Below are 115,343 nucleotides of genomic sequence, written 5' to 3' on the forward strand. Positions count from 1 at the left end.
GCGGCGGTGGCGGGGCCGGCGATGGCGCCGCCGGTGAAGGCGAGGCCGGCAGCGGTCAGGGCGGCCTTACGGATCAGATCGGTACGCATGATGAAAGCACCTTTCGATCGGGGGTACGCGGCGCGCACGGGGGAACGGCGTGCCGCGAGAGGGGGATGTCAGAACGGATCGCTCCGGCGGCGGGGCCTGCTCGGGCGTCCGGGGTGTCTCAACGACCCGGGCCGGCGGTGCATTCCGCCGGTCGTTCGGGCCGCCGCGGCGCGGGGGAGTGCCGCGGGTATGCCATGTTCAACGACCCCGGCCGGCCGACGATTCCGCCGCCGGGGTGGTGCCGGCCACCGGACGGGCCGCACGCGATGGCGACATCGGGAGCATATCGGGCGGCGCGAACCGGGCATACGGCACACGCGGGCGCAGGTCGTCGGCGTCGCCGAACCGTCGTCGACAGCCGCCTGGCCGGACGTCGGGCGCACTTGGGGCCGCCGCGCCCGGCGGGTCCGCCACCATGCGGTTGGCGGGCCCGCCGGGGCGTGCGACGTCAGGCGGACGGGACGGGCGCCCCTTCGGGGCCGGGCTGGGTGGGGATCGCGGCCGGAGCCGGCTGCTCCGCCGGCCAGGGCACCTCCGGGTCGGGGTGGAAGGCGATGCCGGCGGTGGACCAGCGCGGGCCGTGCCCGGCCAGCCGGTCGCGGAACCCGGCCCAGTCGTGCGCCGTCCGCGGGGACCAGCCCAGCTCGGCGATCGCGGGCAGCCGGGGGAAGAACATGAACTCGACCTCGGCCCGCGAGGTGACCGACTCGGTCCACAGCGGCGCCTCCACCCCGAGCACCGCGTCGGCGGGGACGCCGGCCACGTGGGCGGCGGGATCCCAGTCGTACGCCCGGCGGACGTCGATCAGGCCCGCCCAGTCGTGCCCGATGGGGGTGTCGGGGGCGTACTTCATGTCGAGGTAGGCGTGGTTGCCGGGGGAGAGGATCAGCCGGGCGCCCCGGCGGACGGCGTCCGCGGTGACCGGGTCCTCGCCTGTCGTCCCCCACCACTGGAGCACCCGCCCGTCGGCGTGCCCGGCGGGCGCGATCTGGTGCCAGCCGACCACCGTCTTTCCGGTGTCGGCGACGATCCGCTGGACGCGCTCGACGAAGGCGGCGTACGCGTCGGGGAGCACCTTGAACGCCTCGTCACCGCCGATGTGCAGCCATGGCCCGGGGGTGAGCGCGGCGATCTCGCCGAGCACGTCGGCGACGAACTCGTACGTCCGCTCGCTGGCCGGGTCGACGTAGCTGAAGCCGACCTCGGTGCCGGTGTACGGCGGCGGCGCGACCCGGTCCGGCGCCAGCTCCCCGTACGCGGTCAGTGCCGCGTGGGTGTGCCCCGGCAGGTCGATCTCCGGCACCACGGTGATGTGCCGCTGCGCCGCGTAGGCCACGATCCGGCGGTAGTCGTCGCGCGTGTAGTGCCCGCCGGGGCCGTCGCCCACCTCGAACGCCCCGCCGACCGTGGCCAGCCGGGGCCACGAGTCGACCGCGATCCGCCAGCCCTGGTCGTCGGTGAGGTGCAGGTGCAGGTGGTTGAGCTTGTAGCGGGCCAGGTGGTCGATCACCCGGAGCACGTCCGGCACGCCGAAGAAGTGCCGGGCCACGTCGAGCATCGCCCCCCGGTAGGCGAACCGGGGGCGGTCGGTGATCGAGCCGCCCGGCAGCGCCCAGCGCTCGGCGACCGGCGTGGGGCTCTCGATCGCCGCCGGCAGGAGCTGCCGCAGCGTCTGCGCGCCGAAGAAGAGCCCGGCCGGGGTGACGGCCTCGATGCGTACCCCGTCGGGTGTCACGTCGAGCCGGTAGCCCTCCGCGCCGAGGTCGTCGGCGTCGACCAGCGTCAGCGCGATGCCGCCGGCCGGAACCGGCCGGGCGGCGTCGGCGACCGGCAGCGGGTAGCCGGTGGCCGGCCGGAGCAGGGCGGCGAGCTGCTCGCCGACGGCCCGGACGGCGTCGTCGGCGCTCACCCGGACGGCCGATTCGGCGGTGAGGACGAAGTCGGCGGCCGGGTCGGGCGCGACCAGCTCGGGGGCGGGCACCACGTCGCCCAGCCGGACCGGGGCGGGCGGGGCGAGCAGGTCGCCGGCGGTCCGGGCCGCCGCCCGGGCCAGCTCGGCGGCGGCGGGCGCGTGGGTCGGCAGGTCGAGGTGCCCGGGCGCCCGGTCGTCCGGCCCGGTGGCGGACGGGTCGAGCGGCTCCGAGGTGGTGGGAACGGATGGCACGGCGATGGCTCCCGGGGGTGTATTCGCGGCTGTTGTGGCAATGGTGAGGTTCACCGAAACGCGTGCCGTCAAGAGTACGAGCGAGAGGCCGGAGTTGCGTGATCGTGCGCGTGGAAGCGTTCCCGAAAGCCGGTACGAACGCGGATAGTCGTGATGGCTGTGCCTATTGTCACCGAACGGCCCCGGGTCACCCGATGTTCGCTTAGCCTTCGCCCACCAGCCGGCATGGCATCGGGATTACCGGTGGTCCGCCCCGGGGTATGGAGCAACTGAACCTTCGTTAAGTGTCGGACCGGCGCGCGTGGGAGGCTCTGGTGGCAGCGCAAGAGACGGTGGAACACAAGTACGTCTACGACTTCGCCGAGGGCAACAAGGACCTGAAGGACCTGCTCGGCGGCAAGGGGGCCAACCTGGCCGAGATGACCAACCTCGGCCTGCCAGTCCCGCCGGGCTTCACCATCACCACCGAGGCCTGCAAGGCGTACCTCGCCACCGGTGAGGAGCCCGACGGGCTGGCCGACCAGATCGCCGCGCACCTGGCGTCGCTGGAGCAGGCGATGGGCAAGCGCCTCGGCGACCCGCAGGACCCGCTGCTCGTCTCCGTCCGCTCCGGGGCCAAGTTCTCCATGCCGGGCATGATGGAGACCGTCCTCAACGTCGGCCTCAACGACCGCAGCGTGGTCGGGCTGAGCGCCCAGGCGGACGGGAACGACCGGTTCGCCTGGGACTCGTACCGCCGACTGATCCAGATGTTCGGCAAGACCGTCTGCGAGGTGCCGGGCGAGGAGTTCGAGCACGCGCTGGACGACGCCAAGCGTGCCAAGGGCACCCGGAACGACCTCGACCTCGACGCGGACGACCTGCGCGGGCTGGTCGACGCGTACAAGAGGATCTTCCTCAAGCACACCGGCCGGGAGTTCCCGCAGGAGCCTCGCGAGCAGCTCGACCTGGCCATCCGCGCGGTCTTCGAGTCGTGGAACGCCGAGCGCGCGGTGGTCTACCGGCGGCAGGAGCGGATCCCGGCCGACCTCGGCACCGCGGTCAACGTGGTGGCGATGGTCTTCGGCAACCTCGGCGCCGACTCCGGCACCGGCGTCGCGTTCACCCGCGACCCGGCCAGCGGCGCGCAGGGCATCTACGGCGACTACCTGGCCAACGCCCAGGGCGAGGACGTGGTCGCCGGCATCCGCAACACCGTGCCGTTGCAGGAGCTGGAGAAGCTCGACAAGAAGTCCTACGACGAGCTGCTCAGTTACATGGCCCGGCTGGAGGGCCACTACAAGGACCTCTGCGACATCGAGTTCACCATCGAGCGCGGCAAGCTCTGGATGCTCCAGACCCGGGTCGGCAAGCGCACCGCCGCGGCTGCCTTCGTCATCGCCGGGCAACTGGTCGACGAGGGCCTGATCGACCTCGACGAGGCGCTGCACCGGGTCAACGGCGCGCAGCTCGCCCAGCTGATGTTCCCGCGCTTCCAGCTCGACCACGAGTTCCAGCCGGTCGCCAAGGGCATCGGCGCCTCCCCGGGCGCGGCGGTGGGCAAGGTCGTCTTCACCTCCGCCCGCGCGGTCGAGCTGGCCGCCGAGGGAGAGGACGTGATCCTGGTCCGCCGGGAGACCAACCCCGACGACCTGAACGGCATGATCGCCGCCAAGGGCATCCTCACCTCGCGGGGCGGCAAGACCAGCCACGCCGCCGTGGTGGCCCGGGGCATGGGCAAGACCTGCGTCTCCGGCGCGGACGAGCTGGACATCAACATCCCGCAGCGGAAGTTCACGGTCGCCGGGCAGACCGTCACCGAGGGCGACGTCGTCAGCATCGACGGCACCACCGGCAAGGTCTACCTCGGCGAGGTGCCGGTCATGCCCTCCGAGGTGGTGCAGTACTTCGAGGGTGAACTCGACCCGGAACAGGCCGACGACGCGCTGGTCAAGGCCGTACACCGGATCATGTCGCACGCCGACGCCGCGCGCCGGCTGGCCGTCCGGACGAACGCCGACACCGCCGCGGACGCCGCCCGGGCCCGGCGCTTCGGTGCGCAGGGCATCGGGCTCTGCCGCACGGAGCACATGTTCCTCGGCGACCGGCGCGAGCTGGTCGAGCGACTGATCCTGGCCCGCGACGAGAAGGAGCGGGAGGCCGCGCTGGGCGCGCTGCTGCCGTTGCAGCGGGCCGACTTCGTGGAGATCTTCCGGGAGATGGACGGGCTGCCGGTCACCGTCCGGCTGATCGACCCGCCGTTGCACGAGTTCCTGCCTCCGCTGGAGCAGCTCGCGGTCAACGTGGCAGTCGCCCAGGAGCGCGGCGAGGACGTGGCCCAGGAGGAGGCGCTGCTCGCCGCCGTCCGCCGCATGCACGAGCAGAACCCGATGCTGGGCCTGCGCGGCGTACGCCTCGGCCTGGTCATCCCCGGCCTGTTCGCGATGCAGGTCCGGGCGATCGTGGAGGCCGCGGTCGAGTGCGCGAAGAGCGGCGTGACGCCGCGCCCGGAGATCATGGTGCCGCTGGTCGGGGCGGTGCAGGAGCTGGAGACGGTCCGCGCCGAGGCCGAGCGGATCATCGCCGAGGTGACCCGGGAGCAGCCGGTCGAGGTGCTGATCGGCACGATGATCGAGGTGCCCCGGGCGGCGCTGACCGCCGGCCAGATCGCCGAGGCGGCGCAGTTCTTCTCCTTCGGCACCAACGACCTGACCCAGATGGGCTGGGGCTTCTCCCGGGACGACGTGGAGGGCGCGTTCTTCTGGCGCTACCTGGAGTTGGGCATCTTCGGCATCTCGCCGTTCGAGTCGATCGACCGGGACGGCGTGGGCCGGCTGGTCCGGATCGCTGCGGAGGAGGGCCGGGCGGCCCGGCCGGAGCTGAAGCTCGGCGTCTGCGGCGAGCACGGCGGCGACCCGGACTCGGTGCACTTCTTCCACGAGGTGGGCCTGGACTACGTGTCCTGCTCGCCCTTCCGGGTGCCCGTCGCCCGGCTGGAGGCCGGCCGCGCCGCGGTGGAGACGGACGGCTCCGACAGCCGCTGACGCGGGGACGTTCGGCAGACCGGCGGCGGACCCGGGGGAGCGGATCCGCCGCCGCTGCCGTGCGGGCGCGACCGCATCGTCGGTCGACTCCCGCGTGGCTCAGATCGGCGGGCGGCGCCAGGTGTGGGGGGTGACGCGCCGGGGCAGGGTGCCCCTGGAGGTGCGGGCCGTGAGCGGGGAGTGCGCCTCCGGCATCGGCGTCACCCCGACCGGCCGGCGGGTGTCCAGCACCGAGCCGGTGCGCCGGGCCACCGCCCGGGCGTCGGCGTGCAACGCCTCCAGGTCGGCGGCGCCGTCGGCGACCAGCGTCAGCAGGGCGTTGCGCCCGGCCGGGTAGGTGACCACCGCGCCGGCCGCGGTGTGGAGCACCGATTCCCGGAACTCCCCGTGCCGCAGGGTGTCGGCCACCCGGTGGCCGAGGCCGAAACTCGCCGCCGCGAGCGCCGCCAGGTGCGTGGCGTCCGTCGCCGGCAGGTCGCTGGAGATCAGCAGGCCGTCGGTGCCGGCCAGCACCGTGCCCGCCACCTCGGGGCGGCGTAGGCGTAGCCCCTGCAACTCCGTTCCCATCATCGTGTCCGCGTTCACGGGTGTCACTCCCACCGTCGGGCCCTCAGTCTGGTCACGTTCCGCTCCGGGAACGCTACCGCCGGCCATGCCGGACCGAGGTCCCGTAACGGTCGGCGATCGGCCGACAACTCTCGTCTGAACGGAGGTTGCGGGCCCGTCCGGCACGCGCCAGCGGCGAGCCGTTCGGGCCGTCCGGGCGTAACCTGATCGGCATGAGCAGCGCCTGGGAGAGCCTGACCGTCGACGCCCGGGACCCGGCCCGGCTCGCCCGCTGGTGGGCCGAGGCACTGGGCTACCAGGTGGTGGCCGAGCAGCCGGACGGGGTGGAGATCCGCCGGTCCGCCGACCGGCTGCCGGGCATCACCTTCGTGCCCGTCGCCGACGACAAGGAGACCAAGAACCGGCTGCACATCGACCTGCGCCCCGACGACCAGGAGGCCGAGGTCGAGCGGTTGGTCGACATGGGGGCCCGGCACGTCGACATCGGCCAGGGCGACGTCGAGTGGACCGTGCTCGCCGACCCGGAGGGCAACGAGTTCTGCGTGCTGCGGCAGCGTGGGGACTGAGCGTCCGGGGCCGGACGACCCGGACACCGCCCGCCGGGTCGGCGAGCCGCCGAAGGACACCGGGTACGGGCGGTCGGCGTACGAGCGGGACCGGGCCCGGGTGCTGCACTCGGCGGCGTTCCGGCGGCTCGCCGCGAAGACCCAGGTGCACACGGCCGGCACCGACGACTTCCTGCGGACCCGGCTGACCCACTCGCTGGAGGTCGCGCAGATCGCCCGGGAGATGGGCGCCCGGCTGGGCTGCGACCCGGACGTGGTGGACACCGCCGGGCTCGCCCACGACCTCGGTCACCCGCCGTTCGGGCACAACGGCGAGGACGCGCTGGACGAGTTGGCCGCCGGCTGCGGCGGCTTCGAGGGCAACGCGCAGACGCTGCGGGTGCTGACCCGGCTGGAGGCCAAGGTGGTCGCCCCGGACGGCACGTCCGCCGGCCTCAACCTCACCCGCGCCTCGCTCGACGCGGTCAGCAAGTACCCGTGGCCCCGCCGCCCGGGCACCCGGAAGTTCGGGGCGTACGCCGACGACCTGCCCGTCTTCGCCTGGCTGCGGGCCGGCGCCCCGGCCGGCCCGCCCGCGTCCGGCGGCGGCGCTCGACCGGTCGGGGGCGACGCGACCGGCGCGCGGCGCTGCCTGGAGGCGCAGGTGATGGACTGGGCCGACGACGTGGCGTACTCGGTGCACGACGTCGAGGACGGCATCCACGGCGGGTACGTCGCGCTGGGCCCCCTGCTGGACGACCCCGACGAGCGGGCCGCGCTCTGCGCCGACGTCGCGGCCACCTACTCCGGCGAGTCCCCGGCCGACCTCGACGAGGTGCTGCGGGAACTGCTCGACGACCCCGTGCTCGCCCCGCTGGCCGGCTACGACGGCAGCCACCGCGCGCTGGCCGCGCTCAAGGCGACCACCAGCGTGCTGACCGGCCGGTTCGTCTCGACCGTCGTGGCGGCCACCGAGGAGCGGTACGGCCCCGGCCCGCACCGCCGGTACGCCGCCGACCTGGTGGTGCCCCGGCGGATCCGGGCGCGGTGCGCCCTGCTCAAGGGCATCGCACTGCGGTACGTGATGCGCCGCCCCGGCGCCGAGGGCCGCTACCAGCGGCAGCGGGAGGTGCTGGCCGACCTGGTGCACGTCCTGGCCGGCCGGGCGCCGGACGCGCTGGACCCGGTCTTCGCCCCGCTCTGGCGGGCCGCGCCGGACGACGCCGCCCGGCTCCGGGTGGTGATCGACCAGGTCGCCTCGCTGACCGATCCGGCGGCCGTGGCCTGGCACGCGCGGCTGGCGCCCGGCTCCGGGCGCGCTCGGGGTGCGGCCGGCGGAGGGGCGGGAATGGGCGACCCGACGTACTTAGGTTAGCCTAACCAGCATGACGGAGCGCCCGAAGAAGGTCACGTCCGCCCGGGTACTGCGCACCGAGCGGCCCACCCCCCACCTGATCCGGCTCGTGCTCGGCGGGGAGGAGTTGACCGGCCTGCCGGTGGGCGAGTTCACCGACCACTACATCAAGATCGTGTTCCCGGTGCCGGGGGTCGACCACCCGAGCCCGATGAACCTCGCCGCGATCCGCCGTGACCTGCCCAGGGAGCAGTGGCCCCGGCTGCGGGCGTACACGGTGCGGGCCTGGGACGCGCTGGCCGGGGAGCTGACCGTCGACATCGTGCACCACGGCGACGAGGGGCTCGCCGGGCCGTGGGCGGCCGCGCTGCGCCCCGGCGACCCGGTGCACTTCGTCGGCCCCGGCGGCGCGTACGCCCCGAGCCCGGACGCCGACTGGCACCTGCTGGTCGGCGACGAGAGCGCGCTGCCCGCGATCGCCGCCGCCCTGGAGCGGCTGCCGGCCGACGCCCCGGCCGTCGTGTTCGTCGAGGTCGCCGACCCGGCCGAGGAGCAGCGGCTGGCCAGCCCGGGCGCGGTGCGCCTGACCTGGCTGCACCGGGGCGGGCGCCCGGTCGGGGAAGCTCTGGTCGCGGCGGTCCGCGACCTGGAGTTCCCGCCCGGCGAGGTGCACGCCTTCGTCCACGGCGAGGCGACCTGCGTGAAGGAGCTGCGCCGTCTGCTCCGCGTCGAGCGTGGCGTCCCCCGCGACCGGCTCTCCATCTCCGGCTACTGGCGCCGTGGCATGGACGACGAGGGCTGGCGCGCCAGCAAGCCCGACTGGAACCGCCAGGTCGAGGCCGAGGAGTCCGCCGCCGTCCCCGCCTGAGTGGCCCTCCCGGGCACCCCGGGAGCGGGCGTTCGCCCGATATCGCCGTGTGTCGCCCCCGTGCCCAGCAGGATGGGCGGGGGGTGACCATGGGCGAGCAGGTGCGGGACCGGCCGCAGGCCGTGGGCCGGGTCGACCCGGTGGTGCTGGCGCTCAGCGTCGGCGGCGTGCTGGCAGTGGTGGCCTGGGGCGTGCTGGGCCGAAGGTCCCTGGCCGGCTTCGGCGAGTCCGGCCTGGGCTGGGTGATCAGCACCTTCGGCTGGTTCTTCGTGGTGGCCGCCGACGCCTTCCTGGTGCTCTCGGTGGTCATCGCCGCGACGAAGTTCGGCCGGATCCGGCTCGGCGCCGACGAGGACGAACCGGAGTTCAGCACCCTCGCCTGGGTCTCGATGATGTTCAGCACCGGCATGGGGATCGGCCTGGTCTTCTACGCCGTCGCCGAGCCGATCGAGCACTACGCCGCGCCGCCCCCGGCCAGCGGCGTCGCGCCGAACACCGGGGCGGCCGGGTCGGTGGCGATGCAGTACACGCTCTTCCACTGGACGCTGCACCCGTGGGCGATCTACGCGGTGGTGGCGCTCGCGCTGGCGTACTCGACGTTCCGCAAGGGGCGGGAGAACCGCATCTCGGCGGCCTTCCAGCCGCTGCTCGGCGCGCGGGTGGACGGCCCGGTGGGCCGGGCGATCGACCTGCTGGCCGTCTTCGCCACCGTCTTCGGCTCGGCCACCAGCCTCGGCCTCGGCGCCCTCCAGGTCGCCGCCGGGCTGGACCTGGTCACCCCCGTGCCGGACAGCACGGCCGTCGAGTTGGTGGTGATCGCCGCCCTCACCCTGGCCTTCGTCGTCTCCGCCTTCTCCGGCCTGCACAAGGGCATCAAGTGGCTGTCCACCACCAACGTGGTGCTCGCCGTCGCGCTGATGGTCTTCGTGTTCGTGGCCGGCCCGACCATCTACGCGCTGGAGGTGCTGCCCGCGTCGGTCGGCGACTACCTCAGCCACCTGATCACCATGTCCACCCGTACCGGCGCGTTCTCCGACCCGGCCTGGCTGGGCACCTGGACGATCTTCTACTGGGCGTGGTGGATCTCCTGGGCCCCGTTCGTCGGCATCTTCATCGCCCGGATATCCCGGGGCCGCACCGTCCGGCAGTTCGTCGTCGGCGTGCTGCTGGTGCCCAGCGGGGCCAGCGTGGTCTGGTTCGCGGTGATGGGCGGCAGCGCCCTGCGGGTGCAGGCCACCGGCACCCGGGACCTGGTCGCCGACGTCGGCGCGGGCACCGAGCGGGCGCTCTTCGGCCTGCTCGAGGCCCTGCCCCTGGCGGGCCTGACCACCCTGCTGGCGATGGTGCTGGTCGCGCTCTTCTTCGTCACCGGCGCCGACTCCGCCGCGCTGGTGCTCGGCTCGCTGACCTCCCGGGGCGCGTTGCGCCCGCACCGCGCGCTGGTCGTGGTCTGGGGCGTGCTGATCGGCGCGGTGGCCGCGGTGCTGCTGCTGGTCGGCGGGCTGGACGCGCTGCAACAGGCGACCATCCTGGTCGCGCTGCCGTTCGTGGTGGTCATGCTCGGCCTGGCCGTCGCGCTGGTCCGGGACATGGCCCTGGACCCGGCGGTCAACCCGCCGCCCCGGGCCCGCCGCTACGGCCTGGCCGCGGCGATCCGCGCCGCCCGGTCGTACGAGGAGGAGAACCCGCCGCCGGTGCAGCGCTACCTGCGGCGCCGGCCGCGGTGACCGGCGCGGCCCGCCCCGGGGTGACCGGTCGCGCCGGCGGAACCGCCGAGGTGGCGGCGGTGGTCGCCACGCCCGGTGTCCCCCGGCGGCGCGCCGCCGGTCGGGCAGGGCAGGATGTACGGCGAGGGGGTGGCGGACATGGCTGGGCGGATCCGGGACGAGGACATCGCGCTGGTCCGGGAGCGCAGCTCGATCGCCGACGTCATCTCGGAGACGGTGACCCTGAAGTCGGCCGGCGGCGGCAACCTCAAGGGGCTGTGCCCGTTCCACGACGAGAAGAGCCCCTCGTTCAACGTCTCGCCCGCCCGCAACGTCTGGTACTGCTTCGGCTGCGGCGCCGGCGGCGACGCGATCAAGTTCCTGATGGACGCGGAGCACCTCAGCTTCGTCGAGTCGGTGGAGCGGCTCGCCGCCCGGGCCGGGATCCAGCTGCGCTACGTCGAGGGCGACTCCGCCGCGCCGCGGCCGCGCCCGCAGCAGGGGCAGCGGCAGCGCCTCGTCGCCGCGCACGCCGCCGCCGTGGAGTTCTACCGCGCCCAGCTCACCACGGCCGGTGCGCGCCCGGCCCGGGAGTTCCTGGCCCGGCGCGGCTTCGACCGGGCCGCCGCCGAGCGCTACGGCTGCGGGTTCGCCCCGGACGCGTGGGACCTGCTCACCAAGCACCTGCGCCAGCAGGGCTTCACCCACGACGAGCTGGTCACCGGCGGGCTGTCCCGGCCGTCGCGCTCCGGCACGCTGATCGACCGGTTCCGGCGGCGGCTGATGTGGCCGATCCGCGACATCACCGGCGACGTCATCGGCTTCGGCGCCCGCAAGCTCTTCGAGGACGACGACGGCCCGAAGTACCTCAACACCCCCGAGACGCCGATCTACAAGAAGTCGCACGTTCTCTACGGCATCGACCAGGCCAAGCGGGAGATCGCCAAGCAGGGCAAGGTGGTCGTGGTCGAGGGCTACACCGACGTGATGGCCTGTCACCTGGCGGACGTCCCGACGGCGGTGGCGACCTGCGGCACGGCGTTCGGCGCGGACCACATCGGCGTGCTGCGCCGGGTGCTCTTCGACAGCGACGAACGAGCCGGCGAGGTCATCTTCACCTTCGACGGGGACGCCGCCGGCCAGAAGGCCGCGCTGCGGGCCTTCGAGGACGACCAGCGTTTCGTCGGGCGCACCTTCATCGCGGTCAGCCCCGACAACATGGACCCGTGCGACCTGCGCCTGGCCAAGGGCGACATGGCGGTCCGCGACCTGGTCGCCCGCCGCGAGCCGCTGGTCGACTTCGCGCTGCGGCACGTCATCAGCCGGTACGACCTCGACACCGTCGACGGTCGGGTGGAGGCGATGCGCCGGGCCGCGCCGCTGGTGGCCAAGATCAAGGACCGGGAGAAGCGCCCGGAGTACGTCCGCAAGCTCGCCGGCGACCTCGGCATGGAGATCGAGCCGGTGCAGCGGGCCGTGCTGGCCGCCGCGTCCGCCCCGCCCGGTCGGGACACCCCGCCGCCGGCCCGCCCCGCCCCGGCCGAGCCGGTCGTCGACAACCCGCAGTCGATGGTCGAGCGGGAGGCGCTGAAGCTCGCGCTCCAGGAGCCGGTGCTGGCCGGGCCGATGTTCGACGCGGTCGAGGCGTCGGAGTACCGCCACCCCGTGCACGTGGCGGTGCGGGCGGCCGTCGCGGCCGTCGGCGGGGCCGCCACGGCGACCGGCGGCGCGGTCTGGATCGAGTCCGTCCGCGACGCCTGCGAGGACCTCGCGGCCCGGGCGCTCGTCGGCGAGCTGGCCGTGGAGCCGCTGCGCATCGACGGCGAACCCGACCCGCGCTACGTCTCGGTCACGATCGCCCGGTTGCAGTGGGGCTCGGTGACCAGCCGGATCAGGGACCTGAAGTCCCGGATCCAGCGGATCAACCCGGTCAACAACAAGGACGAGTACTTCGCCGCCTTCGGCGAGCTGCTCTCGCTGGAGCAGCACGCCCGGGCATTGCGCGAGCAGGCCGCGGGAGGACTGTAGATGGGACTGTTCCGCCGCAGGCCGAAGCTGCCACCGGCCGCCCGGCCGCCGCTGGCCCCCGACGAGCGGGTGCTCGCCTGGGCCGCGGCCGGCAACGGCGAGGGCGACGGCGTGGTGGTAGCCAGCAACCTCGGGCTCTGGCTGCCCGGCCGGGCGCACCGGCTGGGCTGGCACGACATCCTCAAGGCGGTCTGGTCCGGCCGGGAACTCACCGTCACGCCGGCCGAGCGGATCGCCGAGCGCGACGGCTACCTGGTGGTGGCCGACTGCCCGGCCGAGACCTACCTGCTGCTCGACCCGGGCGAGCTGCCGCACCAGGTGCGGGAACGGGTCACCCGCTCGGTGGCGTACACCCGGCACCACCCGGTGCCCGGCGGTGCCGGCCGGGTCGCCGCGCGCCGGGCGCCGGGCGTGGACGGCCTCACCTGGACGGTCCGCCTCGACCCCGGCACCCCGGCGGACGACCCCGACGTGCTCGCCGAGACCGACCGCCTCGTCGCCGCCGCCCGCGCCGCCACCACCCCGGCGGACGCCTGACCGGCGCCGGTCACCCGCCCCGGTAGAAGCGGGCCGCCCCGGGGTGCAGCGGGATCGGGTCGGTGCCGGCGGCGCTCCGCCGGGTGAAGTTGCCGCCCTCCGGGTGCACGTCGACCAGGTCGGCCTGGTAGGTGAAGAGCAGCCGGGTCAGGTCGTACGCCAACTGGTCGGGCATGTCGGCGCCGACCAGGATCACGTTCGCCACCGTGACGGTCGGCGTGGCGCTCGTGGTGCCGTAGACCTCCTTCGGCAGCTCGGCGGTGGTGTAGACCGAGCCGTGCCGGGCGCCGAGCGGCTCGATGAGGTCGGCGATCGGCAGCAGCGCGAACGTCCCCGGGGCGCTGGAGAGCAGGTCGGCGATGCCCGGCGTGGGCAGGCCCCCGGAGAAGAACATCGCGTCGAGCGTGCCGGCCCGCATCCGCTTGACCGTCTCCGGCAGGGACAGCGTGGCCCGGCGGACGTCCCGGTCCGGGTCGAGGCCGGCCGCCGCCAGCAGGCGCCCGGCGATGATGTCGGTGCCGGACTTCGGTGAGCCGGTGGACACCCGCTTGCCGCGCAGCCCCGACAGGGCGGTGATCTTCGCGTCGGCCCGGACGATCACGTGGGTGTAGTTGCTGTAGACCCGGGCCAGCGCCCGGACGGGCTGGGGCTGGCCCTCGAAGGCCCCGCGCCCCTGCACCGCGTCCGCGGCCGTGTCGGCGAGGCTGAACGCGATCTCCATGTCGCCGCTGGCCAGCCGGTTGATGTTCTCCACCGACGCCCCGGTCGGCTCGGCCCGGGCCTCGTAGCCGGGCAGGTGGCGGCTGATCACGTCCGCGTAGCCGCCGCCGAGCTGATAGTAGACGCCGGTGGTGTTACCGGTGGCGAGGAAGATGCGACCGCCGTGCCAGGGCTCCGGCCCGGCCTCGGACGTGCCGCAGCCGGCGGCGAGCAGGGCCGCCAGCAGGGCCGCCAACAGCCGTCGGGGCCGTCCGGTCACGCCCGGACCGCCGGCTCCAGCGCCTCCGCCACCCGCTGGACCAGCATGGCGGTCTCGTAGCCGATCTGGCCCAGGTCGCAGCCGGGCGCGGCCAGCACCCCGACGAGCGCGCGCTCGCCCACCGCCATCACCAGCATCACCCCGCCGTCCATGTCGACGATCTGCTGGCGTACCCGGCCGGCGGACATCAGCCGCGCGGCGCCGACCGTCAGGCTGGCCAGGCCGCTGATCACGGCGGCGAGCTGGTCCACCTGGTCCGGCGCGAGATCGGGGGAGGCCGCCAGCCGCAGCCCGTCGCCGGAGACGGCGAGGGCGTGCGACACGTCCGGCACCTGCTCGGCGAAGTTGGCCAGCAGCCAGTCGAGGCCGGCGCTCGCGGATGGGGTCATGGGGTTCTCCTGGGGGGTGTCGTCTGCTGGGTACGTCGCGTCGCGGCGGCGACGCCCTCGGCGAGCGCGGACAGCCGGGAGCGCACCAGCTCGGGGTCGAGCAGGTCGTCCTTCGGCGGCGGCGCGGGGGCGTCGTGCAGTGCGGCCGGGAGTTGGCCGCCCCGGGTGCGGCGGGGCAGCCCGACCCCGGTGGTGGAGGCCGGCGCCGGGCCCGGCGGGGGCGGCGCGGGGACGGAGAGCGGCGGGGGCGGCGCGGCGGCGGGGCCGGCCGGCCGCGCCTTGAGCACCGGGAGCGCGACCGTCGGCGCGCGGTGGATGCCGGCCATGTCGGGCAGGGCGGCCGGGTCACCCGACTCGCCCGGCCGGGCGCCGGTCGACACGGGCGGGACGGCCCGGGTGGACGGTGGCCGGAACCAGGGGGCCGCGGCGGCGGGCTCCGGCGTCCGCCGTTGCGGGGCGGGCCGCGGGGCGACCGACTCGACCCGGGTCAGCGCCGACTCCGGGATGTCCACCTGCGCGACAGTGCCCGCGCCGGTGGCGTACAGGTGCACCCGCACGCCGTGCCGGGCCGCCAGGTGGGACACCACGTGCAGGCCCATGCTGCCGGCGGCGGCGCTGGAGAGCATCGCGGGGACGCGCAGCCGCTCGTTGATCGCGGCGAGCCGGCCGTCGCTGATCCCGATGCCCCGGTCGTGCACGCGCAGCGTGAGCCCGTCGACGGTGCGCCGGCCGTCGACGTGCACCGGCGCGTCCGGCGGCGAGTAGACGGTGGCGTTCTCCAGCAGCTCGGCGAGGAGGTGGACCAGGTTGCCGACGGCGTCGCCGTGCACCGCGGCGGTGGGCACGTCGACCTCCACCCGGGGATACTCCTCGATCTCCGAGGCGGCCGCCCGGATAACGTCGGCCAGCAGGTGGGCGCCCTCGTGCGCTCTGCCGGGCTCGCCGCCGGCGAGGACCAGCAGGTTCTCCCCGTTGCGCCGCATCCGGGCGGCGAGGTGGTCCAGCGCGAAGAGCCGGGCCAGGGCGTCGGGGTCGGTCTCCTCGCGTTCGAACTCGTCGAGCAGGCGCAGCTGCCGGGTGATCAGGGTGCGGATCCGCCGGGCCAGCGCCTCGACCATCCGGGTCACGTCCATCCGCAGCTCGGCCTGCTCGCCGGCCAGCCGCAGCGCGGCCCGGTTCACCGTGTCGAACGCCTGGGCGACCTGGGCGACCTCGTCCCGGCCCTGCCGGATGCCGGCCGTGAGCCGGGTGGCCGCGCCCTCGGTCTGCGTACCGTCGCCGGCCGCGATCGCGGTGATCCGCTCCGGCAGCTCGCGGTGGGCCATGGTGAGCGCCGCGACCCGCAGCCGGCGCAGCCGGCGGCTGGTGCGCACGGCGAGCAGCGCGGCGGCGGTCAGCGACGCCAGCGCGACGGCGGTGGTCGCGCCGCCGGTGACCAGGGCCCGCCGCCGCGCGTCCCGGGCCAGGCCGGCGGCCTGGCGGTCGAGTTCCTCGGACAGCTCCCGGCCGAGCAGGTTGTACCGGCGGATGGCGCCGCTCTGGGCCACGTACCAGGCGTCGCCGTCGGTCCGCAGCCCGCCCGGTTCGGTCTCCGCGTTGAGCGCGCTGTCCCGCATCCGCCGCGCCGTGGAGACGTCGGTGCCGGTCACCAGCCGGGCGTACGCGTCCGCCGACCGCCCGCCGGCGATCCGGGAGAACTCGGCCTGGCGCTGCTCCTGCGCGCCGCGCAACTGGCCGAGGCGGACCAGTTCCCCGTCCGCCAGCGCGCCCCGCACGAAGACGGTGCGGAGCAGGTCGCGTTCCAGGGCGGCGAGGTGTTCCTGGGCGGCCACCGCCGCCACCTCCCGGGCCCCGTTGGCCAGGTCCCGGTCGCGGACCTGTGCCGGCAGCGCGTCGGCGACGGCGAGCAGCGACTCGACCAGCGCCAGGTAGGTCGGGTCGGCGGTGGTGGCGTTGAGTGCGGCCTGGCGGGCCGGGGCGAGCTGGCCGAGCTGCGCGTCGGCGCCGTCGAGCACCTGGCCGAGGTCCGGGGCGGCCCGGCGGGCGTCCCGGCTGGCGCCGCGGTAACGCTCCACGGAGGTGTCGACCCGCCGCCGCTGCGCCTCGACGAGGGGACGGCCGGTCGAGCCGCCCCGCTGGCGCAGGGCCGCCGTCTCGCCGAGTTCCCGCTCCAGCTCGTGCACCAGGCGCACGGTGGCCGTCGCGGTGCCGGCGAGCACCCGGGCGCGGTCCGCGTCGGCGGAGGCGTCCAGCGCGGTGGCGGTCTGGGCGGTCCCCAGCACCACAAGACCGACCGTGGCCACCAGGATCGGCGCGAGCAGCTGGGTGCGTACCGACCACAGCCGGTCGGTGTGGTCGGTGGGCCGGTGCCGGCGCACGCGGGCGGGGTCGGGAAGCGACACTCGGGCCTTCCGGGGTGGGTCGGGAGGGTGCCGGGCCCGGGCGGGACGCCCCGGACCCGGCACCGACGGGTCAGCTCGCGCCGAGGTCCTGCAACGCCTTGGCCGCGCCGCGGTGCAGCGGCACGGGGTCGGTCTTGCGGGCGGTGTCGAGGCTGATGCCCTTGGCCGCCGGGTTGGCCTGGGCCAGCGCGTCCTTCCTGTCGAACACCGTCCGGGTGATCGCGCAGGCCACGTTCGCGTTGAGGTCCTTGCGGACCAGCAGCACGTTCGGCACCACGATGGTCGGGGTGTCCGCCGACGTCTTGTAGACGTCCGCCTTGATGGTCCCCGCCTGGTACGCCGGGTTGAGCTCGGCCATCTTGGGCAGCAGCGGGCTGATGTCGAGGAACTTCACCTTGTCGCCGGCCGTGGTGAACAGGTCGGTCACGCCGCCCGTGGGCACCCCGCCCGACCAGAAGAAGCCGTCGATGCTGCCGTCCTTGACGCCCTCGACGGTCTTGGTCAGGTCGAGCCGCTGCGCCTGGATGTCCTTGGCCGGGTCGAGGCCGGCGGCCCCCAGCAGACGGTTGGCGATGACCTCGGTGCCGGACTTGGGGGAGCCCGTCGAGATCTTCTTGCCCTTCATGTCGGCGACCGAGTTGATCCCCGCGTCGGCCCGGACGACGACCTGCGTGTAGTTGTCGTAGATCCGGGCGAGCGCCTCGACCGGCTGCGGGGCGGTGAAGCTGCCCTTGCCCTGCACCGCGTTGACCGCCGTGTCGAACAGCGAGAAGGCCACGTCGTACTGGCCGCCGACGAGCTGCTCGACGTTCTGCACCGACGCGCCGGTCTCGGCGGCGGTGCCGCTCAGCTTGCCGTCGGTCGCCCCGGAGAGCTGGCCGGCGAGGGCGTTGCCGACCACGTAGTAGACGCCGGTGGCGTTGCCGGTGGCGATGCCGACGCGGGTGCTCTCGGTGACCTTGCAGGTGATCTCGCTGGCGGCGTCGTCCTTGGTGGCGCCGTCCTGACGCCCCCCGCAACCGGCGGCGCCCGCCGCGACGAGCGCCAGCGTGCCCACCCCCGCGGCGATCCGCACGTTGATCCGTCTCACTGTTTCTCCTCCCCATGGGTGACCGTTGCACCTGCTGACGGCACGCCGGTCGGGCCGGCGGTGCCGCGTCTGACGAGCACACCCGCCACCATGACGGCAGCCAGGGCGGCGCCGACGGCGACGGGTACGGGTTCGAGCCAGAGCAGCGTCAGCCCGGCGAGCGCGCCGAGGATCCGCTCCGGCGTGCCGGCCGGGCCGACGCCGGGCAGCCAGCCGCCCGCCGCCACCGCCAGCACGGCGACGCTGAGGGCGGCCACCGCCCCCGCCACGGCGATCCGCTGCGCGCCCCCGATGCCGAGCAGCCCGAGGCCCGTCGGCGTGACCACGAAGGCGAGCGGGATGAGGTAGGCCGGCAGGGCGTACCGCAGGGTCTGCCACATGGTCGGCACCAGCCGGCCGCCGGTCACGGCGGCGGCGGCCACGGCGGCGAGCGCGGTCGGCGGGGAGGCCTCGGACAGGACCGCGAAGTAGAAGACGAACATCGCCGCGGCCGGCGCGGTGACGCCCAGGTCCAGCAGGGCCGGACCGATGATCACCCAGCCGATCACGAAGGACGCGGTGACCGGCACGGCCAGCCCGAGCAGGGTGAGGGCGACGGCGGCGAGCAGCGCGGTGAGCGCCAGCACCACGGCCGGATCCGAGCTGACGGCCTTGGCCCCGCTGACCAGCAGCGCCGCGGCCTGCGGACCGAGGCCGGTCTTGGTGGTGGTGGCGGTGATGATGCCCGCCGCGGCGCAGACCGCGCTGACCGCGAGCACCCCGCGCACGCCGGCGCTCAGCGCGGCCAGCAGCCGGGCCGGGGTGAGTCGGTGCCGCCGGTCCAGGAAGGACAGCACCGCGGCCAGGACGGTGGCCACCACGACGGCCCGGGTCGCGGAGAAGCCGACGGCCAGCAGCACGACGATCGCGAGCAGCGACAGGAAGTGGTAGCCGAACCGGCCCAGCAGCCGCCACGGGGAGGCGGTGTCGAGCACCACCGGGCGCACCCCCGAGCGCCGGGCGTCGATCTCGACCGCGAGCAGGATGCCGAGGTAGTACAGCACCGTCGGGACGGCGGCCCAGCCGAGCACCTGGAGGTACGACACGCCCAGGTACTCGGCGATGATGAAGGCCGCCGCGCCGAGGGTGGGCGGGGACAGGATGGCCCCGACGCCGGCCGCGGCGAGCATGCCGCCCGCGCGCTCCGGCGGGTAGCCGGCCCGGCGCAGGACGGGCCAGGTGACCGCGCCGATGCTGACCGTCGTCGCCGCGCCCGAGCCGGAGACGGTGCCGAGCAGGAAGCCCGAGGCGACGGCCGTGCGGCCGGCCGCCGTCCGGGAGCGCCGGAAGGCGGCGGCGGACAGCTCCACGAAGAACCGCCCGGCTCCGGAGAGGTCCAGCACCGCGCCGTAGATGGTGAACAGCACGATGTACGTCGCCGCGACGTCGAGCGGGGTGCCGTAGAAGCCGCTGTCGGAGTTGTAGAAGGCGTCGACGAGCTGCCCGAAGTCGAGGCCGGCGTGGGCCACCGGCCAGGACTGGGGCAGCAGCCCGCCGTAGTAGCCGTAGCCGAGGAAGACCAGGCAGACGGCCGGCAGGATCCACCCGGTGGTGCGCCGGCACGCCTCCAGCAGCAGGAGCAGCAACACGGTGCCCATGGCCACGTCGACCCCGACCAGCAGGCCCTGCCGGTCGAGGAAGGCGTCGTACCCGCCGCCGCCGTCGCCGAGGGGGACCGGCAGCACCGGGTAGAGGCAGCTCACCAGCGCCGCGGCGGCCAGCACCCAGTCGACCACGGTCGGGCCCCCGCCCTCGTCGCGGTCGCCGGTGTCGGGCCGGCTGTCCCCGTCCGCTCGTCGGGCCCCGCGCCGCAGCCGCTCGGGCAGCCGCAGGTCCGCCGGGTACGCCAGGAAGACGACCGGCAGGACGCCGGCCAGGAAGATGACGAGGTAGAACTTGCTGCCCTGCGAAAGCGGGCTGAACACCTGCCAGAGAGCGAGCAGCGCGATCGCGAGCGTGGTGCCGGTGATCAGGACGGCGACCGGCCCGGAGAGGACCCGTACCGGCTTCTCGTCCTCGAACTGGGCGGCGAGGTCGCGCGGATCGGCGCCGGCGGGATCCGTCTTGTCGGGCGGTTCCGGCGGCAGCGGCATCGGGGCCTCGTCCACGGTGGATCCCGGGCCCACGGAAGGTGGCTGTGGGGCGGGATCGCCGGAAGAACGTACTGGTGACACGAGGGGGCACGATACGCGAATTGCATACCTTAGGGAATATTGCCGACCATGATTGCAGTCGGTAATGGTGGCGAGTGGACAATTACGCAGAGACACTGCGGTTGTGGTCGCCTTTTGATCGGAATGTGAACCGAAACTGGCGACAATGCGGAATGTCCGGCGGCGATTGAATCCATCTTGTCCACTATGGTCCCGACAACGCCCTCCAGTTCCTCCGCCCCGTCCACCGGCCGACGCGGGCACGCCCGCCCCGGCGGCACCGCTGCGGAGAGTAGTGTCGTCGCTCTCCGTGCGCCCGGTCGGCCGATCCGGCCGCCGAGGGGTCCCCTACCTGGCCACCGCCCCTGTCGGGGCCGCCGCCCCCTGTCGGGCCGAGCGGCGGCGGGGACGCGCCCCCGTCGGCCCGCGGCGCGTCCCGGTGGCGGGGTCGCGCGTCCCGCCCCGACAAACCGGTGGGACGTGTCGGACCGGGCGGTTAGGGTCGGGCGGTGACCACGCCTCAGCCACTCATCCGGGCGCGGGGGCTGGTGAAGCGGTTCGGCGACTTCACCGCCGTCGACGGCATCGACGTCGAGGTGCGCGCCGGTGAGGCCTTCGGCTTCCTGGGGCCCAACGGCGCCGGCAAGTCCTCCACCATGCGGATGGTCGGGTGCATCTCCCCGCCCAGCGGCGGCGAGCTGCGCATCCTCGACATGGATCCCGTCCGCGACGGGCCGGCCATCCGGGCCCGGCTCGGCGTCTGCCCCCAGCTCGACAACCTCGACCCGGAGCTGACGGTCCGGGAAAACCTCACGACCTACGCGCGCTACTTCGGCATCCCCCGCCGGGTGGCCCGGGCGCGCTCCGCCGAGCTGCTCGACTTCGTCCAGCTCACCGAGCGGGCCGACAGCAAGGTCGAGCCGCTCTCCGGGGGCATGAAGCGGCGGTTGACCATCGCCCGCGCGCTGGTCAACGAGCCCGAGATCGTGCTGCTGGACGAGCCGACGACCGGCCTCGACCCGCAGGCCCGGCACCTGGTGTGGGAGCGGCTGTTCCGGCTCAAGCAGCAGGGCGTCACGCTGGTGCTCACCACGCACTACATGGACGAGGCGGAGCAGCTCTGCGACCGCCTGGTCGTGATGGACGGCGGCCGGATCGTCGCCGAGGGCTCGCCCCGCGCGCTGATCGAGCGGCACTCCACCCGGGAGGTGGTGGAGCTGCGATTCGCCGCCGAGTCGCAGGAGGCGTTCGCCGGCAAGCTCGACGGCCTGGGGGAGCGGGTCGAGGTGCTGCCCGACCGGATCCTGCTCTACGTCCCCGACGGCGACGCGGCCGTGGCCGAGGTCAGCGCGCTGGGCCTGCACCCCGCCAACGTGCTGGTCCGGCGCAGCAGTCTGGAAGACGTCTTCCTCCACCTCACCGGCCGCACCCTGGTCGACTGAGTCGCGCACGTCCACCGGCTGCGCGGGGGCGTCAGCGTCCTGCGACTCGTTCCGTAGCATCGGCGGGCCGGCGGCGCGCTGCCCGCCGGGAGACGAGCACGGGGGTCACATGTCGAGGTTGGAGTTCCAGTCCCGCCACCAGGCCGGGCTGGGCGCGCTCTACCTGGGGGTCTTCGCCACCATCTGGTTCAGCGTGCCGGCCACCGACCAACCGCTGCGGACCCTGCTCGTCGTCGCCAGCGGCGCGGCGCTGCTCACCGCGGTGGCCGGAGCGGTCGTGGTGGCCCGGAGCCGGAGGGCGGTCGTCGCCGCCCGGGACCGCGCCGCCGACCGCCGTTACCTGCTGATCGTCGTCGCCGAGTTCGCCGCCGCCGGGCTGGGTGCTGCCGTGCTCGGTCTCGCCGGCTGGTCGGAGTTCATCCCGGTGCTGGTCTGCGCCGTGGTGGGGCTGCACTTCTTCCCCCTCGTGCCGGTGCTGCGCGACCCGCTGCTGCGGCCCCTCGGCGTCGCCATGTGCGCCGTCGCGCTGGCCGGGCTGGTCACCGCGCTCACCTCGGGGGTGGCGGCGGGCCTGGTCGTCGGCACCGGCGCCGGGCTGCTGCTGCTCGGCTCCGCGGTGCTGTCGCTGCTGCGGGCGGTCCGCGGCTGAGCGGCCCGCGCCCGGCCCTGCGGTGCCACCCGAGCTGAGCCGATCGGCCGTGCTGGTCATCGCGCCCTCGCCCAGCTCAGGAAGCGGTCGGCCAGCCCCGTCCGGCACGACCTGCCCGTTCAGGTCGGCCAGGTCGCCCGTGGCCTCGTACATCAGGGTGCCGAGGTAGATCAGCAGGCCCGTCCGGTTCTCGCGGTACTCGCCGAGCAGCGCCAGCCGGGCCGGGGAGCAGGGCCACGCGGCGCCGCACACCCGGCAGCGCCAGGACGGGCGCGCCGCGACGTGCGGGCGGTAGCGCGGCATCAGCGCGGGCCCTCCCCGGCCCGGCGCGGCGACGGTAGCCAGTGGCCGCCGTTCGCCCGCCACTCCTGCGCCCGGGTCAGCTGCCCCGGGCGTCCCGGGCCATCGGTCGGGAAGACCTCCGTCGGCGCGGTCGCCCACGCCGGTCGCGTGTTGGGCGTACGCCGGGGGAGCATGGCGGGTGGCGTCGAGCGCCGGCAGCGCCAGAACCTGAGTCGCATGCGGTGAGCCTCCGTCGAAGGTGGGAAGGGGGCGCCCCGGACCTCGTTGTCTCCGGGCGCCCCCGGCCTGGTTCCGCCCGCCGTCCGATCCCGTGAGCGGTTCCGCTGCGTGACAGTCTGGTGATGACCCGACTACGGTGGGAGATCCCGCGCGCCGACGACCAGGGCGTACGGCGGCCGTTCCCTGGCGGTACGAGGATGTACGGAGGCTGTCCGTGGAACGCTCGTCCATGCTGGACCACTTCGCGGAGGAGTTGCGGCTCGCCCGCGCCACCGGTGGCATGTCCCAGACCGCGCTGGCCGAGGCGCTGAGCTATTCGGGCGCCCTGGTCGCCAAGGTGGAGACGTGCGAGCGCCGGCCGAGCCTCGACTTCGCCCGCCGCTGCGACACCGCGTTCGGGGCGGACGGGCGCTTCGAGCGCATCCAGCGACGGATCAGCCGGGAGACCGTGGTGCCCTGGTTCCGCGACTGGCCCGGCATCGAGGACGAGGCGACAGCGCTGCGTTCGTTCGAGCCGCTCTATGTGCCCGGCCTGTTGCAGACCGAGGCATACGCCCGCGCCATCCACGCCGGCGGCGGGCTGTTCGCTCCAGACGAGATCGAGCAGCAGGTGGCGACCCGGTTGGACCGCCAGGCGCTGCTGACCCGCGACCGCCCCCCGCTGCTCAGCGTGGTCATCGACGAGTACGTGCTGCGCCGCCGCATCGGCGGGCCGGAGGTGATGCGCGAGCAGTTGCTTCATCTGGTGAAGCTGGGCTCTACGCTGCCTCGGGTCCGAATCCAGGTCGTGCCGCTCTCCGCCGGAGCTTACGCTGGGCTCGGCGGCCCCTTCGTGATCGCCACCTTGCCGGGTGGGGAGAACGTCGTCTACGTGGAGGGGCAACTCCACGGGCAGGTGATTGACCGTCCCGAGTACGTGCGGCAGGTGGTCGAGGTCTGGGAGTCGATCCGTGGTGAGGCACTATCTCAGCAGCAGTCCCTCGATCTGATAGCGGAAGTGGCGGAGACATGGACCTGATCGGCGCCCGGTGGCGCAAGAGCATCCGCAGCAACGGCCAGGGCGGCAACTGCGTGGAGGTGGCCGACAACCTGCCCGGCGTGGTGGCCGTACGCGATTCCAAGGACCCGAGCGGTCCGGTGTTGGCCTTCGACCCCGCCGCCTGGCGGACGTTCGTCTCAGGCGTCGCCCGGCGGTAGCTCGCCCACCACGGCCACCTGCCGGGTCCCCGCGCGGCCAGCCTGGACGGCGTGTTCCCGCACGCCGCCGCTCTTACCCCGCACTACGGGCGCCGGTTCGGGCGGCCGGCGGCGGAGCGATCGCCGGTCAGCCGGCGATGAGCAGCCCGACGCCGGCCAGCAGGGTCGCGGTGAGCACGGCGGCGAGAGTGGCGGCGCGACGGCGGGCGTGCGTGCCGCCGATCAGCTTCAGGGCGAGGGCGAGCGGGCCGATGGGCTGCATGGCGCGAGGTCCTTTCGGGCTGGTGGCGGCGATCCGGACGGCAGCGCCGAGGGTGCCCGCAGCGAGCCGGAGGGGGGACATGCCGAGTTCGGCGGCGCCGTGCACGTCGGCCTGCCACTGTTCGAGATGACGGGCGCGGGAAGGGCCGGGGAGCAGCGCCGCGGCGCAGCGCACGAGGACGAGCGCGGCCCGGACGGGCGTCATCGTGCCTCCCGTAGTCGGGCCGGGCGGTGGTGCGCCGCCCGGGTGTCGGCCCGGGCGCAGACCCGCCGGGCGGCCACCGCTCCGTCGGCGGTGAGCTGGTACATCCGCCGTCGTGGGCCGCGGCGGTCGGTCTCGTCCTCCCAGTGCGAGGTCACCCAGCCGTTGCGCTCCAACCGTTCCAACAGCGGGTAGACGCTGCCGGACGGGCGCCCGGTGACCTTGATGATCTCCAGCCCCCAGCGTGGCCGGTCGCTGTCGACCAGCACCCGCAGGACGTCGACCGTCGCCGCACCGATGCGTCCGAGTGGCTCCACGAGGTTAGGCTACCTATGTAGATTAAGCCTGTCCAGGGAACGGAGGGACCCCGCTCGGAGCGGAAACTGCCACGACAGGTGCGTACGCCGGTCGTAGGGTGGCTGCGGCCTGTCGTACCCCCGGGGTAGGAAGGCCGTGGTGAACGGGGGTGGTCGCGTGAGCGTGGCGCAACAGGCGCGGGAGCGGGCGCGGCCGTCGCTGCCACGCGTGCCGGCGCTGGCGGTGCTGGCGCACTACCTGGTCGGCTACCGGCGCACCTGGCGGGCCGGCGTCTTCTCGTCGTTCCTGCTGCCGGTGCTGACCGTGCTGGGGTTCGGGGTCGGCGTCGGGGCCTACATCGACCAGGGCGTCGGCGGGGTGCGTTACCTCGAGTGGATCGTGCCCGGCCTGATCGCGTCGACCGCCCTCCAGACGGCGATCGGCGAGTCGACCTGGCCGGTGTTCAGCAACTTCCAGTGGATCAAGACCTACTTCGCGCAGAGCGCCGCGCCGCTGCGGGTGGGCGACATCCTCAGCGGGCACCTGGCGTTCGTGCTGTTCCGGGTGCTCACCACCAGCGCGGCGTTCCTGCTGGTGATGACGCTGTTCGGGGCGCTGCGCTCGCCGTGGGCGGTGGCCACGCTGCCGGTGGTGGCGCTGCTCGGCCTCGCCGTCGCCGCCCCGACCTTCGCGTACGCGTCGGTGGTGTCCACCGACAGTTGGCTGGCGATGCTGCTCCGCTTCGCGGTGATCCCGATGACGCTGTTCGCCGGCGTGTTCTTCCCCGTCGAGTCGCTGCCCACGGCGCTGCGCTGGCTGGCGTACGCGACTCCGCTGTGGCACGGCGTCGACCTGTGCCGGGCGGCGACGCTCGGCGTCGCTCCGCAGTGGTCGGTCGCCGGCCACCTGCTCTACCTCGCGGCCTGGGCGGTCGCCGGCTGGATGCTGGCCCGCCGCGCGTTCCGCCGCCGGCTCGTCGTCTAGGAGGGGTGCTGTGGTCAGTCTCGTCCTGCCCCGGCTGGTCGACGTCGCCGCGGCGACCCGCCGGTCGACGTCGGTGGCCGAGCGCAACGTCGCGGCCCTGAAGTCCGTCTACTGGCTGCTGCTCGTCTCCGGCTTCGTGGAGCCGCTGCTCTACCTGCTCTCCATCGGCGTCGGGGTGGGCGCGCTGGTCGGCGACCTCACGCTGCCCGGCGGCCAGGTCGTCACGTACGCGGCGTTCGTCGCGCCGGCCATGCTCGCCTCGTCGGCGATGACCGGAGCGCTGTCGGAGACGACGTTCAACTTCTTCGGCAAGATGAAGTACATGAAGCTGTACGACGGGGTGATCGCCACCCCGGTGCAGCCGTTCGAGATCGCCCTCGGGGAGTTGGGCTGGGCGATGCTGCGGGGCGGGTCCTACTCGGCCGCGTTCCTCGTGGTGATGGTGGGGATGGACCTGACCACCGTGGCCCGGGCCCTGGTCGCCTTCCCGGCGGCGGTGCTGGTCGGCTTCGCCTTCGGCGCGCTCGGCATGACGATCTCCACCTTCATGCGCAGTTGGCAGGACTTCGACCTGATGGGCTCGGCCCAGTTCACCCTCTTCCTCTTCTCCGGCACGTTCGTCCCCGCCGAGGCGTACCCGTCCCTGCTGCGCTGGGTGGTCGAGGTGACCCCGCTCTACCGCGCGGTGCACCTGATCCGTGGCGTCTCCGTGGGCACGGCCGGCTGGGCGTGGGTGCTCGACGTGCTCTACCTGCTCGCGGTGCTGGTTGTCGGCCTGCTGGTCGCTTCGCGCCGGATGGGCAGGTTGCTCTACCGCTAGGTGGTTAGTCGTCGCCGCTGCCGGGGCATGCCGGGGGGACATGAGCCGACCAGAGGGAGGGGCGATGGCCTCCGACGAGTCTTCCGCCCGCGGCGGGCGCGACCGCGACGATTCCGGCGCCGTGGCCGCCAGCAGGGCGGGCGGTGACCGACGGACGGGCCGCGCCGACCACAGCCCGGATCCGGCGCGGCGGCACCGCCCCGGGCGCGGCCCGGTCGGGCCCGACGAGGGCCCCGAGAGCCCGACGGCGCTGCCGGGCACCGGGTGGAAGGCGACTCTGCGGCGCACGCTCCGGGAGTTCCAGGACGACAGCCTCACCGACTGGGCGGCGGCCCTGACCTACTACGGGGTGCTCTCGATCTTCCCCGGCCTGCTGGTGCTGGTCTCGATCCTGGGCCTGCTCGGTCCGCGCGCGACGCAGGGCGTCAAGGACACCGTCAACCAGGCCGTTCCGCAGGAGAACATCCGGCAGATCGTCGAGGGAGCGATCAACCAGGCGCAGCAGAGCGGGGGCTTCGCCGGGCTCGCCGCGATCCTCGGTCTGCTGGCCGCCTTCTGGTCGGCCTCCGGCTACATCGCCGCCTTCATGCGCGCCTCCAACACGATCTACGACGTGCCGGAGGGGCGGCCGATCTGGAAGACGCTGCCGATCCGCGTCGGGGTGACCGCGGTGATCGGCGTGATGCTGCTGGCCAGCGCGGTGATCGTGGTCTTCACGGGCGGCCTCGCCGCGCAGGTCGGCGAGGCGATCGGGCTGGGCTCCACCGCGGTGACCGTGTGGAACATCGTGAAGTGGCCCGTGCTGCTGCTCCTGGTGAGCCTGATGTTCGCGATCCTCTACTGGGCCTCCCCGAACGCGAGGCACGGCGGGTTCCGCTGGGTGAGCCCGGGCGGCGTGCTGGCTGTGGTGATCTGGCTGGTGGTCTCCGGGCTGTTCGCCCTCTACGTCAGCAACTTCGGCTCGTACAACAAGACGTACGGGGCGCTCGCGGGTGTGATCATCTTCCTGATCTGGCTGTGGCTGAGCAACATCGCGATCCTCCTCGGCGCGGAGTTCGACGCCGAGCTGGAGCGCAGCCGCGCCATCGAGGCCGGCCACTCGCCCGACGAGGAGCCCTACGTCGAGCTGCGCGACGACCGCAAACTCAGGAAGAAGCGCAACCCCGCCAACCCCCACTGACCCCGACCCCCGGCACCGCCGCGCTCCGTCGCCCACCCGGGCGGCGGGGCGCCTCGCTGCGCCCGCGCACCGATACTTTTGCTCGATCTGACAAAAGTTGGGGTCGGATCTGCTGAAGGTATGGACAGCTGGCGCAGAAGACTCCTACTGTGTCGGACACAACACATCGGTGGTACGTCGATGTGAACGAGGCGCGGGAAGAGGTGAGTCCGGTGCGGACGGTCGACCCCCTGCACGTCCGGCTGCTGCGGTTGCTCCGCGACGAGGGGGCGGTGTCCCGGGCCGAGCTGGGCGACCGGTTGCAGATGCCCCGCCCCCGGCTGCTGGCCGAGCTGGAACGGCTCGTCGGGCTCGGCTACGTCGCCGAGGCGGGGCTCGCCGCCTCCCGGGGCGGCCGGCGCTCCACCCTCGTCGAGCTGAGCCCCCACCTGCGGTTCGCCGCTGTGGACCTCGGCGCCAGCTCCATCGACGTCGAGGTGGTCAACGGCCGCCTGGAGCCGGTCGCCGCGTACGCCGAGCCGGCCGACATCCGCACCGGACCGAAGGTGACCCTCCAGCGGGTCAACGAGCTGCTGCACAAGGCCAAGGTCGACGGCGCCTACGAGCGGCTCGACGCCGTCGGCATCGGCGTGCCCGGCCCGGTCAGCTTCCGCGACGGCGTGCCGGTCTCCCCGCCGATCATGCCGGGGTGGGACCGGTTCCCGGTGCGCGAGCTGCTCACCCGCGAGCACGGCTGCCCGGCGGTGGTCGACAACGACGTCAACATCATGGCGATCGGGGAGCGGCACGGCGGGGTCGCCCACTCCGTGGACGACTTCCTCTTCGTGAAGATCGGCACCGGCATAGGGTGCGGGATCTACCTCAGCGGCGAGGTCTACCGGGGCACCGACGGCTGCGCCGGCGACATCGGCCACATCCAGGTCGACGCGCACGGCCCGATGTGCTCCTGCGGCAACCTCGGCTGCCTGGAGGCCCTGTTCAGCGGCGCCGCGCTGGCCAAGGACGCGACCGCTGCGGCGCGCGCCGGCGCCTCGCCCGCGTTGGCCGAGCGGCTCGCCGCGCGGGGCGCGGTGACGGCCCGGGACGTCGCGGAGGGCGCCGGCGAGGGCGACGTTACCTGCATCCAGCTCATCCGCGACGGGGGTCGGCGGGTCGGTGGGGTCCTGGCCGGGCTGGTCAGCTTCACCAACCCGTCGATGATCGTGATCGGCGGCGGGCTCGCCCAGCTCGGGCACATCCTGCTGGCCGAGATCCGCAGCGTGGTCTACCGCCGGTCGCTGCCACTGGCCACCGGCAATCTCCCGGTCGTCCTGTCCGAGCTGGGGCCCCGCGCCGGCGTGGCCGGCGCCGCCGTCCTGGCCAGCGACGTGGCCTTCGCGGAGGCGTCATGAACGAGCGCGAGGAGGAGAACGTGCCCGAGAAGACAGCCGCCGCCACGCCGGCCGATGTCGTCCCCGCCGACGCTCCGCTGGTCGAGGCGCCCGCCGACGCCGTCGCGGGCGAGGTGGTCCTGCGCCTCACCGACGTGGTCAAGACCTTCCCGGGCGTACGCGCGCTGGACGGGGTGCAGCTGGAGGTGCGCGCCGGCGAGGTGCACTGCCTGCTCGGGCAGAACGGCGCCGGCAAGTCCACCCTGATCAAGGTGCTGGCCGGGGTGCACCGCCCCGACTCGGGGCAGGTCGAGTGGCGCGGCCAGCCGGTCGGCTTCGCCAACCCGCAGGCCGCCATGCGCGCCGGCATCGCCACGATCTACCAGGAACTCGACCTGGTCGAGGACCTCTCGGTCGCGGAGAACGCGTTCCTCGGCCACGAGCCGCGCCGGTTCGGTTTCGTCCAGCGCGGCCACATGGCCCGCCGGACGCGGCAGATCCTCGGTCGGCTGGGTCACGCCGAGATCCCGCCGAACCGGATGGTCCGCTCGCTGCCGGCGGCCGCCAAGCAGGTGGTCAGCATGGCCCGGGCGCTGTCGCACGAGGCCCGGCTGATCGTCATGGACGAGCCGAGCGCGGTGCTGGCGCACGACGAGGTCGGCAACCTGTTCCGAATCATCCGGGAGCTGACCGCCCAGGGCATCGCGGTCATCTACATCTCCCACCGGCTCGAGGAGATCCGCGAGATCGGCGACCGGGTCACCGTCCTCAAGGACGGGCGGACCACGGCGGCGAACCTGTCGGCCCGCGAGACCCCGACCCGCGACCTGGTCTCCCGGATGACCGGCCGCACCATCGAGTACGTCTTCCCGGACCGCCCGGCGGACCCGGCCGGCGGGGCGGACCTGCTCACGGTCGAGGGACTGACCCGGGCCGGCGAGTTCGCCGACGTCTCGCTCGGCGTCCGGGCCGGCGAGATCGTCGGCATCGCCGGGCTGGTCGGCTCCGGCCGGTCGGAACTGCTGGAGACGATCTACGGCGCGCGCCGTCCCGACGCGGGCACGGTGCGGATGGCCGGCCGGCCGCTGCGCCCGGGCAGCGTCGGCGCGGCGGTGCGGGCCGGCATGGGGATGGCTCCCGAGGAGCGCAAGAGCCAGGCGCTGCTGCTGGGCGAGCCCGTCTACCGCAACGTCACCCTGGCCACCTTCGCCCGCTACGCCCGCGCCGGCTTCACCGACGCCGGGCGGGAGCGGGCCGAGGCGAACCGGATCGCCGAGAGCCTGGAGTTGCGCCCCCGCGACGTACGCCGGCCGGTGCGCACCCTCTCCGGCGGCAACCAGCAGAAGGTGGTGGTCGGGCGCTGGCTGCTCGGCGACACCCGGCTGCTGCTGCTCGACGAGCCCACCCGGGGCGTCGACGTCGGCGCCCGGGCCGAGCTCTACCAGGTCGTCCGGGGGCTGGCCGCCCGCGGCGTCGGGGTGCTGCTGGTCTCCAGCGAGGTCCCCGAGGTGCTCGGCCTGGCCGACCGGGTGCTGGTGATGCGGGAGGGGCGGGTCGTCCGCGAGGCCCCGGCCGGCGAACTCGACGAGAACACCGTGCTCGACCTCGTCATGGCGGGGTCCCTGATGGAAGGCGCTCCGGCTTGACATCCTCCGCCGCCCTGATGAGCGGGGATTCCCTGGGTCACCCGAGGGGGCTCCTGCTTCGTTGGGCTGTGCCGTTCCCGCTCACGCGGGTCAGGTCTTACCAGCCCTCCACAGGCGTTTTACCTCTCCGCCAGCCCGGCGGCGAGAATGGTCCTGGCGGCGTTGGCGTCCCGGTCATGCGTCGCATCGCAGCCGGGGCACGTCCAGACGCGGACGCCGAGGGCGAGCGTGGTGTTGACGCGCCCACACGCCGAGCATGTCTTGCTCGACGGCAACCAACGGTCCACGGCGATGACCGTCCGCCCGTACCACGCGGCCTTGTACTCCAGCATGTTCCGCAGGTCCGACCAGGCCGCGTCGGAGATGGCGCGGGCCAGCCGGTGGTTGCGCAGCATGTTACGTACGCTGAGATCCTCAATCACGACCGTTTGGTTCTCGCGGACGAGCCGAGTGCTCAACTTGTGCAGTTGGTCGCGTCGCCGGTCAGCGATGCGGGCATGAATGCGGGCAACCTTCACCCGGGCTTTGGCCCGATTGTTGGAGCCCCTCTCCTTGCGGGACAGCTCCCGCTGCGCCTTGGCCAGCTTCCGCCGATCGGCGCGTTCGTGGCGCGGGTTGGTGACCTTCTCCCCCGTGGAGAGGGTGACCAGGCTGGTGATGCCGGCGTCCACGCCGACCACGCCGTGCGTGGGCGGCAGCGGCGCGACGGTCGGGTCTTCCACCAGCAGGGACACGAACCAGCGGCCGGCCGCGTCTCGGGACACGGTCACCGTGGACGGCTGCGCGCCTTCGGGCAGAGGCCGGGACCACACGATAGCCAGCGGCGCGTCCATCTTCGCCAGGGTGAGCTGTCCGTCCCGCCAGCGAAAGGCCGAGCGGGTGTATTCCGCCGAGGCGCGCGATTTGCGCTTGGACTTGAATCGGGGATAGCGGGTGCGCTTGTCCCAGAAAGCCGCGAACGCGCCTTGCAGATGCCGCAGCGTCTGCTGCAACGGCACCGACGACACCTCGTTGAGAAAGGCCAGGTCGTCCGTGCGTTTCCACTCGGTCAACCACGCCGAGGACTGCACGTAGCTGGTGCGCCGCCCGTCGACGGCCCACGCCCGGGTGCGCGCTTCCAGCGCACGGTTGTAGACCAGACGCACGCATCCGAACGTCCGGTTCAACTGTTCGGCCTGCTCAAAGGAGGGATGGAAACGGTACTTGTACGCCCGCTTCACCACCTCACCCACGCCTCACAACATACCGGCCTGACATGTAAGACACACGCCGAAGGGAGGGAGCGGCGCGTTCTACCCGGGCTGAACCCCGTGGTGTCCACGCCGCTACAACGATGACCGAGGGTCCTACCTCCACCGACGCGCCGGAGCGGGCGGCGCAGTTGCCGGCGCAGTCCCCGCCGGTGGACCCGGCGGTGGCCGCGGCCGCCGTCGACAAGGTCTCCACCGCCGGGCGCCTCTCCTGGTGGCGGGGCGACGGCGGCGAGGGCGCCCGGCGCAACCTCGCCCTGCTCGGCGTGCTGGCGGTGCTCGTCGTCATCGGCGCCCTCACCCGATCCGACCTGTACTCGAATCCGGACTGGGTGTGGGACAACATCCTCAGCATCCTCAAGCTCGCCGCCGTGGTCGGCGTGGTCACCGTCGGGATGACCTTCGTGATCATCGGCGGCGGCATCGACCTCTCCGTCGGCGCGATCGTCGCCCTGGCCGGGGTCTGGTGCACGACGGTGGCGACCCAGAGCTACGGCGCCGGCGGCATGATCTTCAGCGCGCTCACCGTCGGGCTCGCGGTCGGCCTGATCAACGGCCTGCTGATCTCGTACGGCCGGCTGGTGCCGTTCATCGCGACCCTGGCGATGCTGGTGGCGGCCCGGGGGCTGGCCGCCGAGATCTCCGACAAGCAGACGCAGGTCTCGGACAACGGCTTCATCAACGGCCTCGCCAGCAACGACCTGCTCGGCATCCCGCTGCTGGTCTACATCCTCGCCGCCGTGGTGGCCGCCGGCTGGGTGCTGCTCAACCGCACCACCTTCGGCCGGCGTACGGTCGCCGTCGGCGGCAACCCGGAGGCGGCCCGGCTCGCCGGCATCAACGTCAAGCGGCACACCCTGCTGCTCTACGCGCTCTCCGGCCTCTGCTGCGGCATCGCCGCCATCATGCTCACCGCCCAGGCCAACTCGGCCCAGGCGGCGATGGCGAACCTCTACGAGCTGGACGCGATCGCCGCCGCGATCATCGGCGGCACGCTGCTCAGCGGCGGGCGGGGCACCATCATCGGCTCCCTGCTCGGGGTGGTCATCTTCGCCACCATCACCAACCTCTTCGCCATCAACGGTCTCTCCACCGAGGCCCAGAACATGGTCAAGGGCGGCATCATCGTCGCCGCCGTCCTGGTCCAGCAGGTCCAGTTCCGCAGCCTCACCCAGTTCCTCGGCCGCAACCGGCTCACCACCACCTGACCCGTACCCGCACCACCGGCAACCGCACCCGATCCGCGCAGCGTCCGGGCCACCCGAGCGACGGTGGCCGGACCCCGCACACCCTCGTCCCGTCCAGATCCGCGAGTTTCCTCCACCACCGCGAACCCAGGAGGTCGTCATGACCCAGCACAGTCGCGACGTGTCGCGCCGCCGGCTGCTCTTCGGCGGGGCCGCCGTCGGCGCCGGCGTGCTGCTCGCCGGCTGCACCAGCAACGAGGCCCAGCCCACCGAGGCGCAGACCAAGGCGGCGGGCGCCCCCGGCGGCAACAGCGAGCCCGGCAAGCGGGTGACGATCGGCTTCTCCGCGCCGGCCGCAGACCACGGTTGGATCGCCGCCATCACCAACAACGCCAAGGCGCAGGCCGGCACGTACTCCGACGTGGAGTTCAAGACGGTCGAGGCCGGCGCCGACGCCGCGGCCCAGCGGGCGGCGCTGTCGACGCTGGTCTCGCAGAAGCCCGACGTGATCGTGCTGCTGCCGCACGACGGCAAGGAGCTCAACGCCTTCGGCCTGGAGGCGATGAAGGCCGGCATCCCGGTGGTCAACCTGGACCGCGCCTTCCCCGACGCGCGCGCCTACCGACTCCAGATCAAGGGCGACAACTACGGCATGGGCGTGGCCGCCGCCACCTACATGGTCGAGCAGTTCAAGGCCAAGGGCATCAGCAACCCGGTCATCGGCGAGATCGCCGGCATGGACGAGCTGGAGCTGACGCAGGAGCGGTCGAAGGGCTTCGTCGACACCCTGACGGCGAACGGCCTGAAGATCGCCAACCGGCGCGCGGCCCGCTTCACGGCCGACTCCGGGCAGCAGGAGGCGGCGCAGCTGCTCCAGGCCCTGCCGAAGATGGACGCCCTCTGGAACCACGACGACGACCAGGGTATCGGCGTGCTGGCCGCGATCAACCAGGCCAACCGCAAGGAGTTCTTCATGGTCGGCGGCGCCGGCTCGAAGAAGGCGATGGAGGACATCCAGGCCGACAACACGGTGCTCAAGGCGACGGTGACCTACAGCCCGTCGATGGCCTCCTCGGCGATCTCCCTGGCCCGGCTGATCGCCCAGGGCAAGGGCATGTCCGACCTGGTGGAACTCCAGGTGCCCAAGGAGATCATCCTCGCCTCCGAGACGATCACCAAGGAGAACGCGGGCAACTACCTGAAGCTCGGGTTCTGACACACGGGGGGAGACCCACCTTGTCCACGACAGACAGGCAACTGCGGGTCGGCATGGTCGGCTACGCGTTCATGGGCGCCGCGCACTCGCAGGCGTGGCGCACCGTGAACCGGGTGTACGACCTGCCGACACGGGCCCGGATGGCGCTCATCTGCGGCCGGGACGCCGGAAAGGTGGCCGACGCCGCCGACCGGCTCGGCTGGGAGGCGTACACGACCGACTGGCGCGACCTCGTCGCCCGGGACGACATCGACGTGGTCGACGTCTGCACACCCGGGGACAGCCACGCCGAGATCGCCCTCGCCGCGCTGGCCGCCGGCAAGCACGTGCTGTGCGAGAAGCCGCTGGCGAACACGGTCGCCGAGGCCCGGGCGATGGCCGCCGCGGCGGCCACGGCGCGGGCGTCCGGCGTGCGGTCGATGTGCGGGTTCAACTACCGCCGGGTGCCCGCGGTCACGATGATGCGCCAGCTCGTCGCCGACGGTCGGCTCGGGGTGATCCGGCACGTCCGGGCGACGTACCTGCAGGACTGGATCGTGGACCCGCAGTTCCCCCTGGTCTGGCGGTTGCAGCGGGACCGGGCGGGCTCCGGCGCGCTCGGCGACATCGGCGCGCACATCATCGACCTGACCCAGTACGTCATCGGGCAGCGGATCAGCGGGGTCAGCGCCGTGACGGAGACCTTCGTCAAGGAGCGCCCGCTGCCGGGCGGGTCGAGCGGGCTGGCGGCCACGGTGGACGGTGGCGCCGTCGACGGCAACGCCGCAGACGGGCACCGCCCGGCCACCGGCACGGTCACCGTCGACGACGCGGCGGTCTTCGTGGCCCGGCTCGACGGCGGCGCGCTGGCCACGTACGAGGCGAGCCGGTTCGCCACCGGCCGCAAGAACGCGCTCCGGGTGGAGATCAACGGCTCCCTCGGGACCGTGGCCTTCGACCTGGAACGCCTCAACGAGCTGGAGTTCTTCGACGCGACGCGACCGGCCGCCGAGCAGGGCTTCAGCCGCATCCTGGTGACCGAGGGGGAGCACCCGTACATGTCGGCGTGGTGGCCGCCCGGCCACATCATCGGCTACGAGCACTCCTTCACGCACCAGATGCGGGACTTCGTCGAGGCGGTCGCCACCGGCGCCGACCCGACTCCCTCCTTCGCCGACGGGCTCCAGGTCCAGCTCGTGCTGGACGCGGTCGCCCGGTCGGCGGAGCTGGGCTCCTCGTGGACGGAGGTGGAGCCCGCGCTGGCCTCGGTGGCCGTCTGAGCCACCTCCGGCGCCGACCGGCGAGGGACCGGCCGCGGTTGCGCCCCGCGGCCGGGACGAGGTCGGCACCGGAGGACGTGCAGCCGGGCCGCCACGGCCCGGTGGCGCACGAGCAGGACGGTCGTCCGGTGCGGCCGGACCGGGATTCCCCAGTCGCACCGGAGGACCGCCACCACCCCGGCGATCCCGCCGGGCCGCGTCACCCCACGACGTCCGGTCGGGGCGCGCCGTCGTCCCGGCCGGCGGATGCGGGGGAGGCAGGGGCGAGACGCCGACCGACCCTGCCTGCCAGCCCCGTCCGTCCGCGCCCGCACCGGGAGCCGGGCCGGCGTCGTCGCCGCCGACGTCGACACCGGGCCGGTCGGCTCCCCCGGTGCGGCCGGCGGACGGGGCCCATCCGCACAGATCCATATCTTTCCGCACAAACTTCTGATATCCATGTAAGTCAATGCACGGCTGGTTCCTCCTGACGGGAAGGAGCACCATGCGAACGGGTGTCTGGCTGGTGGGGGCGCGCGGCTCGGTCGCGACCACCAGCATCGTCGGGGCGCTCGCCCTGCGAGCCGGGCTCACCGGCCCGACCGGCTGCGTCACCGAGCTGCCCGACGTGCGTGGGCCCGCCCTGCCGGCCTTCACCGACCTGGTGCTCGGTGGACACGACGTCGCCACCGTCCCGCTGGCCAAACGCGCCGAGGCCCTCGCCGCCGCCGGCGTGCTGCCCGGCCGGCTGGTCGCCGCCCTCCCCGACGAACTGGCCGCCGTCGAGCGCGAGCTGCGCGCGGCCCCCACCGCCGGCACCCAGGCGGACCGGGCCGCCGCGGCCGTACGCGACCTCACCGACTTCCGGCGCCGGCACGAGCTGGACCGGGTGGTCGTGGTCAACGTCTCGGCCACCGAACCGGTCGCCCGACCGCACCCGGCGCACGCCGACCCGGACACGCTGCGGGCCGCGCTCGCCGGTCCCGAGGAGGTGCTGCCGCCCAGTTCGCTCTACGCGTACGCGGCGGTGCTCGCGGGCTGTTCGTACGTCGACTTCACGCCGTCCACCGGGCTGCGGCTGCCGGCCCTGGCCACGCTGGCCGCGCAACGCGGGATCCCGTACGCCGGGCACGACGGCAAGACGGGGGAGACCCTGGTCAAGTCGGTGCTCGCGCCGATGTTCGCGATGCGGCACCTGGCGGTGCGCTCCTGGTCCGGGGTGAACCTGCTCGGCGGCGGCGACGGCGCCACCCTCGCCGACCCGGCCGCCAACGCCGCCAAGGTGGAGAGCAAGCAACGGGTGCTCGGCGAGACGCTCGGTTACCTCCCGCAGGGCGGCACCAGGATCGAGTACGTCGAGGAGCTGGGCGACTTCAAGACCGCGTGGGACCTGGTCACCTTCGCCGGCTTCCTCGGCACCGGGATGCGGATGGAGTTCACCTGGCACGGCTGCGACTCCGCGCTGGCCGCGCCCCTGGTGCTCGACCTGGCCCGGCTCGTCGCCGCCGCGCACGCCGCCGGCCACACCGGCCCCCTGCACGACCTGGCCTTCTTCTTCAAGGACCCGCTCGGCGCGTCCACCCACTCGCTGGCCGACCAGTGGACCCGTCTGTGCGGCTTCACCCGCCGGCTGCACGCGGGAGGTGCCGATGCCCCGCGCGGCTGACCTCGTCGAGCTGGTCCGGGCCCCGGCCGCGCTCTCGGTGCCCGGCGACGTCGTCGCCGGCGCGGCGGCGGCCGGTGCGCTCGACCGGCGTACGCCCGCCCTGGCCGCCGCGTCCGTGCTGCTCTACTGGGCGGGAATGGCCGCCAACGACTGGGCCGACCGGCGGCTGGACGCCGTCGAACGCCCCGAGCGGCCCATCCCCAGCGGCCGGGTTGCCCCCGGGACCGCGCTCGGCCTCGCCGCCGGGCTCACCGCCGCCGGGGTCGCGCTGGCCGCGACCGCCGGAGGCCGGCGCGCCGCGAGTGTCGCCGTCCCGCTCGCCGCCGCCATCTGGGGGTACGACCTGGCGGCGAAGGACACCCCCGCCGGACCGGCCGTGATGGCCGCGTGCCGGGGGCTGGACGTGCTGCTCGGCGCCACGGGTGGACGGGTGCTGCGGGCGGTGCCGGCGGCGGTCACCGTGGCCGCCCACACGTGGACGGTCACGGCACTCTCCCGCCGGGAGGTCACCGGCGCCGACGCGGCGCTGCCGCTGCGTACCCTCGCCGGCACCGCCCTGGTCGCCGCCGGCGCCGCCACCGTCCCGGCGGGTCGTGCCCGCTCCGCCGGTCGCGCGACGCCCCGCCGGCGGCGTGGCCCGGCCGGCGTCGAGGTGCTGCCGGCCCTGCTGGCCGGCGCGTACGCGGCCCGCTACGGCGCGGCCCAGGCCCGGGTGGTGGCCGAGCCCTCCGCCGCCCGGGTGCGCGCGGCGGTGGGGGCCGGGATCACCGGGCTGCCCGCGTTGCAGGGCGCCCTGGCCGCGCGCGCCGGGGCCGGGCTGCTCGGGCTGGCGGTGGCGGCGGCCGCGCCCCTGGGCCGCCGGCTGGCCCGGAAGGTCTCCCCGACATGACCGCCCCGCGTCCCCGGCACGCGGCCCCGGAGCCCCCGAGCGCCGGGGTGGCTGGCTGCGACGACGGCGGGCTGCGGTTCGGCTACGGGACCAACGGGTTCGCCAACCACCGGCTGGCCGACGCGCTGGCGGTCATCGCCGACCTGGGCTACCAGGGCGTCGCGCTCACCCTGGACCACGACCACCTCGACCCGTTCGGGCCCGCGCTGGCGCGGCGGGTGGCCGCCGTCGCCCGCCGGCTGGCGGCGCTCGGCCTCGCCGTGGTCGTCGAGACCGGCGCGCGGTACCTGCTCGACCCGTGGCACAAGCACGCCCCGACGCTGCTGCACGACGACCCGACGCGGCGCGTCGAGTTCCTGCGCCGGGCCGTGCGGATCGGCGCCGACCTGGGCGCGGAGGCCGTCTCCTTCTGGGCCGGCGTACGCCCCGACGCCGTCCCGCCGCCGACGGCCTGGGACCGGCTGGTCGCCGGCTGCGCGACGGTGGTCGACGCCGCCGACGTGGCCGGGGTGACCCTCGGCTTCGAACCGGAGCCGGGAATGCTGGTCGAGGACATCGCCGGCTGGCGCCGGCTGCGCGGCGCGCTCGGCGACCCGGCCCACTTCGGCATCACCCTCGACATCGGACACTGCCGCTGCCTGGAGCCGCAGCCGATCCCCGCGTGCGTGCACGAGGTGGCCGAGCGCCTGGTCAACGTGCAGATCGACGACATGCGCCGGGGCGTGCACGAGCACCTGGAGTTCGGTGCCGGCGAGATCGACTTCCCGCCGGTGCTGCGGGCCCTGGCCGACGCCGGCTACCGGGGGCTGGTCGCCGTGGAACTGCCCCGGCACTCGCACGCCGCCCCGGCCGTCGCCGCCCGCTCGCTCGACTTCCTGCGCACCGCCACGAAGGAAGCCGCGCGACGGGATCGGTGACGGGGGCCATGCGCGGGGCAGCACGAGAGAGGAGACGGGATGACACCGGATTCACTGCGGGCCGCGCTGCGGGGGGTGCCCGCGCCCGACTGGCTCGACGCGGCGTTGCGGCGGGTGGCGGCGGAACCGGCGGCGATCGGCGGGCTCTTCGCGGCTGCCGGCCGGCGCTGCGGCCGGGCCCCGCTGGCGGAGCCGGCCGGCTGGAGCGCCGACGAGGCGGCCCGGGCGCTGCTGCTGGCCGCGCTGCCCGCCGACCACGCCCCGCACGCCGAGTCGCTCTACCGACACGGCGACGCCGCCGAGAAGCGGGCCGTGCTCAAGGCCCTGCCGCTGCTGCCGATCGGCGCGGCCGGGGTGCCGCTGCTGCACGACGCGATCCGCACCAACGACACCCGGCTGGTCGCCGCCGCCCTCGGCCCGTACGCCCGGCACCTCGACCCGGCCGCCTGGCGGCAGGCGGTGCTCAAGTGCGTGTTCACGGGCGTGCCGCTGGCCGTGGTGCACGACCTCGACGCCCGCGCCGACGCGGAACTCGCCGCGATGCTCGCCGGGCTGGCCGCCGAGCGGCAGGCCGCCGGCCGCACGATGCCCGCCGACGCCACCGCGCTGCTCGGCCGGCTCACGACCGGCCCCGTCCCGATCACCGCCAGGGAGGCGTGATGCGCATCTTCGACCCGCACATCCACATGACCTCGCGGACCACCGACGACTACGAGCGGATGGCCGCGGCCGGCGTCCGGGCGGTGGTGGAGCCGGCGTTCTGGCTCGGCCAGCCCCGCACCAGCGCCGCCTCCTTCGCCGACTACTTCGACTCGCTGATCGGCTGGGAGCCGTTCCGGGCCGGGCAGTTCGGGGTCCGCCACCACGCCACGGTCGCGCTGAACCCGAAGGAGGCCAACGACCCGCGCTGCCGCCCGGTGCTCGACCTGCTGCCGCGCTACCTCGACAAGGACGGCGTGGTGGCGGTGGGCGAGATCGGCTACGACTCGATGACGCCGGAGGAGGACGACGCGTTCGCCGCCCAACTGGCCCTGGCCGTGGCGCACGATTTGCCGGCGCTGGTGCACACCCCGCACCGCGACAAGGCCCGGGGCGTGGAGCGCAGCCTCGCCGTCGTGGCCGAGTCCGGCATCGAGCCGGGCCGGGTGGTGCTCGACCACCTCAACGAGGTGACGGTGAAGCTGGTCCGGGACACCGGCTGCTGGCTGGGCTTCTCCATCTACCCGGACACCAAGATGTCGCCGCCGCGCATGGTGGAGCTGCTGCGGGCGTACGGCACCGAGCGGGTGCTGGTCAACTCGGCGGCCGACTGGGGGCGCTCGGACCCGCTGCTCACCCGGGCCACGGGGGAGGCGATGCTGCTGGCCGGCTTCACCGCCGACGACGTCGACCGGGTGCTCTGGCGCAACCCGGTGGAGTTCTACGGCCAGTCCGGGCGGCTCGACCTCACCGACCTGGACCTGGCCGAGCTGGACCCGCCGACCGGCACCTTCGCCGGCAACTCGATCCTGCGCGGCGGCAGCTGATGCGGCTGCGGCACGCCGGCGGAGACACCGTCCACCTCGGCTACTGCACCAACGTGCACCCCGCCGAGGACCTCGCCGGCATCCTCCGCCAGTTGGACACCTACGCCGTGCCCGTACGCGAGGCGGTCGGCGCGGACCTGCTCGGCCTCGGGCTGTGGCTGGCCGCCCCGGTCGCCGCCGAGCTGGCCGCCGACCCGGCGGCCCGTCGCCGGCTGCGTACCGAGCTGACAGTCCGGGGGCTGGAGGTGGTCACGCTCAACGGCTTCCCGTACGCGGCCTTCCAGGCGCCGGTGGTCAAGGGCGACGTCTACCACCCGGACTGGACCACGGTCGGGCGGCTCGCGTACACCCTGGACCTGGCCCGGGTGCTCGCCGACCTGCTGCCGGACGACGCGGCCCGGGGCTCGGTCTCCACCCTGCCGCTGGCCTGGCGCCGGCCCTGGGACGCCGGCCGGGCGGACGCCGCGCGCCGCCGGCTCGACCAGCTCGCGGCCGGTCTCGCGGCCGTCGAGCGGGACACCGGCCGGCGGGTCCGGGTCGGCTTCGAGCCGGAGCCGGGCTGCGTGGTGGAGAGCACCGGACAGGCCGTCGCGGCACTGTCCGCCGTGGACACCGACCGCCTCGGCGTCTGCCTGGATCTCGCCCACCTCGCCTGCGCCTGGGAGGAGCCGGCCGACGCGCTGCGCCGGCTGCGGGCCGCCGGCCTGCCGGTGGTCAAGGTGCAGGTCTCGGCCGCCATCGAGGCGCCGGCCGAGGCGACGGCGGCGCTGCGCCGCTGGGTGGAGCCGCGCTTCCTGCACCAGACCCGCGCGGCCGGCTGCGCGGGGGCGGCGGACCCGGCCGACCCGGCCCACGCCGCAGACGACCTGGACGCCGCCCTGGCCGCGCGGCTGCCCGGGCCGTGGCGGGTGCACTACCACGTGCCGCTGCACGCCCCGCCCGAACCGCCGCTCGACTCCACCCTGCCGGTGCTGCGCGCCGCGCTGGCCGCGCTCTACGCCGGGCCCGAGGCGGGCTGCGACCACCTCGACGTCGAGACGTACACCTGGGGGGTGCTGCCGGCCGCGCGGCGGCCGGGCACCGACGCGGAGCTGGCCGCCGGGATCGCCGCGGAGCTGGCCTTCGCCCACGCCGAGCTGGTCGCCCTCGGCCTGGCTCCGGCGGACGCACCGGTGACGGCCGAGGTGCCGACATGAGTCGGCGGCTGGTGGTGCTGGACGTGGTGGGGCTGACCCCGCGCCTGCTGGCGCACATGCCCCGGTTACGCGCGGTCGCCGACGCCGGCTTCCGCGCCGAGCTGGGCACGGTGCTGCCCGCGGTGACCTGCTCGGTGCAGTCGACCTTCCTCACCGGGCTGCCCCCGGCGGGGCACGGGATCGTCGGGAACGGGTGGTACTTCCGCGACCTCGGCGAGGTGCTGCTCTGGCGTCAGCACCACGCCCTGGTCGGCGGGGAGCGGCTCTGGCAGGCGGCCCGCCGGGCCGAGCCCGGCTACACCGTCGCCAACGTCTGCTGGTGGTACGCGATGGGCGCGGACGTGGACTGGACGGTCACCCCGCGCCCCGTCTATTACGCCGACGGGCGCAAGGAGCCGGACTGCTACACCGACCCGCCGGAGCTGCACGACGCGCTCACCGACCGGCTCGGCACCTTCCCGCTGTTCAGCTACTGGGGGCCGGGCGCGGGGCTGGCGTCGTCGGCGTGGATCTGCCGGGCCGCCGAGCGGATCCTCGCCGAGCAGTCCCCGGACCTGACCCTGGTGTACGTCCCGCACCTCGACTACGACCTGCAACGCTTCGGCCCCTCGTCGCCCCGGGCCGCCGCGGCGGCGGCCGAGCTGGACGGGGTGCTCGGGCCGCTGCTGGACGCCGCCCGGGCCCGGGACGCCACCGTGGTGGTGCTCTCCGAGTACGGCATCACCGAGGCATCCCGCCCGGTCGACGTCAACCGGCTGCTGCGCGCCGAGAAGCTGCTGCGGGTGCACACCCAGGCCGGCATGGAGTACCTCGACCCGTGGACGTCGCGGGCCTTCGCGGTCGCCGACCACCAGGTCGCGCACGTCTACGTCCGTGACCCGGCCGACGTGCCGGCGGTGGCGAAGCTCTGCGCGGCGCTGCCCGGGGTGGCCGAGGTGCTCGACGCCGACGGCAAGGCCGCGCACGGGCTGGACCATCCGCGCGCCGGAGAACTCGTCCTCGTCGCCGAGCCGGACGCCTGGTTCACGTACTACTACTGGCTCGACGACACCCGCGCGCCGGACTTCGCCCGCCTCGTGGAGATCCACCGCAAACCCGGCTACGACCCCGCGGAGCTGTTCTTCGACCCCGCCGCCCCCGGTGCCGCCAAGCGCCGCGCCGCCGTGGCGCTGGCCCGCAAGAAGCTCGGGCTGCGCTACCTGATGAGCGTGGTCGGGCTGGACGCCGGCGCCCGGGCGGTGCGCGGGTCGCACGGGCGGCTCCCCGTCGACCCGGCCGACGGGCCGGTGCTGCTCTGCTCCGACCCGTCCGCCGCCCGGGGCCGGGTCGCCGCGACCGAGGTGAAAGCCCTGCTGCTGGAGCTGGCGGGGCTGGTCCCGCCGGCCGCGCCGCCGCCCCCTGCGGCGGCCGGACGACCGGGGGAGGCGTCGTGACCGTCACCGTCGCGCCCCCCGACACCAGCGAACTGCGGGCCCGTGTCGACGCCGAGCTGGCCGCGTTCCTCGACCGGCAGGGCCGGGACTGGCCGGACGGCGCGCCCCGGGGCGTCTTCACCGCGCTGCACCGGTTCGTGCTGGCCGGCGGGAAGCGGCTGCGCCCGCTCTTCTGCTACTGGGGCTGGCGGGGCGCCGGCGCCCCCGACGGCGCCCCGATCGTGGTGGCCGCCGCCGCGCTGGAGCTGTTCCACGCGTTCGCGCTGATCCACGACGACATCCTCGACGGCAGCGACCGCCGCCGGGGCGAGCCGTCGGTGCACCGGCTCTTCGCCGACCTGCACGCCCGTTCGTCCTGGCGGGGCGATCCCGAGGCGTACGGGCGCAACACGGCCCTGCTCTGCGGCGACCTGTGCGCCGCCTGGTCGGACCAGATGTTCCACGAGTGCGGGCTGGACGCCGCGCGGGTGCACCGGGGGTGCGCCGTCTTCGCGCTGATGCGCACCGAGGTGATCGCGGGCGAGTACCTGGACCTGGTCTCCGGGGTGGGCGACGGCTCGGTGGCCAGCGCGCTGACCGTGATCCGGATGAAGGCTGCCCGTTACACGGTCACCCGGCCGCTACAGATCGGGGCGACGCTGGCCGGGGCGGGCCCGGGGCCGGTCGCCGAGCTGGCCGCGTTCGGCGACCCGCTGGGCGACGCGTTCCAGCTGCGCGACGACGTGCTGGGGGTCTTCGGCGATCCGGCCGTCACCGGCAAGTCGGTCCTGGACGACCTGCGGGAGGGCAAGCCGACGGTGATGATGGCGCTGGCCCGTGGCGCCGCCGACCGGGCGCAGGCCGCCAGGCTGCGGGAGCTGTTCGGCAACCCGGCGCTGGACGCCGACGGGGCCGCCGAGCTGCGGGGCATCATCGAGCGTACGGGCGCGCGCGAGCGGATCGAGCGGATGATCCGGGTGCGCGCCGATGCCGCCCTGGCGGCCCTGGCGGAGGCCCCCGTGACCCCCGAGGCCCGTGCCGCCCTCGCCGCCCTGGCCGCCCAGGCCGTCGACCGATCACTCTGAGCTGCCGCCGCCGGGTGCCTCCGGGACTTTTTGCGGGATCGACGAAAGTTCGCGCCGACCGGTCGGAACGTGTGGACACATAGACGTACGTCATTTAGTGTCGGGCTATCGCGAAGATGTTTCGTCGAGGTGAACCGGCGGCGCGGGAACCCATCGACTGGTGACCTCCGAGCGGTGGCACCCCACCCCTCGCAGGTCACGGCCGGCCGGGAAACCACCCGGCGGTCGACCCCATCCCCGCTACGGCATCCGGCGCGACGGCGCGCGCCCGCCCTGGCAGTCACCGGTCAGGAAGGGACGGCACATTCATGTCCACGAAGGACGCTCCCACCCACGGGACCGGGCGACGGTCCGCCGCCGCCGGCGCGGCGCTGCTACTGGCCGCCACCGCCACGGTCGCCCTCGGCGCCGGCCCCGCCGCGCTGGGCGGCCCCACCCCGGCCCGGGCCCACCCCGTCGTCGGCACCGACTTCCAGCAGGTCACCCTCGCCAAGGGCGTCGCCGAGGTCGGCGAGCCCATGACGATCGCGGTGCTGCCGGACCGGTCGGTCCTGCACACCGCCCGCAACGGCACCGTCCGGCGTACGGACTCCGCCGGCACCACCTCGGTGATCGGCACACTGCCGGTCTACACCCACGACGAGGAGGGGTTGCAGGGCATCGGGGCCGACCCGAACTTCGCCAGCAACCGGCACATCTACCTCTACTACGCCCCGCCGCTGTCCACCCCCGCCGGCGACGCGCCGGCGACCGGCACCGACTTCTCCGCCTGGCAGGGCGTCAACCGGCTCTCCCGGTTCACCCTCAACGCGGACTTCACCATCAACACCGGCAGCAGGGTCGACATCCTCGACGTGCCCGCCGACCGGGGCATGTGCTGCCACGTCGGCGGCGACATCGACTTCGACGCCGCCGGCAACCTCTACCTCTCCACCGGCGACGACACCAACCCGTTCGACTCGGCCGGCTACGCGCCGATCGACGAGCGCACCAACCGCAACCCCGCGTACGACGCGCAGCGCAGCGCGGCCAACACCAACGACCTGCGCGGCAAGATCCTGCGGATCAGGGTGAACGCCGACGGCACGTACGCGATTCCGGCCGGGAACATGTTCGTCGACTCGGACCCGAGGACGCGCCCCGAGATCTACGCGATGGGCTTCCGCAACCCGTTCCGGATGAGCGTCGACCGGGCCACCGGCATCGTTTACGTCGGCGACTACGGGCCGGACGCCGGCACCACCAGCGCCCGGGGCCCCAGCGGCCAGGTCGAGTTCGACCGGGTCACCGGCCCCGGCAACTACGGCTGGCCGTACTGCACGGGCACCAACACCGCCGCCGAGACGTACGCCGAGTGGGACTTCGCCACCGGGACCGCCGGGGCCAAGTACAACTGCGCCGGCGGGCCGACCAACAACTCCTTCCGCAACACCGGCCTGCCCACCCTGCCCGGGGCGAAGCCCGCCTGGATCCGGTACGCCGGCGACGCCGGCAGCCCGCCGGAGTTCGGCGGCGGCTCCGAGTCGCCGATGGCGGGCCCGGTCTACCGGTACGACGCCGCACTGGACTCCGCCACCAAGTTCCCGCAGTCCTTCGACGGGCAGTTCTTCGCCGGGGAACTCGGCCGGGGCTGGGTCAAGCCGATCCACCTCGACGCCGGCGGCGCGCCCGGCACCATCGACACGTTCCCGTGGAACGGCAAGCAGGTCATGGACATGGCGTTCGGGCCGGAGGGCGTGCTCTACGTGCTGGACTACGGCACCGGCTACTTCAACGGCGACGCCAACTCGGCGCTGTACCGCTACGACCACATCGCCGGCGGCAACCGCGCGCCGACCGCGGTCGCCGCGGCCGACAGGACCTCCGGCACGGCGCCGCTGACCGTGAACTTCTCCTCGGCCGGGTCGTCGGACCCGGAGGGCGGCGCGCTGACGTACTCCTGGAACTTCGGCGACGGCACCACGTCGACGGCGGCCAACCCCAGCAAGACCTACACCGCCAACGGCACCTACCAGGTCACGCTGACCGTCCGCGACCCGCAGGAAGCCACCGGCACGGCGAACGTGCAGATCGGGGTCGGCAACACCGCGCCCACGGTCACCATCAACAGCCCGGCCAACGGCCAACTGTTCAGCTACGGCGACACCGTGCCGTTCAGCATCACCGTGACCGACCCGGAGGACGGCGCGATCGACTGCACCAAGGTCAGGATGACCTACGTGCTCGGCCACGACAGCCACGGCCACCAGATCACCTCCAGGACCGGCTGCTCGGGCTCGATCACCATCCCCGTCGACGGCGAGCACGACGACGCGGCGAACATCTTCGCCATCTTCGACGCGGAGTACACCGACGCGGGCGGGCTGACCACGCACAAGCAGCACACCCTCCAGCCGCGCAAGCGCCAGGCGGAGCACTTCAGGACGTCCTCCGGCGTCAACACCTTCGACAAGGCCACGGCCGAGGGCGGCAAGACCGTCGGTGACATCCACAACGGCGACTGGGTCGCCTTCGAGCCGTACAAACTCGACGACGCGACCTCGTTCAGCGCCAGGGTCTCCTCGGCCGGCTCCGGCGGCACCCTCCAGGTGCGGGCCGGCTCGGCCACCGGCACCGTGCTCGGCACCGCGACGGTCCCCGTCACCGGCGCCTGGGACACGTTCACCACGGTCAGCGGCAGCCTGTCGGGGGCGCCGGCCGGCACCACCACGCTCTACCTGACCTTCGCCGGCGCCGGCACCGGCGCGCTCTACGACGTCGACTCGTTCACCTTCACCACCGGCGCGGCGGTCCGCACCGGCCCGGTCGTCGGGCTCGGCGGCAAGTGCCTGGACGTGCGCAACGCCGCCACGGCCGACGGCACCCAGATCCAGATCTACGGCTGCAACGGCACGGCGGCGCAGACCTGGGCGGTGACGCCGAACTCGACGGTGCGGGCGTTGGGCAAGTGTCTGGACGTCTCGGGTGGCGGTTCGGCGGACGGCACGAAGATCCAGCTCTGGACGTGCAACGGTACGGGCGCGCAGAACTGGTCGGCGCAGCCGGACGGGACGCTGCGCAACCCGCAGTCCGCCAAGTGCCTGGACGTCTCCGGCAACAACTCCGCCGACGGCACGGCGGTGCACCTGTGGACCTGCCACACCGGCGCCAACCAGAAGTGGACCCTGCCCTGACCCGAAAGGAAGGGCCCCCTACTAACGCCTGGTGCACTAAAAGGGGCCCTTCCTAACACCCGTTGGGAGAGCGACATGCGCAAACTCCTGCGAACCGTCCTCGGCGCGGCCACCGCCGTCCTCGCCGTCCTCGCCTGCACCACCCCGGCCGCCCCGGCCAGCGCCGCCGACGCCCCGTACGACGTGCTGGTCTTCTCGAAGACCGCCGGCTTCCGGCACGACTCCATCTCGGTCGGCACCCAGGCCATCCGCGACCTCGGCGCGGCCAACAACTTCACCGTCACCGCCACGGAGGACGCCGCCCAGTTCACCACCGCCAACCTGGCCCGATACGAGGCGGTCGTCTTCCTCAACACCACCGGCGACGTGCTCGACGCCGCCCAGCAGGGCGCCTTCGAGGCGTACATCGGCTCCGGCGGCGGCTTCGTCGGCGTGCACTCCGCGGCCGACACCGAGTACGGCTGGTCGTTCTACGGCAACCTGGTCGGCGCGTACTTCGCCTCGCACCCGCACATCCAGCAGGCAAACGTGAAGGCGGAGAACCGGGCGCACGCGGCCACCACGCACCTGCCGCAGACGTGGACCCGCACCGACGAGTGGTACAACTACCAGACCAACGCCCGCTCCACGGCCCGCGTGCTGGCCACCCTCGACGAGTCGTCGTACTCGGGCGGCTCGATGGGCGCCGACCACCCGCACTCCTGGTGCAAGACCCACAACGGCGGCCGAGCCTTCTACACCGGCGGCGGGCACACCCAGGCGTCGTACGCCGAGCCGGCCTTCCGGGCGCACCTGCTCGGCGGCATCCGGTACGCGGCCGGCCGCACCAGGGCCGACTGCCGCCCCGAGACCGGCTACACCGCGCTCTACGACGGCTCGACCACCGGCTGGTCCCAGGCCGGGCCGGGCGGCTTCGGCAACGCCGACGCCACCCTCACCTCGGTCGGCGGGATGGGGCTCTACTGGTACAGCGCCAAGCAGTTCACCAACTACTCGCTCAAACTGGACTGGCGGCTCGCCGGCGACGACAACTCCGGCGTCTTCATCGGCTTCCCGCCGTCGAGCGACCCCTGGTCGGCCGTGAACAACGGCTACGAGGTGCAGATCGACGCCACCGACGCGGCCGACCGCACCACCGGCGCGGTCTACACCTTCAAGTCCGCCGACCTCGCCGCCCGGGACGCGGCGCTCAACCCGCCGGGGGAGTGGAACACGTACGAGCTGCTCGTCGAGGGCGAGCGCCTCCAGGTCTTCCTCAACGGCGTGAAGATCAACGACTTCACCAACACCGACCCCGCCCGGTCGCTCGCCGGCCACATCGGGCTCCAGAACCACGGCACCGGCGACGACGCCTCGTTCCGCAACATCCGCATCAAGGAGTTGGGCACCACCCCGCCGACCGGCGACACCACCATCCAGGCGGAGGCGTTCAGCTCGGCCGGCGGCGTCACCCCGTTCACCAAGGCCGGGGCGAACGGTGGCCAGACGCTCGGCTACATCGACCCGGGCGACTGGGCCGCGTACGACGGGGTGGACCTGACCGGCGTCACGTCGTTCCGGGCGCGGGTCGTCTCGGGCGGGCCCGGTGGCACCCTCCAGGTGCGTACGGGGTCCACGACCGGCACCGTGCTCGGCGCGGTCGCGGTGCCGAACACCGGAAGCTGGACCACCTTCGCCGACGTCACCACCACCCTCGGCGGGGTCCCGTCCGGCACCCGCAACCTCTACCTGACCTTCGCCGGGTCGGGCTCGGGGCTCTTCGACGTGGACGACTTCACCCTGGTCAGGCCCGGCGGCAGCGGCGGCGTGGGCCCGATCCGGGGCCTGGCCGGCAAGTGCCTGGACGTGCGTAACGCCGCCACGGCCGACGGCACCCAGATCCAGATCTGGACCTGCAACGGCAGCGCCGCGCAGACCTGGGCGGTGACGCCGAACTCGACGGTGCGGGCGTTGGGCAAGTGCCTGGACGTCTCGGGTGGCGGTTCGGCGGACGGCACGAAGATCCAGCTCTGGACGTGCAACGGTACGGGCGCCCAGAACTGGTCGGCGCAGCCGGACGGGACGCTGCGCAACCCGCAGTCCGCCAAGTGCCTGGATGTCTCGGGCAACAACCCCGCCGACGGCACGGCGGTGCACCTGTGGACCTGCCACACCGGCGCCAACCAGAAGTGGACCCTGCCCTGACCTGAGTCCCCGCGATCTTGCAGTTGGTGCCCCGGCGTCTCCGGCGAACGCCGCGAACGGGCCGAAACTGCAAGATCGCGGGGCGGGACGGTGGGCAGGGTACGAGGGGTTTCCTCGGGCCGCCGGGGTGCCTAGAGTGGGGGCGGCGACCGTTGTGGTGGTCGGTGGGCCGGCGGGAGGCGCAACCCGGCGGGCCTCGGTGCGTTGCGCACCCACCGGCACACCCCGCGGCCCCGCCGTTCACCGGTACCGGCCGGTCACCCTCGCCCCGGCCCGCCCGTACGGAATCCCCCATCACGACAGGGGAGAAGGACAATGGCGCGACCCATCACGCTCTTCACCGGCCAGTGGGCCGACCTTCCGTTCGACGAGGTCTGCCGGCTCGCCTCCGAGTGGGGCTACGACGGGCTGGAGATCGCCTGCTGGGGCGATCACTTCGAGGTCGACAGGGCCCTTGCCGACGACTCGTACGTCGACCGGAAGCGGGAGACCCTCGCGAAGCACAACCTGAAGGTGTACGCGATCTCCAACCACCTGGTCGGCCAGGCCGTCTGCGACCACCCCATCGACGAGCGGCACCAGGGCATCCTGCCGGCCCGGATCTGGGGCGACGGCGAGCCCGAGGGCGTACGCCGACGGGCCGCCGAGGAGATCAAGGACACCGCCCGGGCGGCGGCGAGGCTCGGGGTGGACACCGTCGTGGGCTTCACCGGGTCGTCGATCTGGCACACCCTGGCGATGTTCCCGCCGGTGCCGCCGGAGATGATCGAGCGGGGCTACCAGGACTTCGCCGACCGCTGGAACCCGATCCTCGACGTCTTCGACTCCGTCGGGGTCCGCTTTGCCCACGAGGTGCACCCGAGCGAGATCGCGTACGACTACTGGACGACGAAGCGGGCGCTGGAGGCCGTCGGGCACCGGCCCGCGTTCGGGCTGAACTGGGACCCGTCGCACTTCGTCTGGCAGGAGCTGGACCCGGTCAACTTCATCTTCGACTTCGCCGACCGGATCTACCACGTCGACTGCAAGGACGCGAAGGTGCGTACGGGGGACGGGCGGCGGGGCCGGCTCGCCTCGCACCTGCCGTGGGCGGACATGCGGCGCGGCTGGGACTTCGTCTCGACCGGTCACGGCGACGTGCCCTGGGAGGACTGCTTCCGGGCGCTGAACGCGATCGGCTACGCCGGCCCGATCTCGATCGAGTGGGAGGACGCCGGCATGGACCGCCTCGTCGGCGCCCCCGAAGCCCTACAGTTCGTCCGGCGGCTCGCCTTCGACGCCCCGGCCGCGGCCTTCGACGCCGCGTTCAGCAGCAAGGACTGAGCACCCGTCGGCGGGCCGAGTCCCGGCTGCCGGTCGACGCCGCGTTCGGCGGCAAGGCACCGAGCCCGGCGGCAAGGCACCGAGCCCCGGTCGCGGCCGGGCGCGGCAGCGGGACTCAGCCCGCACCCGGGGGCCGGCCGCCGGTCGGCCCCCGTCAGCCGGTGGAGAAGAGGTGGTCGCTGACCAGCCGCGCCGCGCCTACCACTCCGGCGCGGTCGTCGAGGTCGGAGAGCACGATCGGCATCGTGCCGGTGGCCAGCGGCGCGGACCGGCGGTAGACCACCCCACGGATCTCGGCCAGCAGCGTGTGGCCCAGCCCGGCCGGCGCGCCCCCGATGATGACGATGCCCGGGTTGAAGAAGCTCACGAGGCCGACCAGCACCTGACCCAGGCGGCGGGCCGCGTCCCGGGCCAGGGCCTGCACGGCCGCGTCGCCCGCGCCCGCCGCCGCGACTATGTCGGCCACGGAGAGGGCGCCCGCCTCGGCCAACCGGGCCGCCAGCGCCGTGGACCGGCCCGCGCGGGCCGCGGCGGTCGCCGCGTCGACCAGCCCGCGGTCGCCGCAGTACGCCTCCAGGCAGCCGGTCTCGCCGCAGGCGCAGCTCGGTCCGTCCTCGGTGAGCGGCAGGTGGGCGATGTCCCCGGCGCTGCTCGTCGCGCCCCGGTAGGGCGTGCCGCCGAGCACCAGCCCGCAGCCGATCGCGGTGCCGAGCTTGACGTAGAGGAAGTCGTCGAAGGTGCGCCCGACCCCGGCGTGCTTCTCGCCGAGCGCCATCACGTTCGCGTCGTTGTCGACCACGGCCGGGCAGCCCAGCTCGGCGGCGAACGCCTCGCGCACCGGAAACCGGTGCCAGCCCGGCATGGCCGCCGGTGAGGCCGGCGTGCCCTCGGGGAAGTCGACCGGCCCCGGCAGGCCGACGCCGACCCCGGTGAGCTGGGCCAGACCCAGCTCGGCCCGCAGCTTTCCGACCAGTTCGACGGCCCGGCCGAGCACCGGCTCCGGTCCCACCCGGACGTCGATCGGCTCGGCGATCTCGGCGAGCACGGTCAACTCGCCGTCGGTCACCGTGACGGTGATCCGGTCCGCGCCGACGACGACGCCGGCGAAGCGCACGCCGCCGGCGACGCGCAGCATCGAGGACCGGCGCCCGCCGCGCGACGCCGCCGGCCCCGCGGTCTCGACCAGGCCCCGCTCGACCAGCCGGTCCACCTCCGCGGCCAGCTTGGACCGGGACAGGCCCACCGCGTCGCCCAGCTCCACCCGCGAGCGGGGACCGTCGTCGCGCAGCAGCCGGACCAGCCGTGCCTGGTACGCGTTCTCAGGCCGGACGAGGACCATCGCCATCACCTCCCGGCCTGGAGTCTTCCACGGCGCTGTTACCGGCGTGTGGCGCGCGGGGCCGCGCCCGGTCGTCCCGGACGCGGCCCCCCGGGTGCGTGTCGGGTCCGTCAGCCCCGCAGACCCGACATGTGCTGGAAGCTGAGCTCCGCGTAGCGCAGCGACCGGCCCGGGTCGGTGGCGCCGCCCGGTGCGTTGTCCTGCTCCCACATCGGGTTGTGGTAGCCCTTCGCGCCCATGTTGGCGAAGAACCCGCCGTAGTCGATGTCGCCCTGGCCGAGCGGCACCATGTCGTACCCGGCGCTGCTGGCCGGGTTGAACGCGCCGTCCTTGGCGTGGAACAGCGGGAACCGGATCGGCTGGGCCGCCACGGTCGCCAGCGGGTCGAAGACGTCGCTCCGCGTCACGCCGTCCGGGTCGGTGTAGCTGCGGAACCGGTGCTGGGCCACGTGCGCCCAGTAGATGTCCATCTCGAACCACACGTACGCCGGGTCGGTGAGCCCGATGAAGTACTCCAGTTTCCGCACGCCGGAGGAGCGGGTCGGCCGGCCCAGGGCGTCCAGCGGGCCGCTGTCGAGCAGGAAGTTGTACGCCGCGTCGTGGTTGTGCGTGTACAGCTTCAGCCCGCGGGCGGCGGCCAGCTCGCCCAGGGTGTTCCACCGCTCCGCGGCGGCGTCCCAGTCGGCCTTGTAGTTGCTGCCGGTCGGGTCGCTGCCGGTGCCGATGTGCGTCATGCCCAGCGTCTCGGCGATGTCGAGCTGCTGCTCGAACGCCGCGAGGGTGGTCGGGTTGATGACGCTCGGGATGGACGCGTGTGAGCCGTTGGCCCGCAGCCCGTTGTCGTCCAGGATCTTGCGGATCTCCGCGGCGGTGATCTGCCGGCCGAGGATGGAGGTGTGCTGGTTGTAGCCGGCGAACTCCACCTCCTGGTAGCCGATCTCGGCGAGCCGCGCGAGCACCCGCTCGAAGCCGTACGGCACTCCGCTGGTGTCCGGGGCGGCGCCGATGCGGTCCCGGACGCTGTAGAGGATGATGCCCCGCTTGCCGGGCGGGACGAGTACGCCGTTGCCGTTGGCGCCGGCGGCGGAGGCGAGTCCGGTGGCGCCGACGGCCGCCGCGCCGGCGACGCCGGCGAGGGCGCCGAGCATGCGGCGACGGCTCATCCCGTGCTGACTGTCGTTCATGTGCTGCTGCCTTTCGCGATGTGGGGGAGGGCGGATCCGGGCCGGGGGCCACCGACGGTGACCCGGGCACGTCGGTGGGGTCGCCGTGGCCGGCTGCCGCGCGGCAGCCGGCCACGGCGGCGGCTACGGTGCGACGCCGATGCCCTGGCCGGTGAACCCGATCCAGTTGAGGTTTCCGAAACCGCTGGCCGGGCCGCCGGGGACGGTGGTGAACACGAGGTAGAGCCGGTGCGTGCCGCCCGGGTCGGTGATCGGCACGGTGGTGCTGGTGAAGGCGGTGTTGCCGCTGGTCGCGTTGACCGTGGCGGTGGCGACCACCGGCCCGGTGGGCGAGTCGAGCCGGAACTGGACGCCGAAGCGCGGCTGCCCGGCGGTGGCGGCGCTGCCACCGGAGGTACGCAGCGTCACCGACTGGATGTTCGTCAGGTTCACGGTGTTGTTGACCGCGATCCAGTCGCCCGGGTCGAGGCTGCCGCGCTGCTGCCCGCCGCCGGTGTCGGCGCTGGTGCCCACGGTGGTCCCGGACTGGTCCCGGGCGAACTCCACCTGCTGCCGCTTGTCCTGGATGACCTGCTGGTCCACCGTGGTCAGTGCCGGCTGCCCGTTGGCCCCCCGGTCCGTGTAGGAGGCGCTGACGACGCCGTAGATGTAGCCGCCGTGGGAGGCGTCGTCGGCCTCCGTGGGCAGCACGCCGGAGCAGCCGAACTGGTTGGCCTCGCCGTGGCCGTGCTCGTCGTGGCCGAGCACGAAGGTCACCTCGACCTTGGCGCAGTCGACCGGCCCGTCCTCCGGGTCGGTGACCGTCACCGACCAGGGGATGCCGTCGCCCCAGTCGAAGAAGCCGCCTTCGACCGGGGTGTGCACGGTGACCGTCGGCGCGGTGTTGCCCACCGTGATCGTGGTGTTCGCCGACGCGCTCTTGCCACTGGAGTCGGTCACCGTGAGCCGCGCGGTGTAGACCCCGTTGACCGTGTACGTGTGCGTCGGGTTCGGGTCGACCGAGTCGGTCGTACCGTTGCCGTCGAAGTCCCAGGCGAACGAGATGGAGTCCGCCGGGTCCGGGTCCTTGGACCCCTCGCTGGAGAAGGCGACGGTCAGCGGCGCCGTTCCGTTGGTCGGGGTGGCCGTGAGCACGGCGTTCGGCGCCCGCAGGCCCTTGACGTAGCTGAACTTCAGCATCGCCGCGTCCGGGTTGACGTTGAAGAAGCCGTCGCCGTACGTCAGCAGGTAGAAGTTGCCGTCGGCGCCCCACTTCATGTCCATCGGGTTGTCGCAGAGGAACGGCTTGGCCGGCGTGGTGGGTGCCTGCCCGCAGTTCAGCACGTTGTTGATCTTCAGGATGTCGCCCTGGGCGTCGAGCCGGACCTCCTTGAGGGTGTCCCGGGTGAACTCACCGAAGAAGATCGCGCCGTGGAAGTACGCGGGGAACTTCGTCTCCGACCTCAGCTCCGGGTCGAAGTCGTATTTCGCCGCGCCGTGCGGGCCCACGCCGCCCGTGCCGAGTTCGGGGAAGAGCACGGGACAGGTTTGCGTCGGCGTCGACAGGTACGACTCCGGGCACGGCGTCGGCGCCTGGAACGAGTACCAGAGCTCCGACCTCTCCACCGCGGGCAGGTCGGTCAGGCCCGTGTTGTGCCGCGAGGTGTTCCGCGGCGCCGCGCAGTCGAAGGGCGCGACCGGGGAGATCGGGCTGGTGGTCCAGTTCATCTCGATGTACGGCAGGTTCGGCTGCACGCACATCGGCCAGCCGTAGTTCGCCGGCTTGTCGACCACCATCATCCGGCCGGTGCCCGCCGGTCCCCGGCCCACCGCGGCTGTCGAGGAGTCGGGGGAGTAGTCCGTGATGTACGCGACATCGTTCTCGTCGAGGGTGATCCGGAACGGGTTCCGGAAGCCCATCGCGTAGATCTCCGGCCGGGTCTTGTCGCCCGGGTCCTGCGCCTCGGGGAACATGTTGCCCGCCGGCACCGTGTAGCTGCCGTCCGCCTGCACCGAGATGCGCAGCACCTTCCCGCGCAGGTCGTTGGTGTTGGCGGAGCTGCGCCGGGCGTCCACGAAGGGCGCCTGGTATGCGCCGGTGGCGCTCACCGAGTCGTTGTGCGGTGAGAAGCCGCCGGAGCCACCGCCGCCGGCCGGGGTGTCGTCGCCGGTGACCAGCCAGAGGTTGTTGTCCGAGTCGAAGGCGATGTCGCCGGCCACGTGGCAGCAGGCACCCCGGTCGACCGGCACCTGGAGGATCTTCTGCTCGGAGGCCAGGTCCAGGGAGGGCGTCTCACCGTCGACGAACCTGTACCGGGAGAGCTGGAAGTATCCCTTCCAGCGGTCCCAGGCCGCCGGGTCGGTGCTGGTGGTCGGCGCGCCGCCGGCGGGGGTGTCCAGCGGGGGCGCGTAGAAGAGGTAGACCCAGCGGTTGGTGGCGAACTCCCGGTCGATCGCCGGCCCGTACATGCCGTCCTCGCTGTGCGTGTAGACCGGGATCTGCGCGAGCACGGTGGTCTCGTTGCTTCCCGGGTCGTGCAGGCGTACGCCGCCACGGCGGTCGGTCTGGATCACCCGACCGTCGGGGAGCACGTCGAAGCCGATCGGCTCGTTGACGTTGGGCTGCGCCCCGATCACCGTCATCTGGTAGTTGGCCAGGACGGTGGCGCCGCAGTCGCCGTCGGTCACACCGGCCGCCCACTGGATGGCGCCGCCGAGGTGGGCCCGCAGGTCGGTGCTGCCGAAGCTCTCCGGCGTCGCGCCGAGCCCGGTGTAGAAGGACCGGCCGCCCTGGTGGTCCTTGCACCAGGTGACCGGGTGGTCGAAGCCCATCGACCCACCGGCGTACGTCTTCTCGTCCACGGTGGCCAGGACGTGCGAGACGCCCCGGACGTTTGCCGCGAAGTTGTACCACCGGTCGGTGTGCGCCCAGCGCTCCGGCAGGGTCGCGGAGGCCGGGTGCACCCGGTCGGCCACGGTGACCGTGGCCGGGGCCGCCGCCGTGGCGGCGCCCACCGCCCGGGTGCCGAGCACGTCGTCCAGGAAGGACCAGCCCGGCTCGGCCTCGATCGCGGAGTGGACGCCGACGAAGCCGCCGCCGTCGCGGTAGTACCGCTCGAACGCGGCCTGCTGGTCGTCGGCGAGGACGTCGCCGGAGGTGTTCAGGAACACCACGGCCCGGAACTGCTTGAGGTGCGCCTCGTCGAACTTGCGGGCGTCGTCGGTCACCTCGACGGTGAAGCGCCGGTCGTTGCCGAGCTGGCGGATCGCGTCGACGCCGGCGGCGGTGGCGGGGTGGCCGCCGCCCGCCGACCGGGTGAAGACGAGGACCTTGTACTCGATGCCGTTGCTGGTCGGTGCCGGGGCGGCGAGTGCCGGTGCCGGCTGCTGCTGAGCGGTCGCGACGAGCGTCGCGCCGACGAGGGTGAGAAGGCTGAGGTAGGTGGCGGCCCTTCGGCCGATCGGTCTGCGCATCGAACCTCGCTCTGGTCGGGCGGGTCCGCCTCAGCGCTGGGACGTCGCTGAGGAGGTCGCGGGGAGTACCAAGAGCCTGGCCAGGTTCTACGCAGGACGATATTTGCGCCTCGGACCAAAGTGAAGAGGTTGGCGGCGGAAGTTTTCGATGGATGGGCCGAACTTTCGCTTCAATCGGCGAAAGTGGCCACAGGGGTGGGGCCGGGCGCCCGTGACGTGCCTGTACGTACGCGAGCGGGCCGGTCGCCAACTGGCGACCGGCCCGCGCGAAGGTGCGATCAGAGGGTGCTGTTGTTGGTGCCCGAGCCGGACGGCTTGCTGCGGGGGGTGGTGGTGGCCGACGTCGACCCGGAGGTCGAGCCGGTGCCCGACGAGCCGGAGCCCGCCTTCGCCCCCACCGTGGCCGGCGTCCCGGCGAACGCGTCGTCGGCGGCGGTCAGCTCCTGCTTGTTGCCGTTGCTGCTCAGCTTCTCGCCCAGCTTCGACTGGCCGAGCTTGTCCTTGCCCTCGCTGTAGAGGCGGGTCGCCTGGGCCTGCGCGACGCCGGCCGCCTCCTGGACGGTCGGGTGGTCGAGCACCTTGCGGCCCCGGATCACCAGTTCCTCGTACTTCTCCCGACCGGCACGGGCGCCCAGGACGAATCCCGCAGCCAGCCCGCCAAGAAACATGATCTTTCCGCGCATGGCGGCTCCTTCCGTACCTGACGCGCCGTCGTCCGGCGGCTTACCCCGCCGGAGGCGACCAAATCGCGCCTGTCTCCTCTGTCCGCAGCTAACTACCCATCCTGCTCTCCGCTCATGCCTCCTTGTGCCGTGATGACGATTTGTCTGGTTTATTGTCGTGCCCGTGGGGCACGGGTCGCAGGGGTAACCCCCTGGACCAACACCCCCCGCAGTCCTGTACTCTTGTCCCCGTCGCACGGCGCGGGGAGATCCGCACCGGACGACGCAGCGGTCCCCCGTAGCTCAATTGGCAGAGCAGCCGGCTGTTAACCGGCAGGTTTTTGGTTCGAGTCCAAACGGGGGAGCTTCCACACCTGACGCCCGTCGGCCCCGCCGACGGGCGTTCGTCGTTCCGTGCTCCCGCCCACCGCCGACGGTTCGGTGTTTTTCGCGCCTTGCCGGCCGCCCGGTTTCCGCCACCGCGGGCGCTCCCGCCCGGCAGGATGGTCGGTGTCGACTTGGACTCACTCTGCGTCGATCGGCACGTCGATTCTTGGGGTGGGTGCGGATGCCCGGAAGAGGAGGCCACGGCAGGATCACACTCGTCGCCGTGGCGGTCGTGCTCGCGTGGCTGGTCGTCGGGGCCGTCGCCGGGCCGTTCTCCGGCCGGCTCGGCGAGGTCGCCACGAACGACAACGCCTCGTTCCTGCCCGCCGACGCGGAGGCGACCCGGGCGCAGGAGCTGGCCGGACGGTTCGTCGCGCGGCAGACCACCCCCGCCCTGGTGGTCTACGAACGCGCCAGCGGCATCACCGACGCCGACACGCAGCGGGCGGCTGCCGACGCCACCCGGTTCGCCCAGGTGCCCGGAGTGGTCGGCCCGCTGCCGCCGCCGATCCCCAGCGAGGACGGGCAGGCCCTCCAGGTGGTGGTGCCGATCGATGACGCCGACGGCGAACGGATCGGCACGGTCGTCGAGGAACTTCGCGCCATCGCCGGCGGGGACCGCGACGGGCTGACCGTGGACGTGGCCGGGCCCGCCGGCCTGCTCGCCGACCTCATCGAGGTCTTCTCCGCCATCGACAGCACCCTGCTGGTCGTCACCCTCTGCGTGGTGCTGGTCATCCTGCTCGTCGTCTACCGCAGCCCGATCCTGTGGATCTTCCCGCTGCTCGCCGCCGGGATGTCCTTCGCGCTGGCCGCGGTCTTCGTCCACCTGCTCGCCGACGCCGACGTGATCAAGCTCAACGGGCAGGCGCAGGGCATCCTCACCGTGCTCGTCTTCGGCGCCGGCACCGACTACGCGCTGCTGCTCGTCGCCCGCCACCGCGAGGAACTGCACCGGCACGAGCGCCCCTGGGACGCGATGCGGACCGCCTGGAAGGGCGCCGCCCCGGCGATCGTCGCCTCCGCCGGCACGGTGATCGTGAGCCTGCTCTGCCTGCTGCTGTCCAGCCTCAACTCCAACCGGGCGCTCGGCCCGGTCGCCGCCATCGGCATCGCCGCCACCCTGCTGGTCATGCTCACCTTCCTGCCCGCCCTGCTGGTGCTCGGCGGGCGGTGGGCGTTCTGGCCGCGCCGGCCCCGGCCCGACCAGGCCGACCCGCGCACCGAGCACGGCATCTGGAGCCGGATCGCCGGCTTCGTGGCGCGGCGGGCCCGGCCCGTCTGGGTGCTCACCACCCTCGCGCTGGCCGTGCTCGCGCTGGGGCTGACCCAGCTCGGCGCGACCACGCTCGGGCAGTCCGACCTGTTCACCGAACGCACCGACTCGGTCGCCGGCCAGGAGGTGATCGCCCGGCACTATCCCGCCGGCACCGGCAGCCCCGCCACCATCTTCGCCAACCAGCAGGCCGCCGAGCAGGTCGCCGACGCGGCCCGCGGCGTGCCCGGGGTGGCCGCCGTCCGGCCTGTCACCGCCCACCGGGCCGGCCCGCCCGACCCGAACGCGCCACCCACCGTCGTCGACGGCCGGGTGCAACTGGAGGCGACGCTCGCCGACCCGCCGGACAGCGACGGCGCCGAGCGGGCCGTCCGGCAACTGCGGGCGGCGGTGCACGCGGTGCCCGGCTCGGACTCCGTGGTCGGCGGCTTCACCGCGATCAACGTGGACACGTCGGACGCCTCGACACGGGACCGGAACGTGATCATCCCGGTCGTGCTGGTGGTGATCGCGATCATCCTGGCGCTGCTGCTGCGGGCGCTCCTCGCGCCGATCCTGCTGATCGCGACCGTACTGCTCAGCTTCGCCGCCACCCTCGGCCTCTGCGCGCTGATCTTCCGCCACGTCCTCGGCTTCCCCGGCGTGGACACCTCGTTCCCGCTCTTCGCCTTCGTCTTCCTGGTCGCCCTCGGCATCGACTACAACATCTTCCTGATGAGCCGGGTCCGCGAGGAGTCCGTCAGGCGGGGCACCCGGGCCGGCGTGCTGACCGGGCTCGCCGTCACCGGCGGCGTGATCACCTCCGCCGGGGTCGTGCTCGCCGCGACGTTCTCCGCGCTCGCCGTGCTGCCACTGGTGGTGCTGGTCGAGCTGGGCGTGGCGGTCGCGGTCGGGGTGCTGCTCGACACCATCGTCGTCCGCTCGCTGCTGGTGCCCGCGCTGGCGTACGACATCGGTCCGAAGCTCTGGTGGCCGGGCCGGCTGTCCCGGACGAACGGTGAGCGGGAGGCGCGCGATGCTCGCTGAGACCGACGTCGTCGTGGTCGGCGGCGGCCTGGCCGGCCTGGCCGCGGCCCGGCGGCTGCACCGCGCCGGCGTGCCGTGGCGGCTGCTGGAGGCCGGCGGCCGGCTCGGCGGCCGGGTGGCCACCGACGCGGTCGACGGTTACCTGCTCGACCGTGGCTTCCAGGTGCTCAACACCGCCTATCCGCGGCTCGGCACCCTGCTCGACGTCGACCGGCTGCGCCTTGGCCACTTCACCTCCGGCGTGCTGGTGCGCAAGGGCGACCGGCTCACCCGCCTGGTCAACCCGCTGCGCGAGCCCACCGGCGCGCCCGGCACCGCCCTGGCCGGCGTCGGGTCGCTGCGCGACCGGCTGCGCCTCGCCGCGCTCGCCACCGGCTGCGCGACCCTGCCGAAGGGCCGGCTGCTCGCCGCGCCCGAGACCACCACCGAGACCGCGCTGCGCCGCGCCGGCCTCTCCGACACGATCATCGAGGAGTTGCTGCGGCCGTTCCTCTCCGGTGTCTTCGTCGAACGGGAGCTGGAGACCTCCAGCCACGTGCTGTCGATGGTGCTGCGATCCTTCGCCCGGGGCCGGATCGGCCTGCCTGCCGAGGGCATGGCCGCGCTGCCCCGCGCCGTCGCCGACCCGCTGCCCGCCGAACTGATCGACCTGGACACCCCGGTCTCGGCGGTGGCGCCCGGCCGGGTCCGCACCCAGGCCGGCGACATCCGTTGCCGCGCCGTCGTGGTCGCCGTCGACCCGCCGGCGGCGGCCACGCTGCTGCCGACCCTGCCGGCGGTACGCACCCACAGCTACACGACGTACTACCACAGCGCGCAGGAGGCGCCGCTGGACGAGCCGATCCTGCTCGTCGACGGCGACCGGCGGGAGATCGTCGCGAACACGGTGGTGGTCAGCCGGGCCGCGCCGACGTACGCGCCGGCCGGCCGGCACCTGATCGCCACCTCCGTGGTCGGCCCGTCGGCGCCGCCCGAGCCGACCGTGCGGGCCGAGCTGACCCGGCTCTACGGACGGTCCACGGCGGACTGGACGCACCTGACCACCGTGTCGGTCCCGGACGCGCTGCCCGCCGCACCGCCGCCGCAGGGGCGGTTGCGCAAGCCGGTGGCGCTGGGGGCGGGCCTGTTCGTGGCCGGCGACCACCGGGACAGCCCCTCCGTCCAGGGCGCGCTGGCCAGCGGCTGGCGCGCCGCCGGAGCCGTGCTGGCGGAGCTTCGCGCCGGCTCCTGACGCCCCGATCGGTGGGTACGGGGCGCGGCGGGTCGGCTGCTCGCTGTTATCCTCGCGTTGCCCATCGTGCCGCCACCGCGGGGCGGTGAAGCCAGGGTTTCGTGCTGGCCGGTGATCGACCGGGCGGGATAGGATCCGGCGCGGTGACGGGGCGGTAGCTCAGCCGGTTAGAGCAGTCGACTCATAATCGATCGGTCACGGGTTCGAGTCCCGTCCGCCCCACCTACAGCGTGTGAGCCGGGTAAACGTTAAGCCGGATGGGCGATACGCGAACCGCCTTGGCAAGGTGCGCCCGTCCGTCGGTGGAGGGGATCAGCCACCGTGGTCAGGATCCGAACTCCAGTGGGCCTGATTCGAGTTCGCGCCTGAAGAACGTCTCCGGGTGCATGAGGCCGTCGGGGGGATCCTGTACGGCGGCGGCTCGCCGTCGGAGTTCGGCGAGGTGCTTCGTGAGGACCTCCTTCTTCATCACCGCAGCGATGGTGCGATCCCGTTCCTCGAAGGGCGCGAGCCCCTCGGGGCTGGTCACCCTGCTCCAGTCGATGGGCGGATCGCAGGCCAGCACCCGCAGTTTCTTCGCCGGTGGCAGGTTCATGTTGACTTGGCGGACCACGGGGAAGAACCGGTCATAGAAGGCGGAGAAGCCGCAGCTGGGTTGGGTGGTGTTGCGCCAGACCTTTCGCACCTCGGCGAGTGGCACGTCCTCGCCCGCGATGTAGCGGTCCAGCAGTGGCTGGTACAGCGAGTTGCCGCACTCCACGGCGATGTCGTCGACCCTGTCGGGGAATGCGGGGTTCCGGATCAGGTCGAGGAAGACGTCGTTCGGGCTGGCCGCGGCGACCACGTCGTATCTGTCGAAGGCGGCCAGGATCGTCTCCTGGGCGTCTTGCGGAGCGGCGCGGCCCCGGCTGTCCGGGGTCCTGGTGTTGGCCGATGTGCCGGCGAAGGCCGCTGTGGCTGCCACCGCCGCGGCCAGCAGCGCACCGCCGGTTACTGCCGCCACGGCGAGGCGGGTGAGCTTGCGTATCAAGGGTCGTCCTCTCATCGGTGGATCAGGGCTGGGCGCCGGATCACGGCCGGTCGGTCACGCGATCCGACGGATGCGACGTACGGCGAGGTAGAGCAGCAGCGCCGCCATGGCGACGAAGATGCCGGTCTCGATGCCCTGAAACAGCCAGAAACGGTCGCCGGGCTGGTAGAGCTGCCAGTTGTAGGAGCCCGGGCCGAGGCCGAGATCGGCGCCGCAGGCTGCGCCCGGTCCCGTGGCGTCGGGCGCGCAGGCAATCTGCGCGTTGGCCGTGAGCAGCTTGCCGGAGGAGTCGCGGATGCCGTAGGAGAGGATCCAGTCCCCGGCGGCCGGGTTGGTCTGTACGGTGGCGTCCTTGATCGGGAAGGTGAGGGTGCGGGCGGGCAGGTAGTGCGGTCGCGCCAGTGTCGCCAGTGCGACGCGCAGGCCGACGAATCCGGTGAGGGCGGCGGTCATCGCGGGCAGCACCTTGGGCCAGATGGTGCCGGCGAAGACGCCCAGCGCGACCGCTAACAGCGTGTAGCCGATCGGTGCCACGCCCTGCATGTCGAAGAAGAAGACGTTGAAGCGGCCATGCTGCCCGGCCTGGCTGATCGGGGTCAGCCACCACGACATGCCCAGTCCGTAGACGGCCGCGGCGGCGAGCGCCCCGGCCCCGGCGACGCCGAACTTGACCATGGCCCAGTGCCGTCGGCTGACGCCCTGGGTCCAGACCATCCGGTGGGTGCCCGCCTCGACCTCGCGGGCGACCAGTGGGGCGCCCCAGAAGAGCCCGACGAGCAGTGGCAGGACGAGGAACAGAACGCCGATCATGCTCATCGTGCCGTACTGGCTGTTGAATTCGATGGACGCTTTGCCGCAGGTGTCGGCGCTGGCCGGGACCAGCGAGTCGGTGCCCAACGCACGTACGCAGTCGGCCAGGCCCTTGTCGGCGAAGGTGTGTCGCATCGCCAGGCCGGTCGGGATCATGAACGTGGCCAGGATCGCGAGGCCGATCGCGGTGAACAGTGCCTGCTTGCGGTGTTGCCGCCAGGTCAGCCAGATCATGCCGGCGCTCCCCACGCCGCGTGGGTGCGGCCGGACGGGGTCTCACCGTCGCCGAGATAGGCGAGGATGATGTCTTCCAGGGTCACGTCGTGCGCTGTCCAGGCGGGATCGTGGATCGGCCCGTCGGTGCGGACCAGCAGCGTCGATTGCCGGTCGGTGTGGGTGGCCCGGACCACGTGCGCCACCCCCGACGGCGGCCGGTCGCCGTGCCGGGGGCCGACCAGTTGCCGGTGTCCGGCGATCAGGGCGTCGACGCCGCCGGTGAGCCTCACCTGCGACGTGTGCAGCACGATCAGGTGGTCGCAGGTGCGTTCGAGGTCCGCCAGGAGGTGCGAGGACAACAGCACGGTGGTGCCCGTCTCCGCGACGACGCCGGTCAGCGCCTGCAGGAACTCGCGCCGGGCGAGCGGGTCGATGCTGGCGACCGGTTCGTCGAGCAGCAGTAGCCGTGGTCGTTTGGCCATCGCCAGGGCGAGCGCGACCTGCGCCCGTTGGCCGCCGGACAGCTTGCCGACGGGCCTGTCGCGTGGGATGCCGATCTGCGTGAGGCGGTGGTGGGCCATCGCCAGGTCGAAGCGCTGGTTCAATCTGGCGCCCATGGTGAACAGTTCGCCCGCCGTGAAGTCCCGGTACAGCGGGGTGTCCTGCGCCACGAAGCCGATGTCGGACAGGACCGCGACGTTGTCGTACGGTGCCTGGCCGAAGACCCGGACGGCGCCGGCGTCCGGCCGCAGCAGACCGACCGCCATGTGTAGCAGCGTGCTCTTCCCTGCGCCGTTGGGGCCGACCAGCGCGGCCACTCTCCCGGCGGGCAGGCGCAGCGAGCAGTCTCGCAGCGCCCACGCTCTGCCGTACCGTTTTCCCAGTTGATCGGTCTCGAGCACGATGTCCATCGGGTGTCCCTCTCGCATTGCTCACGCGGTTTGCAGGTGTCGGTTCTACGCGGACACTGGTGTCGGGCCGGTGTCGGCGGATGACACCGCGCTGACACCGGATCGGGTGGCGGGCGCTGACACCGCGCTGACACCTCCGAACTGGCATCGTGGGGATCATGCGCGTACTCGTCGTCGAGGATTTCGAGGTTCTGGCTCGTACGGTTGGGACCGGATTGCGACGGGAGGGCATGGCGGTCGACGTGGTCCTCGACGGCGACGCAGCCCTCGAACACCTGTCCGTGAACCGCTACGACGTGGTGGTGCTGGACCGGGACCTGCCCGGCGTGCCGGGCGACGAGGTGTGCCGGCGTATCGTGGACGATCACGCGGCGACGCGGGTGCTGATGCTGACCGCGGCCGCTACGGTGAAACAGCGGGTCGACGGCCTGGGACTGGGCGCCGATGACTATCTGCCCAAGCCCTTCGACTTCGCCGAACTGGTGGCCCGGGTCCGAGCGCTCAGCCGTCGGCCGGGCACGGCCGTGCCACCGATCCTCGACAACGGAGAAGTGACGCTGGACCCGAACCGGCGCGTCGCGACCCGCGCCGGACGGCGGCTGGACCTCAGCCCGAAGGAATTCGCCGTCCTGGAGTGCCTGCTCGCCGCGCACGGCCGACTGGTGTCGGCGGAAGAACTCCTCGAACAGGTCTGGGACGAGGCGGCGGACCCCTTCACCACGGCGGTGAAGACGACCATCCGCCGGCTGCGGGCCAAGCTGGGCGAACCGCCGATCATCCACACCGTGCGCGAGGGCGGGTACCGGATCGGCGAACCATGATGAGGCGCGTCCGAATTCCCCGGCGAAGCCTGCACCTTCAGCTCACCCTCCTGTACGCCGTACCCTTCCTGCTCTCCGGCATCGTGCTGCTCGCCATTCCGCTGCTAGGCACCAAGCAGGTCGTGCCCGCAGGTCCGTACGCGGGCCCCGCCGACGTCCAAGGCGACAACAGCCACCTCGACCAGCAGCTCACCAGCTCAGCGGTGGGCATCGCCGGAATGGTTGTCGTCTCTCTGGCGCTCGGCTGGTTCGTCGCCGGCCGGTTCCTGCGCCCCCTGCGCAACATCACGGCCACCGCTCGCGACATCTCCGCCAACAACCTGCACCGGCGGCTAGGACGGACCGGTCTGCACGACGAGTTCACCGAGCTCGCCGAGACCCTCGACGACCTGTTCGAGCGTCTGGAGGCCTCGTTCGAATCGCAGCGGCACTTCGTCGCCAACGCCTCACACGAACTGCGCACCCCGCTCACCGCCGAACGGACAGTGCTCCAGGTTGCGCTCGCCGACCCGGACGCCACCGTCGAGACACTGCGCTCCGCCTGCCACGAGGTCCTCGCGCTCGGCCAACAGCAGGAACGCCTCATCGAGGCACTGCTCACCTTGGCGCAAGGCCAACAGAGTCTCCAACTGAACACCCCACTCGACCTCGCTGACACCGCCACCAAGGTGCTCGCCTCCCGCCAGCAGGACGCCGATCGTCGAGGAATCCAGGTGCAACCCACTGTCGAACGAGCGCCCGCGGCAGGCGATCCCCACCTGATCGAGCGCCTGGTCGTCAACCTGCTCGACAACGCCGTACGGCACAACAGCCCGGGCGGCTGGGTCAAAATCAGCACGACGACCACCGCAACCCAGAGCACCATCCGGGTCAGCAACTCAGGACCGGTGATCCCACCCGACGAACTCGAGGCGCTGTTCCAACCATTCCGTCAGCTTGGCGGCCGGCGGACGAGGCACCCCGACGGCCACGGCCTCGGCCTCGCCATCGTCCGCGCGATCGCCACCGCGCACAGAGCGGCCCTCAGCGCCCGGCCCCGACGCGCGGGTGGCCTCGACATCGAGGTTCGGTTCCCACACCAAGCACACCACCCGATCGAGTCCCCGGCTCGACGCACACCGTCGGCGGGGATAGGGCCGACACCCGGGCGTTGGCGCGACGGATCGGCATAGAGCGCGTGGTGCGTTTGTGGTGCCAAGCGGGGGTGGTTCAAGTGGTTGCAGCGCCGTGGAGTCGCCTCGACTGTGGCTGTGGTTGCAGCCAGTAGGCGCAGTCTCCGCCACGAGGGCCACTCAGCCGTGGCTAATCCCCTGGTCGGCCGGTAGGCGCATCACCGATGATTACGACCATGGCCACGACCCGGCAAGCTGACATGTCTACCGACGGGGCGCTCGACGGCCACTTGGGTGGCAATGCCGCCTCGATCCGGGCGACGGCCCGCGCCCTGGCGAAGGTCGAGTCCGCCGTGGCCGTGGTGCTCGTCGAGGGCATCAGCGACCAGATCGCACTGGAAACGGCCGCAGTGGGTCGCGGCCGGGATCTCGAGGCGGAGCGGGTCGTGATCGTGCCGATCGGCGGGGCGCACGCGATCGGCCGCTTCCTGACGAGGTTGGCCCCCCTGGGCACCCGGGTGCGACTTGCCGGTCTGTGTGACCTGCGTGAGGAGGAGATATTCCGGCGCGGACTGGAGGTGACCCGTGTTGGCTCACCCCGCACGCGCGCCGACATGGAGCACCTCGGGTTCTACGTCTGCGTCAAGGATCTGGAGGACGAGCTGATCCGCGCCCTGGGTGCCGCCCGGGTCGAAGCACTCTTCGACTCGCAGGGCGACCTCCGGTTGTTCCGCTCGTTCCAGAGCCAGCCCGCCTGGCGCGGCCGGGAGCCCGAAGCGCAGATGTGGCGGTTCCTGCGCAGCAGTTCGCGCCGTAACCTGCGCTACGCACGCCTGCTCGTCGAGGCGGCAGTTGACCGGGATACCTTGCCGCGGCCGCTCGACGCGCTGCTCACCGTCGTCTGACCCACCGAAGGTCAAGCCTTCGACCACGCCGGCGGTGGCTGACGTTGATTCGGCTGTCCGCTTCGGGACTGAGCCGCCTTCGCGGCCGACGCCCTCGGCCAACCTGATCCTGACGCCGGGTGTCCGCCCGTCGTGGAGATCGGAGGAGCGATGAGGACCCACCCCCGATGGCGGTCGACCGGCACGATGCTGGTCGCCGCCCTGGCCACCGCACTGGTCGCCGCCCTGCTGCCCGCCTCGCCCGCGTTCGCGCTGCCGTCCGGCAGCGGTTGGTCGGCCTCGTGGAGCTACTACCACCCCAGCGCCTACCAGTACGCCGGCACCCTGCCGGGCGTGCGGCTGACCGGGTACGCCACCGACAACTCGGGCACCAGCACGACGGTCGGCACCATCGAGGACACCGCCGCCGACGCCCGCTGCGCCAGGGTGATGCTGTACGCCAACGGCGTCGGCTACATCGCCGACCGGACCACCTGCGGCAACGGCAGCTATCTCACCTACTCCACCGGCAGTTACAGCCAGGGGCTCCTGGTGATCGTCTACCGGATGATCCAGGGGACGAACACCCAGGACAAGGGGTTTGCCATGTTCGTCCCCGGCTCGTCGGCCGACCCGGAGCTGCGGACCGTGGGCACCGGGGCGAGCTGGTCGTACTACACCTCGACGGCGTTCCAGTACACGGTGACCCGTCCCGGGGTGCGGCTGACCGGCTACGGCGCCCACCAGTACGCGGACCAGCGCTCCTCGCTGAACACGGTGGAGAAGACCGCCGGCACGGTGGGCTGCGCCACGGGCAAGGTCACCGGCGGCGTGACCACCAGCGGCGGCACCTGCGTCAACGGCGGCAGCACGTCCTTCCACCGGTCCGACCTGACCAACAACCTGGAGGCGTCCGCCTGCTACCAGCCCTTCCTCGGCACCCGGCGGTGCGTGGCGATCACCATCCCCGAGCCCTGGTGACCCGGCCGACCCGATGCCCCCGGCCGGCCCGGGGGCATCGGGTCCGTCACCGACGGGTCTTGGGCAGGTCGAACTGGTCGGCGGCCTTGCAGTCGCGCGTGCCGCCGACGGCGCCCGGCCCGACCCGGTCGAGCGCCTGGCGTGCCCGGACCCGGCCCAGGTTCCAGGCGTACCAGGGGTCCGGCTCGTCGAGGTCGTCCGCGATCCAGCTCAGGGTGCAGCGGCGCACGGGGTCCGGCAGGCCGGACAGGGCGGGTGTCGCGTCGGCCGAGAGCGCCCGCAGGTACCAGGCGTCGATCTTCCCCGTCTGCTCGTAGCGGGCGATGTTGCGGCGCGCCGCGTAGTCCTCGGGGTTGAGCACGGCCAGGCCCAGCAGCATCGCCACGGCGAGCGCCACGGTCAGCCGGGGGATCCAGGCTCCCCGCCACCGGATCCCGGCCGCCAGGATCATCAGGAAGACGGTGCCGAGCAGCAGCTCGAACGCCATCACGAAGAGACGTTCCCCGGTGAAGCTGTAGGCCTTCTGGTACGTGTACATCCGGGACAGCGCCGACACCACGATGACGAAGCCGAACGCGCTGAGCAGGCCGAGCAGGATCCGGAGCAGATGGCGCTCGACCGGACGCTCCCGCCGTGCCCACCGGGCCACCCCGGCGAGCACCGCCAGCGTCAGCATCGTGACGACGACGAGCTGCCAGAACCCGCTGCGCGCGTACTCGGCGTAGCTGAGGCCGGCAGTGCGCAGCACGTGCCGCTCCCCGCCGAACAGGACGGTGAACTGCACCGCCACGAAACCGCCGAACAGCAGCGTCAGCGCGGTGATGACCGGTGCCCACTCCACGACGCCGAGGCGGGGCGTGCCGGGCCGGTCCACCGTCGACAGGTCGGGAGGCGCGGCCAGCGTGTAGACGGCGGCGACCGCGCTCAGTCCGCCGATGCCGGCGAGGAAGAGCCATTCGAACCTCGCGCCGGCGTCGACCTCGGGGATGAGCCCGTCGAGCACCACGGAGAAGGCGCCGTCGGCTGACGAGAGGAGCGCACCGAAGACGACCAGCGCGGCCACCGTGGCCGCGGCGGACCCGACGACGCGACGGGCCAGGCCCGGGCTCGTCGGGGCCTTGAGGTGGCCGCCCACCCACGGCAGCCCCCGCAGCGCCGCGAACGGCGCCGCCACCAGGCTGAACAGGATGGAGCGTACGAGCCGGCCGCCCATGATCGCGAGGGTCGCGCAGCCGAGCGCGCCGAGGACGCAGAACGTCACCAGCCACCAGGCGTTGCGGAAGGCCAGGACCGAGAGCAGCGCCAGCGCGGCCCCCGCCCAGCCGGCGCGGACCCAGCGCTCGGCGCGCGGCAGGTCGGCGCCGGTGCGGCGGACCGCGACGACCACCGCGACGGTCAGGGTGAGCCAGCCCAGGAACCAGCCGATGCCGGTGCGGGTCAGCGGCACGAAGCACGCCAACCCCAGCGCCCCGGCGAGGACGGCGGCCGGCACGGAGCGGTCCCGCGCCGCCTTCGGGCCTGGCCACCGCGTCTTGAGGAACGACGGCCGGACCGGCGGCGGCTGGTAGCCGCGGTACGGCGCCGGCCACGCGGCCGGCGTACCGGTCCCGTACGGCGCCTGGTGCGGGGCGGCGGTCGGTGGCGGGGCCGCGACCGGCGTCGGTGCGGCGGCGGGTGCCGGCGCGGCGACCGGTTGGGGCGGCGTGCTCGCCGCAGCCGCCGGGGTGGCGACGGCGGGCGGCGCGCCGGCAGGGGAGGGCGACGGGTTTCCGGCGGAGGACGCCGTCGCCGCACGCGCGGCCTCCGGCGCCGGCTCGACGGCCGACGGCGAGCCCTTCGCCTCGGCGGCGGCCGTCGGGGCCGGTCGGGTGTCCGGGTCCGCCCGCCTCGGCACGACGGCCGGCCGGACCTCCCCGTCCGCCTGCTGCGGCACGACGGCCGGGCGGGCGTCCGTGCCCGCCGACGTCGGGGCGGTGGCGGCCGGGCGGGCGTCCGTGCCCGTCGGCGTCGGCGTCGGGGCGGCGGCGGTCGGGTCCGTGTCCGTGCCCGTCGGCGTCGGGGCGGCGGCCGGCACCAGCGGGATGAACACGGCGTACCCGCGCGTGCCCGGCGGGATGCTGACCGGGATCGCCCACGCGGGCGTGCCCTCCGCCCCGGGCCACACCATGGTGGGCGGCGCACCGTCGACGGGCGGCATGACGAGCAGGTACGGCGTCGCGTGCCCGGGGTTCTCACCGGCGGTGCTCGCGGGCCCCCCGGCGGTATCCGGGGAACCCGGCACCGGTGGCGGCTGGGTCACGGGACCCTCCTTGATCGAATGGTCCGCACACTGTACGACCGATCCCGATCCCTTCGCCGCCCGGTGAACGCTCCGCGATCCGCCCCGCACGCAGAGGTGATGCCGGGTGGTCGGCGGGGTCGGCCGTTCAGGGTGGTCAGACCGGAATCGCGGATCGCGCCGGTGGCCATTCCGAGAATGCGCAACCAACCGGGTATGCGGGCCGCCGCCACGAAAGGCGCGGGCCGCCGCTATGAAAAGGCGCGAGGCGCCGCCACGAAAGGCGCGGACCCGCGTTAACCTCCCGGCGCGGCCACCGCGTTCACCTGGCGGGAGGTACGCATGTCCGACAGCCCGCACCCGCCGCCACCGGAGGGCTTCGCCGAGTTCGTGGCGGCCCGGTCCGGCGCCCTGCTGCGCTCGGCGTGGCTGCTGACCGGAGACGCCGGCCGGGCGGAGGACCTGCTCCAGACCGTGCTCGCGGTCGCCTGGCGGCGCTGGCCCGGCATCATCCACGGCGGGCATCCCGAGGCGTACCTGCGGCGGGCGCTCTTCACCACGTACGCCTCGTGGTGGCGGCGGCGGTGGCGGGGCGAGGTGCCGGCCGCCACGACGCCGGAGACGTGCGGGACCGGCGACGTGGCCGGCGAGTCGGCCGACCGGGACGCGGTGCGCCGCGCGCTGGCCCGGCTCAGCCGCCAGCAGCGGGCGATCGTGGTGCTGCGGTACGTCGAGGACCTGTCCGTGGAGCGGACCGCGCAGGTGCTGGGCTGTTCGGTCAACACGGTCAAGGTGCAGTCCTCGCGCGCCCTGCGCAGCCTGCGCGCCGACCCGGATCTGCGGTTGTTCACCGATCGGGAGGTCGTGCCATGAGTTCTGACGACTCCGACGTCCGGCGGCTGCTCGCCGACGCCGTACCGCCACTGGCGGCCCCGCCGGACCGGTTGGCGGCGGTCGGCTCCCGGGTCCGCCGGCGCCGGCGGCGGCTGGCCGCCGGCTCGGCGGCGGCCCTGGTCCTGGCGGTGGGGCTGACGGTCGGGGTGCCGCAGCTCGTCGCCGGCGACCGGGGCGGTCCCCGGCCGGCGCCGGTCGCCACCGGCGGGCCGGTCGGTGCGGCGGTCTGCCCTGACGACATCAGCCGGAGGCCCGGGCTGGAGTCGGTGCGCTACGGCGACGACGTGCCACTGGTGCCGGCGGGCGCGGTGGAGGTCACCGCGTGCCAGGTGCCGGTCGGCGGGGGGCCGCGGGCGGCGGACCGCGTCGGCCCCCGGGTGCTCACCGCCGGGGTCGACGAGATCGTCGGGCTGCTCAACGCGATGCCCCCGATCAACGCGATGCCACCGACGCGGACCGGGCCGGACGGGCGGCCCCGCGTGACCGACCCGACCAACCCGGGGCTGCGGTGCACCCTGGTGGCCCGGTTCGAGGAGACCGCCTACGTGCTGCGCTACCCCGACCGGGCGCCAGTGACCGTGTGGACCGACGACAACTGCGCGGTCGCGGTCACCGCCAGCCACGGCCGAAGGCTGGACCGCCGGCTGTTCGGCGCGTTCCTGGACCGGTACCGGGCGCAGCTCGCCGCGGCCACCGACCCGGCCACCGTCGCCACCCCTGTCTGCCCGACGAGCATGCCCGTCGACCGGGTCCGGCTGACCCCCTCGAACCCTGGGCCGCCCGACCGGATCGCGGTCAACCAGGCCGGGCACGACAGCGTCCTGATGACCCCGCTGGTCGCGTTGGCCGCCTGCCGGTACGAGGTGGACGGCGAGAGCGCCCGGCTGGTGCGCCGGGAGACCCGGCGCGACGGGGCGGACGCGTTCCGGCCGGTGCTCAACGCGGCCTTCGCCCGTTCGGTGCCGGCCAGCGACTGCGGCGACTGGCCGGGCTACCCGCCGCCGACCGCGTTCGACACCGTGACCGTGGCGGACGCGACCGGTGCCACCGCCGAGTTCTGGGTCCGGCACACGCCCTGCCGCAGCGCCGTCCGCGCGCACCACCGGGGCAGCGAGCCCACGCCGGAGCTGCTCGCCGCCCTCACCCGCTTGCTCGGGCCACTACCCCGCTGACCTGCCGACGGCGGCGCCGGGTGGGGACCCGACGCCGCCGGGCCGGTCAGACGTACGGCCGGGTGGCGTACGCGGCCCGCAGCGCGGCCAGCCCCACCGGCTTCGGCGCCAGCGTGCCCCAGCCGGAGTTGAAGTAGTTGGTGCACACGATCCGGGGTCCCCGCTCGGCGTTGAGCTGGGCGATCGCGGCCGGCACGGTGGCGATCCAGGCCGCCTGGTCCGGGACTTCCGCCACCCGTACGCCCCACTCGGCGACGATCACCGGCCGGGAGAGCGCGACCGGGCCGAGGTCGGCCACCGCCCAGTCCTTCGTCCGGCGGAACCGGGCCAGCGCGGTGTGCGCGGGGCTGGTGGCGTAGACGTTCCACTGGAGGAAGTCGAGTTTCGCCATCAGCGCCTCGGGGTGGGTGCGTTGGTAGCAGCCTCGGTCGAAGCCGCCCAGCCCCACCGAGAAGGTGGTGCCGGCGGGAAGCTGCCGCGCCTTGAACCAGTTGACGATGTACGTCATCGCCTGCACCGCCCGGGCGTCCGACTGGGCCCAGGTGTAGCTGACGCCCGCCTCGGTGGTGCCGAACTCGTGGTCGGTGTCCAGTTCGGAGGCGAGCTGGATGTTGACCCCGAACCCCATGGTCCGGTACTGGGACAGGGCACGGGCGAGCAGCCCGTCGCAGTGCCCGGCGAGGACCTGGCTGTAGCCGTACGCCCGGGGCCAGGTCGTGCCGGGCCGCTGCTGGATGGTCATCGCGGGCGCCGGGACGGTGTAGGTGACGCCGTCCACGGTGAAGGACTGCGGCCCGGCGTTGGGCGCGCCGTAGTGCTTCAGCTCCAGCACCATGTTCATCCGCACCCCGGCCTTGCCCAGCGTGACCAACCACGGTCGCTGGTAGCCGGGGAAGATGTAGCCGTCGGCGAGGCTGCGGTACTGGGTCAGCGCGCGGAAGTTCCCGCCGGCCATGTCGGCCGTCGGGTCGGCGCCGCCGGAGAGGTAGTAGCCGCCCAGCACCGGCGCGGCGATCGTGTAGTCGGCGGTGGCGGTGGCGGTGCGCCCGCCGTTGTCGCGCACCGTGACGGTGACCCGGGGCATCACGCCACCGCCCGGTAGACGGCCACCGAGCCGTTGTCCGACAGCCGGGTCCAGGTGCGGCCGGAGTCGTCGGTGACGGTGACGGTGAGCGGGTCGATGACGGCGGTGACCTTGACCGGGGCGCTGCTGTTGCCCTGCGCGTCGGTGACCACGATCGTGACGGTCACCGGCTTCGTGTCGGCGTCGCCGTAGGTGACCGTCAGGGTCATCTGGTCGCCGGGTGAGTAGGTCGAGGCGTTCAGGGATGCGGTCGCGGTGGGAGCGGCCATTGCCGGCTCCTCTCGTGCTCGGTCGCCGGACCGGCTCCGGCGCGTGGTCACGGCCGGTCCGGCTGCGGAGGGATCGGGGTCGGGCGACGACCGGCCGCCGGGCACGCGACGGCGCGGCCGGGGACCGGTCCGGGGGTACGACTCGCCGACCGCGCTCGGCTCGGGGTCGCCGCGCGCGGCCCGACGGCCGCCGGAGTGGTGACGTCGGTGTCGGTGAGGCGGCACCGGCCCTGGCGCCCGGGACGGTGGCTGCCGGAGCGCGGCCTCGCGGTGCGCGGGCCGGTCGGCGCTGCGTTACGCCGGGGGCCGTCGCGGGGCCGGCTCGGTGGTGGCGGCGTCGGCGGGGACGGTGCTGTCCCCGCCGGACCCGAGGAATGGGATGTGGCCCGCCATCCTTACGCCTCTCACCTGCTACAACAGTGCGACGCCGAGGTGGCCGGCGTCCTGTCCGCTACCCGACCGCCGTTCCGTCAGCCAGCCGACTGCGGTCGGCGTGGAAGTGTGCGGTGCGCGTCGTCGCCGACCCGCTGCCGGTCCGCCGCGCGGCGGGTTCGCCGCGCTGCCGGTCCGCCGCGTGGCGTCCGGGGCGCTCGGGCGGCGTCCGGGGCGCTCGGGTGGCACGGCCGGCCCCGCCCCCGTCGTCAGTAGGCCAGCTCCACCGGCCGGCCGAGCACCCGGGCGCCGTTGTTGCCGAGCCAGCCCTCGGCCGCCGCCGCGTGCTGACTGAAGGTGTGGATGTCCCGGAACCGCCGCTGGAGCGGGGACGAGTCCCGGGCCGCCCCGCCGCCGGCCGCCCGGTAGCAGGTGTCGACCGCGGCGGCGGCCCGCTCGGTCACCCACGGCAGGGCGGCGGAGATCCGAGGGTGCAGCCCGGGGATCGCCGCCGGGTCCGTGGCGCACGCCGCCCAGAGGTCGTCGGCCAGGTCCCGCAGCAACGCCCGCGCCGCCCGCACGTCGAGATCGGCGCGGCCGAGCTGGAGGCGGAAGGCGGGCGAGTCGGCCAGCGACTGCCGGGCGTAGAGGCGCTGCCGGCCGCCGTCGAGCAGCGCGACCATGTCGTCCAGCGCGCCCTGCGCGATGCCGACCGCAACCGCGCCGAGGTGCAGGACGAAGTGGACCAGCGGTGCCACGAAGCCCGGCCCCGGCACACAGGGCGCGCCGGTGAACAGGTCGAAGCTCTCCTCCGCCGGGCAGAACGCGGAGGCCACCTCGACGTCGTGGCTGCCGGTGCCGCGCAGGCCCAGCGCGTGCCACGTGTCGTGCACCGTGAACCGGGAGGCCGGGAAGAGCATCGAACGCACCTCCGGCGGCGCCCCCGCCGGCCCGGGCAGCGGCTCGCCGTCCCCGGTCAGCACGCAGTTGCCGAAGATCCAGTCGGCGTGCCGCGCACCGCTCGCGTACGCCCACCGGCCGGTGACCTGGAAGCCGCCGTCGGCCAGCTCGGCCCGCCCCTGCGGAGCGAAGCCGCCCGCGACGACCACGTCCGGCCCGTCGACGTAGACCTTGTCGAACCGGTCGCGCGGCAGCATCGCCAGCAGGTGCGGCGTCTCCGCGCCGATCATCACCGTCCACCCCGTCGAGCCGTCCGCCCGCGCCAGCGTCTCCAGCACCCGCAGCCCGGTGCGCAGGTCCGCCTCGTACCCGCCGTGGCTGCGGGGGACGAACATCCGGAAGCAGCCGGCCGCCCGGAGCGCGTCGAGCAGGTCGGCGGGGAGCGCCCGTGCCGCCTCGATCTCCCCGGCCCGCCGGGACACCTCCGGGACCAGCGCGTCCACCGCCCCGACCAGCCGATCCCGGTGCCGCTCCTCCATGGTTCCTCCTCGCGTCGTGGCCCACCCACCACCGTGGACCCGTCGGCGACCCGGGGGCCAGGGACACCGGCACCGGATGCCCGGGACATACCCCACCGCGCGACGTCCACCCGGCCGGGACGAACCGGCCCGCATTCCAGGCGACTGTCGCCGGACCGACATTCGCACTGGAACGTCGGGGGATCACCAACCGGCCCCGCGACTGCCAGGATTCTCGGCATGCCGGTCCAGCAGCCCCCGCCCGCGGCGACCCACGGCGACCGCCGGCACCCGGTCGCCGCCTGGCTCGTCCTCGTCGGCTGTGCGCTGCTGTTCGTCGCCACCGCGGTCTGCTGGGTGCTCGCCCGCCGGCCCTGGGGACTGTCCCAGCTCTACTTCCTGGTCGACTTCACCGACTGCGCCGTCTACGGCGTGGTCGCCTGGCTGATCCTGCTGCGCCGGGGGCACCCGGTCGCCTGGCTGCTCGCCGCCACCGGGCTCGGCGGCGGGTTCGCCGCGCTCAGCGCCCAGTACGTCGACCTGCTCGGGGTGCACCCCGGGCTGCCCGACCCGGTGCTGCTCACCTCGGCCCGGCACTGGGCCTGGGCGCCGGGGATGCTCTCGCTGATCGTGGTGCTGCCCTGGCTGGTCCGGGAGGGCCGGCTGCCGCGGCCGGCCCGGGCGGCGGTGCTGGCCGGCGCCGTGGTCGTCGCCGGCTACGTGTTGTTCCAGCTCACCTGGCCCGGGCCGGGCGCGGGCGGGTCGGGCGCGCCGCTGCCGATCGCCAGCGCCGGGTGGGCGGAGTTCATCGAGCGGGTGCAGCCGGCCCTGCTGGTGGCCGTCCCCGCGCTCGGGCTGCTCACTGCCGCCGGGGTCGCCGCCCGCCGTCGCCGGGGCGCGCCCGCCGAGCGCGTCGGGCTGGGCTGGCTGGCCGTCGGCACGCTGCTGCTCGCCCTGAGCTTCGCGCCGGTGGCCCTCCCGGAGGGCTGGGCCCGGCCGGTGCCCGACGAGGCGGCCCCCGTCGCGATGCTCGCCTCGCAGGCGTTCTTCCCAGCCGCCGTGCTGGCGGTGGTGCTCCGGCAGCGGCTGTGGGGCATCGAGATCGCCGTCCGCCGCACCCTGGTCTGGTTCCTCATGACGTTTCTGCTGGTCGCCGCGTACGTGCTGGGGGTGTCGGTGCTGGACGCGCTGCTGCCGGCCACCCCGGCGGTGCCCGGGGCGCTCGTCACGGCGCTGGTCGCGATCGGCGTGCAGCCGGGCCGGATCCGGGTGCAGCGCCGGGTGGACCGGCTGATCCACGGCGCGGCGGCCGAACCGCTGCGCGTGGTGCGCCGCGTCGGGCACCGCATCAGCGCGACCGGGGACGCGGCCGACGTGCTCACCGAGGTGGCGCGCAGTCTGACCGACCTGTTGCGCCTCGGCGCCTGCGCCATCGAGGTGGACGGGCCCGAGGGCTGCTCCGCGCGGGCCGAGTCGGCCGGGCCGCCCGGCGCGCCGCTGGTGCTGCCGCTGCGTCGGGGGGAGCGCGAGGTGGGCCGGCTCACCGCGTGGGCCCGGGCGGGGGAGCGGCTGGACGGGCGCACCCGGGCCGCGCTGCTCGACCTGATGCCGCTGGTCTCCTCCGCGGCGAGCCTCGCCGCGACCAGCGGCGCGCTGGCCGCGTCCCGGGCCCGGCTGGCCGAGGCCCGCGACTCCGAGCGGCGCAAGCTGCGCCGGGACCTGCACGACGGCCTCGGGCCGGCGCTGGCCGGGGTGGCGCTCGGCGTGCAGGCCGCCCGGAACCTGCTCGCCGTCGACCCGGACGCGGCCGGCCGGCTGCTGGACCGGCTGCGCGACGAGATGGACCAGAGCGTCGAGCAGGTCCGCGACCTCGCCCGGGGTCTGCTGCCGCCGGTGCTCGGCGAGCGGGGCCTGGTGCCGGCCGTGCACGAGCTGGCCCGGCGGTACGACGGCGCGCCGCTCCTGGTCGAGGTCGACGCGGCCCCGCTGCCGCTGCCCGAGCCGGTGGCCACCGCCGTGTACGGCATCGTGGCCGAGGCGCTGCGCAACGCGCACCGGCACGCCGCCGCCCGGACCTGCCGTATCGCGCTGACGGTGGACGAGGCGGGCCTCACGCTCACCGTCGCCGACGACGGGGCCGGGATCCCGCCGGGGGCACCGCCCGGCGTCGGCATGCTGTCGATGCGCGAGCGGGCCGAGGGGGTGGGCGGGACGTGCGCGGTCGGTCCGGGGCCGGCCGGGGGCACCCTGGTCACCGTCCGGGTGCCCGCCGACCGCTGCGCCGTGCCCACCCGCGCCCCGGCGGAGCGGCCCCCGGACCGCGCGCCGTGGCCGCTGGAGGGCGCGGGCACCGCCGGCACGAGCCCGACGAGCCCACCGCACGTCGCGGTGTCGTCGCGCGGGGCGGTGGTGTCGACGCCCGACGGCGCGTCGTCGCCGGGCCCCGGCGACCGGACGGCCGTCGACCTGGCTGCGGGCCGGACGGTGGGGGTGGCGTCGTGACCGGGACGGATGGTGGGGGTGGCCTGGCTGTGGGCCGGACGGTGGGGGTGGCCTGGTGACCGGGACGGGCGGTGGCGCGGTGACCGGGACGGACGGCGGGGTGATCCGGGTCGCGGTGGTGGACGACCATCCGGTCTTCCGCCTCGGCATGACCGCGCTGCTCGCGAGCACCGCCGGCCTGCGGGTGGTCGGCGAGGCCGCAGACGCCGACGAGGCCCTGCGGGTGGCCGACACCCTGCGCCCGGACGTCATGGTCATGGACCTGCACCTGGGCGGCCGGTCCGGGGTGGAGGCGACCCGGGAGATCGTCGGGCGGCACCCCGGGATCGGGGTGCTCGTGGTCACCATGCTGGACGACGACGACTCCGTCTTCGCGGCGCTGCGCGCCGGCGCCCGCGGTTACCTGCTCAAGGGGGCCGCGCCGGGGGAGGTGGAACGGGCGGTCCGGGCGGTGGCCAACGGCGAGGTGCTGCTGGGCCCGGCGGTCGCCGCCCGGGCGGTGGGCTTCCTGGCCGGCGCCCGGGCGGCCGGCCCGGTGCCGTTTCCCGAGCTGACCGACCGGGAGCGCGAGGTGCTCGACCTCGTCGCCCAGGGGCTGAGCAACGTGGTGATCGCGCGGCGGTTGACGCTCAGCCCGAAGACCGTCCGCAACCACCTGTCCAACGTGCTCACGAAGCTCCAGGTCGCCGATCGGGGCCAGGCGATCCAGCGCGCCCGGCAGGCCGGCCTCGGTCAGCTCTGAGTCCCGCCGAGGCGGGCGGCGTACGCGTCGCGCAGGGCCGGCCAGCCGAACTTCGTCGCCTCGGTGCCCCGGATCGGGCCGACCGGGTCGCCGTCGAGCAGGGGTTCGGCGACGTCGAGGCAGAGGTGCCAGCCCGCGGCGGCTCCCTATGCTCGGGGTCATGGAACTGCGGATCTTCACCGAACCCCAGCAGGGCGCGACCTACGACGACCTGCTCGCCGTGGCCCGCTGCGCGGAGGACGCCGGCTACGGTGCCTTCTTCCGCTCCGACCACTACCTGAAGATGGGCTCGGTGAGCGGCGACCCCGGCCCGACGGACGCGTGGACCACCCTCGCCGGGCTGGCCCGGGACACCAGGCGGATCCGGCTGGGCACGCTGATGACCGCCGCCACCTTCCGGCTGCCCGGCCCGCTGGCCATCACGGTGGCGCAGGTCGACCAGATGAGCGGCGGCCGGGTCGAGCTGGGCATCGGCACCGGCTGGTACGCCGAGGAGCACACCGCGTACGGGATCCCCTTCCCGTCGCTCGGGGAGCGTTTCGACCGGTTGGAGGAGCAGCTCGCCGTCATCACCGGGCTCTGGGCGACGCCGCCGGGCAAGACGTTCGACTTCGCCGGGACGTACTACCCGGTCAGCGACTCGCCGGCCCTGCCGAAGCCGGTGCAGGACCCGCGTCCGCCGATCCTGCTCGGCGGCATGGGCCCGAAGCGGACGCCCCGCCTGGCCGCCCGCTACGCCGACGAGTTCAACCTGCCGTTCGCCTCGGTCGAGGACTCGGCCGCCCAGTTCGGGCGGGTCCGGGACGCCTGCGCGGAGGCGGGCCGGGACCCGGCCGAGCTGTGCTGGTCCAACGCGCTGGTGCTCTGCTGCGGCCGGGACGACGCCGAGGTGGCCCGGCGGGCGGCTGCCATCGGCCGGGAGCCCGACGAGCTGCGCGCCAACGGCCTGGCCGGCACCCCCGCCGAGGTCGTCGACAAGATCGGCCGGTACGCGGAGATCGGCAGCGAGCGGCTCTACCTCCAGGTGCTCGACCTGGCCGACCTGGACCACCTGGAGCTGGTCGCGGCCGAGGTGATGCCCCGGCTATGAGCCGCGCGGCGGCCCGGGTAGCCGTCAGGCCCGCGCGGCCGGCTGCCCGGCCTTGGGCGCCGGCCCGGGGTGGGGCACCGGGTGCGGCGCGGGCGGGGGCGCGGGCGTCGGTCGGGGTCCGGGCGTCGTGCCCACCGGGGCGGGATCGCGGTAGCTGCTCATCGCCGTAGGGTTCCCCGACGCCGGCGGTGGTAACCGTCGCCGGACGGCGGGCACCCGTCCGCGACGCAGCCCGACGACCACGGGCACGGGCAGGGGGCCGCCGACGCCGCCGGCCGTCGTCCCGGAACGAGCTGCGCCAGCCGGTCGCGGAGGCGGTGGGTTGGCTGCGCTGCGGGGCCTTGTTGGTTCTGCTGCTGGGCGGGCCTCGCGCTGCGATGTCCGCGCGGGCGGTGTCGGGGCCCGCGGGCCGCGCCTCCCGGGTCAGCCGCCGGGGCGACCGGCCATCTGCTCGCGCAGGCTGCCTCGCTGCACCGCCCGGCTGATGTCGCTCGGCGAGACGATCCCGACCAGCCGGCCGTCGGTCACCACCAGCGCCCGCCCGTCGGCGCACTCGCTGAGCCGGGGCAGCAGGTCGTTGAGCGGCTCCTCCGGCCGCGCCAGCACCAGCTCGTCGGCGCGGCAGGCCACCTCGGCCAGCGTGGTGGCGGCCCGGCGGTCCGCCGGGATGCCGCGGACCCGGTCGAGGGTGACCAGGCCGACGGGCCGGTCGTCCTCGGTCAGCGGCAGCGCCGTGTGCCGGTACGCGAAGAGGTAGTGGTCGACGAAGTCGGCCACGGTCATCTGCCCCGACGCGGTCTGCGGCTGCGGCGTCATCACGTCGGCCACGTGTATCCCCCGCAGCGCGCTGCCCATCCGGGCCTGCCTCTCCTCCATGCCGGCGGCGCCGATCAGGAACCAGCCGATCAGGGCCAGCCACAGCCCGCCGAAGCCGACCCCGGCCAGGAACTGCCACAGCCCCAGGCCGATCAGCAGCGCGCCGAGAACCCAGCCGGCCCGGGCGGCGACGATCGACGCCTTGGTCCGGTCGCCGGTCGCCTTCCAGACCGCCGCGCGCAGCAGCCGCCCGCCGTCCAGCGGGGCGGCGGGGAGCACGTTGAAGACCGCCAGCAGCACGTTGATGCCGGCCAGCCACGCCAGCGCGCCGAGCGGTAGCCCGTCGACCCCGGCCAGGGCGAGCACCACCGCGATCGCGCCGAAGAAGAACCCGATCAGGAGGCTCACCAGCGGGCCGATGCCGGAGATGCGCAGCTCCGCGCCCGGGTTGGGCGCCTCGCCGCGCAGCTCGGCCACCCCACCGAAGAGCCACAGCGTGATGCTGCCGACCTCCAGCCCGTTGCGCTTGGCCACGATCGCGTGGGAGACCTCGTGGGCGAGCAGGCCGAGGAAGAAGACGAGCGCCGCGGCGAGCCCGGCGAGGACGTACGCGATCACGGGCCGGTCAGGGTAGGCCCGGGGGAACTGGTTGGCCGACAGCGCCCAGGCGATCAGCACGAAGATGACCAGGACGCTCCAGTTGACCCCGACCGGCACGCCCGCGATCCGGCCGAGCCGGAAACTCGCCCTCATGCCCGGGGACTACCCCCGGAAAGTGCTTCCATGCGTTGAAAGCGCAGGTCGAAAGCCCTGGTGATGATTGACGAACCGGCAATTCACATATATCTATTTTGTGGACGTCGCAAGTCTCTCGATCACCGCCACAGCCGGTGGCCGGTACACGCAGAGGAGCCCTCGTGAACCCACGTACCTTCCGTCGCGCCACCCTGTCGCTGGGCATCGCGGCCACCACCCTGGCTGCAGCGGTCGCCACCCCTGCGTATGCCCGGCCCGACCATTCCGCACCCGCGCCGGCGACCGTCGCCGCCAGCCCCGTGTTCACCGTGCTGGACGGCGTGGCCCGTCAGGTGGCGGACGCCTTCGCCGATCGGGCCAGCATGGGTAGGCTGAGCACCTCCGCCGCGAACGGCCCGGTCGACCTGCTCGCCGTCAACCTGAGCGGACGACTCGCCGGCGACCTGCGCTCGGCCAACCAGCGGCTGTTGATCGCCAAGGGCCTGCCAGCCGGCACCGGCTCGCTGCTGCGGTTGCGGCTGGCCCACCCGGACATGCGTGTGGCACTGGCGCGCGGCGAGGCGCCGCTGGTCGCCGCCACCCCAACCGACGACTCGGCGACGAGCGTGACCGCGTACGACCGCTCCGGCGGCACGGTGGTGCTGGACGCCGTCCGGGTGCCGCAGCGGCCGGTGCTGCTGGTCGACGTCGACACCGAGCGGGCGCTTTCCGCTGGTTTGACCGTGATGCGCGAGGAACTGGGCGCGCGGGGCATCCGCCAGGCGGCTCCGGTGCCGCCCGCGTCCCGTGCCTCGGGCGGTGGGGTGACCGCCGCAGCCGGTTACTGGGCCACCAAGGCCGATGCCGTCCGGCTCGGCGACGACAAGGAGCCGTGGATCAAGGGCGGTGCCGAGATCTACAACATCGTGGCCGGGTTCGGGCTGGACGGCAAGGTCAAGGTCGACCTGGTGCAGATGCCGTACCTGGACCACGACGGCACCACGTACTACCCGAACCAACTGCTGGTGCACTTCTCGTCGTACAAGTACAACCTGGCCGACGTGGTCATGATGGAGGACGACGGGGACACCAACTATTCCGCACTGGTCAAGGCGATCGCCGGCGCGCTGCTGGTGATCGTGGACGGCGGCGCGTACACCCCGCTGGTCAACGCGATTCTGGACGCCATCCCGACCTCCTGGTACACCGATGACCCGGACTTCGTGGATGCCTGGTACACCCTGTCCACCGCCAGCAGCGGCCGGAAGTACGGCGCGGCCGGCAACGGCTGGATGGACGTCACCGGGTACTGGGTGCAGGAACTCTGACCCGTTCTGGTGGTGCTTGGGCGGGTGGCCCGGCTTCCCCGGGTCGCCCGCCGCCGCCGACAGGCCGGTGCTGATCACCCAAGCGGCGGGTGCTTGAGTCGCCATGCCGACAGCTGGGCATGGATGCGGGTCGCTCGTCGGGATAGTTGCGAGGGTGGCGGGGCTGAACCTTGAGAGCGACGATCCGTACCTCTGGCTGGAAGATCTTGGTGGCGCGGACGCGGCCCGGTGGGTGCGGGACCGCAACGCGGAGACCGTCGCCGCGCTGACCGGCGGCGAGGCGTTCGCCGCGCTGCGGGCCGAACTCCGGCAGGTGCTCGACGCCGAGGACCGCATTCCCTATCCCGGGTGGCGTGGGGACGGCTTCTACTACAGCTTCTGGACCGACGCGGCGCACCCGCGCGGGATGTGGCGGCGGACCACGCTCGACGAGTACCGCCGGCCCGAGCCGAAGTGGGACGTGCTGCTCGACGTCGACACGCTGGCCGCCGAGGAGGGCGAGAACTGGGTCTGGAGCGGGGCGACGGTCCTGCGGCCCGGCTACCGGCGCGGCCTGGTCAGCCTGTCCCGGGGCGGCGCCGACGCCGTCGTGGTGCGCGAGTTCGACCTGGCCCGACGTGCCTTCGTCGAGGACGGCTTCACGCTGCCCGAGGCCAAGAGCGACGTCTGCTGGATCGACGCGGACCACGTCTACGTCGGCACCGACTTCGGGCCCGGTTCGCTGACCGCCTCCGGCCATCCGCGCACGGTCCGACGGTGGCGGCGGGGCACGCCGCTGATCGAGGCCGATGTCGTCTACGAGGGTTCCGCGGACGACGTCGCCGTCTACGCCTCGCACGACCCGACGCCCGGGTTCGAGCGCGACTTCGTGGGCCGCGGCCTGGACTTCTACCGCACGGAGAACTACCTGCTGACAGCGGCCGGCGAGCGGATCCGGATCCCCGTGCCGGAGGACGCCCAGTGGGACGTACGCCGGGAGTGGCTGCTGATCCGGCTGCGCTCGCCGTGGGCGGTCGGCGGGGTGACCCATCCCGCAGGCACCCTGCTGGCGGCCCGGTTCGACGCGTTCCTCGCCGGGGAACGGGAGATGGCGGTGCTCTTCCGGCCGGACGTCCGCACGGCGCTGAGCTACCACTCCTGGACGCGCAACCACCTGATCCTGGCCACCCTCGCCGACGTGCGGAGCCGGCTGGAGGTGCTGACGCCCGGCGGGACGGGATGGCGGCGGGAGCCGCTGGCGGGGGTGCCGGAGTTCGACCACAGCGGGATCGTGGACACCGACCCGGACCACAGCGACGCCTACCTGCTCGCCTCGGAGGGGTTCCTCCAACCGGCGACGCTGCGGCTCGGCCACGTCGGCGGCCAGGTGGAGACCCTCAAGCAGGAGCCGGCGTCCTTCGACGCGGACGGCCTGGTGGTACGCCAGTTCTTCGCCACCTCGGCCGACGGCACGCGGGTGCCGTACTTCGTGGTGGGGGACCCGCAGGCGCCCGCCGGGCCGACGCTGCTCACCGGGTACGGCGGGTATGAGATCTCCCAGACCCCGCACTACAGCGGGATCATCGGCCGGGGATGGCTGGCCCGGGGCGGCACCTACGTGGTCGCGAACATCCGGGGCGGCGGGGAGTACGGCCCGCAGTGGCACCACGCCGCGCTGCGCGAGAACCGGCCCCGGGCGTACGAGGACTTCGCGGCGGTGGCGGCCGAGCTGGTGACACGCGGGATCACCACGCCGGCGCAGCTCGGCATCGAGGGCGGCAGCAACGGCGGGCTGCTCATGGGGGTGATGCTGACCCGCTATCCGTCGCTCTTCGGCGCGGTCGTCGCGAGTGTGCCGGTGCTGGACATGCGGCGCTACCACCGGCTGCTGGCCGGCGCCTCGTGGATGGCCGAGTACGGCGACCCGGACGAGCCGGCCGACTGGGCCTACCTGCGCCGGTACTCGCCGTACCACAACGTCCGCGGCGGGTTGGCGTACCCGCCCGTCCTGCTCGTCACCTCGACCCGCGACGACCGGGTGCATCCCGGGCACGCCCGCAAGATGGCCGCCCGGCTGCGCGAGCACGGCCACGACGTGTCCTACTACGAGAACGTCGAGGGCGGGCACGGCGCGGCGTCGAACAGCGAGCAGCGCGCCTTCATCTGGGCGCTGACGTGTGAGCTCCTGTGGCGGAAGCTGGCCGGACGGCCGCGCCAGCCCCTGCCGCGCCAGCTTCCGCCGCGCCAGCTTCCGCCGGTCGACGCGCGGGCGGGCGGGTCGGCCGGAGAATCCGGCACCGACAGCCCGCAGACGCGGGAGAGCGGTGTCCCCGCTGATCAGGGGCTCGAAGGATAGGGAAACGACCGATTACGCGCCGCGCGCCAGCGCCTAGCGTCGCGGCATGACGCTTCGACTGTTCCCGGCTGCGCCGTGTCGCGGCGCCACCAGGGCGCGCGTCGCGCTCGCGATCACCTGCTGCGTGGCGCTCGTCGGGTGCTCGTCCACCCCGGGCGACACCTCGACCGCCGAGGAGTCGCCCGGGTTGGCGGCCCGCTACGGCCAGTCCCCGGCGAAGGATCCGTCCGGGTTCACGTACCAGCCGGACGTGGTCGTGGTCGACGGCGGCGCGGCGGCCGTCCGGTCGGTGAGCGGCGACGGGTTGGTCTGGACGATCGACGGGGGCGTGCGCGGCCTGGGCGACCTCGACGTGGGTGAGGTCATGTTCCTGACCTCGCGGGCGGTCGGCCGGGTCGCGGCGAAGGAGCGGGTCGGCGGCGACGTCGCGGTCACGCTCGTGCCGGTGCAGCCGCAGGAGGTGATCCGCGACGGGCGGATCAAGGTCGACGCCGCGATCGACGTCGCGGACATCGGCACCGACAGCATCGGCATCCAGGAGATTCCGGACCTGCCCGGCACCGTCGCAACCCCGGATCGGGCCGACACGGACCTGCAACTGGCCAGCAGCGTGCCCGACCGGGGTGCGCGGCAGCCGACGACCGTGTTCGACGCGGCCGGCGGCGCGGGCGTCGTCCGCGAGCCGGGCCACCGCGTGGGAGCCCCGGCGCGCCGGTTCGCCGCCGCGACGGTGCCGCAACAGTTGGTCGGGAGGATCGCCGGGGCGGACGAGAAGCTGCCGTCGCCGGCCAAGGAGAAGCTGGACGTCACTCTCGACGACTGGGGTGTGACGACGGCGCTCGACGCCAAGGGGCTGACCGTCTCGGTGTACCGCAAGGAGGGCAGCCACCTGAAGTTCGGCGCCGACATCACCCTCGGCTTCAAGACGCTGCGGCTGGCCACGGACGTCGCCCTGACCGCCGGCACCATCGCCGCGAACCCGGGCGCCGTCCTGCACGGCCTCGAGTCGCTGGAGGTCAAGCTCCAGGCCGGGCTCGGCGGCGGCACGGAGAGCAACTCCAAGGTGAAACTCGAGGTGCCGGCCGAGATCTTCAACAAACCGATCATGGTCAACGGCCTTCCGATGGTGCTCGTCGGCAAGGTGAAGCTGGTCATCGAGACGGCGCTGACCGGGAAGAACTCGACGCTCACCGCGTCCGGCAAGTGGGGGCTGGTGGGAGCGCTCGGCATGCAGGCGGGCACGCCGCTGGTGCCCACGTTCAGCGTCATCACGAGCATGATGGACTCGATCAGCGGCATCACGCTCGGCCCGAGCGGGCTCGTGATCGCGCCGGAGTTCAAGTTCTCGCTGGGCTTCGGGGTGCCCGGGGCCTCCGCCGGCCCGTACGCGAAGTTCCGGTTCGCGGCGGGGGTGACCAACGGCTCGGCGTTCGGCGCTCCGCTGGCCCGGTGCACCCGGGTCGACCTGGTCATCAAGGGCGGCTTCGGCATGGGGATCAACATCGACGGCGAGTTGGGGAAACTCATCGGCGACCGCCTTCCCGGGCGGCCGAAGTTCAAGGCCGACCTGGAGAGCGAGTTCCTGTGGGACATCGTGAAACGCTCGCAGACGATCCCCGACGTGCCGCTCTGCACCGGGGGCGGCTGACGCCGAGTAGGGTGGCTGCTCCGCGTCAGCCGGCGGTGCCGACCGGAACCACCCAGGGCGTGGGCTGGCCGGTAATCGCGGTGATCAGGTCGAAGTCGCCGTCATAGTGCAGGACGGTGGCTCCGTGTCGCTCGGCGGTGGCGGCGATCAGCAGGTCCGCCATGGACAGCGCAGGGTGGTTGCCCTTGTGCAGCGCCTGCACCTGGACTTCGACTGCGCGATCCCAGACTTCGTCGGGCATCGGCAGCCACCGGAAGCCACTCAGCAGCCACCGCGCACGCTGTGCGTCCTTGGCGGTGCGGGCGCCGCCTTGATATCGCGTCCGAGCCGCTGGCTATGACGGACGAGATGGCTCCACCGGGACGGCCATAACTGGCCCTACTACGGGCCGGTCTCGCCGAGAGCCAAGTAACGGTGCGTAAGGGCTAAGACTGCTGGTGCTGCCGCACGACAGTGCGCGGATCCGCCGATGACTGGGCGGCTCGTGCATACGCGGAGGGGCGGCGTGCGGCGGCAGCCTGACCCCGGAGTCAGTGCGCTTCGAGGACGAAGAAGACGAAGCAGAGGAACGACTTGCGGTCCACGAGCGGTGGAGGCAGGAGCTCGCGCGGAGTCTCGGGAGAGATGGGGGGTGCTGATGACCGAGAGGCGGTAGCCCGCGTCGGTGAACGCGTCCGTCGTCGCGTTGATCCACCCGGTACGTGTGGACGAGAATCGACGCCGTGGAAGACGTGGGTTTCTCTCAGGACTGGGTCCCATTGCTGGGCCAACTTGACCGGCATGTGTCTTCCGGGCGGCTTTCGCCGGACACGGCGGCGTTATCAGATCTTATGAACATCTATCAGGTGCCGGGGGTCAGCATCGCCGTCGGGCACGTGAGCGGGCGGATGTGGGCGGCGGGGCATGGCGTCACGGGTGGCGAGACGTCGACGCCGGTGACCGCGGGCACCGCGTTTGCGGCCTGCTCGATCAGTAAGCATGTCGCCGCGTTCGGCGCATTGATACTGGTCCAGGACGGTGTCCTGGATCTGGACACCGACATCGGCGAGTACCTCACCTCGTGGCGACTACTCGACCGCGAGGGTCAGCAACCGGGAGTTACGTTACGACAATTGCTGGCGCACACGGCGGGTTTGTCCGACACCTGGTACCGCGGCTATGCCGCAGATCGCGCCCCGTCGCTGTTGCAGGTCCTGGAAGGCAGCGGCCCGACGACTACTCCACCGGTTCGGTCGACCCTGTTGCCGGGTAGCCGTTTCCGGTACTCGGGCAGCCACTACTCCGTGCTCCAGCAGCTGATGGTGGACGCGACCGGAATCCCGTTCGAGGACCTCATGCAAACTCTGGTGCTGGAACCGGTGGCCATGGCCGACAGCAGCTTCGACCAGCAGTTTCCGCACCAGCGACCGCATCTGGTGGCTCGTGGCCATCACGGTGGCGGCACCGGGATTCCCGGCGGTTGGCGAGTGCAACCGGAGACGGCCGCAGGTGGACTGTGGAGCACCCCGACCGACCTGCTCCGGCTCGACCTCGAGATCGCCCGGGCGGCTTCGGGAGACTCGAAGCTGCTCGACCGCGACCTGGCCACCGAGATGTGGACACCGCAGATTCCTGGCGGCATCTACGGGCTCGGCACTGAGGTCGACGACCGCGCCGGGCGCCGTCGCTTCGGACACACCGGGTTGAACGTCGGCTATACCTGCTTTTCCTACGTGTGGCCCGACAGCGGCACCGCGGTCGCTGCGATGACTAACTCTGAGGATGGATGGGAGCTGCTGGCCAGCATCCGCGCCGCCGCGGACCGTCGGTACGCCACCGGTGTCACAGCCGCGCCGCATAGTGACGTGACGGGCCGCTACGTCTTACACGACGGCTACCCGATCGACATCGCGGTCACCAACGGCCAACTGACCTTCTCCGCCGCTGCCCAGCAACCGGTTGTACTACTGGCAGACCCAGACGGACTCTACCTACACCCAGGACTCGATCTGGAAGTCCGGTTCCTGCAGACCAACGACCAGCCTTACATCCTGGAACTGCGGCAGGAAGGAGTCACGCAAACCGCGACACCATCAACCATGCAACCAAAATAGCCGAGTATTCACCTGTGCTGGCGGCGGCCAACGATGTGCTGGCCGGACGGCCGGCGGTGCCTGCTCTGGCTCGACCACGACGGCGCGTGCTCGCGGCGGCCGAGGTGGCGGTGAGTGTGGCGCCGGTGTGGTCAGGCCGTCGGGGGTGGGGTGGGCAGCTCGTCGACCACCACCACCTCGGTGCCGGGGCGCACCTCGGCCAGCAGTCTCCGCTGCCCGCTCTTCGTCAGCCGGATGCAGCCGTTGGTGGTCTTCATGCCCAGCTCGCCGTCGTGGTACCAGCTGTGTATGCCGATGTGCGCCCCGCGCAGGCTGGCCGGCACCGACTCCGGGTCGTCGGGCACCGCGCCGAGGGCGAAGATGTCCACCCCCCCGTACACGTCCTGCGGCGGCGGGGTGCGGCCGAGGACGAAGGTCCGGCCCAGCGGGGTCTCCTGGCCGCGCTGGCCGAGGCTGATCTCCCAGGACTGGACGGCCTGGCCGGCGCGGTACCAGGTCAGCCGGTGCGGCTTGCGCTCGACCACGAGTTGGTCGCGCAGCGGCACGGTGGTGAAACCGCCGGGCGGCAGCCAGGCGAGGGTGCGGTTGGCCGAGGGGAGCAGCACGGCCGTCCAGCCGGCGCGCCGCTGGGCGATCGGCATGGTCAGCTCGACGCCGTTGATGGTGGGGGCGAGGAAGGCCAGCGGCCGCCCGCCGGGGGCGGTGTAGGCGGCGATCTCGCGGGTCGGGTGCAGGCCCTCGGTCAGCGGCGTGGTGTCCAGGGTGTCCGGGTCGGCCGGGAATCCGGCGGGCGCCGGGCCGTAGTCGACCACCGGCAGGTCGTCGGGCGCGGGCGCGGCGACGGGCACCCGCTCCGGCGTCGGGGCCGCGCTGCTCGGCGCGGCGGCGGTCGGCGTGGGCGGCGCGACGATCGGAGGTGCGGAGGGCGTGCGGTCGGGGGTCAGTGCCCAGCCCGTGGCCCCGACGGCCGCCAGCAGCAGGGGTACGCCCACGGCGATGGCCAGCAGGCCCGCCCGCTGCCGGATCATTCGGTCAAAACGCACGAAACCACTGTAACGGGTGGAGAGCGACGAAGCCCCCGCCTGGCCGGAAAGTCGACCGGGGACGGGGGCCGTCGGTGGGGTGGCGGGTCAGCTGAGCCGGGCGCCGACGTGGATGGCGACCGCGTCGTGGGCGGGTATGTTCGCGGCGAACCAGCCGTTGCCGTCCACAGTGATCACCGGCCCGCTGCACGTGCCGTTGGCGAAGGTGCCGTGGATGACGTCGCAGTAGCGGCCGGCCGGCAGCCCGGCGTGGTAGGACCGGCCGGTGATCGCGTGGTCCTCGTCGTTGACCGTCAGATAGCCCTTGCCGGCGCGGCTGAAGGCGATGTGGTTGTTGCCGTTGTCGTACCAGTTGGCGACGCCGGCGCCCTCGGTGGCGTTGCGGAAGCCGACCATGTTGGCGATCACCGGCCAGCGGTGCTCGCACTCCCAGCCGGAGTAGCAGGTGGTGTCCAGGGTCCGGCCCGAGCCGTCCGAGGGTGGGCCCTGGTCGCGCTGGCTGAACGTGTAGCTCGACATGACCGTCGGGGAGCCGTACGGCCAGCCGAGCATGAACGCGTTGGCCAGCGCGTAGATGCCCCGGTCGCGGTAGGTCAGCACGCCGCCCACGTCGCGCTGGGTGTCGTGGTTGTCCACGAACACCGCCGCCGAGCCGCTGGGCAGGTGCCCCCAGCCCTCGCCGAAGTTGCGCAGGTAGGCGAGCTTCTCGGAGCGGAAGACCCGGGCCAGGTCCTTGCCGTAGCGGAACTCGTGCACGTCGCCGTTGCCGGTGTACTCACCCGGCTGGATCGGCTCGCCGGCCCCGTGGATGACCTCCTGCACCAGGTACGCGGGGCGGGACAGCTTGCCCTTGATGGCGGCGATGTCGGCGGCCGGCATGTGCTTGCTGGCGTCCATCCGGAAGCCGTCGACGCCGAGCGAGAGCAGGTCGTTGAGGTAGCCGGCGATCCGCGTCCGGACGTAGTCCGACTCGGTCTTCAGGTCGGCGAGGTTGACCAACTCGCAGTTCTGCACCTCGTAGCGGTCGTTGTAGTTGGCGATGTCGTCGTTGCCGTTGCGGCCGCAGTGGTGGAAGTCCTGAATCTGGTAGATCCCGGGGTAGTCGTAGTGGCCGTACGACGAGCCGGCCCAGCCGGTGCCGCCGTTGTCCTGCCCGGACATGTGGTTGACCACCGCGTCCACGATCACCTTCACCCCGGCGGCGTGGCAGGCGTCGACCATGGACTTGAACTGGGCGCGGGTGCCCTTGCGGGACTCGATCCGGTAGCTGACCGGCTGGTAGGCCAGCCACCACTGCGAGCCCCGGACGTGCTCCTGCGGCGGGGAGACCTGGACCCAGCCGTACCCCTTGGGGCCGAGGGTGCTCTGGCACTCGGTCGCCACCGAGGCCCAGTTCCACTCGAAGAGGTTGGCGATGACCTTCTTGCTGCCGGCCGGGGCCGCGGCGGCCGGGGGCGCCGTCGCGGCGGCGGGGACGATCAGGCCCGCGATCACGCCGAGGGCGACGATCGCCGACAGACGTCGACGTCTCTGCATCGGAGGACTCCTGACGGGGTGCGGGGGCGGGGCGGCGGCGGGCCGGGGGGAGGGCCCGATGCTGCCGGAAAATTGCAGCCCGGTCTGAAAGTTTCCGAAAGATTACAAGCGTGTTGCAGTGGCTGTCAACGCATGGACATGCGTCACTGCGGTGAAGTGAAGGGCAGCCGCGCCGTCCGTGAGGGCGGCACCGCGGCTCGCCACCGCCGAGTCGCCCCCGCCGGCGGAAGACGCGAGGCGGGGGCGAGGGCCGAAGGTCAGCGGGTCGGGGTGAGGCGGTCGGTGCCCAACCGGTCGCGGAGCACCTCGGGCACCAGCACCGAGCCGTCGGGCTGCTGGAACTGCTCCAGGATGGCCGGGAACAGGCGGCTGGTGGCCAGCGCCGACCCGTTGAGGGTGTGCACGAAGCGGGTCTGCTTGCCACCCGGCTCCCGGTAGCGGATGGCCGCCCGGCGGGCCTGGTAGTCGCCGCCCCAGGAGACCGACGAGACCTCCTTGTACTTGCCCGTGCTCGGCATCCACACCTCGATGTCGAGGGTCTTTTTCATCGCGGCGCTGGCGTCGCCGGCCGACAGCAGGGTGCGCTGGTAGTGCAGGCCCAGCGCCTCGACCAGGCTCTCCGCGTGGCCGACCATCGCCTCCAGCGCGGCGTCGGCCTGCTCGGGCAGGGTGAACTGGAAGATCTCCACCTTGTTGAACTGGTGGCCCCGCACCGTGCCGCGCTCGTCCGAGTGCGAGCCGGCCGCCTCGCGCCGGTAGCACGGGGTGTAGGCGAACACCCTCAGCGGCAGCTTCGCGGTGTCCAGGATCTCGTCCTGGAACGCCCCGAGGATCGCGGTCTCCGCCGTGGGCAGCAGGAACTGCCCGCGCGGCGCGGACTGCCGGTCCAGGTGGTAGACGTCGTCGTAGAACTTGGGGAACTGGCCGGCGGCGAAGCCGGCGGTGTCCAGCAGCAGGTGCGGCGGGAGCAGGAACTCGTAGCCGGCCTCGATGTTCCGCTCGATCAACCAGTTGACCAGCGCCCACTCCAGCCGGGCGCCCAGGCCCGTGTACATCCAGAAGCCGGAGCCGCCGAGCTTCACGCCGCGCTCGTGGTCGACCAGACCCAGCGCGCGGCTCAGCTCCACGTGGTCGCGGACCTTCTCGATGGCCGGCGGCGCACCGAAGGTCTTGACGACCCGGTTCGCCTCCTTGCCGCCGCCGACCACGTCGTCGGCCGGGAGGTTGGGCAGCTCGCTCATCCGGTCGCGCAGCCGGGTCTGCACCTCGTCGAGCTGACTCTCCAGCTCGGCGAGCTGCTTGCGCTCGGCCTCCGGGGCGGTCACCTGCGGCTCGGTGCCGGCCCGCTTCGCCTGCGCGTACGCGCGCGCCTCGGCCTTGCGGCGCTGCCGCTCGGCGTCGATCCCACTGATCAGGGCACGGCGTTCCTGGTCGAGCCGCTGGATCTCGTCCAGGGCACGGGTGACCTCGGCGGGATCCAGTCGCTTCGCCAGCGCGGTCTCCACCGCCTCGCGATCCTTCCGGATCAACTCCATGTCGAGCATGCTGCTCCGTACGCCTCCGTCCGGACGTCAGGTGGACCCACCGATGCTACCGTCGCGGCCCGGTCGCGCCCCGAGCCGGTCCGGACACCCCCCGCCCTCGTGTAAGGAAGGGCCCCTTGCAATCGCCAGGCGATTGCAAGGGGCCCTTCCTTACACCTCAGAGCCGGATCGGCATCAGGATCGAGAAGGCGTCGGCGTCGTCGGGGCGGCGGACGGCCAGCGGCGCGATCGGGCCGTCCAGCTCCAGCAGCAACTGCCCCGGGCCGGCGGCGTCGAGGGCCTGGAGCAGGTACCCGCCGTTGACGCCGACCCGGAACGCGTCCTCCTCGCCGGCCAGCTCGTCCGCCCCGAACAGCCGCACCCCGCCCCGACCGTCCGGCCCGAGCACCGTCACCGCGAGCGGTGCGCCGTCGTGACGACGGGTGACGACGGGGGCGTCCGCGCTGGTGAGGGCCGAGCGCAGGGCGGCGGCGTCGACGGTCAGCCGGTGCGTCGGCGCGTCGTCGGGCGCCGACGGCAGCAGCCGGCGATAGTCCGGGAAGTCGTACGGCAGGGCGGCGGCGTCGACCGTACGGCCGGCGACGGAGACTGAGATCGTGCCGCCGGCCAGGGTCAACCGCGCCTCGGGGGTGCTCCCCGCGCCCGTGTCGAGCAGGGCCCGCGCCTCGTCGACGAAGGCGACCGGGGCGAGCACCCGCACCGCCGGCCCGTCGACCCGGCCGGCCGCCCGGGCCAGGGCCATCCGGTGCCGGTCGGTCGCCACCAGCCGTACGCCGTCGCCGTCGCCGTCGAACAGTATGCCGGTCAGCACCGGCAGGTCGGGGTCGGTGCCGACGGCGAAGCGGACCGCGTCCACGGCGGCGGCCAGGTCGGCGCGGGACAGCACGATGCGGGTGGTCACGGGGCGCTCCTCGGGGTCGATCAGCGTACGGATCCGGGAGAGCTCGCGACGGGCGTCGGCGAGGCCGTCCTCCAGCCGGCGCAGGTGCGCGTCCAGCAGGCGGTGCACCTCGGCGGGCGTGGACCGCAGCGCGGCGGCGATCTCGGCCACCGGCATGCCGACCCGGCGCAGCCCGGCCACCAGCCGGGCGGGCGCCACCTGGTCGCCGGTGTACCAGCGGTAGCCGGTGACCGGGTCGACCAGGGCGGGGGTCAGCACCCCGGCCGAGTCGTAGAACCGCAGGGCGCTCACGGTCAGCCCGCTGGCCCGGGCCAGCTCGCCGATGCTGCGCAGGTCGCTCTCCACGGCGGTGATCCTGTCGTCTCAACCTGGTCGAGGGTCAAGCCACCCGACCGCCCGGGCCGCCGGTCGTGTCCGGCTTCGTCGCCGGTCACGTCGGTCGGTCGGGCCCACGGGTCAGCGGGGCTCGTCGAGCACCCGGAACGTCATCCCGGCCCGCACCAGCCGGTCCAGCAGCGCGTCGCCCATCGCGGTCACCGGCGTGACCTGGCCCGAGGTCGCCGGCAGGTCGTCGGTGGCCAGGCAGAGCGCGGACTCGGCGAGCATCTTCGCCGTCTCGTCGTACCCGGGGTCGCCGCCGGCCACCTCAGTCCGCACGCGCCGGCCGCCACCGGCGCCGACGAACCGGACCCGGAACCAGGACTTCGCCCGCTGCTGCGGCGTCGGCCCCTGCCCGGCGGCGAGCCGGCCGAGCAGCCAGCGCCGGGCCGGCGGCAGCTGCACCAGGCCGACCAGGCCGCCCAGCCCGACCGCGCCCGCCAGCACGGTGGGCAGCCGCTTCACGGCGGCGAAGTGCCGGTAGCGGAAGTCCGGGCCGTACTCGGGGCGGGCGGCGGCGGAGCGGCGTACCACCTGCGGGTCGATGGTCGGCAGCGGCACCGTCCACATGCCCAGCTCCCCGTCGCGGGCGACCCGCCCGGGCACCGCGCGCGCCCGCCGCCCCGTCGGGCACGGCTCGACCTGCCGGCGCTCGCGCGCCGCCCGGGACGTCTCGGCCCGCCGGGAGAAGGCGAGCAGCGCCGAGTGGTACGTGCCGGCGGAGAACCGCCCGCCTGCCCGGACGAAGCCGTCGACGGTGATCGGCACGTCGGCCGGCAGGTGCTTGAGCGTGAACCAGACGCCCAGGTCGTGCGGGACCGAGTCGAAGCCGCAGGCGTGCACCAGCCGCGCCCCGGTGCGCACCGCCTCGTCGTGGTGGCGCACGTACATCAGGTCGACGAACTCCGGTTCGCCGGTGATGTCCAGGTAGTCGGTGCCGGCGCGGGCGCAGGCGGCGACGAGCGGTTCCCCGTGGTGGACGTACGGGCCGACGGTGGTGGCCACCACCCGGGCGCTCTCGGCCACCGCCCGCAGCGAGGCGGCATCGGTGACGTCCGCGATGAGCAGGGGCAGCCAGGCCAGCGCCGGGTCGATCGCGGCCAGCCGGTCCCGGACGGCGGCGAGCTTGCCGGGGTTGCGCCCGGCGAGGGCCCAGCGCAATCCGGGCGGGACGTGGCGGGCGAGGTACTCGGCGGTCAGCCCGCCCGTGAAGCCGGTGGCCCCGAACAGGACGACGTCGTACGCCCGCTGCTCACGCATCTGCCGAGTCTGCCACCCACGACGCCGGGCGGTCGACGGCGGAGAGGTCCGCGCGGAGCACCTCGCCGGTCTCGGCGAGCTGCTTGACCTCCCGCAGCGCCTGGCGGATCAGCAGCCCCGGATCGTCGCCGACGAGGTGGGCGGCGAGTCCGGTGGGGGCCGCGCCGGCCAGCGGCCGCGCGGCCAGTTCCGTGCCACGGCAGCCGGGCGCCGGGCGCAGCTCCACCTGCACCGCGCCGCCGAGCCGGCGCAGGGGCTCGGGCCAGCGTCCGCCGGGCAGCACCTCGCCGGGCGTGCGGTCGACGGTCACCACCTGCCAGCGCGTGGGCCGCGGGTCGGCCCCGGCCGCACGGGGCCAGGCCCGTCCCTGCCGGCGTACGGCCAGCGCCCGCAGCGCCGCCGCCCCGGCCGTCGTGGCGAGGGCGAGCCCGGCCCCGGCCATCCCCGCGATGTGTCCCACCGGTCCCTCCGTCCCCGCGCGTCCACCCCGGTGTCCTTCGTCCCACCGGCCCCCTTCGCGCGCCGTCGGGGCGCGGCCGGTCGCCCGCGTGCCACCAGGGTCGCCGCGGCCCGGGTGACGCAGGCTCCCCCCGAAGGGGTGAATCCGGCCCGGCCGGGTAACCGCCCGCAGCATGGCCTGGGGAGTGGATGCGTCCGTGGGGGTGGGGCCGGATGCCGGAGCACGTACGGGACACGGGGGTCGTCGCGGTCGCGGGCGGGCCGGCGGGGGCGCCGCTGCTGGCGTCCCGGCTGAGCCCGGCCGCGCCGCCGGAGCCGCTGCTGCTGCGGCCCCGGCTGCTGCGGGCGCTGGACGCGGGGACGGCCGGCCCGGTCACCCTGGTCTGCGCCCCGGCGGGGTGGGGCAAGACGACGCTGCTCGCCTCCTGGTTCCGGGCTGCCGGGGAGGCCGGGAGCCACCCGGGCCGGACGGGGGAGGGGCCGGTGACGGCCGCGGCCGAGGGCGCCCGGGACCCGGCGGCGGCCGGCGCGAGCCCCGGCGACTTTGGCGCGGCGGCGGACGCGCCGGCGAGCCCCGCCCGGCCGTTGCCGGCGTGGGTGTCGGTGGAGGCCGGCGACGACGGGGACCGGATCTGGTACTACCTGGCGGCGGCGCTGCGCGCGGCCGCCGATCCCGCCGACGACGCGCCGGGCCCACCCGTGCCCGACCGCTCGCCCCGCCCCGACCAGCTGGAGGTGCTGGCCGCGGCCCTCGCCGCCCGGGAACGGCCGGTGCTGCTGGTCCTGGACGACCTGCACCAGATCACCGACCCGGCGGCGCTGACCGGGCTGGACTTCCTGCTGCGCCACGCCGAGCAGCGGCTGCGGCTGGTGGTCGGCGCGCGTGGCGGGCTGCCGCTGGCCGTGCACCGGCTGCGGCTGGCCGGGGAACTGACCGAGATCGGCCCGGAGGAGCTGGCCTTCACCGGCGACGAGGTCGCCGACCTGCTGACCGCGCACGGGGTGACGCTGCCGGCGGCCGGGGTGCGCCGGCTGCGGGAGCGGACCGCTGGCTGGCCGGCGGCGCTGCGGTTCGCGTCGCTGGCGCTGCGCGGGCAGCCCGACCCGGCCCGCTGGGCCGAGCAGTTCGGTGGCGACGAGCCGGACGTCGCCGGCTACCTGCGCGAGGAGGTGCTGGCCGGGCTGGCCCCGGAGGCCCGGGACGTGCTGCGGTGCTCCGCCGTGGCCGACGCGGTCTGCGCCGGGCTCGTCGACGCGCTCACCGGGCGGGCCGACGGCGAGCAGACGCTGGCGGGCCTGGCCGGCGACGGCGGGCTGCTCCGGCGCGACGACAGCCGCCCGCCCTGGTACCGCTGCCACCCGCTGCTGGCCGACCTGCTGCGGGCCGAGCTGGGCCGGCTGCCCGCTGACGAGCTGCGCGACCTGCACCTGCGGGCGGCCGGCTGGTACGCCGACAACGGGCGGCCCGCCGACGGGCTGCGGCACGCACTGGCGGGCGGGGACTGGGACCGGGCCACCGAGCTGTTCGTCACCCGCTGGCCGGAGCTGGTCCCGTACGACCGGGACGAGCCCGGGGGACCGCCGCCCGCCTCCCCGCCGCCGGAGGCCGTGCGGCGCGACCCGGAGCTGGGGCTCGCCTGCGCCGCCGAGCGCGCCCGGGCCGGGGACGCGACCGCGGCCACCGGGCACCTGCGCGCCGCCGTGGACGCCGCCCGGTCGCTGCCGGCGCCGCGCCGGGACCGCTTCCGTCGGCTGGTCGCCGCGCTGGAGGTCACCCTGGCCCGGTTGGCGGGAGACCCCGAGGCGGTACGCGCCGCCGCCGCCCGGCTGCTCGCCGGCCGCCCCGCGCCGGACTCGACGGTTCCGATCTCGCCACCGGCGACCGGCGCCCCCGCGGCGGACGCATCCCCGGCCGGCGTGCCCCCGACCGGCGTGCCTACAACGGGCGGGCCCATCGGCGGCCCGAGCGGCGTGCCCGCGACCGGTGTGCCCCCGACCGGCATGCCCGCGCCGGGCGGGCCGACCGGCGTGCCCCCGACCGGCCCAGAGCGGCTGGAGACCGCCGCCTGGCTCCCCGCCCCGGGGCCCGCGCTGCCGGTCGAGCCGCGCGGCGGCGCCACCGAGGACGCCGACGTGCGTGCCGTCGCCGGCACCGCACTCGGGCTGGCCGACCTGGCCGACGGCGACCTGGCCGCAGCCGGGCCCGCCTTCGCCTGGGCGCTGGCGGCGGCCCGGGACGCGGGGCGGCCGCGTACCGAGCTGGTGTGCGCCAGCCGGGCGGCGCTCCTGCACGCCGTGCGGGGCGAGCTGCGGACCGCCGAGGCGCTGGCCCGGGACGCCCTGGCCATGCCGCCGTGCCAGGGCTGGTCGTGCCGGGAGGACTGCGCGCACGGGTACCTGGCGCTGGCCCTGGTCGCGCTGCACCGCGACCAACCCGAGGAGGCGGAGGCGCACCTGGCGCTGGCCGCGCCGGCCACGGGCGAGCCGACCGTGGCGGCGACGGCGGCGCTGTGCCGGGCGGGCCTGCTGCGGGACGCCGGCGACCTGCCCGGTGCGCACCGGGCGCTGGCCGAGGCCCGGGAGCGGCTGGCCGACCGGCCGCGGGCCGCCGAGCTGGCGTCCTGGCTGCTGGCCGCCGAGGCGGACCTGTGCGGGGCCCGGGGCGACCTGGACACGGCCCGGCGCCTGCTCGCCGATCGGGTACGGGACGGGGCCGACCCGCCGCTCGCGATCGCGCTGGCCCGGGTGGAGCTGCGCGCCGGCGACCCCCGCGCCGCCGGGTACGCGCTGCCCGACTGGGAGGCGCCCGGGTCGGCCGACTGGCCGCTGCCCGTACGCCTGGACGCCGCGGTGCTGGACGCGGTGCTGGCGCGGCGGGCGGGCGACGACCGGCGGGCCGGACGGGTGCTGGAGCGGGCCCTCGACGTGGCCGGCCCGGAGGGGTTCCGGCGCGTGTTCACCCGCGCCGAACCCGGGGTCCGGGACCTGCTCGCCGCCCACCTCGACGCGGGCACCGCCCACTGGCCGACCGTCAGCGACCTGGTCCGGGGCGCCGACACGCCGCCCGACCGGGCTTCGGCGGAGCAGCGCCCGGCGGCGCTGGACGAGCCGCTGACCGAGCGGGAGCTGACCATCCTGCGCTACTTGCAGAGCATCCTGTCCAACGTGGAGATCGCCGCCGAGTTGTCCCTGTCGGTCAACACGGTCAAGACCCACGTGCGCAACATCTACCGCAAGCTCGATGCCACCCGCCGCCGCGAAGCCGTCCGCCGCGCCCGCGACCTCCACCTGATCTGACCGCGTCGGCGGGTGGATCAGGGGGTGGCGGCGGCGTCGACTGCGGCCAGGAGGTCCGCGACGTCGTAGCCGGCGTCGTGGCGGACCCCGTTGACGAACAGGGTCGGGCTGGCCTCGACGCCGCTGCGGATGCCGCCGACGAAGTCCCGCCGTACCCGGTCGCCGTGGGCCTGCCGCTCCACCTCCGCGTTGACCTCGTCGGCGGGCAGGCCGAGCTGCGCGACGCCGAGCGACAGGTGCACCGGATCGAGCTGGTCCTGGTGCTCGTAGAGCCAGTCGTGCATCGCCCAGAACCGTCCCCGCCGCCCAGCCGCCTCGCTGGCCTCGGCGGCGTGCTCGGCGTACGGGTGCAGGTTGGTGATCGGGAAGTGCCGGTACGCCAGCCGCACCGTGTCGGCCCGCTGCCGCAGCACCTCCCGCAGGTTCTGGTACGCGGCCCCGCAGAACCGGCACTGGAAGTCGCCGTACTCGACGATCGTCACCGGCGCGTCCACCGGCCCACGGACGTGGTCGTGCTCGGTCACCGGGGTCCGCAGGCGGGCGGTGACCTGCAGTGGCGTGGTCATCCGGTCGTCACCCGCCGATCCGTGCCGAGGCGCTCCGGCGCGGGCAGCCGGCCGTCGTCCGACCGCCGGAGGCGTGCGGCGCCGGGCCGGGTGGCCGGCGTGCGGGAGCCGGGCGCGCCGCGCCCGGCTCGAGTCGACCCCTTCGGATCAGTCATGTCTCCCAGGCTGTCCCGGGGCGGGGTGAGCGCGGCTCACCCCGCCCGGGTGGTTCGGCCCGCGTGCCCGTCGGGCCACGTCCGCCGGCCCTCGCCGCCGGGGTCGGGGGCCGATCGGGGCACGGTGGCTCAGGCCAGCACGGGGGCGACCGCGATGTGGTTCTGCACCTCGCGGATGCCCGGGGCACACCAGGCGGTGCGTTCCACCTCCGCCCGCTCCGGCATCGAGTGGACCAGCCCGCCGAGCACCACCGTGTCGCCGTGCACCCGGACGGTGATCCGTTCCGCCTCGGTGGCCCGGTTGCGGGCCAGCGCGTCGACGATCCGGGCGGCCAGGGCGTGCCCGTCCGGCCGGGTGCCGGGGCGGACGGTGATGCCGTTGCTGACCCCGCGTACGCCGGTCAGCCGGGCCACCGCCCGTTCGGCGGCGCGGCGCTGGTACTCCCAGTCCACCTCGCCGTGCAGCGTCACCCAGCCCTGCGAGACCGTCACGTCGAGCTGCTCCAGCGGGACGAAGGCGTCCCACTCCAGCGCGTGCCCCGCCGCGGCGGCGATGTCCGGGTCGGCGCGTTCGGCGCCGGTGCCGATGCGTACCGCCAGGTCGTTGGCGACCGCCCGGACGCGGGCGACCCGGTGCGCCGCCCGTTCGGCGGCCCACTTCTTGGCGTAGCTGTCGACCCGACCGGTCAGCGTGACCACGCCCTCGGAGACGGTCACGCCGATCTCGTGCGGTCGCACCCGGGGTTCCCAGGTCAGCTCGTCGAGGACGGCGGACTGGATGTCCTGGTCGGTACGGGTGATCGTCTCGATGGCCATCTGTCACTCCTCACGGGATAGCTGCCTGTGCACACGGACCCGCCGGGACCGATCCTGGCGCGGGCGGGGGTGAGCGTCCCTCACCCGACCCGGGTGGCTGCCCGGGAGGTACGGCGCGGGCCCCGGCCGACCCAAGGGTCGACCGGGGCCCGCGTGTGCCCGTGGGTTGGGGCGAGTCAGCCGTCGAGGCCGACGGGGGAGTTGGGACGGTCCACGTCGACGAACTCGATGTCGTCCGCCGCCCGGTCGTCCCGGCTGCCGGCGGCCCGCGCGGCGGTGCCGGCGGCCCAACCGATTGCCGCGCCGACCAGCGCGGCGCCGATCAACAGCGTCCAGGGCAGCGCGGGGCGGCGGCCGGCGAGCGCGTCGAAGGCCAGGGTGGCCCGGCGGCGCGCCTCGTCCGCCGCTGAGCCCACCAGGTCGCCGGCCTCGTCGGCGAGGCCGGAACCGCCGCGGCGGGCCGACCGGGCGGTGTCGCGGACGCTGTCGCCCGCGGAGCTGACCGCCGAGACCAGGTTCTGCCACGCCTGGTCCGCGATCCGCTCGGGCTTGCTGCGGTGATCCAGCAGGTTGGTACCGAACATGGTGGGTTACCTCCTCGGGCCGAAGCCGGCGGCCACTTCGGACTTCGGCGTCTCACCGGCGCGTCATGGTTCGCTCGTTCCGCCTGTGCCCAACCGGACGCCTCCGCAAACCCTCGGCGACGCGGGGCGAGCCCGGTCACCGGCCGGGCCCTCGCCGTGCGTCAGCGGAGCGTGACCACCGCGGTCACGCCGCGCGCGAAGTCGTCGTCATCGTCGTCGTCATCGTCGCCGCCGCCGAAGCCGCAGGCCAGCACGAGGGCCAGCAACGCGCCGACACCGGCCAGCGCGGCGAGTCTCCTGATCATCGATCGTCCTTCCGTCGTGGCGTCCGCTCTCCGGGCCGATGCTAGGTGGGACGGGCAACCTGCGGGCGAATCGGGGCCGGCCACGCCAGGAAGTTCGGGTGCCGGGCGGTGCCGGCGGGAGACGGCTACCCTGGGTCGGCGACGCGTCAGCGGCAGCTGATCGTTGGGTGAACAAGAAATGAAAAGTCCGGATAAGTGCGACTTGGTGCGCCCTCATCCGCGAATTGCTCATCCCGAGGGGTGGCGACCGAGGCCGTCGGAGGAATACTCTCGGTCGCGGCCCGCGTACTGATGAGGCGCCCGTCGGACGGGCGAGTGGAGGTGCTCGCGTGAGCCTGTCGATCGTGAAGTCGGTTATGCCCGGTGGTGTCATCGAGATCGCCCCCCGGGGCGAGATCGACGTCGACACCGCATACGAGGTGCGCGAGGCGATCGCCGAGGTCCTGGCCAAGGGGCGCCCCAGCCGGATCGAGCTCAACATGAGGCTCGTCACCTTCATCGACTCCGTCGGCATCAGCGCGATGGTCGCCGGCTTCCAGACCGCCGAGGTGAGCGGCGTCAAGCTCGTCGTCACCGAGCCGAGCCGGTTCGTGCACCGGCAGCTCTGGGTGACCGGCCTGCTCGGCCTCTTCGGCGCCCCCGAGCCCTACTACGCCGGCGCGCCCGCCCCCGAGGTCCTCCCCGGCGCCTGACCCGCCGGCAGGGGCCCCGCCGGTGACCCGTCGGCGTCAGTCGTCGCCGAGGCCCGACAGGTCGACGTCGGACGCCTCGGTGACCGCGCGGATCGCCGTCACGGAGGCGTAGCCGCCGGCCAGCAGGGCCAGGCCGCTGCCCGGCTGCACCTGTCAACGACGGTAGTCGGGCGGGCGGGTCGACGGCCGGCATCCGCGCGCGGAGCGGCGCGCCGTTGCCAGCGCGCCGCCGGTGCGCGACGATCGGGCGACGGCGACGGTGGGGAGACGGCGTGCTCAGGCGGGATTCCTTCAGCTACACCGTCCAGGCGCGCTGCTCGCTCGCCGACGCCGCGGGGTTGCTCGCGGACCCGGCCCGGCAGCAGGACCTGCACCCGCTGATCGCCCGGGTCCGCCGGGTGTCGCCCCGTCGCGGCGCGCGGGCCAGCTACCTCATCACCGACCGGCTGGCCGTCGGGCCGCTGCGCCTGCCGGTCACCTACCGGGCCGACGTCCTGGTCGACGGGCCCGACGAGATCGTCACCGTGGCGCGGCAGTGGCCGGCCACCACGGTGCGCAACCGGACCCGACTGCGGGCCGAGCCGGACGGCGTCGTCCGGATCGACGTCGAGATCACCCTCACCGCGCCGGTCCCGCTCTTCGGCTACGCCTTCCGCCAGGCGCGCGCCGCCCACCTGGGGCTGGCGGCCCGGCTCGGCGTCGCCCTGGGCGGGCACCCGCCGGAGTCACCGCCCGCCTGAGCCGGGTATCGGCGACACGGCGACATGCCCGGCCGTCGGCCGGGGAGGTGGCGGGCGGGAAGGCCGTCGGCCCCGGTGACCCGCTCGCGGGTCACCGGGGCCGGGGCGTCAGTAGACCGACAGGTGCACGTGGTTGGTGTGGTCGCTGGACGGGTCGCCGTTGGCGCCGCTGTACGACTTCCATCCGCTGCTGGGCAGCCAGATCTGCCTGTACCAGATCACGTAGAGCACGGCGAGCCGGTCGCCGTTCTTGACGAAGTACGCCGCCAGGTTGTTGCCGTACGTCCTGTCGCCGCCGGTGGCGTCGCCGCCGAACCCGCTCTTCTGGGCCGCGAAGTCGCAGGCGCGACCCTTGGGGTGCTCCCCGGAGCCGCCGGGGCGGTAGCAGGAGACGTAGCGGGTGAAGCCGGCCGCCTTGGCCTGGTTGAGCGCGTGCAGGGTGCGCGGGGTGATGCAGCCGTTGGCGGGGGTGGGGTCGTTGACGCTGCACGACTCGGACGGCCAGGACCCGTCGGAGTTGCGCGGCGCCGGCTTCGCCGTCGCGGTGGAGCTGCCGCCCGGCCCGCCGCCGCTTGACTGCGACCGGTTGGCCACCGTCAGCGCCCGCTCCGCCTGGTCCTTGCGCTTGGCCATCAGCGTGACCTGCTTGCGCTGCTCCCGGATCTCGCCGTCCAGGGCGAGCTTGGTGCGGGCGGCCTGGTCGCGGGTCTCCTGGAGCTCGCGGAGCGCCCGGTCCTCGTTGGCGGCCACCGCGTCGAGGGCGGCGGCCCGGTCCATGAAGCCGTCCGGCGAGCTGCTGTTGAGCAGGGCGGACACCACCCCCAGCCGGCCGGTCCGGTAGGCCACCCCGGCGATCTCGCCGACCTTGGTGCTCCGCTCGGTCAGCTCGCTCTCGGTCGTCTTGAGCTGCGCGGCGAGCTGCTGCTGCCGCTTGACCGACGTGTCCAGCGCCCGCTTGGCGTCCAGGTAGCCCTTGCTGGCGGCTTCGAGCTGGGCCCGCAGGGCGGGCGTGCCGCCCTCCTGGTCCTGGCCGGGGGCCGCGGCGAGCAGGCCGGCCCGGGAGGCGGCCGCCGCGGGGGCGGTGGTGACCGGGGCGACCGCGGCGCCGAGGGCGAGCGTCACGGCGATCAGGGCCGCCAACCGGGCGGCGCGTCGTCGTACAGGTGCCATCACTGGCATACACGTGTCCTTCCGTCAGCCGCCGACCGGGTTAGCTGACGGGTTCGGGACGGAAGATCCCTACCGCTGACGCGGATGCACCCCACGAACATGGTTCCCCGGTTCGCCCCGCCGGGCGATTAGGCGGCGGCCACCGCCGGCACCGGTGGGTGCCGCCTGGCGGAGGCCGGAACCGAGCCTACCGGTGCCGGTGTGACTGGTGTAGCGCAGGTGACTGAGGGTGCCTGTCCGCTTACCGTCAAATCCGACATAAGTCAACAATACTCTCCCAGATTTAAGGCTGTGCTCATTACCACTCAACCGACCCGCAGGCCCCGGGAGACGCCCCCGGCTCGATCTGCAACGTCGCGTGCTCGATCTGGAAGTCCTCGTGCAGGGCCGTCCGGGCCGCGGTGAGCACCGCGCCGACCTCCGCGTCCGGCTCCATGGTCAGGTGTGCCGAGGCCACCTCCATCCCGGAGGTCAGCGTCCAGACGTGCAGGTCGTGCACCTCGGCCACGCCGGGCACGGCGGCCAGCCGGTCGTGCACCCTGGCGACCTCGAGGTGCTCCGGCGCGGCCTGCACCAGGATGCGCAGCGCGGCGCGCCCGAGCCGCCAGGTGCGGGGCAGGATGAACAGCCCGATCGCCACCGCGACCAGCGGGTCCGCCCACCACCAGTCGGTGACGGCGATCAGCAGGGCTGCGCCGATCACGCCGAGTGAGCCCAGCAGGTCGCCCAGCACCTCCAGGTACGCGCCCTGCATGTTGATGCTCTCCTTCGCCCCGGACCGCAGCAGGGCGAAGGCGGCCACGTTGGCGAGCAGGCCGAGCACGGCGACCGCGAGCATCGGGCCGGCGAGCACCTCCGGCGGGTCGCCGAACCGGCGTACGGCCTCGACGACCACGTAGACCGCGACGCCGGAGAGCAGCACGGCGTTGGCCAGGGCGGCCAGCACCTCCAGCCGGTAGAGGCCGAAGGTGCGCTGCGGGTCCGCGCCGGCGCGCCGGGTCGCGGTGATCGCCGCGAGCGCCATGCCGATGCCGAGCACGTCGGTGAACATGTGCCCGGCGTCGCTCAGCAGGGCCAGTGAGCCGGTGCGGAAGGCGGCCACCGCCTCCACCGCCATCAGGGCGCCGAGCAGCGCGAACGCCGCCCAGAGGCGGCCCCGGTGGCGGTGCGCGGCATTCGCGACCGACCCGTGGTGGTGGCCATGACCTGCACCCACGCGCCCACCTTCCGTCACCCGTCCGGACCCGGTTCAATCTATGCTCACATCGCAATATGTGCAAGTGACTGCCCGGCGGCGGCCGGGACGACTCAGCCGGTCGGGTCGACGGTGGTCAGCCGCTGGGTGGCCCGCGACAGCGCGACGTAGAGCGTCCGTACGCCCGAACCCGGGTCGGCCCGGATCTCGCCCGGGGCGACCAGGACCACGCCGTCGTACTCCATGCCCTTGGCCTCCAGGCTGGTCACCACCTGCAGGCGCGGCGCGCCCAGCCCGCCCAGCCACCCGGCCACCTCGTCCCGGCGGGGCACCGGAGTGATCACGCCCACGGTGCCCTCCACCTCGGCCAGCAGCGCCGTGGCCGCCGCCACCACGGCGGTCTCCAGCTCCGCCGGCGGCACCACCAGCTCGACCGGGTCGACGCCGGTGGAGCGCACCGCCCTGGGCAGCGGGAGGTCCGGGTGCAGCCGGCGGATCTCGGCCGCCGCCACCGCGAAGATCTCCGCCGAGTTGCGGTAGTTCGTGGTGAGGGTGAAGTGGTGCCGCTTGCGCCGGCCCAGCGCCTGGTCCCGGGCGCGGGTCAGCTCATCCGGGTCGCCCGTCCACGCCGTCTGCGCCGGGTCGCCCACCACCGTCCACGAGGCCAGCCGGCCGCGCCGGCCGATCATGCGCCACTGCATCGGCGAGACGTCCTGCGACTCGTCGACCACGACGTGCGCGTACTCCCGGTAGTCCTCCGGGCGCTGCCGCGCCGCCTCGCGGGCCGCGCGCTGCCGGTCGGCGAACGTGCTCAGCTCGCGGACCCCGCCGGCCAACTGGAACGGGTCCCGCTTCGGCCGGGCCGGCTTCATCGGCTTGCCGAGCAGCGCGTCCAGCTCGTCCAGCAGCGCGATGTCGGCGATCGTCAGCCCGGCGCGGTCCAGGCTCCGGTACGCGTCGGTCAGCAGCCGGATCTCGGCGCCGGAGAGGATCCCGCCGGCGTACCGGCGCAGCCGGTCGGGGCGGGCCAGCCAGCCCAGCACGTGCCGGGGGTGCAGCCGGGGCCACCACGCCTTGAGGAACTCCCGGAACTCCGGCCGCTCGGCGACCTCGTCCTCGAACGCGCGCTGCTCGGGCAGCCGGCCGATGCCCAGCCGACGGGCCTGCGCCCAGAGCGCGGCGAAGACGCCGTCGAAGCCGGCGCGGCGCACCTCGTTTCGGCGGGCCCCCCGGGGCATCGCCCGCTCCCGGATGGCGTCCAGCTCGCGGCGGTCCAGCCGGAGCAGCTCGCCCCGGTAGAGCAGGCGCAGCTCGGCCGGGCCGTCCGGCACCGCGTCCCGGGCCGCCCGTTCCAGCACCCGGCGCATCCGCAGCGAGCCCTTGACCGCCGCCACGGCCGGCGGGTCGGTACGGGTGGCGCTCATGCCCGGGAACAGGGTGCCCAGCGAGTGCAGCGTGGCGGTGTCCTCGCCGAGCGAGGGCAGCACCGAGGCGATGTACTCGACGAAGACCGAGGACGGGCCGACCACCAGGATGCCGCCGCCGGCGTACCGGCTGCGGTCGGAGTAGAGCAGGTACGCGGCCCGGTGCAGGGCGACCGCCGTCTTGCCGGTGCCCGGGCCGCCGGAGACGATCGTCACCCCGGAACCGGGGGAGCGGATGGCCTCGTCCTGCTCCCGCTGGATGGTGGCGACGATGTCCCGCATGCCCCGGCCGGTGGCCTTCGACAGCGTGGCGAGCAGCGCGCCGTCGCCGACCACCGCCATGTCGGCGGGCGCGGCGGCGGGATCGAGCAGGTCGTCCTCGATCCGGGTGACCCGCTCACCGGAGGACTGGATCATGCGCCGCCGCACCACGCCCAGCGGCTCCGCCGGGGTGGCCTGGTAGAAGGCGGCGGCGGCCGGGGCCCGCCAGTCGACCACCAGGGTGGTCGCGTCCTCGTCCCGGATGCCGAGCCGCCCGACATGCAGCACCTGCCGGTCGCGCAGGTCCAGCCGGCCGAAGACCAGCCCCTCGTGCTCGGCGTCCAGCACGTGCCGGCGCTGCGCGGCGTGGAACACCATCGCGTCCCGCTCGACCAGCGCCCCGAAGTTGCCGACCCGGGCGAGCCGGTAGCCCTCCTTCTCGGCGCGGACCGCCGACCGGCGCAGCTCGGCCAGTCGGGCGTACACCCGGTCGAGGTGCCGCTGCTCCATGGCGGTCTCCCGCGCCAGGGTGGTCTGGTCGCTCAACGGTCGCTCCTCCTGACGTCGGCGGCGGGCGGCGCGAACCGCGCGAACCACGCCAGGCCAACCGCAAGAGGGTACGGCCCGCGCGCAACCAGCCGCGCCTGAGGTGCGGGAAAGGAGCCCGCGTCACCCCGCCCGGCCTGCCCGAGTCACCCCTCGCGGGTGGTGGCGGGAGCGGCGGATCGGGCGTCGTCGAGCACCTGGCGGAGCACGCCGCCCAGCGCCGCGTTGACCTCGGCGGGGCGTTCCATCATCAGCATGTGCCCGGCGCCCGGACAGACGGTCAGCTCCGTCGCCGGCAGCGCGGCGGCGATCGACTCGGCGCACGGCGGCGGGGTGAGCCGGTCCCGGTCGCCGACCAGCGCCGCCGCCGGCAGGTGGGCGAGCCGGGCGAGGGTGTCCAGCCGGTGCTGCGCCCCGATCGAGGCGCGGAACCCGCCGATCGAGCGGAGCGAGGCGCGGGCCACCGCCGAGGTGACCAGCCGGATGTCGTGCGGGTCGCAGCGGTCGCCGAAGAGCATCCAGCGGATGCTGGGGCGCAGGGCCCGCAGCAGCGCCCGGGGCGGCCGCCAGGACCCGCACCGGGCCAGCATGCCGGCCCCGGTGGTCTCGGCGAGCCGGATCAACCGGGCGATCCGGGGCGACAGGCCGTAGCCGGTGTGCGTGTGCCCCTCGGCCGTCGTGGAGACGAAGACCAACCCGACGGCCCGGGCGGCGAAGTGCTCGGGGTGCCGGTGCGCGTACTCCATGATCGTCATGCCGCCCATCGAGTGGCCGGCGAGCACCACCCGGCCGCCCGGGGCCACCTCGTCCAGCACCGCGGCCAGGTCGTCGCCGAGCTGGGCGAGGGTGGCGGTGGGCAGCGCCATGCAGCTCGACCGGCCGTGCCCGCGGGCGTCGTAGGTCACCACCCGTATCGCGCCGTCGAAGCGTTCCCGCAGGTCGGCGAGCTGCCGGTGCCAGGCCCGCCCGTCCAGCGTCCAGCCGTGCAGCAGCACCACGGTGACCTCGGCATCGGCCGGCCCCGTCGCCTCGACGTGCAGACGCACGTCGTCGGGAAGACGTACCTCGACGTGCTCCGGCATCGCCACCTCCCCAAGGCCGCGCTGGTCCGCAACACCGGGGATACCCGGTGGTAACACCGGCTACCCGTCATGACACCACGGCAACCGTGCCGGTGAGAAGATTCGCAACCCGGTCCGGGCGCCGGCCGGGCCGGCCAAGCTGGGGGCATGGGGTCGCCGCAGGCAACGCCGCCCGGGCCCGCGCCGGCTGGGCGGGCGGCTGGCGGTACGCCCCGGGCCGCCCTGGCGGAACTGCTCGCCGGCAACCGCCGGTTCGTCAGCGGCCAGCCGGTCCACGGCCACGACGTCACCGCCGCCGCCGCGGCGGCCTCCGGGGACCAGCAGCCGTACGCGGTGCTCCTCGGTTGCATCGACTCGCGGGTGCCGCTGGAGGCGATCTTCGACCAGACGTTCGGCTCGATCTGCGTGATCCGCACCGGTGGGCACGTGCTCGACCGGGCGGTGCTCGGCTCCATCGAGTACGTGGTCGGGGAGTTGGGCGTACCGCTGGTGGTGGTGCTCGGGCACGAGCGGTGCGGCGCGGTCGCCTCCGCCGTGGACGCGCTGCGCGGCGGGCGGTCACCGGACGGCGCGCTCGCGCACCTCGTCGAACAGATCGCCCCGGCGGTGACCGAGGTGGGCGTCGACGATCCTCGGGCGCATCCGCTGGCGGTCCGCCGGCACGTGCTGCGGACGGTGGCCGCGCTGCGCGCCGACGACCTGCTCGCCGGCCCCGTCGCCGCCGGCCGGCTGGCCGTGGTCGGCGCCCTCTACGACCTGGCCACCGGCGAGGTCGCCCTGCTCGAGGCGTGAGGTGTGAGGTGTAAGGAAGGGCCCCTTCCTAACGCAATGCGTTAGGAAGGGGCCCTTCCTTACACCTCGGTCGCAGACGCGGAACCGCCCGCCGGGATGATCCCGACGGGCGGTCCAGGTGTCGCGTGGGGGAGGGCTCAGCCCTCGAAGACGCCGGCCTCGACGAGGCGCTTCTCGGTGGCGTCCCAGCCGTCACCCGGGTGGGTGGCGTTGAGGTTGTTGAGCTCGGCCCGGATCTTCGCGGCGTGGCCGGCGGCGGCCAGCGTCCGGATCTCCTCGACGAAGGCCTCGGAGTCGGTGCGAAGGTGCGCGGTCTTGCCGTTGGTCAGGTTACGCACGTAGGCGTGCTTGCCGCCGTTGAGCGGGATGACGTACTTGAACTCGCCCAGCACGCTGAGGGCGCCACCCTGGCCAGCCTGGCCGGCCCGGACTGACGCGCGCGCGGTCTTAGAGGTGTTGCTCGCCACGGAGGTACTCCTTGCAAGACGTACGGGAGGACGGAACGTCCGGGGGCTGTGCGGACGGCACCTGGTGAGTGGGCCCGCAGAAGATGTGCGCGGCACAGGCCGCCGATGGAACTGTACACGACCACGGTCCCTGGCTGGTCATCGCGTCTGGAGGGGTCAACGGCGGTCACCCGTCCGACTATTCCGACCGGCGAGTTTTCCGATTCCCTGGCGCACCATCCGTCACACCAGTCATCATGTGTTCCAGAAGCCACTCGGGTGATCGAGGTCGTAGGGGAAGACGCACCTCGCTCTCCGGGAGGTCACCGTGCCAACGCGTGGCGTCGTATACGTCCACTCGACCCCGCTCGCCGTGTGCTCACACGTCGAGTGGGCGATCGCGCGCGTCCTCGCCGCGCCGGTCAACCTGCAGTGGACGGCTCAGCCCGTCGACCCCGGCGCCCGCCGGGCCGAGTGCGGGTGGACCGGTCGTCCGGGGACGGGCGCCGAGCTGGCTGCTGCCCTCCGGCAGTGGCCCATGATCCGTTTCGAGGTCACCGAGGAGCCGAGCGCCGGCGCCGACGGCGAGCGCTTCATGTACGTCCCGGGGCGCGGCCTGTTCCGCGCGACCGTGGGCGCGGCCGGCGACATCCAGCTCGGCGAGGACCGGCTGCGGAGCCTGATGGCGGGCGCGCGGGCGCCGGAGGCCCTCGCGCACGCGCTCGACAAGGCGCTCGGCACCGCCTGGGACGCCGAGCTGGAGCCCTACCGCTACGCCGGCGACGGCGCCCCGGTGACCCTGCTCACCCGCGTCGGCTGACGTACCACGTCCGGCCGCACCCCGGCCCGGCGGTGGCGCGGAGGTCAGGTTGCCCCGATAAGGGGTGAACTGGTGGGATGGGCCGCGTGTCGACTACCCCGCGACGTGCCGGCGTCGCGCTCGCCGCCCTGACCGCACTGCTCCTCTCCGGATGCTCGGGGCCGGCGGACCGCCGCCCCGAGCCCGCGTCGACGAGCGCCGCGGCCACCCCGACGCCCGGCGCGAGCCTGCCCGCCGCCGACCCGGCCGCCCGCGCCGCCGCCCTGGTCGGCACGCTCGCCGACGAGGACCTGGTCGGCCAGGTGCTGATGCCCTACGCCTACGGCGACTCGGCGACCCGGGTCTCGCCCGGATCGAAGGCCGGCAACCAGGCGCTCGCCGGGGTGGACACCCCGGCCGAGATGATCGCCAGGTACCGGCTCGGCGGGCTGATCCTGGTCGGCTTCAGCGCCGACGACCCGACCAAGGGCAACCAGGAGACCACCAACGTCGACAACCCGGAGCAGGTCCGCGAACTCACCACCGGCCTGCGCGAGGCCGCCGGCCGGCTGCCCGCCGGTCAGGCGCCGTTCCTGATCGGCACCGACCAGGAGTACGGCGTGGTCACCCGGATCACCGACGGGGTGACCCTGCTGCCCAGCGCCCTCGCCGCGGGCGCGGCCGGGAAGCCGGAGCTGACCGAGGCCGCCTGGCGGGCGGCCGGCACCGAACTCGCCGCGATGGGCATCAACCTCGACTTCGCCCCGGTCGCCGACGTGCTCGCCACCCGCAGCACCGTGATCGGCTCCCGGTCGTACGGGGCGGACCCGAAGGCGGCCGCGGGGCAGGTGGCCGGCGCGGTCCGCGGGTTGCAGGCCGCGGGCGTCGCCGCGACCGTCAAGCACTTCCCGGGCCACGGGCACAGCGCCGCCGACTCGCACGAGGACCTGCCGGTGCTCGGCCAGTCCCGCAAGGCGCTGGAGACCGGTGCCTGGCCGCCCTTCTCCGCCGGCATCGACGCCGGCGCGATGGCCGTCATGTCCGCCCACCTCGACGCCCGGTCGGTGGACCCGGGCACCGCGGCGACCTTCTCGCGCAAGCTGCTCACCGACGTGCTGCGCGGCCAGCTCGGCTTCCAGGGCGTGGTGATCACCGACGGGATGAACATGCCGCCGGCGAAGCGCTGGTCACCGGGGGAGGCCGCGGTGCGCGCACTGCAGGCGGGCAACGACCTGATCCTGATGACGCCGCACGTCGGCCGGGCGTACGACGGGCTGCTCGCCGCGCTCCGCGACGGCTCGCTGCCCCGGGCCCGCCTCGTCGAGGCCGCGACCCGGGTGCTGACCATGAAGTTCAAGCTCGCCGACCGGCCCACGCCCGAGTTGTCCACGCTGGGCGGCCCGGCGCACCGGAAGGCGGCGGAGGACCTGGCGGCGGCGGCCGTGACGGTGTTCCGGGGCGCCTGCGGCGGCGGGGTGCGGGGCCCGGTGACCGTCACCTCCTCCGGCGGGCGTGACCACACCCGGGCGGCGCTGACCGAGGCGCTCACCGCGGCCGGGGTCAGGGTGGTGCCCAGCGGCGGCACGGTGGTGCACCTGGTCGGGTACGGCGACGGCGCCGGCGACCTGCGCGCCGACGCCGCCGTCACGGTCGCCATGGACACCCCGTACGTGCTGGCGAAGGCGAAGTCACCGACCCTGCTGGCGACGTACTCGTCCAGCCGGGCGTCGATGGCCGCCCTCGCCGGGGTGCTGGCCGGCAAGGCGCGGCCGGAGGGTCGGTCCCCGGTGCCGGTGCCCGGCCTGCCCGCCACCACCTGCGCCGGCTGACCGCCTCAGTCGCGGTTGATCCGGGCCGACTGCTTCACCAGCTGGTACGCCGGCAGCAGGTCCTCCGGGTCCGGGGCGTCCAGGCTCAGCACGATCGGGCCGTAGAGGCTGGACAACGCGATGGCCCGGTCCGTGTCGCCGTCCGCCGTGTAGGTCGCCTCCACGGCGTCGAGCGTGCCGGCCCGCAGCCGCCGGTACTGCGTGTCCGAAGCCTTCGGCGAGTACGCCTCGACGAAGTGCTTCAGGTGCGCCTCGGCGCCGCCGGCGACCCCGTCGACCCGCCAGACCCGGAGGAACCCGAGTTCGCCGGTCGGCCGGGCGTCGAGTTCGCACAGCATCCTGGCCTTGCCGACGGTCGGCTCGCCGAACTCCGCCGAGCCCTTCACCGCCTCGACCTTCCACCTGGCCGGCAGCGAGAAGGTGATCGGCAGCTCGCAGGGCGTTCCCTTCTGGCCGACGGTGGTGCCGGCGGCCGCTGCGGCCACCTCGTCGTGCCAGGGCGGGCCGGGGGTCACCGGCGAGGCGGTGGTGCTCGGCGCGGCCGACGGCGAACCACCGGCCGCCGGCGTCTCCTTCGCGTCGGCGCAGGCGCCGGTCAGCGCGATGGTCAGCGCCGCGAGCACGGCGGCGCGGGTACGTCGTTCCATGTGTCCATTCCCCCGTTGACGATGAGAGCCGGCCCATCAAAGCGGGGCGGACGGACGGCGTCAAGCCGGTTGGCCTAGCGGGCCGCGCGCAGCGCGGCGACCAGCCACTCCACGGCTGGCACCGCGGGCGGGAACGGTTTCCGCCGGTTGAGCACGCCGATCAACTGCCAGTACCGCTCCACCCGCCGGTCGGTGAAGGCGGCGATTCCGTCGGCCATCGCCCGGCGCTGGTCCGGGGTGAGCGTCGGGTCCACCATCTCGTCGAGCACCGCGCGGGCCTCGGGCGACGCCGGGTCGATCCCGGCGGCCAGCGCCGCACGCGCCGGCTCGACCGACGGCATCGGCTCCGGTGGCGGCGCCGTCGCGTCGGCCGACCCGGCCACCGCCATCTCGCGTACCCGACGGCGGAAGTCCGGGTCGGCCACCAGCTCGGCCAGCTCCAGCCAGGCGTCCACCTCCTCGTCGGTGGGCTCGTCCGGCAGGTCCGCCGGCAGCGCCCGCATGGCCTGGGCCAGACCGGCACCCAGGTCGACGTCGACGCCGTCGAAGACCTCGGCCACGAAGTCGTCGATGATCCGCTGCCGCTCCCGGGCGGAGAGGCGGGCCAGGTCGTTCATGAGTCTCAACTCCTCGGTCGTACTGCCACGTCGGGTGACCGACCGCAGCACCGCCCGGCGCAGCCGCAGCGTCCGGATCTCCGCGTCCAGCGCCCGGACGTGCGCCTGCGCCACGTCCCGGACGGTGGACTGCCGGTCCACGATCCGGCGTACGTCGTCCAGGCCGATGCCCAGCTCGCGCAGCGAGCGCAGCAGCTCCAGCCGGGCCACGGCGGCCGCGTCGTAGAGCCGGTAGCCGCCCGGCGACCGGCCGGTCGGGGGCAACAGGTCCAGGTCGGACCAGAAGCGGATGGTCCGGACCGAGAGGCCGGTCCGGCGGGCGAGCTGCCCGATGGTGAACAGGTCGGTGCGGTCGTCCACGTCGAAGAGCCTCCTGTCTCCAGCCGCTGGAGAGTCAACCCGGAAACGGGCTCGCGGGCGCCCGCCGCACCTGGCACCCTCTGCGCACATGGGAACGGCACAGGGTTTCGCGTACGCCGCGCGGTCGGACGGCACCGTGGTGATCACCCACCACGGGCGGGTGGCGGGCACGTTGCGCGGCGGCCGGGCGGCGGAGTTCCTCGCCGAGATCGACGACGACCCGCAGCTCGTGATGGCCCGGTGGACCGGCAACTACCGCCGGGGCAACGAGCGGACCGCCCGCCGGCACCCCCGCAACCGGGGCTGAGCGACGCGAGGGGCCCGCGCTCGGGTGAGCGCGGGCCCCTCGACGGTACGTGCGACTACAGCGGGATGTTGCCGTGCGCGCCCCGGGCCGCCGGGGCGGCGGCGAGGGCCTCGGCGATGCGGCGACGAGTCTCGGCGGGGGTGATGACGTCGTCGACCACGCCGATCTCCAGGGCGCGGTTGACGCCGCCCGCGACCCGGGTCTGTTCCTCGATCAGCTGCGCGCGCAGCGTCTCGCGTTCCTCGGCGGGGGCGGCGGCGAGCTTCTTGCGGTGCAGGATGTTGACCGCGGCGCTGGCCCCCATGACGGCGACCTCGGCGTGGGGCCAGGCGAACACGGCGGTCGCCCCCAGGGAGCGGGAGTTCATCGCGATGTACGCCCCGCCGTAGGCCTTGCGGGTCACCAGGGTCACCCGCGGCACTACGGCCTCGGCGAAGGCGTGCAGCAGCTTCGCGCCGCGGCGCACCACGCCGTCCCACTCCTGGCCGAGGCCGGGCAGGTAGCCGGGCACGTCGACCAGCACGATCAGCGGCACGCCGAGGGAGTCGCACATCCGCACGAACCGGGCCGCCTTCTCGGCGCTGGAGGCGTCGAGGCAGCCGCCCAGGCGCAGCGGGTTGTTGGCGATCACCCCGACGGTGCGGCCGGCGAACCGGCCCAGGGTGGTGACCACGTTCGGCGCCCACTTGGCGTGCAGCTCCACCCCGGGAGCGTCCAGCAGCGCCTT

General features: G+C 73.9%; 92 protein-coding genes, 2 tRNA genes, 2 pseudogenes and 1 riboswitch (1 of these 97 running past the window's edge). Of the genes and pseudogenes, 54 read left to right on the forward strand and 42 right to left on the reverse strand.

The window, feature by feature from the left end; genetic code table 11:
* Positions 1-538: 538 nt before the first annotated feature.
* Positions 539-2,296, reverse strand: a complete 1,758-nt coding sequence (locus ACGF5C_RS10070; RefSeq protein ID WP_393299814.1) for a beta-N-acetylhexosaminidase — start codon at positions 2,294-2,296, stop codon at positions 539-541.
* A gap of 272 nt (positions 2,297-2,568) precedes the next feature.
* On the opposite strand from ACGF5C_RS10070, the gene ppdK reads away from it, so the two are divergent.
* Positions 2,569-5,277: a pyruvate, phosphate dikinase gene (gene ppdK, locus ACGF5C_RS10075; protein ID WP_393299182.1), complete on the forward strand. Its 2,709-nt coding sequence runs from the start codon at positions 2,569-2,571 to the stop codon at positions 5,275-5,277.
* Positions 5,278-5,376: 99 nt separating this feature from the next.
* Here ppdK and ACGF5C_RS10080 read toward each other — a convergent pair whose 3' ends face one another.
* Positions 5,377-5,862: a roadblock/LC7 domain-containing protein gene (locus ACGF5C_RS10080; RefSeq protein WP_393299185.1), complete on the reverse strand. Its 486-nt coding sequence runs from the start codon at positions 5,860-5,862 to the stop codon at positions 5,377-5,379.
* Positions 5,863-6,056: 194 nt separating this feature from the next.
* Here ACGF5C_RS10080 and ACGF5C_RS10085 point away from each other — a divergent pair, with 194 nt between their 5' ends.
* From ACGF5C_RS10085 to ACGF5C_RS10110, 6 genes are all read left to right on the forward strand, one after another.
* Complete coding sequence (locus ACGF5C_RS10085; RefSeq protein ID WP_393299188.1) at positions 6,057-6,410, forward strand: VOC family protein; 354 nt, start codon at positions 6,057-6,059, stop codon at positions 6,408-6,410.
* Entirely contained in the window at positions 6,400-7,764 is a 1,365-nt protein-coding gene (locus ACGF5C_RS10090) for a deoxyguanosinetriphosphate triphosphohydrolase family protein (protein WP_393299191.1), read from the forward strand. The genes ACGF5C_RS10085 and ACGF5C_RS10090 overlap by 11 nt, the downstream gene beginning before the upstream one ends.
* A 10-nt stretch (positions 7,765-7,774) precedes the next feature.
* Positions 7,775-8,611, forward strand: coding sequence for a siderophore-interacting protein (locus ACGF5C_RS10095; RefSeq protein WP_393299194.1), 837 nt, complete (start codon positions 7,775-7,777; stop codon positions 8,609-8,611).
* Positions 8,612-8,700: 89 nt separating this feature from the next.
* Positions 8,701-10,338: a BCCT family transporter gene (locus ACGF5C_RS10100; protein ID WP_393299197.1), complete on the forward strand. Its 1,638-nt coding sequence runs from the start codon at positions 8,701-8,703 to the stop codon at positions 10,336-10,338.
* Between the two features lie 114 nt (positions 10,339-10,452).
* Positions 10,453-12,345, forward strand: a complete 1,893-nt coding sequence (gene dnaG, locus ACGF5C_RS10105) for a DNA primase (RefSeq protein ID WP_393299200.1) — start codon at positions 10,453-10,455, stop codon at positions 12,343-12,345.
* Positions 12,346-12,882 carry a hypothetical protein gene (locus ACGF5C_RS10110; protein ID WP_393299203.1) on the forward strand — a complete coding sequence of 179 codons (537 nt, stop codon included), beginning with the start codon at positions 12,346-12,348 and terminating at the stop codon, positions 12,880-12,882.
* Positions 12,883-12,892: 10 nt separating this feature from the next.
* Here the strand turns inward: ACGF5C_RS10110 and ACGF5C_RS10115 are convergent, their stop codons facing one another.
* From ACGF5C_RS10115 to ACGF5C_RS10135, 5 genes are all read right to left on the reverse strand, one after another.
* Positions 12,893-13,861: a TAXI family TRAP transporter solute-binding subunit gene (locus ACGF5C_RS10115; RefSeq protein ID WP_393299206.1), complete on the reverse strand. Its 969-nt coding sequence runs from the start codon at positions 13,859-13,861 to the stop codon at positions 12,893-12,895.
* Positions 13,858-14,250: a roadblock/LC7 domain-containing protein gene (locus ACGF5C_RS10120; RefSeq protein WP_393299209.1), complete on the reverse strand. Its 393-nt coding sequence runs from the start codon at positions 14,248-14,250 to the stop codon at positions 13,858-13,860. The genes ACGF5C_RS10115 and ACGF5C_RS10120 overlap by 4 nt, the downstream gene beginning before the upstream one ends.
* Positions 14,247-16,652: a nitrate- and nitrite sensing domain-containing protein gene (locus tag ACGF5C_RS10125; RefSeq protein ID WP_393299212.1), complete on the reverse strand. Its 2,406-nt coding sequence runs from the start codon at positions 16,650-16,652 to the stop codon at positions 14,247-14,249. Before ACGF5C_RS10125 ends, ACGF5C_RS10120 begins: the two co-directional genes overlap by 4 nt.
* 70 nt (positions 16,653-16,722) lie before the next feature.
* The gene (locus tag ACGF5C_RS10130; RefSeq protein WP_393299215.1) at positions 16,723-17,742 is read right to left on the reverse strand and encodes a TAXI family TRAP transporter solute-binding subunit; all 1,020 of its coding nucleotides are present in this window, start codon (positions 17,740-17,742) and stop codon (positions 16,723-16,725) included.
* Entirely contained in the window at positions 17,739-19,874 is a 2,136-nt protein-coding gene (locus ACGF5C_RS10135) for a TRAP transporter permease (protein WP_393299817.1), read from the reverse strand. Before ACGF5C_RS10135 ends, ACGF5C_RS10130 begins: the two co-directional genes overlap by 4 nt.
* Positions 19,875-20,443: 569 nt before the next feature.
* Here ACGF5C_RS10135 and ACGF5C_RS10140 point away from each other — a divergent pair.
* Together ACGF5C_RS10140 and ACGF5C_RS10145 are read left to right on the forward strand one after the other, a co-directional pair.
* Positions 20,444-21,376: an ABC transporter ATP-binding protein gene (locus tag ACGF5C_RS10140; protein ID WP_393299218.1), complete on the forward strand. Its 933-nt coding sequence runs from the start codon at positions 20,444-20,446 to the stop codon at positions 21,374-21,376.
* A 109-nt stretch (positions 21,377-21,485) separates the two neighbouring features.
* Complete coding sequence (locus ACGF5C_RS10145) at positions 21,486-22,025, forward strand: hypothetical protein (protein ID WP_393299220.1); 540 nt, start codon at positions 21,486-21,488, stop codon at positions 22,023-22,025.
* A gap of 302 nt (positions 22,026-22,327) precedes the next feature.
* On the opposite strand, the gene ACGF5C_RS10150 is transcribed toward ACGF5C_RS10145, so the two are convergent.
* Entirely contained in the window at positions 22,328-22,546 is a 219-nt protein-coding gene (locus tag ACGF5C_RS10150) for a hypothetical protein (RefSeq protein ID WP_393299223.1), read from the reverse strand.
* 215 nt (positions 22,547-22,761) lie between these two features.
* Between ACGF5C_RS10150 and ACGF5C_RS10155 the strand changes: the two genes are divergently transcribed.
* On the forward strand, positions 22,762-23,565 hold the full coding sequence (locus tag ACGF5C_RS10155; protein WP_393299226.1) for a Scr1 family TA system antitoxin-like transcriptional regulator: 804 nt from the start codon (positions 22,762-22,764) through the stop codon (positions 23,563-23,565).
* Positions 23,556-23,744 (forward strand): DUF397 domain-containing protein, encoded by a 189-nt coding sequence (locus ACGF5C_RS10160; RefSeq protein WP_393299228.1) that lies wholly within the window; start codon positions 23,556-23,558, stop codon positions 23,742-23,744. Before ACGF5C_RS10155 ends, ACGF5C_RS10160 begins: the two co-directional genes overlap by 10 nt.
* A 127-nt stretch (positions 23,745-23,871) precedes the next feature.
* Here ACGF5C_RS10160 and ACGF5C_RS10165 read toward each other — a convergent pair whose 3' ends face one another.
* Positions 23,872-24,210 (reverse strand): hypothetical protein, encoded by a 339-nt coding sequence (locus ACGF5C_RS10165; RefSeq protein WP_393299231.1) that lies wholly within the window; start codon positions 24,208-24,210, stop codon positions 23,872-23,874.
* Positions 24,207-24,524: a PadR family transcriptional regulator gene (locus ACGF5C_RS10170; RefSeq protein ID WP_357701826.1), complete on the reverse strand. Its 318-nt coding sequence runs from the start codon at positions 24,522-24,524 to the stop codon at positions 24,207-24,209. Before ACGF5C_RS10170 ends, ACGF5C_RS10165 begins: the two co-directional genes overlap by 4 nt.
* A gap of 163 nt (positions 24,525-24,687) precedes the next feature.
* On the opposite strand from ACGF5C_RS10170, the gene ACGF5C_RS10175 reads away from it, so the two are divergent.
* The 5 genes from ACGF5C_RS10175 (at position 24,688) to ACGF5C_RS10195 (ending at position 30,504) form a co-directional block, all read left to right on the forward strand.
* A complete protein-coding gene (locus ACGF5C_RS10175) occupies positions 24,688-25,488 on the forward strand; it encodes an ABC transporter permease (RefSeq protein ID WP_393299820.1) in 801 nt (266 codons plus the stop codon).
* Between the two features lie 10 nt (positions 25,489-25,498).
* Positions 25,499-26,308, forward strand: a complete 810-nt coding sequence (locus ACGF5C_RS10180) for an ABC transporter permease (protein WP_357701823.1) — start codon at positions 25,499-25,501, stop codon at positions 26,306-26,308.
* A gap of 64 nt (positions 26,309-26,372) precedes the next feature.
* Positions 26,373-27,488 carry a YihY/virulence factor BrkB family protein gene (locus ACGF5C_RS10185; protein WP_393299236.1) on the forward strand — a complete coding sequence of 372 codons (1,116 nt, stop codon included), beginning with the start codon at positions 26,373-26,375 and terminating at the stop codon, positions 27,486-27,488.
* A gap of 212 nt (positions 27,489-27,700) precedes the next feature.
* Entirely contained in the window at positions 27,701-28,879 is a 1,179-nt protein-coding gene (locus ACGF5C_RS10190) for an ROK family protein (RefSeq protein WP_393299239.1), read from the forward strand.
* Complete coding sequence (locus ACGF5C_RS10195; protein ID WP_393299242.1) at positions 28,876-30,504, forward strand: sugar ABC transporter ATP-binding protein; 1,629 nt, start codon at positions 28,876-28,878, stop codon at positions 30,502-30,504. The genes ACGF5C_RS10190 and ACGF5C_RS10195 overlap by 4 nt, the downstream gene beginning before the upstream one ends.
* Positions 30,505-30,623: 119 nt before the next feature.
* On the opposite strand, the gene ACGF5C_RS10200 is transcribed toward ACGF5C_RS10195, so the two are convergent.
* Positions 30,624-31,736 (reverse strand): RNA-guided endonuclease InsQ/TnpB family protein, encoded by a 1,113-nt coding sequence (locus tag ACGF5C_RS10200; RefSeq protein WP_393299245.1) that lies wholly within the window; start codon positions 31,734-31,736, stop codon positions 30,624-30,626.
* Between the two features lie 101 nt (positions 31,737-31,837).
* Between ACGF5C_RS10200 and ACGF5C_RS10205 the strand changes: the two genes are divergently transcribed.
* The 14 genes from ACGF5C_RS10205 (at position 31,838) to ACGF5C_RS10270 (ending at position 50,766) form a co-directional block, all read left to right on the forward strand.
* The gene (locus ACGF5C_RS10205; RefSeq protein WP_393299248.1) at positions 31,838-32,962 is read left to right on the forward strand and encodes an ABC transporter permease; all 1,125 of its coding nucleotides are present in this window, start codon (positions 31,838-31,840) and stop codon (positions 32,960-32,962) included.
* 139 nt (positions 32,963-33,101) lie between these two features.
* A complete protein-coding gene (locus ACGF5C_RS10210; RefSeq protein ID WP_393299251.1) occupies positions 33,102-34,157 on the forward strand; it encodes a substrate-binding domain-containing protein in 1,056 nt (351 codons plus the stop codon).
* Between the two features lie 53 nt (positions 34,158-34,210).
* Positions 34,211-35,416: a Gfo/Idh/MocA family protein gene (locus ACGF5C_RS10215; protein ID WP_393299823.1), complete on the forward strand. Its 1,206-nt coding sequence runs from the start codon at positions 34,211-34,213 to the stop codon at positions 35,414-35,416.
* Positions 35,417-35,900: 484 nt separating this feature from the next.
* Positions 35,901-37,061 carry an inositol-3-phosphate synthase gene (locus ACGF5C_RS10220; protein ID WP_393299254.1) on the forward strand — a complete coding sequence of 387 codons (1,161 nt, stop codon included), beginning with the start codon at positions 35,901-35,903 and terminating at the stop codon, positions 37,059-37,061.
* Entirely contained in the window at positions 37,045-37,950 is a 906-nt protein-coding gene (locus ACGF5C_RS10225; RefSeq protein ID WP_393299257.1) for an SCO3242 family prenyltransferase, read from the forward strand. Before ACGF5C_RS10220 ends, ACGF5C_RS10225 begins: the two co-directional genes overlap by 17 nt.
* Positions 37,947-38,867: a sugar phosphate isomerase/epimerase family protein gene (locus tag ACGF5C_RS10230; protein ID WP_393299260.1), complete on the forward strand. Its 921-nt coding sequence runs from the start codon at positions 37,947-37,949 to the stop codon at positions 38,865-38,867. Before ACGF5C_RS10225 ends, ACGF5C_RS10230 begins: the two co-directional genes overlap by 4 nt.
* A 39-nt stretch (positions 38,868-38,906) precedes the next feature.
* Entirely contained in the window at positions 38,907-39,527 is a 621-nt protein-coding gene (locus tag ACGF5C_RS10235) for an EboA domain-containing protein (RefSeq protein ID WP_393299263.1), read from the forward strand.
* Positions 39,527-40,393, forward strand: a complete 867-nt coding sequence (locus tag ACGF5C_RS10240; RefSeq protein ID WP_393299266.1) for a TatD family hydrolase — start codon at positions 39,527-39,529, stop codon at positions 40,391-40,393. The genes ACGF5C_RS10235 and ACGF5C_RS10240 overlap by 1 nt, the downstream gene beginning before the upstream one ends.
* Positions 40,393-41,589, forward strand: a complete 1,197-nt coding sequence (eboE, locus tag ACGF5C_RS10245) for a metabolite traffic protein EboE (protein WP_393299269.1) — start codon at positions 40,393-40,395, stop codon at positions 41,587-41,589. The genes ACGF5C_RS10240 and eboE overlap by 1 nt, the downstream gene beginning before the upstream one ends.
* The gene (locus ACGF5C_RS10250; RefSeq protein WP_393299272.1) at positions 41,586-43,022 is read left to right on the forward strand and encodes an alkaline phosphatase family protein; all 1,437 of its coding nucleotides are present in this window, start codon (positions 41,586-41,588) and stop codon (positions 43,020-43,022) included. Before eboE ends, ACGF5C_RS10250 begins: the two co-directional genes overlap by 4 nt.
* The gene (locus ACGF5C_RS10255) at positions 43,019-44,086 is read left to right on the forward strand and encodes a polyprenyl synthetase family protein (protein ID WP_393299275.1); all 1,068 of its coding nucleotides are present in this window, start codon (positions 43,019-43,021) and stop codon (positions 44,084-44,086) included. Before ACGF5C_RS10250 ends, ACGF5C_RS10255 begins: the two co-directional genes overlap by 4 nt.
* 308 nt (positions 44,087-44,394) lie before the next feature.
* Entirely contained in the window at positions 44,395-47,259 is a 2,865-nt protein-coding gene (locus tag ACGF5C_RS10260) for a PQQ-dependent sugar dehydrogenase (RefSeq protein WP_393299278.1), read from the forward strand.
* 75 nt (positions 47,260-47,334) lie between these two features.
* Entirely contained in the window at positions 47,335-49,443 is a 2,109-nt protein-coding gene (locus ACGF5C_RS10265) for a ThuA domain-containing protein (RefSeq protein ID WP_393299281.1), read from the forward strand.
* A gap of 315 nt (positions 49,444-49,758) precedes the next feature.
* A complete protein-coding gene (locus ACGF5C_RS10270; protein WP_350712241.1) occupies positions 49,759-50,766 on the forward strand; it encodes a sugar phosphate isomerase/epimerase family protein in 1,008 nt (335 codons plus the stop codon).
* A gap of 154 nt (positions 50,767-50,920) precedes the next feature.
* Here the strand turns inward: ACGF5C_RS10270 and ACGF5C_RS10275 are convergent, their stop codons facing one another.
* From ACGF5C_RS10275 to ACGF5C_RS10290, 4 genes are all read right to left on the reverse strand, one after another.
* Positions 50,921-52,105, reverse strand: coding sequence for an ROK family protein (locus ACGF5C_RS10275; protein ID WP_393299284.1), 1,185 nt, complete (start codon positions 52,103-52,105; stop codon positions 50,921-50,923).
* A 110-nt stretch (positions 52,106-52,215) separates the two neighbouring features.
* Positions 52,216-53,289: a sugar phosphate isomerase/epimerase family protein gene (locus ACGF5C_RS10280; protein WP_393299287.1), complete on the reverse strand. Its 1,074-nt coding sequence runs from the start codon at positions 53,287-53,289 to the stop codon at positions 52,216-52,218.
* Positions 53,290-53,412: 123 nt separating this feature from the next.
* On the reverse strand, positions 53,413-56,742 hold the full coding sequence (locus ACGF5C_RS10285) for a ThuA domain-containing protein (RefSeq protein ID WP_393299290.1): 3,330 nt from the start codon (positions 56,740-56,742) through the stop codon (positions 53,413-53,415).
* Positions 56,743-57,020: 278 nt separating this feature from the next.
* Entirely contained in the window at positions 57,021-57,425 is a 405-nt protein-coding gene (locus ACGF5C_RS10290) for a hypothetical protein (RefSeq protein ID WP_357450779.1), read from the reverse strand.
* A gap of 271 nt (positions 57,426-57,696) precedes the next feature.
* On the opposite strand from ACGF5C_RS10290, the gene ACGF5C_RS10295 reads away from it, so the two are divergent.
* The 4 genes from ACGF5C_RS10295 (at position 57,697) to ACGF5C_RS10310 (ending at position 61,546) form a co-directional block, all read left to right on the forward strand.
* Positions 57,697-57,769: transfer RNA gene (locus ACGF5C_RS10295), tRNA-Asn, on the forward strand.
* A gap of 203 nt (positions 57,770-57,972) precedes the next feature.
* Entirely contained in the window at positions 57,973-60,093 is a 2,121-nt protein-coding gene (locus ACGF5C_RS10300; RefSeq protein WP_393299293.1) for an MMPL family transporter, read from the forward strand.
* Positions 60,083-61,324, forward strand: coding sequence for an NAD(P)/FAD-dependent oxidoreductase (locus ACGF5C_RS10305; protein ID WP_393299296.1), 1,242 nt, complete (start codon positions 60,083-60,085; stop codon positions 61,322-61,324). The genes ACGF5C_RS10300 and ACGF5C_RS10305 overlap by 11 nt, the downstream gene beginning before the upstream one ends.
* Before the next feature lie 148 nt (positions 61,325-61,472).
* A tRNA-Ile gene (locus tag ACGF5C_RS10310) sits at positions 61,473-61,546 on the forward strand.
* A gap of 103 nt (positions 61,547-61,649) precedes the next feature.
* Here the strand turns inward: ACGF5C_RS10310 and ACGF5C_RS10315 are convergent.
* From ACGF5C_RS10315 to ACGF5C_RS10325, 3 genes are read right to left on the reverse strand one after another with little or no spacing between them, the layout of a single operon-like run.
* Positions 61,650-62,369 carry a hypothetical protein gene (locus tag ACGF5C_RS10315; protein ID WP_393299299.1) on the reverse strand — a complete coding sequence of 240 codons (720 nt, stop codon included), beginning with the start codon at positions 62,367-62,369 and terminating at the stop codon, positions 61,650-61,652.
* A 39-nt stretch (positions 62,370-62,408) separates the two neighbouring features.
* Positions 62,409-63,398 carry a transporter gene (locus ACGF5C_RS10320; protein ID WP_393299302.1) on the reverse strand — a complete coding sequence of 330 codons (990 nt, stop codon included), beginning with the start codon at positions 63,396-63,398 and terminating at the stop codon, positions 62,409-62,411.
* Positions 63,395-64,291, reverse strand: coding sequence for an ABC transporter ATP-binding protein (locus ACGF5C_RS10325; RefSeq protein ID WP_393299304.1), 897 nt, complete (start codon positions 64,289-64,291; stop codon positions 63,395-63,397). Before ACGF5C_RS10325 ends, ACGF5C_RS10320 begins: the two co-directional genes overlap by 4 nt.
* A gap of 158 nt (positions 64,292-64,449) precedes the next feature.
* Between ACGF5C_RS10325 and ACGF5C_RS10330 the strand changes: the two genes are divergently transcribed.
* The 4 genes from ACGF5C_RS10330 to ACGF5C_RS10345 all read left to right on the forward strand — a co-directional run bounded on the left by ACGF5C_RS10330 (position 64,450) and on the right by ACGF5C_RS10345 (position 68,089).
* Positions 64,450-65,112, forward strand: coding sequence for a response regulator transcription factor (locus ACGF5C_RS10330; protein ID WP_393299307.1), 663 nt, complete (start codon positions 64,450-64,452; stop codon positions 65,110-65,112).
* Positions 65,112-66,284, forward strand: coding sequence for a sensor histidine kinase (locus ACGF5C_RS10335; protein WP_393299310.1), 1,173 nt, complete (start codon positions 65,112-65,114; stop codon positions 66,282-66,284). The genes ACGF5C_RS10330 and ACGF5C_RS10335 overlap by 1 nt, the downstream gene beginning before the upstream one ends.
* Positions 66,285-66,460: 176 nt before the next feature.
* The gene (locus ACGF5C_RS10340; RefSeq protein WP_393299313.1) at positions 66,461-67,129 is read left to right on the forward strand and encodes a TOPRIM nucleotidyl transferase/hydrolase domain-containing protein; all 669 of its coding nucleotides are present in this window, start codon (positions 66,461-66,463) and stop codon (positions 67,127-67,129) included.
* A 150-nt stretch (positions 67,130-67,279) separates the two neighbouring features.
* Positions 67,280-68,089 carry a hypothetical protein gene (locus tag ACGF5C_RS10345; protein WP_393299316.1) on the forward strand — a complete coding sequence of 270 codons (810 nt, stop codon included), beginning with the start codon at positions 67,280-67,282 and terminating at the stop codon, positions 68,087-68,089.
* Between the two features lie 46 nt (positions 68,090-68,135).
* Here the strand turns inward: ACGF5C_RS10345 and ACGF5C_RS10350 are convergent, their stop codons facing one another.
* On the reverse strand, positions 68,136-70,388 hold the full coding sequence (locus tag ACGF5C_RS10350) for a DUF4153 domain-containing protein (RefSeq protein WP_393299319.1): 2,253 nt from the start codon (positions 70,386-70,388) through the stop codon (positions 68,136-68,138).
* A 321-nt stretch (positions 70,389-70,709) separates the two neighbouring features.
* Here ACGF5C_RS10350 and ACGF5C_RS10355 point away from each other — a divergent pair, with 321 nt between their 5' ends.
* Positions 70,710-71,240 carry a SigE family RNA polymerase sigma factor gene (locus ACGF5C_RS10355; protein WP_393299322.1) on the forward strand — a complete coding sequence of 177 codons (531 nt, stop codon included), beginning with the start codon at positions 70,710-70,712 and terminating at the stop codon, positions 71,238-71,240.
* On the forward strand, positions 71,237-72,433 hold the full coding sequence (locus ACGF5C_RS10360) for a hypothetical protein (RefSeq protein ID WP_393299325.1): 1,197 nt from the start codon (positions 71,237-71,239) through the stop codon (positions 72,431-72,433). Before ACGF5C_RS10355 ends, ACGF5C_RS10360 begins: the two co-directional genes overlap by 4 nt.
* Positions 72,434-72,479: 46 nt before the next feature.
* On the opposite strand, the gene ACGF5C_RS10365 is transcribed toward ACGF5C_RS10360, so the two are convergent.
* The 3 genes from ACGF5C_RS10365 to ACGF5C_RS10375 form a co-directional block, all read right to left on the reverse strand.
* Entirely contained in the window at positions 72,480-73,517 is a 1,038-nt protein-coding gene (locus ACGF5C_RS10365; RefSeq protein WP_393299328.1) for a hypothetical protein, read from the reverse strand.
* Complete coding sequence (locus ACGF5C_RS10370; RefSeq protein ID WP_350686327.1) at positions 73,517-73,786, reverse strand: hypothetical protein; 270 nt, start codon at positions 73,784-73,786, stop codon at positions 73,517-73,519. Before ACGF5C_RS10370 ends, ACGF5C_RS10365 begins: the two co-directional genes overlap by 1 nt.
* A 641-nt stretch (positions 73,787-74,427) precedes the next feature.
* Positions 74,428-75,597 carry an acyl-CoA dehydrogenase family protein gene (locus ACGF5C_RS10375; RefSeq protein ID WP_393299331.1) on the reverse strand — a complete coding sequence of 390 codons (1,170 nt, stop codon included), beginning with the start codon at positions 75,595-75,597 and terminating at the stop codon, positions 74,428-74,430.
* A 219-nt stretch (positions 75,598-75,816) separates the two neighbouring features.
* On the opposite strand from ACGF5C_RS10375, the gene ACGF5C_RS10380 reads away from it, so the two are divergent.
* From ACGF5C_RS10380 to ACGF5C_RS10390, 3 genes are all read left to right on the forward strand, one after another.
* Positions 75,817-78,078 (forward strand): sensor histidine kinase, encoded by a 2,262-nt coding sequence (locus tag ACGF5C_RS10380; protein ID WP_393299334.1) that lies wholly within the window; start codon positions 75,817-75,819, stop codon positions 78,076-78,078.
* A 55-nt stretch (positions 78,079-78,133) separates the two neighbouring features.
* Positions 78,134-78,820, forward strand: a complete 687-nt coding sequence (locus ACGF5C_RS10385) for a response regulator (RefSeq protein ID WP_393263206.1) — start codon at positions 78,134-78,136, stop codon at positions 78,818-78,820.
* A gap of 160 nt (positions 78,821-78,980) precedes the next feature.
* The gene (locus ACGF5C_RS10390; protein ID WP_393299336.1) at positions 78,981-79,910 is read left to right on the forward strand and encodes an LLM class F420-dependent oxidoreductase; all 930 of its coding nucleotides are present in this window, start codon (positions 78,981-78,983) and stop codon (positions 79,908-79,910) included.
* A gap of 423 nt (positions 79,911-80,333) precedes the next feature.
* Here ACGF5C_RS10390 and ACGF5C_RS10395 read toward each other — a convergent pair whose 3' ends face one another.
* Positions 80,334-81,479 carry a site-2 protease family protein gene (locus ACGF5C_RS10395; RefSeq protein ID WP_393299339.1) on the reverse strand — a complete coding sequence of 382 codons (1,146 nt, stop codon included), beginning with the start codon at positions 81,477-81,479 and terminating at the stop codon, positions 80,334-80,336.
* Positions 81,480-81,643: 164 nt separating this feature from the next.
* Here ACGF5C_RS10395 and ACGF5C_RS10400 point away from each other — a divergent pair, with 164 nt between their 5' ends.
* The 3 genes from ACGF5C_RS10400 (at position 81,644) to ACGF5C_RS10410 (ending at position 86,772) form a co-directional block, all read left to right on the forward strand.
* Positions 81,644-82,789, forward strand: coding sequence for a DUF3103 family protein (locus tag ACGF5C_RS10400; protein WP_393299343.1), 1,146 nt, complete (start codon positions 81,644-81,646; stop codon positions 82,787-82,789).
* Between the two features lie 154 nt (positions 82,790-82,943).
* Complete coding sequence (locus tag ACGF5C_RS10405; RefSeq protein WP_393299346.1) at positions 82,944-85,124, forward strand: prolyl oligopeptidase family protein; 2,181 nt, start codon at positions 82,944-82,946, stop codon at positions 85,122-85,124.
* A 46-nt stretch (positions 85,125-85,170) separates the two neighbouring features.
* The gene (locus ACGF5C_RS10410) at positions 85,171-86,772 is read left to right on the forward strand and encodes a hypothetical protein (RefSeq protein WP_393299349.1); all 1,602 of its coding nucleotides are present in this window, start codon (positions 85,171-85,173) and stop codon (positions 86,770-86,772) included.
* A gap of 25 nt (positions 86,773-86,797) precedes the next feature.
* On the opposite strand, the pseudogene ACGF5C_RS10415 reads toward ACGF5C_RS10410, so the two are convergent.
* Positions 86,798-87,055, reverse strand: a pseudogene (locus tag ACGF5C_RS10415) (PIN domain-containing protein); the annotation flags it as partial.
* Positions 87,056-87,494: 439 nt separating this feature from the next.
* Here ACGF5C_RS10415 and ACGF5C_RS10420 point away from each other — a divergent pair.
* Positions 87,495-88,865 (forward strand): serine hydrolase domain-containing protein, encoded by a 1,371-nt coding sequence (locus tag ACGF5C_RS10420; RefSeq protein ID WP_393299352.1) that lies wholly within the window; start codon positions 87,495-87,497, stop codon positions 88,863-88,865.
* A gap of 131 nt (positions 88,866-88,996) precedes the next feature.
* Here the strand turns inward: ACGF5C_RS10420 and ACGF5C_RS10425 are convergent, their stop codons facing one another.
* The 6 genes from ACGF5C_RS10425 to ACGF5C_RS10450 all read right to left on the reverse strand — a co-directional run bounded on the left by ACGF5C_RS10425 (position 88,997) and on the right by ACGF5C_RS10450 (position 95,969).
* Entirely contained in the window at positions 88,997-89,908 is a 912-nt protein-coding gene (locus tag ACGF5C_RS10425) for a L,D-transpeptidase (protein WP_393299355.1), read from the reverse strand.
* Between the two features lie 87 nt (positions 89,909-89,995).
* On the reverse strand, positions 89,996-91,444 hold the full coding sequence (locus tag ACGF5C_RS10430) for an alpha-amylase family protein (RefSeq protein ID WP_393299358.1): 1,449 nt from the start codon (positions 91,442-91,444) through the stop codon (positions 89,996-89,998).
* 257 nt (positions 91,445-91,701) lie between these two features.
* Positions 91,702-92,988: a serine--tRNA ligase gene (gene serS, locus ACGF5C_RS10435; protein ID WP_393299361.1), complete on the reverse strand. Its 1,287-nt coding sequence runs from the start codon at positions 92,986-92,988 to the stop codon at positions 91,702-91,704.
* Positions 92,989-93,145: 157 nt separating this feature from the next.
* Positions 93,146-94,222, reverse strand: coding sequence for a MerR family transcriptional regulator (locus tag ACGF5C_RS10440; protein ID WP_393299825.1), 1,077 nt, complete (start codon positions 94,220-94,222; stop codon positions 93,146-93,148).
* Between the two features lie 123 nt (positions 94,223-94,345).
* Complete coding sequence (locus ACGF5C_RS10445; RefSeq protein WP_393299364.1) at positions 94,346-95,527, reverse strand: saccharopine dehydrogenase family protein; 1,182 nt, start codon at positions 95,525-95,527, stop codon at positions 94,346-94,348.
* Positions 95,520-95,969, reverse strand: coding sequence for a hypothetical protein (locus ACGF5C_RS10450; RefSeq protein ID WP_393299828.1), 450 nt, complete (start codon positions 95,967-95,969; stop codon positions 95,520-95,522). The genes ACGF5C_RS10445 and ACGF5C_RS10450 overlap by 8 nt, the downstream gene beginning before the upstream one ends.
* A 132-nt stretch (positions 95,970-96,101) precedes the next feature.
* On the opposite strand from ACGF5C_RS10450, the pseudogene ACGF5C_RS10455 reads away from it, so the two are divergent.
* A pseudogene (locus ACGF5C_RS10455) lies at positions 96,102-99,283 on the forward strand (LuxR C-terminal-related transcriptional regulator).
* Positions 99,284-99,300: 17 nt separating this feature from the next.
* Here ACGF5C_RS10455 and ACGF5C_RS10460 read toward each other — a convergent pair.
* The 4 genes from ACGF5C_RS10460 to ACGF5C_RS10475 form a co-directional block, all read right to left on the reverse strand.
* Positions 99,301-99,849: a DsbA family protein gene (locus ACGF5C_RS10460; protein ID WP_393299366.1), complete on the reverse strand. Its 549-nt coding sequence runs from the start codon at positions 99,847-99,849 to the stop codon at positions 99,301-99,303.
* Between the two features lie 284 nt (positions 99,850-100,133).
* Positions 100,134-100,820: a BON domain-containing protein gene (locus ACGF5C_RS10465; RefSeq protein ID WP_393299369.1), complete on the reverse strand. Its 687-nt coding sequence runs from the start codon at positions 100,818-100,820 to the stop codon at positions 100,134-100,136.
* A 176-nt stretch (positions 100,821-100,996) separates the two neighbouring features.
* Entirely contained in the window at positions 100,997-101,404 is a 408-nt protein-coding gene (locus ACGF5C_RS10470; RefSeq protein ID WP_393299372.1) for a hypothetical protein, read from the reverse strand.
* A 161-nt stretch (positions 101,405-101,565) separates the two neighbouring features.
* On the reverse strand, positions 101,566-101,709 hold the full coding sequence (locus ACGF5C_RS10475) for a hypothetical protein (RefSeq protein ID WP_350707704.1): 144 nt from the start codon (positions 101,707-101,709) through the stop codon (positions 101,566-101,568).
* A gap of 329 nt (positions 101,710-102,038) precedes the next feature.
* On the opposite strand from ACGF5C_RS10475, the gene ACGF5C_RS10480 reads away from it, so the two are divergent.
* Positions 102,039-102,401, forward strand: a complete 363-nt coding sequence (locus ACGF5C_RS10480; protein WP_350683044.1) for an STAS domain-containing protein — start codon at positions 102,039-102,041, stop codon at positions 102,399-102,401.
* Between the two features lie 272 nt (positions 102,402-102,673).
* Entirely contained in the window at positions 102,674-103,141 is a 468-nt protein-coding gene (locus ACGF5C_RS10485; protein WP_393263174.1) for an SRPBCC family protein, read from the forward strand.
* Between the two features lie 108 nt (positions 103,142-103,249).
* Here ACGF5C_RS10485 and ACGF5C_RS10490 read toward each other — a convergent pair whose 3' ends face one another.
* From ACGF5C_RS10490 to ACGF5C_RS10505, 4 genes are all read right to left on the reverse strand, one after another.
* Positions 103,250-104,311 carry a coiled-coil domain-containing protein gene (locus ACGF5C_RS10490; RefSeq protein WP_393299830.1) on the reverse strand — a complete coding sequence of 354 codons (1,062 nt, stop codon included), beginning with the start codon at positions 104,309-104,311 and terminating at the stop codon, positions 103,250-103,252.
* 13 nt (positions 104,312-104,324) lie between these two features.
* Positions 104,325-104,456, reverse strand: a riboswitch (cyclic di-AMP (ydaO/yuaA leader).
* Positions 104,457-104,609: 153 nt separating this feature from the next.
* Positions 104,610-105,527 (reverse strand): cation diffusion facilitator family transporter, encoded by a 918-nt coding sequence (locus ACGF5C_RS10495; protein WP_393299376.1) that lies wholly within the window; start codon positions 105,525-105,527, stop codon positions 104,610-104,612.
* Positions 105,528-105,619: 92 nt separating this feature from the next.
* Positions 105,620-107,737: a HelD family protein gene (locus ACGF5C_RS10500; protein ID WP_393299379.1), complete on the reverse strand. Its 2,118-nt coding sequence runs from the start codon at positions 107,735-107,737 to the stop codon at positions 105,620-105,622.
* A 146-nt stretch (positions 107,738-107,883) separates the two neighbouring features.
* The gene (locus ACGF5C_RS10505; RefSeq protein ID WP_393299382.1) at positions 107,884-108,819 is read right to left on the reverse strand and encodes an alpha/beta fold hydrolase; all 936 of its coding nucleotides are present in this window, start codon (positions 108,817-108,819) and stop codon (positions 107,884-107,886) included.
* Between the two features lie 147 nt (positions 108,820-108,966).
* Between ACGF5C_RS10505 and ACGF5C_RS10510 the strand changes: the two genes are divergently transcribed.
* The gene (locus ACGF5C_RS10510) at positions 108,967-109,611 is read left to right on the forward strand and encodes a carbonic anhydrase (RefSeq protein ID WP_393299385.1); all 645 of its coding nucleotides are present in this window, start codon (positions 108,967-108,969) and stop codon (positions 109,609-109,611) included.
* 137 nt (positions 109,612-109,748) lie between these two features.
* On the opposite strand, the gene ACGF5C_RS10515 is transcribed toward ACGF5C_RS10510, so the two are convergent.
* Entirely contained in the window at positions 109,749-110,078 is a 330-nt protein-coding gene (locus ACGF5C_RS10515) for a hypothetical protein (RefSeq protein ID WP_357694624.1), read from the reverse strand.
* 307 nt (positions 110,079-110,385) lie between these two features.
* On the opposite strand from ACGF5C_RS10515, the gene ACGF5C_RS10520 reads away from it, so the two are divergent.
* Both ACGF5C_RS10520 and ACGF5C_RS10525 read left to right on the forward strand, forming a co-directional pair.
* A complete protein-coding gene (locus ACGF5C_RS10520; protein WP_350707719.1) occupies positions 110,386-110,877 on the forward strand; it encodes a DUF3145 domain-containing protein in 492 nt (163 codons plus the stop codon).
* A gap of 77 nt (positions 110,878-110,954) precedes the next feature.
* Positions 110,955-112,685, forward strand: coding sequence for a glycoside hydrolase family 3 protein (locus ACGF5C_RS10525; protein WP_393299388.1), 1,731 nt, complete (start codon positions 110,955-110,957; stop codon positions 112,683-112,685).
* A gap of 5 nt (positions 112,686-112,690) precedes the next feature.
* On the opposite strand, the gene ACGF5C_RS10530 is transcribed toward ACGF5C_RS10525, so the two are convergent.
* Together ACGF5C_RS10530 and ACGF5C_RS10535 are read right to left on the reverse strand one after the other, a co-directional pair.
* Positions 112,691-113,332, reverse strand: a complete 642-nt coding sequence (locus tag ACGF5C_RS10530; RefSeq protein ID WP_393299391.1) for a lipoprotein — start codon at positions 113,330-113,332, stop codon at positions 112,691-112,693.
* Between the two features lie 74 nt (positions 113,333-113,406).
* A complete protein-coding gene (locus ACGF5C_RS10535; RefSeq protein ID WP_393299394.1) occupies positions 113,407-114,309 on the reverse strand; it encodes a MerR family transcriptional regulator in 903 nt (300 codons plus the stop codon).
* An 88-nt stretch (positions 114,310-114,397) separates the two neighbouring features.
* Between ACGF5C_RS10535 and ACGF5C_RS10540 the strand changes: the two genes are divergently transcribed.
* A complete protein-coding gene (locus ACGF5C_RS10540) occupies positions 114,398-114,616 on the forward strand; it encodes a hypothetical protein (protein ID WP_393299396.1) in 219 nt (72 codons plus the stop codon).
* 55 nt (positions 114,617-114,671) lie between these two features.
* On the opposite strand, the gene ACGF5C_RS10545 is transcribed toward ACGF5C_RS10540, so the two are convergent.
* Positions 114,672-115,343, reverse strand: partial view of an acyl-CoA carboxylase subunit beta gene (locus ACGF5C_RS10545; RefSeq protein WP_393299399.1) — the 3' portion only. The gene runs 717 nt beyond the window's last position; 672 of the gene's 1,389 nt are visible here — the last part of the coding sequence; the start codon falls outside the window, past its right edge; it ends in the stop codon at positions 114,672-114,674.

Source organism: Micromonospora sp. NPDC047620 (assembly GCF_043205005.1).
GTDB lineage: Bacteria > Actinomycetota > Actinomycetes > Mycobacteriales > Micromonosporaceae > Micromonospora.

Bases quoted from the DNA above. Each gene is read 5' to 3' on its own strand.
- ACGF5C_RS10085 (WP_393299188.1), top strand. From the start codon at position 6,057: ATGAGCAGCGCCTGGGAGAGCCTGACCGTCGACGCCCGGGACCCGGCC.
- ACGF5C_RS10095 (WP_393299194.1), top strand. From the start codon at position 7,775: ATGACGGAGCGCCCGAAGAAGGTCACGTCCGCCCGGGTACTGCGCACC.
- ACGF5C_RS10100 (WP_393299197.1), top strand. From the start codon at position 8,701: ATGGGCGAGCAGGTGCGGGACCGGCCGCAGGCCGTGGGCCGGGTCGAC.
- dnaG (WP_393299200.1), top strand. From the start codon at position 10,453: ATGTACGGCGAGGGGGTGGCGGACATGGCTGGGCGGATCCGGGACGAG.
- ACGF5C_RS10110 (WP_393299203.1), top strand. From the start codon at position 12,346: ATGGGACTGTTCCGCCGCAGGCCGAAGCTGCCACCGGCCGCCCGGCCG.
- ACGF5C_RS10120 (WP_393299209.1), bottom strand. From the start codon at position 14,250: ATGACCCCATCCGCGAGCGCCGGCCTCGACTGGCTGCTGGCCAACTTC.
- ACGF5C_RS10135 (WP_393299817.1), bottom strand. From the start codon at position 19,874: ATGCCGCTGCCGCCGGAACCGCCCGACAAGACGGATCCCGCCGGCGCC.
- ACGF5C_RS10145 (WP_393299220.1), top strand. From the start codon at position 21,486: ATGTCGAGGTTGGAGTTCCAGTCCCGCCACCAGGCCGGGCTGGGCGCG.
- ACGF5C_RS10150 (WP_393299223.1), bottom strand. From the start codon at position 22,546: ATGCGACTCAGGTTCTGGCGCTGCCGGCGCTCGACGCCACCCGCCATG.
- ACGF5C_RS10160 (WP_393299228.1), top strand. From the start codon at position 23,556: ATGGACCTGATCGGCGCCCGGTGGCGCAAGAGCATCCGCAGCAACGGC.
- ACGF5C_RS10165 (WP_393299231.1), bottom strand. From the start codon at position 24,210: ATGACGCCCGTCCGGGCCGCGCTCGTCCTCGTGCGCTGCGCCGCGGCG.
- ACGF5C_RS10185 (WP_393299236.1), top strand. From the start codon at position 26,373: ATGGCCTCCGACGAGTCTTCCGCCCGCGGCGGGCGCGACCGCGACGAT.
- ACGF5C_RS10195 (WP_393299242.1), top strand. From the start codon at position 28,876: ATGAACGAGCGCGAGGAGGAGAACGTGCCCGAGAAGACAGCCGCCGCC.
- ACGF5C_RS10205 (WP_393299248.1), top strand. From the start codon at position 31,838: ATGACCGAGGGTCCTACCTCCACCGACGCGCCGGAGCGGGCGGCGCAG.
- ACGF5C_RS10210 (WP_393299251.1), top strand. From the start codon at position 33,102: ATGACCCAGCACAGTCGCGACGTGTCGCGCCGCCGGCTGCTCTTCGGC.
- ACGF5C_RS10215 (WP_393299823.1), top strand. From the start codon at position 34,211: ATGGTCGGCTACGCGTTCATGGGCGCCGCGCACTCGCAGGCGTGGCGC.
- ACGF5C_RS10220 (WP_393299254.1), top strand. From the start codon at position 35,901: ATGCGAACGGGTGTCTGGCTGGTGGGGGCGCGCGGCTCGGTCGCGACC.
- ACGF5C_RS10225 (WP_393299257.1), top strand. From the start codon at position 37,045: ATGCCCCGCGCGGCTGACCTCGTCGAGCTGGTCCGGGCCCCGGCCGCG.
- ACGF5C_RS10230 (WP_393299260.1), top strand. From the start codon at position 37,947: ATGACCGCCCCGCGTCCCCGGCACGCGGCCCCGGAGCCCCCGAGCGCC.
- ACGF5C_RS10235 (WP_393299263.1), top strand. From the start codon at position 38,907: ATGACACCGGATTCACTGCGGGCCGCGCTGCGGGGGGTGCCCGCGCCC.
- ACGF5C_RS10240 (WP_393299266.1), top strand. From the start codon at position 39,527: ATGCGCATCTTCGACCCGCACATCCACATGACCTCGCGGACCACCGAC.
- eboE (WP_393299269.1), top strand. From the start codon at position 40,393: ATGCGGCTGCGGCACGCCGGCGGAGACACCGTCCACCTCGGCTACTGC.
- ACGF5C_RS10250 (WP_393299272.1), top strand. From the start codon at position 41,586: ATGAGTCGGCGGCTGGTGGTGCTGGACGTGGTGGGGCTGACCCCGCGC.
- ACGF5C_RS10260 (WP_393299278.1), top strand. From the start codon at position 44,395: ATGTCCACGAAGGACGCTCCCACCCACGGGACCGGGCGACGGTCCGCC.
- ACGF5C_RS10265 (WP_393299281.1), top strand. From the start codon at position 47,335: ATGCGCAAACTCCTGCGAACCGTCCTCGGCGCGGCCACCGCCGTCCTC.
- ACGF5C_RS10270 (WP_350712241.1), top strand. From the start codon at position 49,759: ATGGCGCGACCCATCACGCTCTTCACCGGCCAGTGGGCCGACCTTCCG.
- ACGF5C_RS10275 (WP_393299284.1), bottom strand. From the start codon at position 52,105: ATGGTCCTCGTCCGGCCTGAGAACGCGTACCAGGCACGGCTGGTCCGG.
- ACGF5C_RS10280 (WP_393299287.1), bottom strand. From the start codon at position 53,289: ATGAACGACAGTCAGCACGGGATGAGCCGTCGCCGCATGCTCGGCGCC.
- ACGF5C_RS10285 (WP_393299290.1), bottom strand. From the start codon at position 56,742: ATGCGCAGACCGATCGGCCGAAGGGCCGCCACCTACCTCAGCCTTCTC.
- ACGF5C_RS10290 (WP_357450779.1), bottom strand. From the start codon at position 57,425: ATGCGCGGAAAGATCATGTTTCTTGGCGGGCTGGCTGCGGGATTCGTC.
- ACGF5C_RS10300 (WP_393299293.1), top strand. From the start codon at position 57,973: ATGCCCGGAAGAGGAGGCCACGGCAGGATCACACTCGTCGCCGTGGCG.
- ACGF5C_RS10305 (WP_393299296.1), top strand. From the start codon at position 60,083: ATGCTCGCTGAGACCGACGTCGTCGTGGTCGGCGGCGGCCTGGCCGGC.
- ACGF5C_RS10315 (WP_393299299.1), bottom strand. From the start codon at position 62,369: ATGAGAGGACGACCCTTGATACGCAAGCTCACCCGCCTCGCCGTGGCG.
- ACGF5C_RS10320 (WP_393299302.1), bottom strand. From the start codon at position 63,398: ATGATCTGGCTGACCTGGCGGCAACACCGCAAGCAGGCACTGTTCACC.
- ACGF5C_RS10325 (WP_393299304.1), bottom strand. From the start codon at position 64,291: ATGGACATCGTGCTCGAGACCGATCAACTGGGAAAACGGTACGGCAGA.
- ACGF5C_RS10330 (WP_393299307.1), top strand. From the start codon at position 64,450: ATGCGCGTACTCGTCGTCGAGGATTTCGAGGTTCTGGCTCGTACGGTT.
- ACGF5C_RS10335 (WP_393299310.1), top strand. From the start codon at position 65,112: ATGAGGCGCGTCCGAATTCCCCGGCGAAGCCTGCACCTTCAGCTCACC.
- ACGF5C_RS10340 (WP_393299313.1), top strand. From the start codon at position 66,461: ATGGCCACGACCCGGCAAGCTGACATGTCTACCGACGGGGCGCTCGAC.
- ACGF5C_RS10345 (WP_393299316.1), top strand. From the start codon at position 67,280: ATGAGGACCCACCCCCGATGGCGGTCGACCGGCACGATGCTGGTCGCC.
- ACGF5C_RS10355 (WP_393299322.1), top strand. From the start codon at position 70,710: ATGTCCGACAGCCCGCACCCGCCGCCACCGGAGGGCTTCGCCGAGTTC.
- ACGF5C_RS10360 (WP_393299325.1), top strand. From the start codon at position 71,237: ATGAGTTCTGACGACTCCGACGTCCGGCGGCTGCTCGCCGACGCCGTA.
- ACGF5C_RS10365 (WP_393299328.1), bottom strand. From the start codon at position 73,517: ATGCCCCGGGTCACCGTCACGGTGCGCGACAACGGCGGGCGCACCGCC.
- ACGF5C_RS10370 (WP_350686327.1), bottom strand. From the start codon at position 73,786: ATGGCCGCTCCCACCGCGACCGCATCCCTGAACGCCTCGACCTACTCA.
- ACGF5C_RS10375 (WP_393299331.1), bottom strand. From the start codon at position 75,597: ATGGAGGAGCGGCACCGGGATCGGCTGGTCGGGGCGGTGGACGCGCTG.
- ACGF5C_RS10380 (WP_393299334.1), top strand. From the start codon at position 75,817: ATGCCGGTCCAGCAGCCCCCGCCCGCGGCGACCCACGGCGACCGCCGG.
- ACGF5C_RS10390 (WP_393299336.1), top strand. From the start codon at position 78,981: ATGGAACTGCGGATCTTCACCGAACCCCAGCAGGGCGCGACCTACGAC.
- ACGF5C_RS10395 (WP_393299339.1), bottom strand. From the start codon at position 81,479: ATGAGGGCGAGTTTCCGGCTCGGCCGGATCGCGGGCGTGCCGGTCGGG.
- ACGF5C_RS10410 (WP_393299349.1), top strand. From the start codon at position 85,171: ATGACGCTTCGACTGTTCCCGGCTGCGCCGTGTCGCGGCGCCACCAGG.
- ACGF5C_RS10430 (WP_393299358.1), bottom strand. From the start codon at position 91,444: ATGCAGAGACGTCGACGTCTGTCGGCGATCGTCGCCCTCGGCGTGATC.
- serS (WP_393299361.1), bottom strand. From the start codon at position 92,988: ATGCTCGACATGGAGTTGATCCGGAAGGATCGCGAGGCGGTGGAGACC.
- ACGF5C_RS10445 (WP_393299364.1), bottom strand. From the start codon at position 95,527: ATGCGTGAGCAGCGGGCGTACGACGTCGTCCTGTTCGGGGCCACCGGC.
- ACGF5C_RS10450 (WP_393299828.1), bottom strand. From the start codon at position 95,969: ATGGCCGGGGCCGGGCTCGCCCTCGCCACGACGGCCGGGGCGGCGGCG.
- ACGF5C_RS10460 (WP_393299366.1), bottom strand. From the start codon at position 99,849: ATGACCACGCCACTGCAGGTCACCGCCCGCCTGCGGACCCCGGTGACC.
- ACGF5C_RS10465 (WP_393299369.1), bottom strand. From the start codon at position 100,820: ATGGCCATCGAGACGATCACCCGTACCGACCAGGACATCCAGTCCGCC.
- ACGF5C_RS10470 (WP_393299372.1), bottom strand. From the start codon at position 101,404: ATGTTCGGTACCAACCTGCTGGATCACCGCAGCAAGCCCGAGCGGATC.
- ACGF5C_RS10475 (WP_350707704.1), bottom strand. From the start codon at position 101,709: ATGATCAGGAGACTCGCCGCGCTGGCCGGTGTCGGCGCGTTGCTGGCC.
- ACGF5C_RS10490 (WP_393299830.1), bottom strand. From the start codon at position 104,311: ATGGCACCTGTACGACGACGCGCCGCCCGGTTGGCGGCCCTGATCGCC.
- ACGF5C_RS10505 (WP_393299382.1), bottom strand. From the start codon at position 108,819: ATGCCGGAGCACGTCGAGGTACGTCTTCCCGACGACGTGCGTCTGCAC.
- ACGF5C_RS10510 (WP_393299385.1), top strand. From the start codon at position 108,967: ATGGGGTCGCCGCAGGCAACGCCGCCCGGGCCCGCGCCGGCTGGGCGG.
- ACGF5C_RS10525 (WP_393299388.1), top strand. From the start codon at position 110,955: ATGGGCCGCGTGTCGACTACCCCGCGACGTGCCGGCGTCGCGCTCGCC.
- ACGF5C_RS10530 (WP_393299391.1), bottom strand. From the start codon at position 113,332: ATGGAACGACGTACCCGCGCCGCCGTGCTCGCGGCGCTGACCATCGCG.
- ACGF5C_RS10540 (WP_393299396.1), top strand. From the start codon at position 114,398: ATGGGAACGGCACAGGGTTTCGCGTACGCCGCGCGGTCGGACGGCACC.